The sequence below is a fragment of the Bacillus sp. CHD6a genome, assembly GCF_001293645.1.
Lineage (GTDB): Bacteria > Bacillota > Bacilli > Bacillales > Bacillaceae_I > Sutcliffiella_A.
On sequence record NZ_LBMD01000017.1, the window covers coordinates 1 to 115,343 of the forward strand.

The 115,343-nt window shown below is 42.6% G+C and carries 104 protein-coding genes, 14 tRNA genes, 1 rRNA gene, 1 pseudogene and 1 riboswitch (1 of these 121 running past the window's edge); of the genes and pseudogenes, 96 read left to right on the forward strand and 24 right to left on the reverse strand.

Annotated elements, in window-relative coordinates; translation table 11 throughout:
• The first annotated feature begins 27 nt into the window (after positions 1–27).
• The 10 genes from rrf (at position 28) to rocF (ending at position 2,403) form a co-directional block, all read left to right on the forward strand.
• Positions 28–144: ribosomal RNA gene (gene rrf, locus AAV98_RS13465) — 5S ribosomal RNA — on the forward strand.
• Between the two features lie 9 nt (positions 145–153).
• Positions 154–228 (forward strand) — tRNA-Asn (locus tag AAV98_RS13470).
• 1 nt (position 229) lies between these two features.
• A tRNA-Thr gene (locus tag AAV98_RS13475) sits at positions 230–303 on the forward strand.
• A gap of 14 nt (positions 304–317) precedes the next feature.
• Positions 318–392 (forward strand) — tRNA-Glu (locus AAV98_RS13480).
• Between the two features lie 64 nt (positions 393–456).
• Positions 457–532: transfer RNA gene (locus AAV98_RS13485), tRNA-Val, on the forward strand.
• An 8-nt stretch (positions 533–540) separates the two neighbouring features.
• Positions 541–624 (forward strand) — tRNA-Tyr (locus tag AAV98_RS13490).
• A gap of 249 nt (positions 625–873) precedes the next feature.
• Positions 874–948 (forward strand) — tRNA-Gln (locus AAV98_RS13495).
• A 2-nt stretch (positions 949–950) separates the two neighbouring features.
• Positions 951–1,023, forward strand: a tRNA-Lys gene (locus AAV98_RS13500).
• A gap of 39 nt (positions 1,024–1,062) precedes the next feature.
• Positions 1,063–1,135 (forward strand) — tRNA-Ala (locus AAV98_RS13505).
• A 365-nt stretch (positions 1,136–1,500) separates the two neighbouring features.
• Complete coding sequence (gene rocF, locus AAV98_RS13510; protein ID WP_060666090.1) at positions 1,501–2,403, forward strand: arginase; 903 nt, start codon at positions 1,501–1,503, stop codon at positions 2,401–2,403.
• A gap of 107 nt (positions 2,404–2,510) precedes the next feature.
• Here rocF and AAV98_RS13515 read toward each other — a convergent pair whose 3' ends face one another.
• The gene (locus AAV98_RS13515; RefSeq protein WP_060666091.1) at positions 2,511–2,693 is read right to left on the reverse strand and encodes an aspartyl-phosphate phosphatase Spo0E family protein; all 183 of its coding nucleotides are present in this window, start codon (positions 2,691–2,693) and stop codon (positions 2,511–2,513) included.
• A gap of 194 nt (positions 2,694–2,887) precedes the next feature.
• Here AAV98_RS13515 and sigW point away from each other — a divergent pair, with 194 nt between their 5' ends.
• From sigW to AAV98_RS13550, 7 genes are all read left to right on the forward strand, one after another.
• Complete coding sequence (sigW, locus tag AAV98_RS13520; RefSeq protein ID WP_060666092.1) at positions 2,888–3,451, forward strand: RNA polymerase sigma factor SigW; 564 nt, start codon at positions 2,888–2,890, stop codon at positions 3,449–3,451.
• A 20-nt stretch (positions 3,452–3,471) separates the two neighbouring features.
• On the forward strand, positions 3,472–4,086 hold the full coding sequence (locus AAV98_RS13525; protein ID WP_060666178.1) for an anti-sigma factor family protein: 615 nt from the start codon (positions 3,472–3,474) through the stop codon (positions 4,084–4,086).
• Positions 4,087–4,595: 509 nt separating this feature from the next.
• Positions 4,596–5,417 (forward strand): diadenylate cyclase CdaA, encoded by an 822-nt coding sequence (gene cdaA / locus AAV98_RS13530; RefSeq protein WP_060666179.1) that lies wholly within the window; start codon positions 4,596–4,598, stop codon positions 5,415–5,417.
• Positions 5,410–6,660 (forward strand): CdaR family protein, encoded by a 1,251-nt coding sequence (locus AAV98_RS13535; RefSeq protein WP_060666093.1) that lies wholly within the window; start codon positions 5,410–5,412, stop codon positions 6,658–6,660. The genes cdaA and AAV98_RS13535 overlap by 8 nt, the downstream gene beginning before the upstream one ends.
• 20 nt (positions 6,661–6,680) lie before the next feature.
• Positions 6,681–8,027, forward strand: a complete 1,347-nt coding sequence (gene glmM, locus AAV98_RS13540) for a phosphoglucosamine mutase (protein WP_060666094.1) — start codon at positions 6,681–6,683, stop codon at positions 8,025–8,027.
• 886 nt (positions 8,028–8,913) lie between these two features.
• Positions 8,914–10,719 (forward strand): glutamine--fructose-6-phosphate transaminase (isomerizing), encoded by a 1,806-nt coding sequence (gene glmS, locus AAV98_RS13545; protein ID WP_060666095.1) that lies wholly within the window; start codon positions 8,914–8,916, stop codon positions 10,717–10,719.
• A 788-nt stretch (positions 10,720–11,507) separates the two neighbouring features.
• Positions 11,508–13,205 (forward strand): methyl-accepting chemotaxis protein, encoded by a 1,698-nt coding sequence (locus AAV98_RS13550; RefSeq protein WP_060666096.1) that lies wholly within the window; start codon positions 11,508–11,510, stop codon positions 13,203–13,205.
• A gap of 233 nt (positions 13,206–13,438) precedes the next feature.
• Here the strand turns inward: AAV98_RS13550 and AAV98_RS13555 are convergent, their stop codons facing one another.
• Positions 13,439–14,119 carry a DUF4352 domain-containing protein gene (locus AAV98_RS13555; protein ID WP_060666097.1) on the reverse strand — a complete coding sequence of 227 codons (681 nt, stop codon included), beginning with the start codon at positions 14,117–14,119 and terminating at the stop codon, positions 13,439–13,441.
• 57 nt (positions 14,120–14,176) lie between these two features.
• Positions 14,177–15,586, reverse strand: coding sequence for an alkaline phosphatase (locus AAV98_RS13560; protein ID WP_060666098.1), 1,410 nt, complete (start codon positions 15,584–15,586; stop codon positions 14,177–14,179).
• Between the two features lie 293 nt (positions 15,587–15,879).
• Between AAV98_RS13560 and AAV98_RS13565 the strand changes: the two genes are divergently transcribed.
• A complete protein-coding gene (locus AAV98_RS13565; RefSeq protein ID WP_060666180.1) occupies positions 15,880–16,338 on the forward strand; it encodes a GNAT family N-acetyltransferase in 459 nt (152 codons plus the stop codon).
• Positions 16,339–16,389: 51 nt separating this feature from the next.
• Here the strand turns inward: AAV98_RS13565 and katG are convergent, their stop codons facing one another.
• The 3 genes from katG to AAV98_RS20290 all read right to left on the reverse strand — a co-directional run bounded on the left by katG (position 16,390) and on the right by AAV98_RS20290 (position 20,229).
• Complete coding sequence (katG, locus tag AAV98_RS13570) at positions 16,390–18,573, reverse strand: catalase/peroxidase HPI (protein WP_060666099.1); 2,184 nt, start codon at positions 18,571–18,573, stop codon at positions 16,390–16,392.
• 328 nt (positions 18,574–18,901) lie between these two features.
• Positions 18,902–19,948, reverse strand: a complete 1,047-nt coding sequence (locus tag AAV98_RS13575; RefSeq protein WP_060666100.1) for an NAD(P)/FAD-dependent oxidoreductase — start codon at positions 19,946–19,948, stop codon at positions 18,902–18,904.
• 98 nt (positions 19,949–20,046) lie between these two features.
• Positions 20,047–20,229 (reverse strand): hypothetical protein, encoded by a 183-nt coding sequence (locus AAV98_RS20290; protein WP_156317774.1) that lies wholly within the window; start codon positions 20,227–20,229, stop codon positions 20,047–20,049.
• Positions 20,230–20,515: 286 nt separating this feature from the next.
• Here AAV98_RS20290 and AAV98_RS13580 point away from each other — a divergent pair, with 286 nt between their 5' ends.
• Positions 20,516–21,226, forward strand: coding sequence for a YwaF family protein (locus AAV98_RS13580; protein ID WP_060666101.1), 711 nt, complete (start codon positions 20,516–20,518; stop codon positions 21,224–21,226).
• A gap of 127 nt (positions 21,227–21,353) precedes the next feature.
• A complete protein-coding gene (locus AAV98_RS13585) occupies positions 21,354–21,551 on the forward strand; it encodes a hypothetical protein (protein WP_060666102.1) in 198 nt (65 codons plus the stop codon).
• Between the two features lie 296 nt (positions 21,552–21,847).
• Here the strand turns inward: AAV98_RS13585 and AAV98_RS13595 are convergent, their stop codons facing one another.
• Positions 21,848–23,560 carry a glutamine--tRNA ligase/YqeY domain fusion protein gene (locus AAV98_RS13595; protein ID WP_060666104.1) on the reverse strand — a complete coding sequence of 571 codons (1,713 nt, stop codon included), beginning with the start codon at positions 23,558–23,560 and terminating at the stop codon, positions 21,848–21,850.
• Between the two features lie 208 nt (positions 23,561–23,768).
• Here AAV98_RS13595 and AAV98_RS13600 point away from each other — a divergent pair, with 208 nt between their 5' ends.
• From AAV98_RS13600 to AAV98_RS13615, 4 genes are all read left to right on the forward strand, one after another.
• The gene (locus tag AAV98_RS13600; protein ID WP_060666105.1) at positions 23,769–24,446 is read left to right on the forward strand and encodes a YdeI/OmpD-associated family protein; all 678 of its coding nucleotides are present in this window, start codon (positions 23,769–23,771) and stop codon (positions 24,444–24,446) included.
• A 99-nt stretch (positions 24,447–24,545) separates the two neighbouring features.
• Positions 24,546–25,370: a DUF2935 domain-containing protein gene (locus AAV98_RS13605; protein ID WP_060666106.1), complete on the forward strand. Its 825-nt coding sequence runs from the start codon at positions 24,546–24,548 to the stop codon at positions 25,368–25,370.
• Between the two features lie 121 nt (positions 25,371–25,491).
• The gene (locus tag AAV98_RS13610; protein WP_060666181.1) at positions 25,492–26,157 is read left to right on the forward strand and encodes a haloacid dehalogenase type II; all 666 of its coding nucleotides are present in this window, start codon (positions 25,492–25,494) and stop codon (positions 26,155–26,157) included.
• 21 nt (positions 26,158–26,178) lie between these two features.
• Positions 26,179–26,682, forward strand: a complete 504-nt coding sequence (locus tag AAV98_RS13615; RefSeq protein ID WP_060666107.1) for a peroxiredoxin family protein — start codon at positions 26,179–26,181, stop codon at positions 26,680–26,682.
• Between the two features lie 61 nt (positions 26,683–26,743).
• On the opposite strand, the gene AAV98_RS13620 is transcribed toward AAV98_RS13615, so the two are convergent.
• On the reverse strand, positions 26,744–27,397 hold the full coding sequence (locus AAV98_RS13620) for a spore coat protein (RefSeq protein ID WP_082380895.1): 654 nt from the start codon (positions 27,395–27,397) through the stop codon (positions 26,744–26,746).
• Positions 27,398–27,547: 150 nt separating this feature from the next.
• On the opposite strand from AAV98_RS13620, the gene AAV98_RS13625 reads away from it, so the two are divergent.
• Complete coding sequence (locus AAV98_RS13625; RefSeq protein ID WP_060666108.1) at positions 27,548–27,754, forward strand: hypothetical protein; 207 nt, start codon at positions 27,548–27,550, stop codon at positions 27,752–27,754.
• Complete coding sequence (locus tag AAV98_RS13630) at positions 27,735–28,049, forward strand: YbjQ family protein (protein ID WP_060666109.1); 315 nt, start codon at positions 27,735–27,737, stop codon at positions 28,047–28,049. The genes AAV98_RS13625 and AAV98_RS13630 overlap by 20 nt, the downstream gene beginning before the upstream one ends.
• A 58-nt stretch (positions 28,050–28,107) precedes the next feature.
• Here the strand turns inward: AAV98_RS13630 and AAV98_RS13635 are convergent, their stop codons facing one another.
• Entirely contained in the window at positions 28,108–29,667 is a 1,560-nt protein-coding gene (locus tag AAV98_RS13635) for a glycoside hydrolase family 10 protein (protein ID WP_060666110.1), read from the reverse strand.
• Positions 29,668–29,929: 262 nt separating this feature from the next.
• Between AAV98_RS13635 and AAV98_RS13640 the strand changes: the two genes are divergently transcribed.
• Both AAV98_RS13640 and AAV98_RS13645 read left to right on the forward strand, forming a co-directional pair.
• On the forward strand, positions 29,930–30,697 hold the full coding sequence (locus tag AAV98_RS13640) for a MerR family transcriptional regulator (protein WP_060666111.1): 768 nt from the start codon (positions 29,930–29,932) through the stop codon (positions 30,695–30,697).
• Positions 30,698–31,358: 661 nt separating this feature from the next.
• A complete protein-coding gene (locus AAV98_RS13645) occupies positions 31,359–32,684 on the forward strand; it encodes a hemolysin family protein (RefSeq protein ID WP_060666183.1) in 1,326 nt (441 codons plus the stop codon).
• A gap of 55 nt (positions 32,685–32,739) precedes the next feature.
• Here AAV98_RS13645 and AAV98_RS13650 read toward each other — a convergent pair whose 3' ends face one another.
• The gene (locus tag AAV98_RS13650; protein WP_060666112.1) at positions 32,740–33,969 is read right to left on the reverse strand and encodes a hemolysin family protein; all 1,230 of its coding nucleotides are present in this window, start codon (positions 33,967–33,969) and stop codon (positions 32,740–32,742) included.
• A gap of 205 nt (positions 33,970–34,174) precedes the next feature.
• Here AAV98_RS13650 and AAV98_RS13655 point away from each other — a divergent pair, with 205 nt between their 5' ends.
• Positions 34,175–35,341: an FtsW/RodA/SpoVE family cell cycle protein gene (locus AAV98_RS13655; RefSeq protein WP_082380896.1), complete on the forward strand. Its 1,167-nt coding sequence runs from the start codon at positions 34,175–34,177 to the stop codon at positions 35,339–35,341.
• 1 nt (position 35,342) lies between these two features.
• Here the strand turns inward: AAV98_RS13655 and AAV98_RS20295 are convergent, their stop codons facing one another.
• Positions 35,343–35,483 (reverse strand): hypothetical protein, encoded by a 141-nt coding sequence (locus tag AAV98_RS20295; protein WP_156317776.1) that lies wholly within the window; start codon positions 35,481–35,483, stop codon positions 35,343–35,345.
• Between the two features lie 222 nt (positions 35,484–35,705).
• Between AAV98_RS20295 and AAV98_RS13660 the strand changes: the two genes are divergently transcribed.
• The 5 genes from AAV98_RS13660 to AAV98_RS13680 all read left to right on the forward strand — a co-directional run bounded on the left by AAV98_RS13660 (position 35,706) and on the right by AAV98_RS13680 (position 38,759).
• Complete coding sequence (locus AAV98_RS13660; protein WP_060666113.1) at positions 35,706–36,239, forward strand: RNA polymerase sigma factor; 534 nt, start codon at positions 35,706–35,708, stop codon at positions 36,237–36,239.
• A complete protein-coding gene (locus AAV98_RS13665; RefSeq protein ID WP_060666114.1) occupies positions 36,229–36,864 on the forward strand; it encodes a hypothetical protein in 636 nt (211 codons plus the stop codon). The genes AAV98_RS13660 and AAV98_RS13665 overlap by 11 nt, the downstream gene beginning before the upstream one ends.
• 54 nt (positions 36,865–36,918) lie before the next feature.
• Positions 36,919–37,329: a hypothetical protein gene (locus AAV98_RS13670; RefSeq protein WP_060666115.1), complete on the forward strand. Its 411-nt coding sequence runs from the start codon at positions 36,919–36,921 to the stop codon at positions 37,327–37,329.
• 639 nt (positions 37,330–37,968) lie between these two features.
• A complete protein-coding gene (locus AAV98_RS13675; protein WP_060666116.1) occupies positions 37,969–38,313 on the forward strand; it encodes a MerR family transcriptional regulator in 345 nt (114 codons plus the stop codon).
• Positions 38,310–38,759: an SRPBCC family protein gene (locus AAV98_RS13680; protein WP_060666117.1), complete on the forward strand. Its 450-nt coding sequence runs from the start codon at positions 38,310–38,312 to the stop codon at positions 38,757–38,759. Before AAV98_RS13675 ends, AAV98_RS13680 begins: the two co-directional genes overlap by 4 nt.
• Before the next feature lie 41 nt (positions 38,760–38,800).
• Here AAV98_RS13680 and AAV98_RS13685 read toward each other — a convergent pair whose 3' ends face one another.
• Genes AAV98_RS13685 through AAV98_RS13695 form a run of 3 tightly spaced genes read right to left on the reverse strand, consistent with a single transcriptional unit; the run spans position 38,801 to position 40,593 of the window.
• A complete protein-coding gene (locus tag AAV98_RS13685) occupies positions 38,801–39,565 on the reverse strand; it encodes an HAAS domain-containing protein (protein ID WP_060666118.1) in 765 nt (254 codons plus the stop codon).
• A gap of 18 nt (positions 39,566–39,583) precedes the next feature.
• A complete protein-coding gene (locus AAV98_RS13690; protein ID WP_060666119.1) occupies positions 39,584–40,264 on the reverse strand; it encodes a DUF1129 family protein in 681 nt (226 codons plus the stop codon).
• Complete coding sequence (locus AAV98_RS13695) at positions 40,261–40,593, reverse strand: PadR family transcriptional regulator (protein WP_060666120.1); 333 nt, start codon at positions 40,591–40,593, stop codon at positions 40,261–40,263. The genes AAV98_RS13690 and AAV98_RS13695 overlap by 4 nt, the downstream gene beginning before the upstream one ends.
• 209 nt (positions 40,594–40,802) lie before the next feature.
• On the opposite strand from AAV98_RS13695, the gene AAV98_RS13700 reads away from it, so the two are divergent.
• The 13 genes and pseudogenes from AAV98_RS13700 to AAV98_RS13755 all read left to right on the forward strand — a co-directional run bounded on the left by AAV98_RS13700 (position 40,803) and on the right by AAV98_RS13755 (position 54,800).
• Positions 40,803–41,480, forward strand: coding sequence for an AlkZ-related protein (locus tag AAV98_RS13700; protein WP_060666121.1), 678 nt, complete (start codon positions 40,803–40,805; stop codon positions 41,478–41,480).
• A 71-nt stretch (positions 41,481–41,551) separates the two neighbouring features.
• The gene (locus AAV98_RS13705; protein ID WP_060666122.1) at positions 41,552–42,685 is read left to right on the forward strand and encodes a sensor histidine kinase; all 1,134 of its coding nucleotides are present in this window, start codon (positions 41,552–41,554) and stop codon (positions 42,683–42,685) included.
• Entirely contained in the window at positions 42,686–43,324 is a 639-nt protein-coding gene (locus AAV98_RS13710; protein ID WP_060666123.1) for a response regulator transcription factor, read from the forward strand.
• 207 nt (positions 43,325–43,531) lie between these two features.
• Positions 43,532–44,812 carry a DUF58 domain-containing protein gene (locus tag AAV98_RS13715; protein ID WP_060666124.1) on the forward strand — a complete coding sequence of 427 codons (1,281 nt, stop codon included), beginning with the start codon at positions 43,532–43,534 and terminating at the stop codon, positions 44,810–44,812.
• 210 nt (positions 44,813–45,022) lie between these two features.
• On the forward strand, positions 45,023–45,955 hold the full coding sequence (locus AAV98_RS13720) for an ABC transporter ATP-binding protein (protein ID WP_060666125.1): 933 nt from the start codon (positions 45,023–45,025) through the stop codon (positions 45,953–45,955).
• A 12-nt stretch (positions 45,956–45,967) separates the two neighbouring features.
• Positions 45,968–47,230: an ABC transporter permease gene (locus AAV98_RS13725; RefSeq protein ID WP_060666126.1), complete on the forward strand. Its 1,263-nt coding sequence runs from the start codon at positions 45,968–45,970 to the stop codon at positions 47,228–47,230.
• Complete coding sequence (locus AAV98_RS13730; RefSeq protein ID WP_060666127.1) at positions 47,231–48,334, forward strand: ABC transporter permease; 1,104 nt, start codon at positions 47,231–47,233, stop codon at positions 48,332–48,334.
• Positions 48,335–48,570: 236 nt separating this feature from the next.
• Positions 48,571–49,476 (forward strand): annotated as a pseudogene (locus AAV98_RS20940) (cache domain-containing protein); the annotation flags it as partial.
• A gap of 111 nt (positions 49,477–49,587) precedes the next feature.
• Entirely contained in the window at positions 49,588–50,418 is an 831-nt protein-coding gene (locus tag AAV98_RS20945) for a methyl-accepting chemotaxis protein (RefSeq protein ID WP_442853684.1), read from the forward strand.
• Between the two features lie 387 nt (positions 50,419–50,805).
• Entirely contained in the window at positions 50,806–51,336 is a 531-nt protein-coding gene (locus AAV98_RS13740) for a sigma-70 family RNA polymerase sigma factor (RefSeq protein ID WP_060666129.1), read from the forward strand.
• Positions 51,323–52,621 (forward strand): DUF4179 domain-containing protein, encoded by a 1,299-nt coding sequence (locus AAV98_RS13745; protein ID WP_060666130.1) that lies wholly within the window; start codon positions 51,323–51,325, stop codon positions 52,619–52,621. Before AAV98_RS13740 ends, AAV98_RS13745 begins: the two co-directional genes overlap by 14 nt.
• Before the next feature lie 378 nt (positions 52,622–52,999).
• Entirely contained in the window at positions 53,000–54,028 is a 1,029-nt protein-coding gene (locus AAV98_RS13750; RefSeq protein ID WP_082380897.1) for a LysM peptidoglycan-binding domain-containing protein, read from the forward strand.
• Between the two features lie 130 nt (positions 54,029–54,158).
• On the forward strand, positions 54,159–54,800 hold the full coding sequence (locus AAV98_RS13755; RefSeq protein ID WP_060666132.1) for a hypothetical protein: 642 nt from the start codon (positions 54,159–54,161) through the stop codon (positions 54,798–54,800).
• Between the two features lie 225 nt (positions 54,801–55,025).
• Here AAV98_RS13755 and metH read toward each other — a convergent pair whose 3' ends face one another.
• From metH to AAV98_RS13775, 4 genes are read right to left on the reverse strand one after another with little or no spacing between them, the layout of a single operon-like run.
• A complete protein-coding gene (gene metH / locus AAV98_RS13760) occupies positions 55,026–58,505 on the reverse strand; it encodes a methionine synthase (protein ID WP_060666133.1) in 3,480 nt (1,159 codons plus the stop codon).
• The gene (locus AAV98_RS13765) at positions 58,498–60,357 is read right to left on the reverse strand and encodes a bifunctional homocysteine S-methyltransferase/methylenetetrahydrofolate reductase (RefSeq protein ID WP_060666134.1); all 1,860 of its coding nucleotides are present in this window, start codon (positions 60,355–60,357) and stop codon (positions 58,498–58,500) included. Before AAV98_RS13765 ends, metH begins: the two co-directional genes overlap by 8 nt.
• Positions 60,341–61,543 (reverse strand): cystathionine beta-lyase, encoded by a 1,203-nt coding sequence (gene metC / locus AAV98_RS13770; protein WP_060666135.1) that lies wholly within the window; start codon positions 61,541–61,543, stop codon positions 60,341–60,343. Before metC ends, AAV98_RS13765 begins: the two co-directional genes overlap by 17 nt.
• The gene (locus AAV98_RS13775) at positions 61,540–62,658 is read right to left on the reverse strand and encodes a methionine biosynthesis PLP-dependent protein (RefSeq protein ID WP_060666136.1); all 1,119 of its coding nucleotides are present in this window, start codon (positions 62,656–62,658) and stop codon (positions 61,540–61,542) included. Before AAV98_RS13775 ends, metC begins: the two co-directional genes overlap by 4 nt.
• Positions 62,659–62,781: 123 nt before the next feature.
• Positions 62,782–62,903: riboswitch (SAM riboswitch) on the reverse strand.
• A gap of 425 nt (positions 62,904–63,328) precedes the next feature.
• Between AAV98_RS13775 and cydD the strand changes: the two genes are divergently transcribed.
• From cydD to AAV98_RS13830, 11 genes are all read left to right on the forward strand, one after another.
• Positions 63,329–65,062 carry a thiol reductant ABC exporter subunit CydD gene (gene cydD / locus AAV98_RS13780; protein ID WP_060666137.1) on the forward strand — a complete coding sequence of 578 codons (1,734 nt, stop codon included), beginning with the start codon at positions 63,329–63,331 and terminating at the stop codon, positions 65,060–65,062.
• Positions 65,059–66,783, forward strand: a complete 1,725-nt coding sequence (gene cydC, locus AAV98_RS13785) for a thiol reductant ABC exporter subunit CydC (RefSeq protein WP_060666138.1) — start codon at positions 65,059–65,061, stop codon at positions 66,781–66,783. The genes cydD and cydC overlap by 4 nt, the downstream gene beginning before the upstream one ends.
• Positions 66,784–67,371: 588 nt before the next feature.
• Positions 67,372–69,081, forward strand: a complete 1,710-nt coding sequence (locus AAV98_RS13790; RefSeq protein ID WP_060666139.1) for an ABC transporter ATP-binding protein — start codon at positions 67,372–67,374, stop codon at positions 69,079–69,081.
• 91 nt (positions 69,082–69,172) lie between these two features.
• Positions 69,173–69,601, forward strand: a complete 429-nt coding sequence (locus tag AAV98_RS13795) for a general stress protein (protein WP_060666140.1) — start codon at positions 69,173–69,175, stop codon at positions 69,599–69,601.
• A 133-nt stretch (positions 69,602–69,734) separates the two neighbouring features.
• Entirely contained in the window at positions 69,735–71,192 is a 1,458-nt protein-coding gene (locus AAV98_RS13800) for a vWA domain-containing protein (RefSeq protein ID WP_060666141.1), read from the forward strand.
• A gap of 299 nt (positions 71,193–71,491) precedes the next feature.
• The gene (locus tag AAV98_RS13805) at positions 71,492–72,421 is read left to right on the forward strand and encodes a manganese-dependent inorganic pyrophosphatase (RefSeq protein WP_060666142.1); all 930 of its coding nucleotides are present in this window, start codon (positions 71,492–71,494) and stop codon (positions 72,419–72,421) included.
• Positions 72,422–72,929: 508 nt separating this feature from the next.
• A complete protein-coding gene (locus AAV98_RS13810) occupies positions 72,930–74,189 on the forward strand; it encodes an ABC transporter substrate-binding protein (RefSeq protein WP_082380898.1) in 1,260 nt (419 codons plus the stop codon).
• Complete coding sequence (locus tag AAV98_RS13815; RefSeq protein ID WP_060666143.1) at positions 74,167–75,033, forward strand: ABC transporter permease; 867 nt, start codon at positions 74,167–74,169, stop codon at positions 75,031–75,033. Before AAV98_RS13810 ends, AAV98_RS13815 begins: the two co-directional genes overlap by 23 nt.
• Position 75,034: 1 nt before the next feature.
• The gene (locus AAV98_RS13820; RefSeq protein WP_060666144.1) at positions 75,035–75,838 is read left to right on the forward strand and encodes an ABC transporter permease; all 804 of its coding nucleotides are present in this window, start codon (positions 75,035–75,037) and stop codon (positions 75,836–75,838) included.
• Positions 75,835–76,809 carry an ABC transporter ATP-binding protein gene (locus tag AAV98_RS13825; RefSeq protein WP_060666145.1) on the forward strand — a complete coding sequence of 325 codons (975 nt, stop codon included), beginning with the start codon at positions 75,835–75,837 and terminating at the stop codon, positions 76,807–76,809. Before AAV98_RS13820 ends, AAV98_RS13825 begins: the two co-directional genes overlap by 4 nt.
• Positions 76,810–76,841: 32 nt before the next feature.
• Positions 76,842–77,423 (forward strand): CDP-alcohol phosphatidyltransferase family protein, encoded by a 582-nt coding sequence (locus tag AAV98_RS13830; protein ID WP_060666146.1) that lies wholly within the window; start codon positions 76,842–76,844, stop codon positions 77,421–77,423.
• Between the two features lie 284 nt (positions 77,424–77,707).
• Here AAV98_RS13830 and AAV98_RS20300 read toward each other — a convergent pair whose 3' ends face one another.
• Both AAV98_RS20300 and AAV98_RS20305 read right to left on the reverse strand, forming a co-directional pair.
• A complete protein-coding gene (locus tag AAV98_RS20300) occupies positions 77,708–77,854 on the reverse strand; it encodes a lmo0937 family membrane protein (RefSeq protein WP_010195114.1) in 147 nt (48 codons plus the stop codon).
• Between the two features lie 93 nt (positions 77,855–77,947).
• Positions 77,948–78,097, reverse strand: a complete 150-nt coding sequence (locus tag AAV98_RS20305; protein WP_156317780.1) for a lmo0937 family membrane protein — start codon at positions 78,095–78,097, stop codon at positions 77,948–77,950.
• Between the two features lie 242 nt (positions 78,098–78,339).
• On the opposite strand from AAV98_RS20305, the gene AAV98_RS13835 reads away from it, so the two are divergent.
• The 4 genes from AAV98_RS13835 to AAV98_RS13850 all read left to right on the forward strand — a co-directional run bounded on the left by AAV98_RS13835 (position 78,340) and on the right by AAV98_RS13850 (position 80,403).
• On the forward strand, positions 78,340–78,528 hold the full coding sequence (locus AAV98_RS13835; protein ID WP_060666147.1) for a CsbD family protein: 189 nt from the start codon (positions 78,340–78,342) through the stop codon (positions 78,526–78,528).
• A gap of 49 nt (positions 78,529–78,577) precedes the next feature.
• Positions 78,578–78,829: a hypothetical protein gene (locus AAV98_RS13840; RefSeq protein WP_060666148.1), complete on the forward strand. Its 252-nt coding sequence runs from the start codon at positions 78,578–78,580 to the stop codon at positions 78,827–78,829.
• Between the two features lie 257 nt (positions 78,830–79,086).
• Complete coding sequence (locus tag AAV98_RS13845) at positions 79,087–79,965, forward strand: SDR family oxidoreductase (protein WP_060666149.1); 879 nt, start codon at positions 79,087–79,089, stop codon at positions 79,963–79,965.
• A gap of 111 nt (positions 79,966–80,076) precedes the next feature.
• Positions 80,077–80,403, forward strand: coding sequence for a YciI family protein (locus AAV98_RS13850; RefSeq protein ID WP_060666150.1), 327 nt, complete (start codon positions 80,077–80,079; stop codon positions 80,401–80,403).
• 48 nt (positions 80,404–80,451) lie between these two features.
• Here the strand turns inward: AAV98_RS13850 and bioB are convergent, their stop codons facing one another.
• Positions 80,452–81,462: a biotin synthase BioB gene (bioB, locus tag AAV98_RS13855; RefSeq protein WP_060666151.1), complete on the reverse strand. Its 1,011-nt coding sequence runs from the start codon at positions 81,460–81,462 to the stop codon at positions 80,452–80,454.
• Positions 81,463–82,168: 706 nt separating this feature from the next.
• Here bioB and helD point away from each other — a divergent pair.
• Positions 82,169–84,481 (forward strand): RNA polymerase recycling motor HelD, encoded by a 2,313-nt coding sequence (gene helD, locus AAV98_RS13865; RefSeq protein WP_060666186.1) that lies wholly within the window; start codon positions 82,169–82,171, stop codon positions 84,479–84,481.
• Between the two features lie 569 nt (positions 84,482–85,050).
• Here the strand turns inward: helD and AAV98_RS13870 are convergent.
• Positions 85,051–85,602 (reverse strand): TVP38/TMEM64 family protein, encoded by a 552-nt coding sequence (locus AAV98_RS13870; protein WP_060666153.1) that lies wholly within the window; start codon positions 85,600–85,602, stop codon positions 85,051–85,053.
• Positions 85,603–85,704: 102 nt separating this feature from the next.
• Between AAV98_RS13870 and AAV98_RS13875 the strand changes: the two genes are divergently transcribed.
• From AAV98_RS13875 to AAV98_RS13935, 12 genes are all read left to right on the forward strand, one after another.
• A complete protein-coding gene (locus AAV98_RS13875; protein WP_060666154.1) occupies positions 85,705–86,043 on the forward strand; it encodes a metal-sensitive transcriptional regulator in 339 nt (112 codons plus the stop codon).
• A 12-nt stretch (positions 86,044–86,055) separates the two neighbouring features.
• Complete coding sequence (gene copZ / locus AAV98_RS13880) at positions 86,056–86,262, forward strand: copper chaperone CopZ (RefSeq protein WP_060666155.1); 207 nt, start codon at positions 86,056–86,058, stop codon at positions 86,260–86,262.
• A gap of 93 nt (positions 86,263–86,355) precedes the next feature.
• Entirely contained in the window at positions 86,356–88,776 is a 2,421-nt protein-coding gene (locus AAV98_RS13885) for a heavy metal translocating P-type ATPase (protein ID WP_060666156.1), read from the forward strand.
• Between the two features lie 15 nt (positions 88,777–88,791).
• On the forward strand, positions 88,792–89,652 hold the full coding sequence (locus AAV98_RS13890; RefSeq protein WP_060666157.1) for a hypothetical protein: 861 nt from the start codon (positions 88,792–88,794) through the stop codon (positions 89,650–89,652).
• 14 nt (positions 89,653–89,666) lie between these two features.
• The gene (locus tag AAV98_RS13895; protein WP_060666158.1) at positions 89,667–90,293 is read left to right on the forward strand and encodes a nitrite reductase; all 627 of its coding nucleotides are present in this window, start codon (positions 89,667–89,669) and stop codon (positions 90,291–90,293) included.
• Positions 90,294–90,869: 576 nt separating this feature from the next.
• On the forward strand, positions 90,870–93,050 hold the full coding sequence (locus tag AAV98_RS13900; protein WP_060666159.1) for a beta-propeller domain-containing protein: 2,181 nt from the start codon (positions 90,870–90,872) through the stop codon (positions 93,048–93,050).
• A gap of 321 nt (positions 93,051–93,371) precedes the next feature.
• A complete protein-coding gene (locus tag AAV98_RS13905) occupies positions 93,372–94,442 on the forward strand; it encodes a D-alanine--D-alanine ligase (RefSeq protein WP_060666160.1) in 1,071 nt (356 codons plus the stop codon).
• A gap of 517 nt (positions 94,443–94,959) precedes the next feature.
• On the forward strand, positions 94,960–96,321 hold the full coding sequence (locus AAV98_RS13910) for a UDP-N-acetylmuramoyl-tripeptide--D-alanyl-D-alanine ligase (RefSeq protein ID WP_060666161.1): 1,362 nt from the start codon (positions 94,960–94,962) through the stop codon (positions 96,319–96,321).
• A 332-nt stretch (positions 96,322–96,653) separates the two neighbouring features.
• Positions 96,654–98,132 (forward strand): DEAD/DEAH box helicase, encoded by a 1,479-nt coding sequence (locus tag AAV98_RS13915; RefSeq protein ID WP_060666187.1) that lies wholly within the window; start codon positions 96,654–96,656, stop codon positions 98,130–98,132.
• Between the two features lie 326 nt (positions 98,133–98,458).
• Positions 98,459–99,430, forward strand: coding sequence for a UV DNA damage repair endonuclease UvsE (gene uvsE, locus AAV98_RS13925; RefSeq protein ID WP_060666163.1), 972 nt, complete (start codon positions 98,459–98,461; stop codon positions 99,428–99,430).
• A 73-nt stretch (positions 99,431–99,503) separates the two neighbouring features.
• Positions 99,504–99,983 carry a PH domain-containing protein gene (locus tag AAV98_RS13930; protein WP_060666164.1) on the forward strand — a complete coding sequence of 160 codons (480 nt, stop codon included), beginning with the start codon at positions 99,504–99,506 and terminating at the stop codon, positions 99,981–99,983.
• Positions 99,973–101,457 (forward strand): PH domain-containing protein, encoded by a 1,485-nt coding sequence (locus tag AAV98_RS13935; protein WP_060666165.1) that lies wholly within the window; start codon positions 99,973–99,975, stop codon positions 101,455–101,457. Before AAV98_RS13930 ends, AAV98_RS13935 begins: the two co-directional genes overlap by 11 nt.
• 35 nt (positions 101,458–101,492) lie before the next feature.
• Here AAV98_RS13935 and AAV98_RS13940 read toward each other — a convergent pair whose 3' ends face one another.
• Positions 101,493–102,206, reverse strand: coding sequence for a rhomboid family intramembrane serine protease (locus AAV98_RS13940; RefSeq protein WP_060666166.1), 714 nt, complete (start codon positions 102,204–102,206; stop codon positions 101,493–101,495).
• Positions 102,207–102,325: 119 nt separating this feature from the next.
• On the opposite strand from AAV98_RS13940, the gene acpS reads away from it, so the two are divergent.
• From acpS to AAV98_RS14010, 14 genes are all read left to right on the forward strand, one after another.
• Complete coding sequence (acpS, locus tag AAV98_RS13945; protein ID WP_060666167.1) at positions 102,326–102,691, forward strand: holo-ACP synthase; 366 nt, start codon at positions 102,326–102,328, stop codon at positions 102,689–102,691.
• 154 nt (positions 102,692–102,845) lie between these two features.
• The gene (locus AAV98_RS13950; RefSeq protein ID WP_269433468.1) at positions 102,846–103,877 is read left to right on the forward strand and encodes a LolA family protein; all 1,032 of its coding nucleotides are present in this window, start codon (positions 102,846–102,848) and stop codon (positions 103,875–103,877) included.
• 190 nt (positions 103,878–104,067) lie between these two features.
• Positions 104,068–105,237 (forward strand): alanine racemase, encoded by a 1,170-nt coding sequence (alr, locus tag AAV98_RS13955; RefSeq protein ID WP_060666169.1) that lies wholly within the window; start codon positions 104,068–104,070, stop codon positions 105,235–105,237.
• 145 nt (positions 105,238–105,382) lie between these two features.
• Complete coding sequence (locus tag AAV98_RS13960; RefSeq protein ID WP_010195162.1) at positions 105,383–105,664, forward strand: CopG family ribbon-helix-helix protein; 282 nt, start codon at positions 105,383–105,385, stop codon at positions 105,662–105,664.
• Positions 105,665–105,668: 4 nt separating this feature from the next.
• The gene (gene ndoA / locus AAV98_RS13965; RefSeq protein ID WP_010195163.1) at positions 105,669–106,019 is read left to right on the forward strand and encodes a type II toxin-antitoxin system endoribonuclease NdoA; all 351 of its coding nucleotides are present in this window, start codon (positions 105,669–105,671) and stop codon (positions 106,017–106,019) included.
• A gap of 259 nt (positions 106,020–106,278) precedes the next feature.
• Positions 106,279–107,106 (forward strand): RsbT co-antagonist protein RsbRA, encoded by an 828-nt coding sequence (locus tag AAV98_RS13970; protein WP_060666170.1) that lies wholly within the window; start codon positions 106,279–106,281, stop codon positions 107,104–107,106.
• On the forward strand, positions 107,103–107,459 hold the full coding sequence (locus AAV98_RS13975) for an STAS domain-containing protein (RefSeq protein WP_060666171.1): 357 nt from the start codon (positions 107,103–107,105) through the stop codon (positions 107,457–107,459). Before AAV98_RS13970 ends, AAV98_RS13975 begins: the two co-directional genes overlap by 4 nt.
• Before the next feature lie 3 nt (positions 107,460–107,462).
• On the forward strand, positions 107,463–107,864 hold the full coding sequence (locus AAV98_RS13980) for an anti-sigma regulatory factor (protein WP_060666188.1): 402 nt from the start codon (positions 107,463–107,465) through the stop codon (positions 107,862–107,864).
• A gap of 15 nt (positions 107,865–107,879) precedes the next feature.
• Positions 107,880–108,887, forward strand: coding sequence for a PP2C family protein-serine/threonine phosphatase (locus AAV98_RS13985; protein WP_060666172.1), 1,008 nt, complete (start codon positions 107,880–107,882; stop codon positions 108,885–108,887).
• Between the two features lie 76 nt (positions 108,888–108,963).
• Positions 108,964–109,272: an STAS domain-containing protein gene (locus tag AAV98_RS13990; protein WP_060666173.1), complete on the forward strand. Its 309-nt coding sequence runs from the start codon at positions 108,964–108,966 to the stop codon at positions 109,270–109,272.
• Positions 109,273–109,319: 47 nt separating this feature from the next.
• On the forward strand, positions 109,320–109,796 hold the full coding sequence (rsbW, locus tag AAV98_RS13995) for an anti-sigma B factor RsbW (protein WP_060666174.1): 477 nt from the start codon (positions 109,320–109,322) through the stop codon (positions 109,794–109,796).
• Positions 109,771–110,556 (forward strand): RNA polymerase sigma factor SigB, encoded by a 786-nt coding sequence (gene sigB / locus AAV98_RS14000; protein ID WP_060666175.1) that lies wholly within the window; start codon positions 109,771–109,773, stop codon positions 110,554–110,556. The genes rsbW and sigB overlap by 26 nt, the downstream gene beginning before the upstream one ends.
• A complete protein-coding gene (locus AAV98_RS14005) occupies positions 110,553–111,152 on the forward strand; it encodes a PP2C family serine/threonine-protein phosphatase (protein ID WP_060666176.1) in 600 nt (199 codons plus the stop codon). The genes sigB and AAV98_RS14005 overlap by 4 nt, the downstream gene beginning before the upstream one ends.
• 277 nt (positions 111,153–111,429) lie before the next feature.
• Positions 111,430–113,616, forward strand: a complete 2,187-nt coding sequence (locus AAV98_RS14010; RefSeq protein WP_060666177.1) for a Tex family protein — start codon at positions 111,430–111,432, stop codon at positions 113,614–113,616.
• A gap of 216 nt (positions 113,617–113,832) precedes the next feature.
• On the opposite strand, the gene cmpA is transcribed toward AAV98_RS14010, so the two are convergent.
• Positions 113,833–113,943: a cortex morphogenetic protein CmpA gene (cmpA, locus tag AAV98_RS20310; protein ID WP_156317784.1), complete on the reverse strand. Its 111-nt coding sequence runs from the start codon at positions 113,941–113,943 to the stop codon at positions 113,833–113,835.
• Positions 113,944–114,149: 206 nt separating this feature from the next.
• On the opposite strand from cmpA, the gene AAV98_RS14015 reads away from it, so the two are divergent.
• The 7 genes from AAV98_RS14015 to AAV98_RS14045 form a co-directional block, all read left to right on the forward strand.
• Entirely contained in the window at positions 114,150–114,623 is a 474-nt protein-coding gene (locus AAV98_RS14015) for a SprT family protein (protein WP_060666189.1), read from the forward strand.
• A gap of 160 nt (positions 114,624–114,783) precedes the next feature.
• A tRNA-Asn gene (locus AAV98_RS14020) sits at positions 114,784–114,858 on the forward strand.
• Positions 114,859–114,861: 3 nt separating this feature from the next.
• A tRNA-Ser gene (locus AAV98_RS14025) sits at positions 114,862–114,952 on the forward strand.
• Between the two features lie 7 nt (positions 114,953–114,959).
• A tRNA-Glu gene (locus AAV98_RS14030) sits at positions 114,960–115,031 on the forward strand.
• Between the two features lie 50 nt (positions 115,032–115,081).
• Positions 115,082–115,157: transfer RNA gene (locus tag AAV98_RS14035), tRNA-Val, on the forward strand.
• Positions 115,158–115,185: 28 nt separating this feature from the next.
• Positions 115,186–115,260: transfer RNA gene (locus tag AAV98_RS14040), tRNA-Gln, on the forward strand.
• Between the two features lie 16 nt (positions 115,261–115,276).
• Positions 115,277–115,343, forward strand: a tRNA-Leu gene (locus tag AAV98_RS14045); it runs 17 nt beyond the window's last position.

Genomic DNA, 115,343 nt, shown 5'->3' on the forward strand with positions numbered 1-115,343 from the left:
TTCCTCAATTTTGTATAATATAATTTGTCTGGTAATGATGGCGAAGAGGTCACACCCGTTCCCATACCGAACACGGAAGTTAAGCTCTTCAGCGCCGATGGTAGTTGGGGGATCTCCCCCTGTGAGAGTAGGACGTTGCCAGGCTAGTATTGTTCCACCATAGCTCAGCGGTAGAGCATTCGGCTGTTAACCGAAGGGTCGTAGGTTCGAATCCTACTGGTGGAGCCATGCTTCCATAGCTCAGTTAGGTAGAGCACTTCCATGGTAAGGAAGAGGTCACCGGTTCGAGCCCGGTTGGAAGCTTATACAAAAAAATTGGCCCGTTGGTCAAGCGGTTAAGACACCGCCCTTTCACGGCGGTAACACGGGTTCGAATCCCGTACGGGTCACCATAGTTTTTTCGTGTAGCGAAAATAACTTCCCTTTTGAAAATTACTATTAATATAAATTTACATTGGAGGATTAGCTCAGCTGGGAGAGCACCTGCCTTACAAGCAGGGGGTCGGCGGTTCGATCCCGTCATCCTCCACCATATCCCTTGGAGGGGTAGCGAAGTGGCTAAACGCGGCGGACTGTAAATCCGCTCCTTCGGGTTCGGCAGTTCGAATCTGCCCCCCTCCACCATTTTAACTTCGAAATGAAAATTCCGGAGTTTTTGTTTGAAGAAATGTATAAACTTCCCGTAATCAGAGATAATAAGTGAAGTTAGTTATCAATGAAAATTGGGTAAAGATAATACATAAGTTCAAGTTTCTTAAGCATTTTGGCGTCGTTATTATTCCGCCTATTTCCTTCAGAAATAGCCATAATAATATCTGCGGAGTTTGCTCATGTAGCATACTCTTAGAAGCTAATTGCAAGGAGCATATTCAATGGGCTATAGCCAAGCGGTAAGGCATCGCACTTTGACTGCGACATGCGTTGGTTCGAATCCAGCTAGCCCAGCCAACGTGCCATTAGCTCAGTCGGTAGAGCATCTGACTTTTAATCAGAGGGTCGAAGGTTCGAGTCCTTCATGGCACATAATTTCTTTAAAAGAAAGCTTTATTATAAACTTCATAAGGGGCCTTAGCTCAGCTGGGAGAGCGCCTGCTTTGCACGCAGGAGGTCAGCGGTTCGATCCCGCTAGGCTCCACTTCTTAATAAAGTTTAAGTCATAGACCTTTGGGTTTATGGCTTTTTTGTTTATTTTTTGGTTTCGTAAGGCTTTTACGTAATGGTTTTACTTGTACTTAAGGCTGAGATTACTCCCTGAGTGAATCGGGCGAAAATTTAGGATTACGGGCTATTTTTCTATCTAATCGGTCGAAATGTAAAATAACCGCTCAGTCTCAAATCGGTTCACCTAACTTTAACTTTAAAGTCATCCTCATAACTTTCGTACATAAGAAATAATCCAATAATTCCAAACTGCATATATATTCAAAACTATGTCGAGTTGAGTCATTTGATAGTTTCCCTATACAATAGAATTAGATTACATAAAGGGGGACACGATTCATGAAGAAAGATATCAGCATTATTGGAGTACCAATGGACTTAGGGCAGACACGTCGCGGAGTGGATATGGGTCCTAGTGCGATAAGATATGCAGGAGTAGTAGAGAGATTAGAAAGTTTAACAAAGACGATTGAAGATCTTGGAGATATCGAAATTGGCAGTAGAGAAAGAACAGCAACAAGTGAAAGTAACCTCAAAAATTTGAAAGCGGTTGCGGAGGCGAGCGAAAACCTGGCTTCTAAAGTAGATGAAGTCCTATCGAGTGGAAGGTTTCCTCTTGTATTTGGTGGAGATCATAGTATTGCAATTGGGACTATTGCTGGTCTTGCGAAGCATTACTCCAACATGGGAGTAATCTGGTATGACGCACATGGGGACCTGAACACAGGAGAAACGTCACCATCAGGTAATATTCATGGCATGCCGCTTGCAGTGAGCTTAGGAATAGGTGATTCTACATTAACGTCTATCGGCGGTGACCATGCTAAAATCAAACCAGAGAATATTGTTATCATTGGAGCAAGATCTTTGGACGAAGGCGAGAAAATACTAATTAAGGAAAAAGGCATTAAAGTATTCACCATGCATGAGATTGATCGGTTGGGTATGACTGCCGTAATGGAAGAGGCTATTGCCTACTTGAGGGAACGAGATACAGATGGAGTTCATTTATCTTTGGACCTTGATGGACTAGACCCTCATGATGCACCTGGGGTAGGGACACCAGTACTTGGGGGAATCTCGTATCGTGAAAGCCATCTGGCCATGGAAATGTTAGAAGAAGCAAATATCCTGACTTCGGCTGAATTTGTAGAAGTTAACCCGATTTTAGATGAGCGAAACAAAACCGCAACGGTCGCTGTAGCCTTGATGGGATCCTTGTTTGGGGAAAAACTACTTTAAATATTTTATCTAATAACAACCGTTGTACCTTTCCGCAAATGGCTTCGCTTTGCTTCAATTAACAGCTAATACATCTACTTTTAAGAAAAAACACCAGCAACTGATACTTAAGTAGTTGCTGGTTTTCGTTTAATTTGTAAGTATAGATATTGATTTATCAATGAATCAAGCGAGGTGCTCGCATCAATTACTTCCTTAGATTGAAGATGGTTAGATGAGGAAAGTCGAATCATTTCTTCTCTTTTTCTCTCAATAGCTTCTTGTAAATGGACGGTAGCATGGACGGCCACTATACAACACCCCTTATTCATTAGGCTTCATAAAACTAATAATAGTTGCTTTTACCCTCTTTTATCCTTTTTTAAACCAATTACAGTCAATATTTGTTAGAATATATTATATAGATAAGTTTTTCAAGAAAAATGAAACCTTTTAAGGCGAAGGCACGTATAACTAGTCGACCGCCAGACAACGGGGGAACGGAATGGAAGAGCTAATCAGAAAAAGAATAAAACAAATAAAAAAAGGCGATCAGGATGCATTTGCGGAAATTGTGGAATTGTTTAAGGACAAGATTTATCAATTGGTCTACCGAATGATTGGCAATTCTCATGAAGCCGAAGACATTGCACAAGAGGCTTTTATTCGTGCATATATTAACATCAACAGCTTTGATGTGAATCGCAAATTTTCAACTTGGTTATATCGAATTGCAACAAACCTGACGATTGACCGCATACGTAAAAAGAAGCCGGATTATTATTTAGATGCAGAAGTAGCAGGTACAGAAGGATTAACGATGTATTCCCAGGTTGCAGCGGATATTGCGTTACCTGAGGAGGAAGTGGAAACGATGGAGCTCCAAGGAGAAATCCAGCGCCAGATATTAAAGCTTCCTGATAAATACCGATCGGTAATTGTCTTAAAGTACATTGACGAGTTATCATTGATTGAAATCAGTGAGATTCTAGAAATTCCGGTCGGAACCGTTAAGACTAGAATTCATAGAGGGCGAGAAGCGCTGAGACAGCAATTGCGCCATGTTTAATTCTGGAGGTGTTATAAATGATGAATAAATGCCCGGAACATATCGTCCAGTATATGCATGAGTATTTAGATGGTGATCTAGAAAAAGAACGAGAAAAAGAGCTAAAAGCACATCTCCACGACTGCAAGGACTGCTATCAGCAGTTTCATGAGCTGGAGAAGGCGATTGCCCTTGTGCAAAGCACTTCTCATATATCTGCACCAAATGATTTCACGCAAAGAGTGATGAATAGTTTACCGAAAGAAAAGAAGACCATTGGTTGGAATCGTTGGTTCCGTTCCCATCCCATGCTTGTAGCTGCCGCCATTTTCTTTATTTTAATGAGCGGAAGTTTATTTGGAGGTTGGCAGGAAGAGAAGTTTGCATTTACGAATCAGCCGAATCTTGTCGTAGAGGATAATACCGTCGTTGTCCCAGAAGGAGAGGTAGTGGATGGGGATGTTGTCGTCAAGAACGGAAACATCCGTGTGGAGGGTGAAGTCAGAGGCAATGTGACAGTCATCAATGGCGATAACTACCTCGCCTCCGCAGGTCAAGTAACAGGTGACATTGAAGAAATTGACCAAGTATTCGAATGGATCTGGTACACCATGAAAGACGGTTTCAAAAAAGCGGTTGATGTGTTTAATGACTGAGCAATAACCTGTTGATCGCAGCGGAAGGCGCAAAGACTCCCGCGGGAGGATTGGGCAGGTGAGACCCCGCAACGGAGGAGGCCACGGAAAAGTGACTTTATTTTCCTCTTAAACACCGCTGTTGATTTCCGCAAATGGCTTTGCTTTCCTAGGGGCGGTGCTTGAGCCTCCTCGCTCCGCTGCGGGGTCTCAAGCTACCGCTATCTCCCTCAGGAGTCTTCGCCTTTTGCTCCAATCCTCAGCTAGGAATCGTAAAAAACTTTACGTTATCAGTTTTTCAGTAACCTACAACGGAGATCAACTGTCCAATGCTATACCCAAATGAGATGCTTGAAACAAATCAAGCATCTTTTTATATTTCACGGAGATTATAATAATATTGCAAAACATGAATTAATAGGCCATTTCTACCTGAATGTTGAAAATATGCTATAATAACATGGTTACGGTTTTCGTACTAGATACATAAATCTTGTACTGTTAAAGGAAGTGTGAGGATGCCTTTTGAAATACCTTTTGGAGATATGCCATATTTAAGTTATCTTGCTAATATCATAGATATTTTACTTGTTTGGTTTGTTATCTATAAGCTTATCATGGTCATCCGTGGTACAAAGGCGGTCCAGTTATTAAAGGGGATAACAGTTATTGTAGTGGTAAGGATCATTAGTAATTTTTTAGGATTCAGTACCTTACAATGGTTGATGGACCAAGCTTTGACATGGGGATTCCTGGCGATTATCATTATTTTTCAGCCAGAGCTTCGTCGCGCCTTAGAGCAATTGGGTAGAGGAAAGTTGTTTTCGAGAAGCGGGGTAGATGATGAGGAAGAGCATGCCAAAATGATTGAAGCAGTCGTTAAATCCGTGCAATACATGGCCAAACGCCGTATTGGTGCGTTGATTTCGATTGAACGAGAGACTGGGATGGGAGATTACATAGAGACGGGTATTCCGTTGCATGCAAAAGTGTCATCCGAGCTTTTGATCAACATCTTTATTCCCAATACACCACTTCATGATGGAGCGGTTATTCTGCAAAAGAGCCAAGTATCTGCAGCAGCTTGTTACCTTCCATTGTCGGAAAGTCCTTTTATATCAAAGGAGCTTGGAACAAGGCATAGAGCAGCACTTGGAATTAGTGAGGTAACGGATAGTATCACCATTATCGTATCAGAGGAGACGGGTAGTATATCTGTTACAAAGAACGGTGAGTTGCACCGTGATTTAGAACCTGAATTATTCAGCGAGCTATTGAAGAAGGAATTGGATATAAGTGAGAAAACCGCTACTTCAAATCGCTGGCAATGGAGGGGGCAGAAGGATGGATAAGTTTATCAATAACCGTTGGGTGATGAAAATTATTGCTTTATTGTTGGCTTTTATGTTGTACATGTCAGTCAGCATTGAGAATAGTTCCACCCAGCAGGCAGACTCTCCTCCTTCTCCTTTTTCCGGATCCACGGATGTGCAAACGGTAACAGATGTTCCGGTTGAAGCGTTCTATGACAGGGAGAACCTAGTTGTTTCCGGTGTGCCGCAAAGTGTTACAGTAAAACTAGAAGGTCCGACAGCATCTGTTAAACCAACAGCCTTGCAGAAGGATTTCGAGATCATTGCAGACCTTTCAAATTTGGGGATTGGGACTCATCAAGTAACGTTGGAGGCTCGCAATCTTTCTGAAAGATTAGATGTAGTAATTGAACCTTCAGTAGCTTCCGTTACCATCCATGAAAAGATTTCTGAGGATTTTCCAGTGGACGTTGATTTTATAAACAGAGGCCAAATGGAAGAAGGGTATCAGGCAGAGCAGCCAATCGTAAAGCCTAATATTGTGAAAGTAACAGGATCTCGTGAATTAATTGAAAGTATCGCATTGGTGAAAGCACGTGTTGATTTGAAGGGCGTTAATGAAGCTGTTGAACAACAGTCTCGTGTGACGGTCTATGACAGGGAAGGAAACACGTTGAATGTAGAAGTAAATCCTGCAGTAGTAGATGTGAGTGTTCCTATTACAAGTCCTTTTAAATCGGTTCCGTTGAAAATAAATCGCAAAGGGTCTCTAAAAGAGAACCTAAGTATTACAAAGATAGAAGCAGTACCAAATGAAGTAACGGTCTATGGACCAAAAAGCACTCTTGACAAGTTGGAGTTCATTGATAATATAGAATTGGATTTAACTCAGATTACGGAAAGCACAACCATTGAAGTTGATGTACCTGTACCGGATGGGGTGAAACGCGTTGTACCCGAGAAGGTCAAGATCAATGTAGAAGTGGAAAAAGAAGAGCAAAAAACGTTTACGAATGTCCCTATTCAACAAATCGGTCTATCAGAGGGCCTGGAAATAGAATTCATTGACCCGGAAACTGGTTTGATGGATCTTACGGTACTTGGTGCACCAAGCACCCTTGATGGAGTTAACAGCTCTGATATGGAAATGTATATCAATGTGACAGACTTGAATGCCGGGGAACATGAAGCCCCACTTGAGATAAACGGTCCGCAAAACGTTTCGTGGGACCTGCCAAAGAGAAATGTAAAGTTTAGATTAATAGAAGAAACTAATGAGTAGTAAAAGGAGAGATTTACGAAATGGGTAAATATTTTGGTACGGATGGAGTGCGCGGTGTAGCGAACTCGGAATTAACACCTGAATTGGCATTTAAAGTAGGACGTTTGGGAGGATATGTGTTAACAAAAGACCAAACTCGTCCGAAAGTGCTGATCGGCCGTGATACGCGTATTTCAGGACACATGCTGGAAGGAGCTCTAGTGGCAGGTTTACTATCCATTGGTGCAGAAGTCATGCGTTTAGGTGTAATCTCCACTCCTGGTGTGGCTTACCTGACTAAAGCACTTGGCGCCCAAGCTGGTGTAATGATCTCAGCTTCTCATAATCCGGTTGCAGACAACGGAATTAAGTTTTTCGGACCGGATGGTTTCAAACTTTCTGACGAGCAGGAAGCGGAAATTGAAGCATTGATGGATGAAGAAACAGACAGCCTTCCTCGTCCAGTCGGTGCTGACCTGGGTCAAGTAAACGACTATTTTGAAGGCGGACAGAAATACCTTCAGTTCCTAAAACAAACGGTGGATGAGGATTTCTCCGGTATTCACATTGCATTAGATTGTGCACATGGTGCGACATCTTCTCATGCTACCCATCTTTTTGCAGACCTTGAGGCGGACATTTCTACAATGGGTTCTTCTCCAAATGGTCTGAACATCAATGATGGTGTAGGATCTACTCACCCAGAGGCACTTGCACAATTAGTGTTGGATAAGGGTGCTGATATCGGTCTTGCATTTGATGGAGACGGAGACCGCATCATCGCGGTGGATGAAAAAGGACAAATTGTTGACGGTGACCAGATTATGTTCATCTGTGCAAAATACTTAAGCGAACAAGGTCGTCTTCGCCATAACACAGTTGTATCCACTGTGATGAGCAACCTTGGCTTCTACAAAGCATTAGAGGCTAACAATGTAGAAACAAAGCAAACTGCAGTTGGTGACCGTTATGTAGTAGAAGAGATGAAGAATGGTAATTACCTTCTTGGTGGAGAGCAATCCGGCCACATCATCTTCTTGGACTACAACACAACAGGTGACGGCATGCTAACAGGACTTCAGCTTGTAAATATCATGAAGTTAACGAAAAAGAGCCTATCAGAGCTTGCTGGTGAAATGACGAAGTTCCCTCAACTTCTTGTGAATATAAGAGTGACGGACAAGCACCGTGTAACAGAGAACGAGAAAGTAAAGGCTGTTATTGAAGAAGTAGAAGCGGAAATGAACGGAAACGGCCGCATCCTCGTTCGTCCTTCCGGTACAGAGCCACTTGTACGTGTCATGGCCGAAGCGCCAACTCAAGAGCAATGTGATGAGTACGTAGAGCGTATCGCAGCTGTTGTGCGCACGGAAATGGGAACAGAATAATTGATACGGTGAACGAGAAAGATATGCATATACCGCACTTATGGAGCGGTGGATGCATATCTTTTTTATATGGTGTGAGAAATTTGGTTAGCGGTGATGATAGCATGTAACGTTCTTGTTTGAAGGTATCAACGCGGTAAAAGGTTGAAGCGGTCGGCATGCATTGCATGCAGTGGAATTTGCATTTGTCCGAAGTTTTGCCGTTTTTGACCGAAGTTTCAGTAAAGTTGGCCGAAGATTTCCCGAATTTGACCGAAGATTGGACATAAATGTCCAAACATCGTCGATTTTTGACCGAACAGTGCCCATCAATTGTCCGAATCTACCCCTAAAACCATGCGGAAATGGCCGAACTGTATGGGAAAGTGTCCGAATGCTTTTATAACCTATAAAAAGAGCGCGAAATGCGCTTATTTTAACAATCAAAAGCGACATTTCCTATCAATTCCATGACCTTAGCCTAACTCAGTAACCAATCGTACCAAAAGCATAACTGAAAATGCCACCACCTTTGCATAAATTGGAAATAATCCACATAATTGTTGACGAATTGGGGTATGAAAGGTAAGATATTATTTGTTGCTATTCAAGAATGGAAAGGAGCATCAAAGCTACAGAACAATAACTAGATATACAAAGCGCCTGAACTAAGCGACGGACGAAACCATGCTTAGTTGACGAGGAGGAGGTTTATCGATCTATCGGCGGATGCCTCCCGGTTGCCAATCACAACCGACTTTAGGGACAGTTTAAAGCATAAAGGCAACTTTATGTACAAAGACTGTTACTATGATTGCAAAAATATTTTATAGGTAATGTGGGGACAGGATCGTCCCTTTCTATGGTGTGCTTTCTTGTCCCTGCAACTCTAGGGAGGAAATTATTTATGTGTGGAATCGTTGGATATATTGGAACACAAGATACAAAAGAAATTCTTTTAAAAGGTCTAGAAAAGCTTGAATACCGAGGATATGACTCTGCTGGTATCGCTGTTATGAACGAGAGCGGCGTACACGTATTCAAGGAAAAAGGCCGTATTGCAGACCTTCGCGGAGTAGTGGACAATGACGTTTTAGCATCCACTGGAATCGGTCACACTCGCTGGGCAACTCACGGTGTACCAAGTCAAGTAAATGCGCATCCACACCAAAGCACGTCTGGACGCTTTACACTTGTACACAACGGAGTAATCGAAAACTATTCACAACTTAAACGCGAACACTTACAAGGCGTAGAGCTAGTAAGTGAAACAGACACAGAAGTAGTTGTACAAATCATCGAGAAATTTGCAAACGAAGGACAGCATGTGGAAGAAGCGATGCGTCGCACTCTTTCTATCCTTAAAGGATCTTACGCGATTGCTTTACTGGACAACGAAGATCCAGAAACAATCTATGTTGGAAAAAACAAAAGTCCTCTATTAGTTGGAGTAGGCAAAGGTGACTTCAATGTAGTGGCAAGTGATGCAATGGCGATGATTCAGGTGACGGATCAATTCGTTGAGCTGATGGACAAAGAGATGGTTATCGTAAAGAAAGAAGCGGTAACAATCAAAAAGCTGAACGGTGAAATCATCGAGCGCGCGCCATACACGGCTGAACTTGATGCAAGTGATATCGAAAAAGGCACATACCCACATTACATGTTAAAAGAAATCGATGAGCAGCCATTAGTAATTCGTAAGCTCGTCCAAAAATACCAAAACGAAAACGGCGAATTGACAATTGACTCTGATATCATCAACGCTGTGAACCAATCTGACCGCATCTACATCGTAGCAGCAGGAACAAGCTACCACGCAGGTCTTGTTGGAGCACAGATGATCGAAAAGCTTGCGAAAGTACCTGTAGAAGTACACGTAGCAAGTGAGTTCAACTACAATATGCCAATTCTATCTGAAAAACCGCTATTCATCTTCATCTCTCAAAGTGGAGAAACAGCGGACAGCCGTGCAGTACTTGTACAGGTAAAAGAGCTAGGATACCCGGCACTTACTGTTACAAACGTACAAGGATCTACACTATCCCGTGAAGCAGATTTCACATTGCTACTTCACGCTGGACCTGAGATTGCAGTTGCTTCTACAAAAGCTTACACGGCTCAACTTGGCGTTCTGTCCATTTTCGCTGCAGTACTAGCAGAATCTAAAGGACACAACCTAGAATTCGACCTAGTGCAAGACTTAGGAATCGTTGCAAACGCAATGGAAGTTCTATGTGACGCTAAAGAAGAGCTAGAAGACATCGCTCGCAAGTTCTTGGCAACAACAAGAAACTGCTTCTTCATCGGTCGTACAATGGACTATTATGTAGGACTTGAAGGTGCATTAAAACTTAAAGAAATCTCTTACATCCAAGCAGAAGGATTTGCTGGAGGAGAATTGAAGCACGGAACAATCGCCCTAATTGAAAATGGTACTCCAGTTATCGCCATCTCCACACAAGAACAAGTGGACCTATCTATCCGCGGTAACGTCAAAGAGGTAGTAGCACGCGGTGCCAACCCATGTATCATCTCCATGAAAGGCCTAGAAACAGAAGAAGACAGCTTCGTTGTACCACCAGTAAACGAACTACTTTCTCCACTAGTTTCTGTAATTCCGTTGCAACTGATCTCTTACTACGCAGCACTTCACAGAGATTGTGACGTAGATAAGCCACGTAACCTTGCGAAAAGTGTTACGGTGGAATAATAAATGATTAAAAAGACTCAACCGATTGGTTGGGTCTTTTTATTTTACTTTCAAAAAAATGAAATTTTCAAAGCCGAAAGAAATGTAAATATGTGTTCACTGACATTATTGTTAGTAACTATACAATAATGTCGGTAACTAAACATTATAGATAGTTTGTTCAGCATACTATGGGAGATGTAAAAAATAATGAACCGTGGTCAAAGAATGTTTTTGAATGAATATGGAGTGTGGTCAAATTAAATATGCAATTATTAAATTTAATCTTAAATAAGTTTATCCTAGTATTTTGTTGAAATAAACTTCTAAAGGAAGAGGTAAAACCTGACGATAATATAATTACTGATATAGAACGTTGAAAGACCTTCTGTACTTGGGGGTTTGTAGGTTTAGGAGTTAACGCCACCGACTAATCATAAATTTGTTGAGTAGTTCATTGTAGCACACCATGAGGAGATATGATTGAGAAATACAGAGGACTTTAGCATTATTAAGCTTAATCACAGTATGCTTTCATTAGGAAAGTAGTTATTGCACCATGTATTAAGATTTTTAGATACATAATTAGGGGTAAAAAGGGATTTGTTCATAGCTTCCCCCACCTTTCCGAGAAAGTTTTCACTCTTCTAGCAACAATTAGAAACCATTCATCTTGTCCAGACAATCTCGGAATCCCATTTTAAATGAGTAAAGTCATTTTGAAAAAAATAAAGAAGGAAACATAGTACTTTAAACAGAAATTGCTAATCTTAATTAATCATCTTTTAGAGAAAAAGAGGGAAGTCATCATGTTTTTATTCAAAACGATTCGTCAACGTATTTTAGCATTAATACTCTTCTTATTAATAGGAACAAGTATTGTCGGAGCAACATCTATTTATTTTCAAAATGACATGGAAGCCAAGTATGATCACTTTTTAGCAAACATGCAAGTATCAGTAAGTTTAAAAGAATTTGAAACCATTTTAGTTGGTATTTCTAATGATGAGCGAGGATTCCTTTTAAAACAAGACCCTGCATTTTTAGACCAGATAGTAGAGAAGCAAAAGGAAGCTTTATCTCATTTGGAAAAAGCAAAGAGTCTGATTGATGAAGAGGAGCAAGTATTAATTGGGGACGTTGAAAAAGCCTTTGCTTTATATAATGAAGCACACGAAGGAATTGTAACAGCGTATGAAAATGAGGACATAGAAAAAGCAGTGGAGATTCATTTCATTGAGCAACGTACTATTCGTAAAGAAACACTATCTCCTGCAATTGATAAGTTAGTTTCAAAAATTAATACGGAGGTTCAAGAGAATAAAGCAGAACTGAATCAAATTGAATCAAAGAGAGTAGTATACCAAGTATCTTTTATCGTAACTATCATTCTAATAGGTATTATAATTGGAACTTTATTTGCTCAGTCTATTGTCAAACCATTAAAGCTACTAAATAGTCAGTTTAAAGAATTAGCGACTGGAAATGGAGATCTTACCAAAGAGATAAAGGTGAAAAGTAAAAATGAACTAGGAGAACTAGCATCTTCCGTTAACCAATTTTTATCTACCCTGCGTAGTTTAATTGTAAATGTTAGTAACCATTCGAACTTGGTGGCTTCTTCGTCTGAAGAATTACAATCTGATGCGAAAAAAATGACTCGAAATGGGACGAACATTAACGACTCTATTCAACAATTAGCAAGTACGGCTGAGACACAAAACGCAATGGCTAATGAATCCGCTACTGCTGTTGAAGAAACAAGCACCGGCATTACTTCTATTGCTGAAAATGCTTCTAATGTATCTGAATTATCAAATATGGCAACAAGTAAAGCCAGTGAAGGAACGCAGGTAATTACAGATTTAGTAGAGGGAATTAAAAATTTAAGTAAAGAAATTAACAACACAGCTCAAAAAATACAGCATTTAGGAGAACGGTCTTCTGAAATCGGTAACATCACGACAATTATTCAGGACATCTCTAAACAAACAAGTTTATTGGCGTTAAATGCCGCAATTGAGGCATCTCGCGCTGGCGAATCAGGTAAAGGTTTTGCGGTAGTTGCCGATGAGGTACGTAAATTGGCAGAACAATCTTCTCATTCCTCAAAACAAATAACAAGCCTAATTGAACAAGTCCAGTCAGAGACGATTACTACTATTAACTCGATTGAAACAACAAAGCAGATTGCGTTACAAGGTGTGACAACTGCTAATCTAACGAATGAAAAATTCCATGAAATCGTGAAGTCCATGGAAGAAATGAGAGTAGAGATTGAAAACATATCAGCTACATCAGAACAAATTAGTGCAGGATCTGAAGAGGTTTCAGCCTCTGTACAAGAGATGGCTAGTTCATCAACACATTCATTTGATATAGCCAAACAAATAGCATCATCATCAGATAATCAAATGCTATCAATTGAAAATATTGATAACTCTGCCACTTCATTATCTAAGCTGGCAGTAGAGCTTCAAGAATTAGTTAACAGGTTTAAGGTATAACACTTACTTTATCGTTAAGTGTATGAAGTTTTAATTGTTGTCTGATGAGTGAGCTTTAAACGTTAGAGAAAGATTTCAGAAGTCATTTAGGAGTAGAATAAAGAGGGAAAAACCAGGTTTTTAAAGACCTGGTTTTTCTTTTCGTTGCATAAAATACCGCTTATTCGCTGCAATATACTATACAGGTGCTCATATGGCAACAGGATTTTTTACTTTTCAATTATCATCCAAATTTAAAATCCAATTTGGAATTCTTCTGTTTTTCCTACCTTCTTTTCTTTATCATCAAAAACCTCACTAGTCTGGATAGACAGACTCTTCAGCTCTTCAGGTGTGCTTTCATCAATGATAAATGCAAGGCTTCCCACTTTTTCTTCACCTGGCTTTAGTTCGCCGTTTAGCTTTTCAAGGTAAAAGTCGTCTTCCCAAGTCACGGTTTCTCCTTGGTCGGTAGTGAGTTTTGCTACAGGGGCAAAGTTAAGGGTCTCTTTGCTGTTGTTTTTTACTTTTACATTTACTCTTACATACGGGAATTCGACTTCTTGGTGCGTAAAGCCGTGGAAATAGTCCACTAAGTCAGGAGAAGGTCGTAAGTTCATTACCTTCACGTCAGCAATGGTCATCGTGATATCGCCAATTTGTTTCGTTTCGTTCAAGTTGGCGTATTGGTTAAGTGTGATGATGCCATCCGCATCTTCCAAAGTTTTGCCCACCTCTGTAAGGTTACTATCATCCGGGGCTTGTGGGCTGTCTTGGAAGGTTTGCGAAGTGGTATCCGTTGATTCCGTCTTCGTTTCGTTTTCCGATGCAGACACTGCTTCTGAGGTGTTGTTCTCTTTTCCTGTGTTCTCAACAGAGCAACCGCTTAGGAGTAGCGCTGCAATTCCTATGATGAAATAACGTTTGATTGGCATGAAAAGTACCTCCTAAAAATGAAGCATTCCGAGGCAACCTCGGAATGCTAATTGGGATTAGTCGTTATCGTGCTCGTCTTTTTCACCTTCGCGATGGTCCGTGTCAGCATGACCATTCTTTGTCTTCTTTAAGATGTTGAAGATTTCTTTTGCTGTATCGGTGTTGTCAATTTTACCAGTGAATTTATTCATACCAGGTCCATATGCATACACTTGTACGTCTTCTCCTGTATGACCGTCTGTTGTCCAGCCAGTTCCAGTGCGAAGGTCAAAAATTCTTTCAATGGCGTTGTCAATTTCCGTAAGTTCGCCACTTGTTTCTTTTGCATCCTTAACAGATTGAATTTCTTCTGGAGTTAATTCAAGATCAATATATTCTTTTAACGTTTCTTCAACAGGCGCACCTTCTACGATTTTCTTAGCGATAAAGTCAGGAGTCTTCTTCGCTGCTTTTATTGCAGTTGGATCCCATTTGTATTCTCCGTCACGTCCCATTGCCATACCACCAGTGGAGTGGTCTGCAGTCGCGATTACAAGAGTATGCTTGTCCTTTTTAGCAAAGTCAATTGCTGCTTGGAACGCTTGCTCGAAGTCTTGCATATCACTCATTGCACCAACGATATCATTATCATGGCCAGCCCAGTCAATTTGACTTCCTTCTACCATTAAGAAGAAGCCTTTTTTGTTGTTATCCAGGCGGTCAAGGGCAGAATTTGTCATTTCTTTAAGGGAAGGCTGCTCTTCAGAACGGTCGATCATTTTTTCTAACCCTTTTGGTGCGAAAAGACCTAATACTTGTTCGTTATCATCATTTAACATTTCATCACGAGTTGTTACATAAGAATAGCCATCTTTTTGGAATTCTTTTGTCAGATCACGATCTCCACGGACAAAATAGTTTGTCCCACCACCTAGAAGAACGTCGACTTTATGTTTGCCGTTGATAAGATCGTCATAGTAATCATCGGCGATTTGATTGTAGTTGTTACGGGATTCATCATGTGCTCCAAATGCTGCAGGAGTAGCATGATTGATTTGAGAAGTTGCTACAAGACCAGTAGATTTCCCGTTTTCTTTTGCTTGCTCTAGGACAGTTTTTACGTCTTCTTTTTCCATATCAACAGCGATAGCACCGTTATACGTTTTAATACCAGCAGACATCGAAGTTGCAGCTGCGGCAGAGTCTGTTACACTTTCTTCTTCATCCGAAGAGTGAGTGGACTGCATACCTACAAGATAAGGATCGTACGCAGTTTCTTCCATTTCAGGAGTGTTCGGGTCATTGTTAAGGGTACGATGAGCTGATGTATAGGAATTCCCCATTCCGTCTCCAATCAAGAAGATAACATTGCGAATTTCATCTTTGCTAGCACCTTTATCTTTATCAGCGGAAGCTTGATTTATAGCAAAACCGCTTACTGCAAGAGAAGCAGCCATAGTTACTGTTAAAAGTTTTTTAGAAAACATAATAACCTCCTAAATAGTAAGTTTATGAATCTTTCAAGAGTAATTATATAAAGAAAGTATTAAGCTAGTCTTGAGATAGAGTTAAGGTTGATTTACAAGTATATAACAGATTCATTACATACTACGGGTATAATGATTCAGGACTTTATGATTAATTTTTTGAGTGGGTGGGACTTTAGCGCTTTAAAGAATGTGGGGTCAGACCCCTTTTTTCTTTTTTTATAGAAGGACTTCTAACCTACCTATCGAATTAATAGGTATATCAAAATAATAATTAAGAGGGTTGGTTCGTGATGAGGATTATGGAGCTGAGAGGGAAGGATCGATTGCTTGAGCAGGCAATTCATGTATTTTGGCAACAGTGGGGAAGTGAGGAGAACTTTAAGTTTTATGAAGATGCGATTCTTCATTCTGCTACAACCTCTTCTGATATTCCAAGGTTTTATGTGGCAGTTGAAGAGGGTGAAATTATAGGTACGTATGCTATTTTAAGAAACGATCTGAATAGTCGTCAGGATTTGTGTCCATGGTTGGCGTGCCTTTATGTGGCGGAGAAGCATAGAGGGAAGGGGATAGGTGCAAAGCTTCTCGATCATGGATTAAGCGAGGCAGCAGAAAAAGGCTATGAAAATCTGTACTTAACGACAGATTTAGAAAACTATTATGAGAGATACGGCTGGAAAAATAGCGGTATCGTATATGGAGCAGACGGTGGCTCCATTAAACTGTATGAGAAAAGGACTGCACAATAAAATATAATAAAATCCGGATGAAGAGATCAACCTCCATCCGGATTTTTCGTCTTATTTTTTCACTTTCACATCATAGCGATCTGCATCCATTACTTTCACCCATGCAGCCACAAAGTCATTTACAAACTTTTCTTGGCTGTCGTCTTGTGCGTACACTTCGACAAGGGCACGAAGAACAGAGTGGGAACCAAAGACAAGGTCTACTCTTGTAGCAGTACGGATGAGCTCGCCTGTTTGACGGTCACGCGCTTCGTAGTAACCTTCTCCCTCTACTGGCTTCCATTCGACCCCCATATCAAGCAAGGTCACAAAGAAGTCATTGGTGAGCGTACCTACTCGCTCAGTAAAGACGCCGTGCTTCGTGTCGCCGTGGTTGGCACCAAGAACACGCATGCCTCCAAGAAGGACGGTCAATTCTTTTGCAGAAAGGTCCATAAGTTGAGCTTTGTCCACCATGAACTCTTCCGGTTTCAAAGAGTATTCCTTCTTATGGTAGTTACGGAATGCATCCGATACAGGCTCGAGCACTTCGAAGTTCTCTTCATCTGTTTGGTCCTGTGTGGCATCACCACGACCTGGCGTGAATGGAACATTTACATCAAAGCCGGCATCCTTGGCAGCTTTCTCAACGGCTGCACTTCCTCCGAGGACGATAAGGTCGGCAAGGCTAACTTTTTTATCCAAGCTTTGTTGCAAGTCTTCTAACACGTTCAGCGCTTTTGCAAGCTGCTCTGGCTCGTTTGCTTCCCAGTCGTTTTGAGGGGAGAGGCGAACACGGGCACCATTTGCGCCACCACGTCTATCCGAATGACGGTAGGTGCTTGCAGAAGCCCAAGCTGTTTTCACAAGCTCGCTGACAGAAAGACCACAATTCAATAGTTTAGCTTTAAGATCTTCAATCTCCGCATCCGTTAATGTGTAGTCCACCTTTGGAATGGGATCCTGCCAAATAAATTCTTCTTCTGGCACTTCTGGTCCTAAGTATCTGTCGCGTGGCCCCATGTCACGGTGAAGCAGCTTAAACCATGCGCGTGCAAAGGCATCGGCAAACTCATCCGGGTTCTGATGGAAGCGGCGAGAGATCTTTTCGTATTCAGGGTCCATGCGCATCGCCATGTCCGCAGTCGTCATCATTGTTTTTACTTTTTTGGACGGATCGTGAGCGTCTGGAGCTAAATGCGCTTCATCGGGATCGATAGGTGCCCATTGGTAGGCGCCAGCTGGACTTTTTGTCAGCTCCCACTCATACCCAAACAGCAAATCAAAATAGCTCATATCCCATTTAGTTGGAGTTGGGGTCCAAGCACCTTCAATGCCACTTGTGATGGTGAATGCGCCGTGGCCAGTTTCATGAGAACTCTTCCAACCAAATCCTTGGTGCTCAAGGCCTGCTCCTTCTGGTTCTTCTGTCACATGAGATGGGTCCCCTGCACCATGTGCTTTTCCGAAAGTATGACCGCCGGCAGTCAATGCTACGGTTTCCTCATCATTCATTCCCATCCGTTTGAAGGTATCACGAATATCAAAGGCACTTTTCAACGGATCTGGCTCACCATTAGGACCTTCTGGATTCACATAAATTAGTCCCATTTGCACGGCAGCAAGCGGGTTCTCCAAGTCACGTTCGCCGGAATAACGGTTGTCACCAAGCCATTCCTTTTCAGGACCCCAGTTTACATCTTCCTCAGGCTGCCAAATATCTTCACGGCCGCCACCGAATCCAATTGTCTTTCCACCCATGGATTCAATCGCCACATTTCCTGTAAAAACAAGCAAGTCTGCCCATGAGAGCTTGTTGCCGTATTTCTTTTTAATCGGCCAAAGCAGACGGCGTGCCTTGTCCAGGTTTCCATTATCAGGCCAGCTGTTTAATGGTGCAAAACGCTGCGATCCGCTTCCGCCGCCTCCGCGTCCATCTGCTTGGCGGTATGTACCTGCAGCATGCCAGGACATACGAATAAAGAAGGGCCCGTAATGTCCATAGTCCGCTGGCCACCAGTCCTGGCTGTCTGTCATAAGATTATGTAAGTCTTCTTTTAAACTTGCATAATCAATCTTTTGAAATTCTTCTGCATAATTAAAATCTTCCCCAAGTGGGTTTGTCTTCATGTCGTGCTGGTGAAGCACATGTAAATCAAGTTGATTTGGCCACCAGTCTTTGTTCTTTGTTACTACAACAGGCTTTTCGGAACTTTTCCCTGTAAACGGGCACTTTCCAACGTTCTCATTGTCCATACATCTTTTCCCCTTTCTGTTTTGAGAAGAGTAAATAGCATTTTAACTTGCCCTACAACGTACGAAACCACGAAATGAGACAACATCAATTCTTACATTGTAATTATAATAAATAATCAGGCAAATAAAAAGAAATATGCGGAAATTTCAATAACTTTTACCAAAGTAAAGAATTAGCCGCTTCTTTTCAACTAGTTTACGAAAAGATAGTATGAACATTTTTCCAATTATTTATCCGATGAAAAAGGAAATAGGAACGTGCATGGGGAAGTGTTTGTCTTAAATAAAAAGTCCCCCTACTAGTAGAGAGGACAAGCTGGCAGCGAATTTATGTTACCAATTGTTTTATGAGTTTTTTGTTTCTGTTTTTAAAGATTTCATTATGAGAGGATACCATGGCATAACTATTTGCCTGTGGCTGAATATATTGCTTTGCTTTGTTAACTGCATTTGCAGCATCCTGGAATGCACCTGCTATAAGATGCAATTTTCCATCATGCTTTAATATATCGCCTGCAGCATAAAGGCCGGGTACGGTCGTTTCGCTGTTTGCATTGCCATTAATATAATAGGTGTCTACCATTTCAATAGGAAGATCGCTATTTTCTATTAATGCTCCGTCTCTTTCATACCCATGACTGATGATAATTTCATCAATGGCTAAATAAGACACCTCACCTGTTTGATGATTCGTTAGCTCCACTCGTTCAATAACTTCATGGTTGGAATTTGCGATAAGCTTAGTAATCGAGGATTGGAAAAAGCATGCCGCAGAACTGTTTAAGAGCTGAGATACCTGGGCCTCATGTGCGGACAATGCTTCTTTACGATATATGACATACACCTGCTTGGCAATTGGCTCCAGCTCGTTTGCCCAATCAATTGCCGAATTCCCACCGCCAGAAATAATAATGGTTTTATCTTTAAAATGCTTTAAGGATTTTACCGTATAGTTTAAATTTGTTACTTCAAACCGATCCGCACCCTCAATATCTAGTTTTTGTGGATGGAGAATGCCTCCTCCTACCGCGACAATAACCGTTTTAGAATAATGCCGTTCTCCAAGGGAATCCTCAAGGATAAAGAGACCTTCTTCCTTTCTTGAAATGGAAACTACCTTTCTATTTAAAACAACCTCCGGATTAAATGTTAGCCCCTGTTCCACCAGTTGTTCCATTAACGTAGCACCTGGAACAGGCGTCAATCCGCCAACATCCCAAATCATCTTTTCAGGATATACATGAATTTTTCCACCCAATTGTGGCTGATACTCTATCAGTTTCGTTTTCATTTCTCTAAGACCGCTATAAAAAGCAGAGTAAAGCCCAGCTGGACCTCCGCCAATAATCGTCACATCCAAAACATCCGTGTTCAAACCAGTCACTCCCTCTACAAGTTAAATAAAATTGATTATCATTCTCAATTAAGTATATAACTATTTTACTAGTTTATGCAATAAGGATAGGATGACGATTATTCTATATAGTAGATCTGGCCTTTGTTGATGCCTTTATGTGGGAGATTTAAAGTAGGAAGAGATTTAGAAGCACTACTTATAGAAGGGATACAGACAAACTCTCTGAACTGTTTGTTAGAGATGGTGTTGCCAAGCCCCAGCAAAGAGTAGTCTTTAACTGTGCGCGATAATGGATCCATTTCTTTATGCCCGCATGCAACACATGTCTTAAGATTATACGGGTCTCCTTTTCATCAATTTCATCACTATATTCCGTTACGGGGGTGCTGAGTTCCTGCTGAATATGGAATCTTTTATTGTCCAGTTAGCGTCAAATAAAGGCCATTCGACACGGACCGATACCCTTCGCGCGACGGTAACCCACCATACCCTTTCATTCCTCCCCAAAAATTTCCTCTCAACAGTCTTATCCGTTACTTTCAAAGAATAAAATACTTACAAGCGCATCAGGAAGGGGGACATACAATGTTTTCCGTTACCGCCATGCAGTCTTTTGAATTGTTTTCTATTGAACATATCCTTACTTTTTTCGTGTTTGTAGGCATTTGCTTTATGTTAGTTCATTTCAGGAGAGACCTGAAGCCGCATCAGAAGAAAATGAAGTGGACATTATTCATTATCTTAATAACATGCGAGATCTCCCATCAGATTTGGGTGCTGTCTACCAACCAATGGGGAGTGGAAGACCTGCCCATTCAGCTTTGCTCTGTTAGCACCTTTATCGCCATGTACCTTTTTCTCAAATCCAACGAAAAACTTTTCCACTTACTTTTTTTCATTGGAGTTTTTCCGCCAATCTTAAGTATGGTTACGCCTGAGATGGTCTACCAATTTCCACACTACCGATTCCTTAAATATTTCCTACATCATTCCGCAATTCCGTTGGCAGTGTTATATTTTATTTTCTACGAAGGATACCGAGTCCCATACAAGGCCGTCATCAGAAGCTTCGTAGCTTTAAACATCTTGGCGACTCCTATCTTTTTCATCAATATGTTCCTAGGTACAAATTTCTTCTATTTAGCAAATCCAACGGAATCAAAAACCATCCTATCTTTCTTTGGATCAGGGTTCTGGTATTATATCAACTTGGAGTTGGCCGCCCTCCTCATCTTCTTTCTCACATATATTCCGATGGCGAGGTTGATACGTAGGGAGGGGAGGATAGCGGGGTGAGGTATCTTCGTTCAGGGCGGAGGAACTGGCGGAGGGGATAGATGTCAATAAGCACATTTCATTGAAAAAGCTGTCAAAATACGCTACTTTCATGTTAGATAGAATTCTTTGAATGGAGAGAGAGACTATGATGGTAGCGTTAGGAATACTCAGCATCATTATTTTAGTTGGAGGATTTTTTGTGACAATCCAAGTAGCGGGAAGCGGGGATAAAAAATACCGTGAGGAAACAAAAGGGAACGTGAGACGACTTAGTTTCATTTATGCTGCATTGTTTGTTGTCATTATAGCTGGATTTTTTGTTTATCTAAGATGGTTTGTTTAAAATAAGGTAATTTTCCTCCCGTTTTTTAGGAACGTGGAGGATTTTTTGGGGATTGGGTGGGGGACGTTGCGAGAGTGGGGATTATATTGTCCACTTTTAAATTTTATTGTCCAATCTCTCAATATATTGTCCATTTGCCACAATATAAAGGCCATTCGACACCGTCCGACACAAGTCGCACCGCCAAGCGACCTACCGTCCCCCTCAAAACAACCTAGGCTCTTCGTCCCCCTCAACAATTCTCCCAACACAAAAACCCCCGTTCAACCAAAACGGGGGCCACTCCTTCAAACCTCTTATAACTTAAACGAACTCTTCAACGACACTATTTCATTAAACACAAGCTTATCTGCAGTTGTATGTTTTGGATCCACATTAAAGTAGCCGTGACGGAAGAATTGGAATTTCTCCTGCGGCGCCACACCCTTCATGTTTTCCTCTACAAAACCATGTAACACTTTCATGGAATTCGGATTCACTTGGTCAAGGAAGGATTTTTCGACAACTTCCACCGATTCCTCTTCCGTCCCAGCAACATTTGCCACCTCTGTCTCGACTTCCTCTTCTGGCTCCTCGTCCAATAACAGAGGTTCGAACAAACGGAACTCAGCTGGAACTGCTTGCGTTGCTTCCACCCAGTGCAAGGTACCTTTTACTTTACGGCCTGTAAAGCCAGTGCCACTCTTCGTTTCTGGGTCGTACGTACAATGGATCTCTACCACATTGCCGTCCTCATCCTTAATAAAATCCTCACACTTAATGAAGTAAGCATGCTTCAGGCGAACCTCATTACCAGGGAAGAGGCGGAAGTATTTTTTCGGTGGATCTTCCATGAAATCTTCTTGCTCGATATAGATTTCGCGGGAGAATGGGATCTGTCTTGTTCCCATTTCCGGATTTTCCGGGTTGATTTCCGCATCCAGCATTTCCACTTGTCCTTCAGGATAATTAGTGATGACCACTTTCAATGGACGAACAACACCCATTGTACGAGGGGACTTCAACTTCAAATCTTCACGCACAAAGTGATCGAGCATTTGCGAGTCAACATATCCGGATCCTTTGGATACACCTGTTTCACGAACGAATGCGCGGATTGCCTCTGGCGTGTACCCTTTACGGCGAAGTCCGGAAATCGTCGGCATACGAGGGTCGTCCCATCCGTCAACAATGCCTTCTTCCACAAGTTTGCGCAGCTTACGCTTACTCATCACGGCATTGGTGATGTTTAAACGGCCAAACTCGATTTGCTGTGGCGTTCCAGCCATTTCCGTTTCTTCCACTACCCAGTTGTATAATGGACGTTGATCTTCAAATTCAATCGTACAAATAGAGTGCGTCACATCTTCCAGCGCATCCTCGATAGGGTGGGCGAAGGCATACATTGGGTAGATGCACCACTTGTCTCCTGTATTATGGTGGGTTGCATGAGAAATACGATAGATGACCGGGTCTCGTAGGTTAATGTTCGGTGACTTATTGTCAATTTTTGCACGAAGCACTTTTTCCCCGTTGCCAAATTCGCCATTGCGCATGCGCTCGAATAAGTCCAGGTTCTCTTCCGCCGAGCGGTCACGGTACGGACTGTCTTTTCCAGGCTCTTTTAACGTACCACGGTAAGCGCGGATTTCATCAGCAGAAAGATCATCCACATACGCTTTGCCCTTTTTTATTAAAAGAACTGCGCGATTGTACATCTCTTCAAAGTAATCAGAGGCAAAGAATAGTCCGTCCCAATCATAGCCAAGCCATTTTACGTCTTCCTTAATGGAGTTAACATATTCAACGTCTTCTTTTAAAGGGTTGGTGTCGTCAAAGCGCAGATTCGTTTTTCCGTTGAACTCGTCTGCAAGGTCAAAGTTGATGACAATGGACTTTGCGTGTCCGATATGTAGGTAACCGTTAGGCTCTGGAGGGAAGCGAGTGATGACATGGTTGCGTTTGCCGGATTCCAAGTCCTCTTTTATGATATTTCGAATAAAATTCGAGTTTGCTGGGTTATGTTCCAAGTTTTTCAACCTTCCTTATATAAGAATGCCGGGGGATAGCGGGCCATTTCAGCAGTTTTCCCCACATTTATGATAGTCAATATTGTAACACAACAAATGGCAAGCGCAAAAGGAACATCAAACTTTTCTAAACACGTTTTGACCATGTCCAAATTTGTTATAATAGTAGAAAAGAATTGCCTATGAGGCAAAGGGGGATGGATAAAAAGTGAATGCCGAAAAAACCATTATTGATAAACTGAATCTGCAAAAATATGAGAACCGTTTATTTTTAAATATGCCTAAAGATGTCGCGGCAGAGTTTAAAGGGTTGGAATTCGACACTGCCATTGAAAAGGACAAGTATGACCTGATATTCTTGTTTATGTTCTCGATGGATGACTTCCATAATTACGTCCAAACGGTAAAGGAAAAGCAGCTACTTTCTCATAACGGCTACATGTATGTCGCCTATCCGAAAAAAGGTAACAAAGTTTATCCAGAATATATTGAGCGGGACAGCTTTTATGCAGATCTAAATCTGGATGAAGAAAAGTACTTGCCAAACAGTACTCTTAAATTCTCGAGAATGGTCAGTTTGAACGAGATTTTCACGGTTGTGGGGCTAAAATCCACCCCTAAGAAAGCAACCAAACAAATGAGCGCCAAGAGTCAATGTGTGGATGACTACATCGTACACATTGAAGACATTAAGAGCTTCTTGAAAAATAATGACGCGGTATTAGCAAAATATAACGATCTGACATACGGCTACCAAAAGGATTGGGCGCGTTATGTCTATAGTGCCAAAAGGGCGGAGACACAGGAAAAAAGGCTGCACGAAATGGTCGCAATTATTGACGAAGGACATAAATCAATGGATCTATATAGAAGAAGTAAAAAATAATAGATAAGATATGGCGCAGCTTATTTCGATGAGGCTGCGCTTTTCCTTATCATGAAAGCCTCTCCTATTAAATAAGTTGTATTATGAGGAGGGGACAGAATGAGCTATGAACCTATTACTCCATGGGAAGAGCATGAATTCTGGCTGGGCATCTTAAAGGACCATGCCTATTTTATTAGAGATTATCTATCATCAGAAGAAAAGAATTGGGTCAAACAGGCGGAAACATTTGTTGAGACTTTTGCGAAAGTGGAGCGGGAGCTGAAGAAGGTTCCAAGAGACGCACCTGTGGATTCAAGACCAATGATCATGCTTTCTGAAATGGCAAATGAAGTGGCTTACAAGTATTACTTGTTTGAAGGAAATTTATTGAATCTAAGACTTTTCAATCAAGTTAATTTAAATTTGACTCCAACCTATTTGAACGGGACGCTTTTGGAAAATAGGGAATACTTGAGGATCTTAGAAAGCTATGTTCAGGGGGAAGACTATCCTGCGTTAACGCTGGTTGAACTGTTAAGCATGTGGCTAGATGATCAGTTAGGGCACGCTTCCCTATTATTGAGGGTGTTAGACGGCGTGGAATTTGCGTTAATTGAAAGGGCTAATCATGTTAAAGGAAAGTTCTCGCAGTTTATTGTGAAGAACGACATGATAGAAGGCTATCTCCATTTTGCAGAACCCGGTTTCCCTGCCCAGATGCGATTTGCAAAAGAAGTATCGGTCGAAGTGGTGAAGTTTAATAATCTGGTGGCTGAAGTGCTGGAGCTGTATTTGAACGATGAACTCATCAATCAAAGCACGTTGCGATTTCTTGAACATCATTTTCCGGAGTCATGTTACTTCATGAGAAAGCTGTCTTATTATGCACCATCTATCCATTTTCCGGCATGTAAGCTGACAAAGCCTACGGTCAGGAAATAAACGTAATAGTAACGAGAAAACACACTACCAGGTGGTGTGTTTTTTTAAGTAGATAAAATAGTTTACATTCCCCATAAGAGGGGAAATTTAAAAAGAGAACATGTTAAAGGATGTGTCAGGATTGTCCTCTACTATTACAACTTACGTATTTGACGTGTATGGAACCTTATTTGATGTTCATTCTGTAAAAGAAAAAGCGGATGAATTGTTTGACGGGAGAGGGACGGAAATCAGTGAAATATGGAGGAGAAAACAATTGGAGTACTCGTTCCTTCGTCAACTAATGGGGAATTATGAAAAGTTCTCCGACGTAACGGAGGATTCTCTGAAATATGCTCTCAATCAACTGTCCATTTCTTATTCTAAAATAGAAGTGGATTCTCTCTTAGAACAATATATTTCTCTGCGTGCCTATGAGGAAGTGCAGCATGTTTTAAGCACGCTTAAAGAGAAAGGGAAGGTTCTGGCGGTCTTCTCCAACGGATCTCGTGACATGCTGGAGCCTTTGGTGGAACAAGCAGGATTGAGGAACTATTTCGATCACATCATCAGTGTGGATGATATCAAGCAATATAAACCTACACCTGCTTCCTATACAAGTATCCTGAAAGTGTTAGGTGTGAAAAGGGAAGAAGTCCTTTTCATGTCTTCCAATGGGTGGGATATTAGCGGAGCCAAAAATTTTGGTTTTCATACTGCTTGGATTAACCGAAACCATTTGCCGCAAGAAGAATTGGGATTAGCACCAGATTACACAGTGGATGCACTAGATGGCATTCTAAATTGAAAATAATAGGAGGAAACGAATATGGGATATCTTAAATTAAAAGACAAAGCACCTGAATTTAAACTTACTCAAACAACAGGAGAAACTTTCTCGTTTGACGCCCACCAAAAGGAGCATGAGGCATGGCATTTGATTGTATTTTTCCGTGGATCATGGTGTCCAGTCTGTCAAGATGAATTGAAAGAGTTAGAGGAAAGCAAAGGATATTTTGAGGACAAAAAGGTACATGTGCTGGCCATTTCTACAGAAGAAGCAGACAAACTGAAGGAAATGGTATCGGAATATGATTTGACTATGCCTGTTCTTTCAGACCCGAAGCTTGAAGCTTTAGAGGCATATGGTGTTTATTATCACGGAGAAGATGCTCCATATGAAGACCATGGAGTTCACGGGGAACCAGCTTACTTCCTTGTAGATGAAAAGGGAAAACTACTCTATCAACAAAGGCAGACAAGTCCATTTGGCAGACCATCTGTATCTGAACTTAGAAAAATCGTGAAATATATTGGAAAAAATCTTAAATAGACTTGCTTCTAATAGGAAAACCGACTCTTGCATAACATTGCCAAGAGCCGGTTTTTTTATGTTAGTGTGGCATTTGCCCTTGATTTGGAACTGTCACATAGCTTTGCAGCATCGTATTCATATCCTGCATAGCTAGCTGTGGCACTTGGTAGTATTGATGTTTATTTTGGTACAAGAATATTTCATAGCTCATTTCAATAAAGTTTGGCACGCTGTCTGCAACAACACGACGCAACACCGGATTGGTCATTTCAAGCGCCGTCATGGCAAGCAGAGTTGCCAAGCCTTTGGTATGACCGAGCATATAGGCGGAAAGGCCATTGTCTGCAAGGTCGCTCACGGATTGGTTTGGTTTTTTCGGCTGTGTTGGTTGAATGCCATACACCACATCATGTGTTTGGGTCATTTTATAAACTTGAGTGGAAACGGAAGGCTTTTGGCCGGTGCGGAAGCTCTCCACTATCGTATTATACATTTGGGTTACAAAAGTTGTTTGGCGTGTCTGGATATCTTTTAACACCGGATCTTGGATATGCTGCTCATACATTTGGTATTGATCCAACATATTAATAATTGTAGCAATTACTTCATGAGCATCATAAAGCTCGTGCCCACCGTGATTTGTGCTTGCCGTTTGTGAACCGGGCATATTCATATTCATGTTTGGCGGCATTGAATTCTGCCCTTGCTGGTTAGGTTGGTTTTGGTTTTGCATCGTTTTCATCTCTCCTTAAAATGGCATTCTTTTTTATCATGAGCAAAATTAGCCTAATCATGTATGAGAAGCATTGGGAGAAAATATACTTTTCATAGTGGACAGGAGTTTCAATCTGGATGATGAATAGTTATCGGTGGAGGGATAGTGATGATGGAAACGCTGAAGAAGGTGCTGTTGCTTGTATCAGTATTGGGACAAGTAGTGGGTGTGGTTTTACTTATCGTTAACATGTGGCTGGGGGTTTTATTTTACCTATTCTACTTGCTTGCAATCATCGCACTCTTCATTGTGCTCATTGTAGAGCGGGCCAAGGAAAAAGAGGAGGATGACAAAAATGATTATAGTGACTACTGAGTTCATACCCGGGAAAAAAATTGTGGATCTGAAGGGATTTGTCAAAGGAAGCACGGTCCAATCCAAGCATATTGGGAAGGATCTTTTGGCAGGATTAAAGACTATTGTCGGTGGGGAGATTAAAGAATACTCAGAAATGATGCAGGAGGCTCGGCAAAAAGCAATCGGAAGGATGGTGGAGGATGCGAAGAGCAAAGGAGCGAACGCCATCATTTGTGTTCGTTTGGAGACTTCGAGCGTGATGGCGAATGCTTCTGAAATCATAGCGTACGGAACGGCGGTAACGGTGGAATAGAAAAAAAGAAAGCGCTTGGGAAGTTCTGTTACTTCCAATAAGCGCTTTCTAAAGCTGTTTATTTTACTTTCACAGTATTTGCTTTTTTACTTTCCACACCGGTATTGGAAACCGAAGTCACGCCATATGTGTAGAGCTTGCCTTCTTCGATGGTGCTGTCCACATATGTGGTAACACCTTCTGTTGCATACACAACATCCAAGATATTAGCAGGGTTGTTGTAATCCCCATCTTTCTTTCCTTCAAAGCGATAGATGACATACTTTCTTGCATCTGTTTGTTTTTTATCATCAATGGTAAGAGTGATGCTGCCGTCTGCTTTCTTTGCTTTTACCTTGTTTGGCTTTTTGGGTAGCTGTTCTCCGTTCCATGGGGTAGCAGGAACTAGTGCAGGCTCCGTATAAATTTCATTTGTAAGGATGTCAGCATAGCCAAGGTTATTTTTGATGATTTGTCTAAGGGAGAAGTGCATTTGTCCAAGTGCATTATCATCCATGCGATTGTCTAAAATTTGTCCAGGAAGTTCGTATGGGTCATACCAGTTTTGATCAAAGTTGTCTCCAACCTTGTAGTCCGCTGTCCCAATATACAAATTCACAGGATGGTTATGTGCATATTCTTGGACCTCATTGCTCCACCAGTCAAGTAGAATGGAATAGTTGGCCACTGCTAGGCCTCGGGACCAATAGATTTGCGGGGTGATATAGTCGATGCTGCCGTCTTTGATCCATTGTCTTGTATCGGCGTAAAGATCATCATAGTTTGTCTGTCCTGCTTGAGTTTCACTTCCTGTCGGATCTTTGTCAATATTTCTCCACACGCCAAACGGGGAAATACCAAACTGTACCCAACTTTTAGTTTCTTTGATAGTAGAATTAATGGCAGACACTAGGCTGTTTACATTGTCGCGTCTCCAATCCTCCATGTTATCAAAACCGCGCGGATCCGCTTCATATTGTGCTTGATCCGGGAATTCCTCACCAGCTCTGCGATAAGGATAAAAGTAGTCATCCATATGAACGGCCTCAATGTCATAGTTCGTCACAAGTTCCCGAACAGTAGACAACAGGTAATCCTGCACTCCCTGGATTCCAGGATTCAAATAGTATTGATATCCACATTTAACAACCCACTCAGGATGTTCTTTTGCAACATTATCCTCTGAAAGGCTCTCTAATGTTTCAAAAGGCATGGTCACACGATACGGGTTCACCCATGCATGCACTTCGATGCCGCGCGCATGAGATTCATCAATCATGATTTGAAGCGGATCATATCCAGGATCTGTTCCTTGTGCCCCTCCAGTAACATATTTGGACCAAGGATCAATGTCGGAAGGATAAAAAGCATCTGCGGTCGGTTTCACCTGATAAATGATGGTGTTAAAGTTCTTCCCTTTTAGAAAATCAAGTGTCTGTTGTACCCATGCGGTATAATCTGCTTCGCTCATGCCTGCTTTCACATCAATGTTTTGAACGGTGGCAATCCAGGCAGCCCTCATCTCATGCTTGGGTTGCAGCGTCATTTCTGCACTCCCTTTTCCAGTGAAAAAAGGGAGAGTGAAGGAAAATAATAATGCCGTAATCAATATGTACTTACATGCTTGTCCAAATTTCATTAGTAGCCCTCGCTTTCTCATTTTTAATTTAGTAAACGCTTACATTTGTTGAAACAATATTTCAATAGTTAACAGAAAAATTGAAATATTATTTCTGTTTTTATTATAAAAGTGATGACAAATATGGGATATAAGACCAAAGTAGTAAATAACAGAATATTCTAAAATGTTTAGTGGTACATTAGGCTTATTTTTTTGAAAAACCTATTTACCTTTACGCTACGGTAAGGTGTACACTGAATGGGTCAGGAGGTGATGAGAGGTGGAATACACGGTACAGAAATTAGCAAAAATGGCTGGAGTGACAGGCAGGACGCTGCGCTATTATGATGAAATCGGAATTCTCAAGCCGGCGAGAATGAGTGCTTCAGGATATCGAATCTACGGGCAGGAGGAAGTGGATAAGCTTCAGCAAATCCTCTTTTACCGGGAGCTCGAAATGGACCTTGATAGCATCCAAAAAATCATCAACGCTCCATCTTTTAATGAAGTGGAAGCACTTAAAGAACACCGTGACAAACTTCTGACAAAGCAAAAGCGGCTGGAGGGTCTCATTAAAAGTGTAGACCGGACACTAGCTGCGAAAGAAGGGAGCATTACCATGACGAATAAAGAAAAGTTTGAAGCATTCAAGCAGAACATAATAAATGAAAACGAAGAGAAATATGGAAAAGAAATTAGAGGGAAATACGGCAATGAAACGATTGATCAATCAAATGCCAAGCTGAAAGGCATGTCAAAGAATCAGTACGAACAAGGAGAAAAGCTGGGAGAAGAAGTTCTCCAGGTTTTAAGCAAAGCATTTCAAACCGGAGACCCTGCTGGAGAGCTTGCACAAAAAGCAGCAGACTTGCACCGTCAGTGGTTAGGGCTGTACTGGGATTCCTACTCTAAGGAAGCACATGCTGGGCTTGCTCAGATGTATGTGGATGATGAGCGATTTACAGCTTTTTATGATAAAGAACAACCCGGTACTGCTGAATTTCTGCGAGATGCCATCTATATCTACACAGGAATGTCAAAGCAGTAATGCAAAATTCCTAACTCCTTTTAAAAAAGTTGGGATGTGTCGACCAAGTCTATGTGTATAACAGTTACCAGGTTGATTGGAGTGAAAGGAGCGCAGACTCCAGCGGGAGGAAAGGACATGGGAGACCCCGCAGGGCGCAGCCCGAGGAGGCTTCCGGACTGCCCGCGGAAAGCGAAGCTCTTGTAAAGGAGATCAACCGTTAAAGTTATAACCAATGAAATAAATGATTTGTCACCAGTCCCTCCCCCATTTAATGGGGTAGGGAATTTTCTACTAATCTACAAATATTGACTTTCGAGTGAAACTATAATAGAATTTCCCTTGATAGTTTATGAGTTTAAACTATCGCTCTTATTTATAGAGCTTATAATACTCCAAAGGGGAGTAGCTGACAGTTATGTCGTCAATACGTGATGAAATAAGTCACCGGCTTAACTGGCAACATTGTTTGATGTTGTTTGCGAGACCTTTGCCACTAAGGTATAGGTTATATAACTTTACAAATAAAACCTCTGCCAGTTTTTGGCGGAGGGTTTTTTATATCTGGATAGGGGGAGAGTTCTAATCTAAAATTAGGTGGAATAGTTAAAGGTAAAGGTAGAAAAAATAAAAGTGGAAATTTTCGGAGGTGAATCCCTTTTTTTGAGGGAAACAATTGGATATTGACAGTATATTAATCATGAACTTACTTTTAGTGGCTTTGTTAATAGGTTTAACAGCGTTCTTCGTTGGGTCGGAGTTTGCAGTGGTAAAGGTGCGTATGTCCCGAGTGGATCAATTGATTGCAGAAGGCAACAAGACTGCGGTAGTAGCCAAAAAGCTTATTGCAGATCTGGATTATTACTTGTCCGCATGTCAACTCGGTATTACGGTTACAGCATTAGGTCTTGGTTGGTTAGGAAAACCGACTGTGGAAAGACTTCTGTATCCTTTATTCGATAGCTTAGGAGTACCTGCGTCCGTTTCTACTGTTGTTTCGTTTGCGGTCGCTTTTTCGCTTGTAACGTTCTTACACGTAGTAGTCGGGGAACTTGCACCGAAGACACTTGCGATTCAGTTTGCAGAAAAGATGACATTGCTTATTGCGAGACCTTTATATTGGTTTGGTAAGCTGATGTACCCGTTAATCTGGGCATTAAACGGTTCAGCGCGTGTGTTGCTTCGCATGTTTGGGGTACAGCCTGCAAGTCATGAGCAGGCCCACTCGGAAGAAGAGCTCAAAATCATTATGACGCAAAGTTTTGAAAGTGGAGAAATTAATCAAACAGAACTATCCTACATGGAAAACATATTCACTTTTGACGAAAGAGTCGCACGGGACATTATGATTCCGCGTGTGCAAATCGTCACTTTATCTAATAGCATGTCCAGAGAAGAAATTATCAGCGTATTGGATGAACACCAGTACACTCGCTATCCTGTTACTGAGGATGGAGACAAAGATAATATTCTCGGGTTCGTGAACGTAAAGGAAATGTTGACAAACTTCGCTGCCGGTAGAGCAGGTGAGATGAAAGACTTCCTTCACGAGCTTCCATTAATTCATGAAGTGACCTCCCTGCAAGATGCCTTATTAAAGATGCAGGAAGAACGTGTTCATATCGCACTCGTCATAGACGAGTACGGTGGTACGGCCGGGATTATCACGATGGAAGATATCCTAGAAGAAATCGTCGGGGAAATCCGTGATGAATTTGATGAAGATGAAGTACCGGATATTCAAGAAATGGAAACAGACCTTTATCATATTAATGGCCTTGTCTTGTTGACAGATATTGAGCAACGGTTCGGGGTATCATTTGATGAGAAGGATGATATCGATACGATCGGTGGCTGGATGCAAGTAATGTTACAGGATCTTGAAGAAGATGAAGAGGAACACATTAAGCATGGTGAAAACATTTGGACAGTGCTCGAAATGGACAATCACCAGGTAAAGCAAGTGGGACTCCGATTGAACGCATTATCCAACCAGCATCAATCTTAAATGTAGTAAAAAGGTGCCGCACTTCCGTGATTGGAATGCGGCACCTTTTCCTGTTTTAATTCGCTTTTTTCTTTACTTTCACTTGCTTAATAACATTGTCCTCCATCTTCATTATATTGAAATGAAGGTGATGATATTCAAGCGATTCGCCCTCAGTCGGAATATGGCCAAGCTCTTTGAAAAGAAACCCTGCTATCGTGTCCTCTTCTTCTGGGACTTTTGTTTTGAACACTTCATTAAACCGTCTGATGGCAATTTTTCCATGACAGATGATTTGCATGTCCGTTAATTCTTCAATAAGAATCTCCCCAGATTCATCCGTTTCATCCTCAATCTCCTGTCCGATCATCGCTTCAATGATATCCTCGTGGCTGATAATTCCTGTCGTTCCTCCGTATTCATCAATAACAATCGCCATATGTTTCTTCTCTTTAAGCATCATCTTAAATACTTTCTCAATAGAAGTGGATTCAGCTACAAACAATGGGCTTGTGTCCATGAGATCCTTTATTTCTAAGTCGGGATTTAAAGACCAATTCAATAAAAATTTCGCATGAAATACCCCAACGATATTATCCATATTTTCTTTATAAACTGGATAACGGGTATAACTGCTTTCCATCACAAAGTTTCTTGCGTCTTCAAACGTTACATCACAAGGTAATCCGTGAATTTCAATCCTCGGAGTCTTCAATGCATCACGCACATCTTTCGTGTAAAAATCAATGGCACCGATGATATGCTGTGATTCTTCCTCGTAAAATGTACCCTCCGTCCGGCCGATATCTACCATCGTTTTAAGCTCTTCTTTAGAAAGGGTCGCTTCTTGGACCATTCCTCTTGATAGAAGACGGATGATAAAATTAGTCAGGATGGAAAGTAAAAAAATAAGAGGCTTTAACACATAAAGAAGAATAGAAATGACAGGTGCTACAATGAAAGCCACTTTATTTGCGAAAGTAGCGGCAATGGATTTTGGTACCACCTCAGCGCAAATAATCAGCACTACAGTCAGAACGGCTGTCGCAATTCCAACGTTCCAGCCGTAATCAATGGCAATTAGGGTTACAAGTGTTGGCAGCATGATATTGGCTATGTTATTCCCTATAAGAATAGCTGTAATAAACTGATCAGGGCGCTCAATCAATTTCAGCAGTTTCTGAGCAGCGACATCACCGTTCTCTGCTCGAATTTGAATTTTCATTCTGTTAACAGCTGTCAGTGCCGTTTCGCTACCTGACAAGAAAAAGGACATAAACAAGAAAAAAGCAATCGCAATAAACAAAGTATGTATTCCTCCTAAAATCAATTAGTTCTAATTTCCCCTTTTTATACTTCCGCATGCATTATCCATAATTTTATGGATTGACCTTTATGTTTTTCTCTAATATGCTTTATAGGTTATTCTATTATTAAACATATCCATAATTTAAATAATAATATAAACAATCTAAAAAGAAAAAGTTTAAGTAGAGATAGGAGAGAAAACAGTGGAAAAAGACTATAAACCTCAGTTAGATACCACGCTGATTTTTCTTATGGGGATTATGGTAGTAGCAAGTCTTTTTGCCTTGAAGAGCGTAGAACCCACATTACCACCAGTGTTACAGAACATAAACTTTATGCAAAAGCAATTAATGTGGTTTGTAGTCGGAGCAATTGGGATCGGCGTATCGCTATTAATACATTTTGACTACTTGCGAAATCTGGCTTGGATTACATACGGCATAGGAGTAGTGCTGTTACTAGGACTGGAGTTTAACGTCCCGTCTTCCCTTGTCAGCACCATTAAAGGGGCGACAAGTTGGTACACACTGCCGGGGCTTGGCAATATCCAACCATCCGAATTAATGAAAATATCCATCATATTAGTCCTAAGTAAAATTATTGCCGACCATCGTGCACAGTATGAGATAGCCACATTGCGCGACAGTTATCTTTTACTTGGGAAAATAATCGCGGCTTCCAGTATTCCATTATTCCTTGTAGCAAAACAGCCAGATATGGGAACAACCCTTGTATATTGTGCCATCATTGCAGCCATGATCCTTGTTTCGGGAATCAAATGGAGCATCATCCTATCGCTAGTCGGCGCAGCGCTTGGTTTCATTGCATTATTTTTATATATTTTCATTGCACATCCAACGTTTTTCCATACGTACCTAATCCCTGAATATCAATTAGACCGTTTCTACGGCTGGTTGAATCCCTATGAATATCAGGACGTACAAGGTTTCCAACTGGTAAGGTCCCTGCTTGCCATCGGGTCCGGGGAATACACAGGTTCAGGATACGGCCAGATGAATGTCTATCTGCCTGAAGCACACACAGACTTTATCTTTGCAGCCATCGCCAGCCAGTTCGGCTTCATGGGCGCGACGGTTGTCATCTCATTATTCTTTTTCTTAATCTATAAAATCACCTTCATCGCCATGGAGTGCCATGATACATACGGTACTTACCTTTGCGCAGGAGTTATCGGCATGCTGACTTTCCAAGTATTTCAGAACATTGGCATGACGATAGGTCTGCTTCCTATTACAGGAATTCCGCTCCCGTTTTTCAGCTACGGAGGGAGTTCGCTTCTGACGTATATGATCGCAGTCGGGATTGTATTGAATGTGCAGATGAGGACTCGGAAGTATTTTTTTGAATGATTTATGCGTGACCCTTACTGCTTGGAGTGGTAAGGGTTTTTTTATAAGTAAAAGCATATAAAAATCCGTTGATTTCCGTTCCAGGCGCTTCGCTTGCCTGCGGGCGGTCCATGAGCCTCCTCACTGCGTTGCGGGGTCTCACCTGTCCCTTCCTCCCGCGGGCGTCTGCGCGCCTTCCACTTCAATCAACTAGTAAATCACATTCACTTAAGGGCTAACAAGAGCAATTAACCAATGAGAAAAAGTTTATTGGATATAGATAGGTCGGGCTTTTTTTGTCCAGTTTTTTGAATGATAAAATTAATCTGTAACAAAACAACAACTCAAACGACTATTAGATAAAGATGTTCAAGGGGGAGTCCATTTGGGGGAGAGCAGGGAGGCTTTTATCCGTGATGTGTATCAGCCATATCACCAGGATGTGTACCAATATTGCCTTTATTTTACCAATAACATAGAAGAGGCAAAAGACCTCACACAGGAAACATTTATGAAGGCGTTACATAGTATAGGTAGTTTTCAGGGGAAGTCCAGTACGAGAACGTGGATTATTTCAATTGCCAGGAACACGACAATTGATTTTAATAGGAAAAGAAAGTTTCAACGGTTGTTGCCTGAGAAGTGGCGGCGGGAACAGTCAGGTGGAGGGGTGTCTCCATCAGAATTGGCTGATAAAGGGGCAGATTGGGAAGTGTTGCAACTGGCTTTAAGTAGGTTAAAAAAGGATTATCGGCAGGTCGTCATATTACGTGCTTTAAAGGATTTCTCAGTAAGGGAAACCTCAGAGATACTCGGATGGACGGAATCTAAGGTAAGAGTAACCTACCACCGGGCACTCCAAAAAATGAAACATTCCATCGGTTATGATACGGAAGGGGTGATCTTCTATGAAAAATAATACAGAATGGTTGGAACCCTTGAAGAATCGACCTGATTTGCTAATGGATGAAGCGACGTGCGAGCGAGTGGAAGTTGAATTGAGAGGAATGAATAGAGAGAAGAAAAGAGTGAGGTTATGGATACCCTCTGTAGCTGTTTCTGCCTTTATTGCGATGATACTGTTTGTAGGGGTACAAAATTTCCTCCCCGGAGGTAACGAGGATGACTTATCCGCCGAGATGAGGGAAACACTTACTGTGTTTCATGAAATGGGAGAACCAGCCTACTACTTTACCGTCTTGCCTTTTGAGCCTGAAAAGGTTTTTGCTACAGAAGTTCCGTTGAGTTTTACTAGAAGTGTGGAACTAAAATATGTTGGAAAGGAAGCAGATAATGAGTTGATTTCTATTAATATCTATTTTGACATGCAAGATGGGTTTAATTTCGATTCAATCGATTATCGAAAAAGTTTTGAAACTTTCAACGGTGATAGAATTGATTACTCCGTTAAACAGTCTAGGTCGGACCTTCAGGCGATATTTTGGATGCAAGATGGTGTAACATTTCAAGTGATGAACATGCATGATCCACTCACGCAAGCTGAAATTGAAGAACTCATCAATTCCATGAAAAAGTATGAATGATACGGGTTGTCTGATATATAATGGGAAGTAGAGAATAGAATCGGGGGGACAAGGATGTATATATTTGGATTAGTTTTATTTGCCATTAGTTTTGGGCTTATTGGATTCGGTGTGTTCACGACACTTGTCAGATCAGAAAAGAAAAAAGGTCGCATCTCACTTGTGGTTGGTACGTTATTTCTAATTACGACGTTTGTCATGTATACGTATTTCCCTTCAGCATCTGGTGAGGATCAAATTACGGTGGAGAGTGTGGCAGTGACAGAAGCTGAGAACGGTGCTTATCGTTGTTCGGTTACGGAGACGGATTATAATGGGCTAACTTATCATTATGAAGCGGCGAGCGAAGAGGATGCAGAGGCATTCTGTGGCCAGTTTGAGGAAGGAAAAGAGTATACGATTTCATTTGAATATGATTTAGATACTGAGGAATATACCTTGGTGGAGTTGGTAGGTCAGGAGTAATGATGAACACCTAAGGATGCGGTAGTTGCTGCACTTAGGTGTTTTTTATAAAGTGGGTTTTTGGAAACTAGGTTTTAGGTTTGAATTGGCGGGGAGGACCAAATGTCCGAAGATTTTCTGATTTTGACCGAAGATTTTTCGAAGTTGACCGAAGTTTTGGCAAAAGTGACCGAAGATTTCGTTATTTTGACCGAATGAATTTTTGGGTTGTCCAAAGGTGTTGAAAAGTTGATCGAACAGATACCCTTAATTGACCGAACCCCTTAAGAATGAAGGAAGAATTTGTCCGAACCGAGGGAAGAAATGACCGAACGCTCTTTAGACGTATCATAACGTGTGATTTTTGGGCTATTTTCACAAAAATCATCGTGATTTTACTAGCCACTTGAAATGATTCCCCCCACTCCAACCCCAATTACCTAAACCCACTTTTAATCTGACCAAAATCAATGATAAATGAGCTGGACTTTAGGATATCATTGTAAAATAAGAGAATATCCGAAAGATTTCAAAGCTGCATCGAAACGTGTTACTCTGCCTGTATCTAGCTCAAAATTGCTCTAAACACAAGCAAAACAAAATTCCTTATTGACCATGTGGTGCACCACACAGTTTAAACTGAACAAAGGAGGGCAAGAAATGTATAAAGTCAGTGAATTTTCCGAGATGACTGGGCTCAGCAAGGAGACTTTGCGCTATTATGCAGAAGTAAAGCTGATGGAGCCCGCCTATATCGATCCGAAAAATAACTACCGATATTATGATGATGGCAGTTATTTTCTTGCAGTGCTTTTGATGAAACTTAGAAGCTTTGGGTTCACCATCCAAGAGATGATTTTGGTAATGGAAGATGAATCATTTGCACACCTTGAGGACTTACTCATTCAAAAGAAAGAGGCTATCAAACTTCAAATAGAAGAGCTGCAACAAAAAACAGAAGAAATCGATGCCTTTTTGGCGTCAGGAATGGAGGAAGAACAATGATTCAATGGCAAGATGAACGGGTGATACCTGCCAATATCGAAAAAGTATGGGAGCTGTTCTTTGATAAAAACATCAAAAAAACCATGCCGAAAGTCGAGGAGCACACCCTAATAGAAAAGACAGAAACCGAGGTCGGCGCGAAACACCAACAAAAGTACCGTGAGGGCAAAAGGGTAGAAACCTATATCGTGGAGACCCTGGCTTATGAGGACAAGCCTGATAGGAAACATAAACAAATAGCGTTTGTACTCGGTAAAGCATTTGAGATCAATTTGTCTTTTACGCTGGAAAAGGTAGATGAGACACATACACGCTTTATTTATGCCGGACACAATAAAGGTGTCAACTTTGTAGGGCGGGCGATGTTGAAGCTTGGCAGCGAGAAGAGCAACAACAAAGTTGTGCAGGAGTACATGGACCGCGTGGAAACGGAAGCGCTGAAATAGAAAGGGAGCTGACGCAAAATAAAATGCGCAGCTCCCTGGTTTTATTTTGCAGAGGTGGGGGATGCTCTCTTTAGCTCAAAGAATAAATACCCCCCAATTAATGCATACATGACCAGGCTTGAAATCCACAACTGGTTGCCTTCCGATAAGTCTGTAAAACCGATTAAGTATTCGGGAACGATATAGAAGACCGGCAGAACAATGGATACAATCGTCTTACTCCAAATAGAAATTCCAATTAGAAACGAGATGGCCATACTCGCGACAATTAGATTTCCATAATAGCCGAGCAATATTATCGGCGACTCTATATAATTAGGCAGAAACATCAATCCTGCAAACAGTGCAATGGATAAAAAGCTGACTAAGTACAAGAAAAAGAATTCTTTAGCCTTGTTCAAGTTATTACTGGAAATATGTCGGAATGTCCACATGTAAGCAAGAAGCAAAATAATGCAAACTAGCGGATAACCAATCAGCTCCACCAAGAAGTATCGGAACCCACCAAAAATGATGTCCTTTAAGACAATTCCAGAAAATGCTCCAAGTATAAAGATGGGAACATATTTAGCCCAGCCTCGTACATCAAAGGACATTTCACCAGAGATCTGTTCCATGTATTCTTTAGGAGAGGTTCCGATAATATGCTCCACACTTTTATTATCTTTTTCCGCTTCGTATAAGTGCACCTCTAACTCATCGGTTATCTCATCAATTTCAGTCGTCTTTTTACCACAGGAAAAAAGGTAGACACGGAGATTTTCTATGAATGTTTGGCTTTTTTTAGATAATGGTAATTGGTTCATAAGAATAGCTCCTTTCTGTTAATGGGTTTTGTATGCGCGTTGAATCAATTTTCCTGTGGCAAGTAGAATAAGCGCGATGATAAGGTAAATCCACCATTCGATCAAAATGGTTGGGCCGAAATCAGGCAAAAGCCAGGAGAACAATAATATCAACGCGAAGGAGCCACCACCAAAAAGACCGGCTTTTAGATAGGCGCGTTTTGCTGCTTTCTTTTCACTGAAAAGACTAGAACGAACTAAGGTGAAGATTACTTTCACTCCTAGAGCGGAAACACCTAGTACAGCTAAAGCTAATACTATTAAATTTCCTATAGGAGAAGGTGCTTTTATCTCCGTAAATAAAGGAAGTATCAAGTGAACAATAGAAAGTACGAGAGCGAACCACCCTAAGGAATTACTGACCTGGGTACTGATGAAAGGAAAAACATCTCTTTTTTTATCTTTAGGCAGCCCTTCAATCAGTTCATCTGCATAAGCTTTAGGATCTGACCCTAGCAGTTCCGTTCCAGATCGCCCCTCATGTTGCGCTTCTAACATATGGTCGAGGAGGTCCATCAATAATTCCTCGCTTTCATATTCCGCTACTCTTAAATCCGTACGGATATATAAAAGAAAATCCTCATATAACCCCAAATTTTCATCATTCAACAGCTTTCGTTTTTCATTATTCTCTTCAATCAATCTTTTCGTATCTCTCATCTGTTTTCCCCTCTTTGCAATAATTGACTTACAGGACCTGCAATCAGCATCCACTCACTTGAGATCCGTTCAAGCTCTTCTTTTCCGGCTTCGGTTAGAAAATAATACTTTCTGTTTGGACCGGATGCAGAAGGACGCATTTCCCCTATGATGAATCCATTTTTTTGAAGGCGGAGCAGAACCGTATAGATGGTACCTTCGCTGATGTCGGGTAACCCGACTTTTTGCAGTTGCTGGGACAGTTCGTACCCATATACTGCGTTCTCCTCCACGATGGCCATGACGCAGGCATCGAGGATTCCTTTTAATAGCTGGCTTCTTGCTGCCATGTGTTCACCTACTTTGGTTGTAGTAAAAGGTAATATAACGGTCGGTATCTTGTATAACAAGGTACTAATCCAGAGTGTCGCTGCTATCTTGTATTACATGATACTCTCATTATATGTGCAGCTATCTTGTAATGCAAGGTATTATTGGGAAAATTTTAAAGGACTCTCTGTAACTGATGTAGAATTTTAAAACATAAGGAGTGATGACAATGAACATACAAACTAGCACTATCCATACATATGAAGAAGCTGTTGCTGTAATTAAAGAAGTGGGATTGCTTCCGCTGGCGCCGTTATTTGATGGTTATCCTTCACTTGGAGGCATGACGCCAAAAGAGGCATGGCATTCCGACACAGAGCAAGATCCGTGGATTTGGAGGACTCGATTTGCTGCAGATGGGGTGGCGGCTTATGGAAAATTCATAAAGAAAAAAGCGGTGTTCGTTTCGAAGGACTTACTTCCGCTGCTGCTTGCTGCACTAGCAAGTAAAGAAACCATGGAGGAGCGATATGAGAAAGGAGAAGTATCGCGTGTTGCTTTATCCCTTTTTGGGCTCATTTCAGAGAACCAGGGAATTGATACAAGAGATCTCCGTTCCAAAGCGGGAATGAAGGAAAAAGAAAAGAAGAAAGCCTTCGATCAAGCATTACTGGAGTTGCAAGGTAATCTGGATATTGTGGTATCTGGGACAAAAGAAAAGCAGGACGAACATGGCGAGAAGAATGGTTGGAGCAGTACATCCTATGAAACGATGAAGCATTGGTGTGACAGACATCATTTGGAACAGACGAGCATGACCAAGGAAGAAGCAACAGTCAAGCTAATAAACCATTTTGAAAGCTTTACATCGGTAGCGGCGATGAAAAAGTTAAAGAAGATTTTTTAGTCAATCGTTTGTTCAAAAGGAGAATTCATGGAACAACAAGAATTCACATAAAATAAAGGCGGGAATGTTTTATGGGTAACAAAATCAGTTTACTATGGCTTAAACTTTGCTTTCTATGCACAATTCTCTTCATCCTGCCAATCTACTATTCCTTAACAGGCTTGCTGTTGGCTGCCTATCTTTTGGCTGCGGGGATGTATTTGGCGCTTTATTTTTCTTTGCCGATTTGGAAAGAAAAATGGGTGGCCTATCTATTGGCAAGTGGAGCGGTGGTGATGGTGCAACACATTATCTTGACACAGTTTGATGTGTTGCCGTGGCTGTTGCTTTATTTTTTATTGCTGGATGGAATGCAATCTTCCGCTACCAAACAAGCAGTTCTCACGACAACAGCTGTTCTCTTGCCGGTTACAACCTCTTTTAGCGCTCTAGCAGTTTCTGATTTATTTTTCTATCATCTGTTTCTTTTCATCATGTTAATTGGGGTGGGGGCACTTATTCATCGGTACTACCGTGATAATGAGAAGTTTGATAGAGAGTGGAAAAGTTTGTTGGTGGAGTATCGTGCGTTGAAAAGGCAGGTCCTCGAAAATGAGGAGGTTGCCAGAGTGGAAGAGCGGAACCGGATTGCAAGGGATATTCATGATTCTGTTGGGCACCAGCTTACGGCGCTGATGATGCAACTGGCAGTAGCGGAGCAGGCAGCAGGGGAAGAGAAGGTTGCCTCCATTGTGAAGCAGTCCAAGCAACTGGCCCGGGAAAGCTTGGATGGGATGCGAAAAGCAGTGAAAGCCTTGCAGGGAGAAGAGGAACAGGGAATCGCATCTGTTATTCATTTGATCAGGAAATTAGAAGCGGAAAGTCAAATGAGAGTCCAGTTGACGACTAAGACGGGAGTGCTATCACAGCCCTTAAGTAATGAGCATAATATTGCCTTGTACCGGTTTGTGCAAGAAGGAATTACGAATGCAATGAGGCACGGTAGCTCAAAGGAAATTTCCATAACACTTGAGATTATCGGAGAACACAGCTTTCAGGTGAAAGTGGAAAATAAAATGGAGGTACCAAGGTACGTAGAAGAAGGATTTGGACTCCAAAATATGCGAAAGCGCATGGAAGGACTGAACGGTCGGATGGAGCGTGAAGTCACCGGGGGTTATTTTACAGTGAAGGGAATTTTCCCTTTGAAGGGAGTTACATATTAAGTGATTAATATATTGCTAGCGGAGGACCAGGCGTTGGTTCGGCAAGGGATAAAGATGATGATTGAACAGCATCCTTCGTTTCGGGTTGTGGCGGAAGTCGCAAACGGGAGGGAAGCTGTGGAGGCATATGAGAACCATCTGGTGGACTTGGTGCTGATGGACGTAAGGATGCCAGTCATGACTGGGATTGAAGCGACAAAGGTAATCAGGCAGCGTGACCCGAAAGCGAAAGTATTGATACTGACCACATTTGCAGATGATGAGTATGCAATGGACGCGTTAAAGCTTGGGGCATTGGGCTATCTTCTGAAGGACGCCGATGCTGCGAGTCTTTTGTCCTCGATCGAGAGCTGCTTGAATGGAGGAATTTCCCTCGATGCTTCTGTAGCGGGTAAGGTGGTGCCGAGATTGATTAACCAGACTCCGGAACCCTCTAGTCTGGAGATGGTTGAATTGACCAGCAGGGAGAGGTCGATTTTACAGCTAGTCGGGGACGGGAAAAATAATCAGGAGATTGCAGAAACCTTGCACCTGTCTATTGGCACGGTGAAGAATCATGTGACGGTTATTTTGCAGAAGCTTGGGCTGAGGGACCGGACGCAGCTTGCGATTTTTGCGATTCGGAATGGGGTTGTGTAGGCGTGCGTTATAATTTTCCAATATCATCCATATGTAGACCTGAAGAGCATTAAAAATGGAGAGTTCGGTCAAATAGAAGGGCTCTTTACGCCCGTAGCAAGGAACCCTACACGTTCAGTCTAATAGAGCACTTCTTACAGTCCTAACAGAAAGCAATACCCGCAAAAACACCTAATGTCACCCCGAGCCAATAAAAGGAGGACGTAAATGGATCCAAACCAATATAATTTGCATATGGAAACACGACTTGAACGGATAAAGCAACGAGTCAAGGGTAAAAAGTCCGGAACCTATTCAAATGACGAATGGAGTGGGTGGGTGCAACAAATAGAGAACGAGAGAGGGCTACGGATGATGAATACCGTTCTTTTTCTCCTGCTGTCTGCATCCTTCTTTTTAGGATCTACTCCGTTAATTTTCCTTTTTTTCTCTATATTGGCTTATATGTGGGGGAACTTTTACTATCTCACCCATGTGGCCAAAAAGCTTGAGATCCACATACTCGAAGAGAAGTTAAAGCTGTTCAATGAAGATGAGGGGATGTTAAGACTTAGAATCACTCACAACAGTTTGCTTCCGATATTTTTCGGAAGGCTTAGAGTGGGAACGGACAAAAACATACTGTTTCAACATGGGGAAGAGCAAATACATATGAACCAGTTACATTTTAATTTTCACCAAGTTGGGCGGAGTCACTGGGAGGTCATCCTTCCTTTTACGGCTGTGAAAAGAGGCGTGGCTCAGCTCCGACTGTTCGATATGGAAATTGATTCTTTCTTTGGATGGGGAAAAGTATACCTTCAGACAAGAGACAAAATGGAGTTTGAGGTCATCGTATATCCGAGAAGCGAGAAGGTAGCGGGGTTTGAAAAAATCTTTCCAAAGAAGCAAGGAGAGCAGCCGAGTAGAAGTTCCCTGTTTGAAGAGAAAAGCAGAGTACTTGGTACAAGGAATTATGTACCTGGTGATCCTTTCGGAAACATTCATTGGAAGGCCACGGCTAGAATGAACAGCCTGCAGTCCAAAGTGTACGATCGGACTACCCAACTATCGTGGCTTTTTGTCATCGATATCAGTACCAGCAACTTTGAGGACAAAATGCGTGGCATAGCATTTCTCCTACACTATGCGACGAAGCACAACATTTCCTTCTCGATACTGGTGAATATTAAGAAACTCGGGATTCCATCGTATATTGTGATGAATTCAGGGGAGGGCAAGCAACAACTGTACGCTGGAATGATGCTTTTAGCCCGGATCAAGGTGGAGAACGTAATGATTCCATCCATGACGTTTGGACAAATTCTACACCAGCATGCAGTAAGGCATCCTTATGTAATTGCATGTGCGGAGCAAGTGGTGATAGAGACGTGGAATTTACCTGCTTCTACGGAGGGATTTGCTTTGGAGTCTATGGGCGATGGTGTGAAGCTGATGAAACTGCGGGAAGGCATGAAGCAACAGGGAATTTTTATGAAGCATGCTTAAAGCTCGAAAATTTATTCGGGCTTTTTTGTCGTCTAGACTTGTCTAAACGCCCGAAGGCCAAGAGAGTCCATCCGTTCTGTCTAATAGAAATCCGTCCGCCACAAAAAATGACTAAAGTCACCCCTGCCTCCCGCAAACTAATGACCTTCTTCAGGTTAATTTGCCCCAAGACGATAGTATAGTAGAAGTAACAAAGGGGGCCGCGAAAACATGCTAGAAGCCATTCAACTAACAAAAATATTCAAAAACACGCAAGCCGTTAAAGGCGTAAATTTATATCTGGAGAAAGGGGAGACAGTGGGGCTGCTTGGGCCTAACGGGGCCGGAAAATCCACTACTATCTCTATGCTTTCCTCCCTTGTGCAGCCCACAAGCGGGGACGTACTCCTGAAGGGGGAAAGTGTCAAAGAACAACCGCAACACCTCAGAGAAATTCTCGGTGTCGTACCGCAAGAGATCGCCGTATTTCCGGAACTAACAGCCTATGAAAATATGAGCTTTTTCGGAAAGATATACAAACTGCCCAAAAGTGAGATAAAGCAGCGTATTGAAGAAGTTCTTACGTTAGTTGGTCTCGAACAACGCCAAAAAGAATCGGTAAAGCAATTTTCCGGAGGGATGAAGCGCCGTCTTAATATTGCGGTTGCCTTACTCCACCGGCCCGAAATCCTCATTATGGATGAACCGACTGTCGGTATCGATCCACAATCTAGGAATTACATCCTTGAAACAGTAAAAAAGCTAAACGAAGAAAAAGGAATTACCGTACTCTATACAAGTCATTACATGGAGGAAGTGGAGTTTCTTTGTCAGAGGCTCTATATCATGGACCGCGGGGAAGTGATAGCCTCTGGGACAAAAGATGAAGTGAAGAATATCCTTTCCTCGGAACATACCATTGAGGTCGAAGTGGAAAAGGTCCATCCGGCATTCATTGAAAAGTTGGAGTCCATCCCCGCCATATCATCCGTAACCACCTTGGATAAGAAAATCATCCTATTGGCTCCAAAGAAAATCAACCTTTTAGAAGATGTCTTTGATGCAGCCAAACAAACAGACAGTCCGCTAAAAGGAATACAAATTAAAGCGCCGACCCTTGAGGATGTCTTTTTGCATCTGACAGGTCGCAAGCTTCGAGATTAGGGGGGCGCCAATATGTTAAGTGCATTTATTAAAAAAGACCTCCTTCATTTGCTACGAGATAAAAAAGAAGTCCTGATATTGCTTGCGATGCCTTTTGTATTAATTACAATCCTTGGTTTTGCTTTAGGAAGCAACTCTAGTGAAGAAATCACCCTTAATGCGCAAGTAGCGGTGCTAGACCAAGGAGATCTTCAAACAGATTTAGAAAAGTTTAATGAATGGATGCTGTCAGAAAACATTCCTGAGGAAGCCAGAACGCAGATTTTAGAAGCAGCCGAACAGACCTCGTTGCCCGAATTACTAGTAGATACTGTAATGAAAGAGGAGCTTCAAGATTTGCTAAAAGTAAAAGAAGAAACAGACCTGGATACGACTTTGAATAATGACGAATATGCTGGGGTCTTGCAATTTCCAGAAGGTCTTCGCCTTGAAACATGGAAAGGACAATTCTTTAAACAGGAAACAACCAAAGATCTACAGCTCTACCTAAACGAAGACAAGGGATTGGAAGCTAGTGTCATCTCAGATGTGGTCGAAGATTTTACAAATCAGATGCGGCTGCAAACGGTGTTGACGCAAGAGGCACAGCAATCAAACCAAGCTCCACCGGATTTTAAATCAATAGCCCAGGTCACAAGTGAAACTGTAACAGTGGACGGCAAGGTGCCGGTGAATTCTTTTGGTTATTTTGCAGTTGGAATGAGTACGATGTTTGCTTTATATGTCGTGTCCTTTGTCGCTGGCTATGCTTATTCCGAAAAAGCCACTTTTGTGTATGATCGAATCCTGCTCACCAATACAAATCCCTGGATGTACGCGTCTAGCAAGTGGTTTTCCGCCGTATTGATATGCTTTCTTCAATTGTGTGCGTTATACGGGTTGGCGGCAATAATTTACCAGGTGATCTGGTCGGATATTCTTGCTTTCCTCACCATTACACTGTTCTTCAGCTTTGTGGTAGGCTCGATGGCAGTGCTGATCACCGCCTTGAATTACCGTTTTGAAACACAACGGGTATCCACGATGTTTTCAGGATTTCTGGTCAGTGTGTTTGCATTCTTGGGCGGAAGTTTTGTTCCTTGGAATGAGGTGTCCGACACCATGCTTACGATTGCATCCTACACACCGAATGGTGCCGCGTTGCAAGGTTATTTGAAAATATTAAGTGGTGGAGAGTTGTCGCAAGTGACTAGTAACCTTTTCCGTCTTGTAGTGGTGAGCATTGCCCTCCTCCTAATAGCCATTCCTATTTTTCCTAAAAGGAGGTTGATTTAAATGAGGGCGATCTTAATTAACCATTTTCAACATTTGAGAAGACAGCCATTTGCTGTTATTGGCATGATAGTTTTAACATTTGTTTTTGCACTAGCACTTGGACAGGTGAATCATACCGAACCGGTAGAGCTCCCTGTATTTTCAACCACCCTTTCTGAGGCGGAACAAGTAGAACTGATTCAGGCGCTGAATGTCAAAGCGGAGAATACCATCTTTGTTTCAGAAAAAGAATCCGCCATAATGGCTAAACTTGAAAAAGGCACCATCGACATGGCACTGCAATTAGAGCAGGATAGCTACAAACTTTATCTTAATGCCACCACTCCCAACACCTCCTTAATAGAGGCTCATGTTACCAACGTGTTGCAGTCAGAGCAGACACTTTCCGACGCAGCTCAGAGACTGGATGTGCCAAAGGATGAATTGAGGGGAAAAATAAATGAAAGCCGCGGTTTGTTTACAGTTTCCGAAAAATCATTTAAAGAGAGTGAATTCATCTATGATGCCTCTCTGCAGGCTTTGTTCGGATTCTCACTTTTCTTTGTCATCTTTACTGTTACCTTCACGGTAAGTACTATTTTGGAGCAAAAGAGAAACGGAATGTGGAACAGGATGATCTTGTCTCCCTTAACGAAAGTACAACTGTACTTGGGGCATGTTAGCTTCAGCTTTATACTTGGGTACGCGCAGTTGGCCTTAGTTTTCTCCTTTTTCCACTTCGTATTGGGAGTGGAACTCAAAGGAGGATACCCCATGATACTCTTAGTGATCATCCCATTTTTGTTTGCAATTGTGTCCCTTGGAATACTGATTAGCGCAATTGCTACCAATCCGAGGCAATTAGATGCCGTCATTCCCTTAATTTCAGTGAGTATGGCCATGATCGGGGGCGCCTACTGGCCACTTGAAATCGTTCAGTCTGAGGTTTTGCTCACCTTGTCTAAACTGATTCCGATAACATACGGGATGGAGATGCTAAAAGGTGCAACGATCTTGGATTGGTCTTTATCTCAATTCTTGCTTCCTGCTTCCGTATTATTTTGCATGGGTGTCCTCTTTATGGGAATTGGATTAAACCTGATGGAGCGGAAAGCAACGGTGTGAATTTTTCGAAAAATACTGACTTCTCCTTTGTTTCTTAACATTTAACATTGTATGACGATAAAATGATTATCTGTTAAAACAAAGGAGTTAAATACATGTTTACATCATTACGAGGCAAACTGGTTATGTCATTTTTACTACTAATATTTTTAATCATTGCCAGTGTAGGCGTCATCACATATAGTCAAGCAAAGCAAAAAATTGATCATGACGTCGTGCAAAACGCAGAAGTTGCAATGGAAGATTTGGAAGAGACTATTCATATCTACTTAGATAACTATTCCAAAGTACTTAATTCCTTTGGGAGCACCTCATTAGTGGATAACTTTATAATTGAAAGGTCCGCGGAAAATGAAGCGACCATGTTACAAGGTTTCGATCAGATATTAGGAAATTTTCCTGACATGCAGTTTATTTACTTAGCAACGCAGGACAAAAAATTCTATTCTTCACCTGACTCGGAACTTCCCTCAGATTTCGATCCGACAACACGAACATGGTATATAAAGGCTATGCAGAGCCCGGGTGAGGTTATCTATACAGATGTCTATGAGGATACGAGTACAGGGGAACCAGTCATCACCTTAGCAAAAGCTGTAAAAGGAGATGGAATTGTGCAGGGGGTGCTGGCCACAGATATTAATGTTTCTGCCCTGGAAGAGCTGGTTGCCAAAAAACAACTTGGAAATGGGGGATACAGCATTCTTTTGGACAATAATGGTGTTGCATTAGTTCATCCTACCTTAACCGGGGAAAATCTATTGGATATGGACCTTCCGTTTATTGATAATATTTACAAAGAGGAAGCGCAAGGCGTTCAACGGTATACATTCGAAGGAGATAAACGAGTACTAGCTTTTAGTACCATTGATGAAACGGGTTGGAAAATTGGAGGTGTCTTCCTAGAGAAAAACATGCTTCAATTGGCTAATAGCATTCTAAAAACCATCCTTATTGTGGGATTGCTTGCTCTAGTGTTGGCAACTATATCTACCATTCTATTAGCACGATATATCACCCAGCCTATCCTACGATTAAATGCAGAGGTTACAAAAGTTGCAGATGGAGATCTGACAGGTGATATTGAAGTAAAGTCTAAAGATGAAATTGGCGTGTTGGCTGCGTCCTTCCACACCATGCTTGTTAACATGCGCGAGATGATTGGAACGGTGGCGGATTCTTCTCAAAAAGTGAAGGCGTCTGTGGAAGACATGAGCGCTGTGACGGAAGAAGTTTCTGCAACAAGCGAAGAGATGAACCGTGCAATTGAGGAGCTTTCAAAAGGTGCAGTCCAGCAGGCAACCGATCTAGAGGGAACAAGCGCCCGTACTCAGAACCTGGCGGATAATATCGAGGATGTCTTATCCAAGCAAGATGACCTTGAAGCACTTTCTGGACAAATCATTTCCGCTAACGAGACGGGTGTGCGAAAGCTCGAAGTACTTCAGAACCACACAAATGAATCAACGGAAATTGTGACACGCCTTAATGGATTGATGTCCCAGTTTACAGAAAAGATTAAAAGTATTGAAGAAATCACGCTTACCATCAATGAGATTTCTAATCAAACAAACCTGTTGGCGTTAAATGCAAGCATTGAAGCGGCACGCGCCGGTGAACACGGCCGTGGGTTTGCGGTGGTGGCAACGGAAGTAAGAAAGCTTGCCGAACAAACAGCAGACTCGACCCAGCACATTAAAGAGACCATTTCCAGCATTCAAGAAGAGTCCAAGGTGATTTTGGAAGAGATGGAGAGAACGAACAATATCTCTAGCGAACAAAGCCTTGCTGTAACGGAAACCGGCGAATCATTCGGAGAAATCGCGACCAATATCCGCTCTATTATTGGATTCATTGAAAACATTATGACCAACATGAATGCCATGAATGAGTCAAAAGAAGAAGTGCTCGCTTCTGTTCAAAGCATCTCTGCCATTGCCGAGCAGTCTGCTGCGGGTACGGAAGAAATTGCGGCATCCACAGACGAGCAAGTGAAGGCAATTAGCAGTATTGCTTATTCAGCCGAGGAACTGCTTGCCATGAGTGAGAACTTGAGTGAGCTGATAAAGAAATTTAAGTTGTAGAATTTTGTTAGACCCCGGCCAGGTGGATGATTAGATGGCCGGGGTTTTTTAGTTGTGTTGCAGAGCATGCGCCGCAGGTTTAGAAGCTGGGTTGTTAGGGTGGCCATGCATGCTTGCTGGTGGGTTTTTGTTGATATATTGCTAGATTTCTTGATATATCTCGAAATTTATTGATATGTGGGTGAGTTTTCTTGATATCATTCAATTTTTCTTGATAAATGCTTAAATTTATTGATATCTACCTGGTTAGGAGGGAATCTTCGTTTTCCCAGCGTCTTTTTAAATCATTTTGCGCACCATATGCCCCACTTTTTTAAATTCTCCTATTTTACATGGAACGTTTTCCAAAAGTCGCTTGTCTAATAAAGGAAAGGAGGTCACAGCATAGTGAAAAGATTAAAATCATGGTTCAAACCGTCTACAAGTGGCCCGACATTTGAGTCACTAATTAAGAACGAGCAGGAAAAGCTATATAAAATAGCCTATGCCTATGTGAAAAACGAACAAGATGCTTTGGATGTGGTGCAAGAGGCCACTATCAACGCATATAAAGCGTTCCCGAAGCTTGAGAAATCGCAATATTTTTCCACATGGATGACCCGAATCTTGATTAACACCGCTATCAATGAATTACGAAGAAAGAAAAAGATCACCTTCCTTGATATAGAAAAGCATGAACAGTCGGTCAAAGAAACACACCTGTCCATACATAAATTAGACCTTGCCGAAGTGCTGGAAAGGCTGAAACCGGAACAACGAAGCTTGCTGATGATGAAGTTCACCTATGGGTACTCAATCAAAGAAATGGCGCAGATCTTAGAAAAGCCAGAAGGGACCATCAAGTCACAGCTACACCGGACGTTGGCCCAGGTGAAAGAGGAACTCGAAGAAGGGGGAGAGAAATATGGAGAGGCTTAGTCAGGAAATCAAATCCGAGTTTGAGGAAATCTATGTACCTACGAAAGAGCTTCAGGCAAGGGTGCAGAAAGCGTTGGAGATTGGACAGAAAAGAGAACGAAAGAAGTTCAATAGACTGCAATTGCTGAAGGTAAATTTTGCAGCGGTGTTGGTGGTCGGGATTATTGCCGTGCTTGCACAGTCATTTTGGAATGCGCAGGAAAATACATCTGGTTCAGGTTATGAAGAGAGTATACTATTTCAACACGGAGATCATGGTATTAAATTAGTTGCCCAAGAAGGAAAAACAACCGCACTAGGCTTGGAAGAGGAATACAATGGAATGACACTGAAGATAGAAGAGGCATATTTTGATGAAGGCCGTGTGGTAGTGGGGTACGAGGTTGAATCTGAGAAATCGAAAGAAGGAGCGGTGTCTTTGGATCTGTCTTTTAATGGAAAAAATCTTGTTGGATCTGCAGGAAGTTGGACTATTGGTGCAGACCAGGCCCACAAAAGTGTGTTCGTTTTCGAAGCAGAGGAACTTGCTGAAACCGGAACGTTCGAATTGGATGTTGAATTTAGAGAATATGATAAAACAAAAGCGGAATGGAATTGGCACTTCCAATTTGATTTGGACAAGGAGCCTGGATTGTTGGTAAAAGGTCTTGGAATTGAAAAAGAGCATGAGGGTAGCAGATTCAGAGTTTCCCTTTTAGAAGAAACGCCTTCTAAGCTCGAATTAACAACAAACATTCATTTACGTGATGAGATTAGCAATACGATAACTGATAATATGTCGTTCGATTTAATAGTAGTGGGAGAACAATCAGATGGTTCTTTTATATCAAAAAGCTATTTCAGGAAGAGTGGTAACTGGGAATTTGCTGAACGAATGCAAAAAGGTAAGTCCTACAGATCGTTTTCTGAGTTTGCTCCGTTGCGCAAGGTGGATTCCTTTAAGGTAGTTCCGTATGTAATAGATTACAATAAGGCAGTGACCCAGCCTTTAAAACAAGGGGCGGTCTTACCTTCGCAAAATGGAACCATACAGCTTGTTAGTATGACGAACAAAGAAAATAGACTGGTACTGAAGGTAGAAAAGGGGAGGATTCCTACTGAACTAATTGGCCAAAATGTCCAATTGGAAGATAAGGATTATACCAGGTATAAGAGTGTATTTTATAGAGAAAAAGGGAAGTACGTGGAACTGTACTTTGAGGTGGATGGTAAGAAGGAAGGCTTAAATATTGTCTACCAACCAGTGGAATATTTCTTTGAAGATCTGGCCATTGAGATAGAATAGTAAAAAAGCGGCTGCCGATTCAGCCGCTTTTTTGCTTCAATAATGGATATATCCGTTTTACAATGGATAAAACAATTTTACAATGGATATATTGAATTTACAGTTGATATATCCGTTTTACAATGGATAAATCGTCCGTTAGAATGGATATCCTCGCAAATTCATCTCCGTGACAAAAGCCGCCATCAATAAACAATCCAAACTACAGTTATTTGAGTAAAATTACTCAACAAAAACCCACTAAAATACAATAATTATTACTATTTTCCTTTCTTTTACCTCCACCCTAACAATCTGTGACTGCTTTACGAAATATCTCTGTGATTTCGACAAAATACTTCTAGTAGAAGAATATATTGGTATAAAACAAGGGGGATTATGGTGGGAAGTCAGAATATTAGGTCTCGTAAAGAGAGAATTGAGACACAGAAAAGGATCAATAAAGGGAAAAGAGATAAGAAAATTGTTAGTTATGTCCTAGCTGGAACGCTTGCGGTTAGTGCGTTTATCACAGTAAATGCTAGAGGGGAAGTGCTGGCGAATGAAGCGGTACACCAAGTGAAATCTGGAGATACGTTATTTTCACTAGCTCAAAAGTATGGGATCTCCATTAAGGAATTAAAAGAGTTGAATGGTCTAAAGTCTGACATCATAAAAGTAGGCCAAATATTACAACTGAGTGAATCTGGTTCTATAGAAGTGGGAGAAAACAAGAAACCAACCCATGTAGTGTCAGCTGGAGATACATTATTTTCAATAGCGAAGAAATATGGTCTTTCCGTCACGGAACTTAAACATGTAAATAACCTAAAAACGGACCTGATCAAAGTGGGACAGGTGCTGAAGGTTGGAACTAAAGCGACTTATTATGACGTAATGGCTGGGGATACTCTTTTCTCTATTAGTGAAAAATTCCATGTAACGGTTGGTTCCATCCAAAAGGAGAATAACCTTACAACAGATACCATTCGCATAGGGCAACAGTTAATCATTCCTCCAACTAATCATGATGTGATGGAAAAGTCTCTGGAAAAAGTCACAAAGGCATTTTACACAGTAGCACCAGGGGAAACATTGTGGGGCATCGCCAAGAAGTTTAATATGCCCGTACATAAAATGAAGAAAGATAACCACATGGCTTCAGATTATGTCCTGATAGGGCAGGAATTGAAAATTGAAGCGGACGGCATGTTCAAAGCCAATGCGGTCATAACGGGAGTGGTAGATCGTAATTCAGTGGAATTCCTAATAGAAGGGGAAAAAGAGCCAGTTGTCCTGAGGGTTGCCTACGGGACGGCTCCAAATTATGACATTATCTCAGGAGCGGAACTGACTATCATTTACAAAAAGGGAATCAGTCCGGTCTTAGTAGATCTTGTGTTTGCTAATGAGGAGTTTGGTTATTAGTAGTTAGGAGGGAAGGATCACTTAAGGTGGTCCTTTTCTTATGGTGCAGAGGAAAATAAAACAAAGGTATTTAGCTTTTTATATAGAAATATTTACCTAAGAACGCAAAAGAAAGCGGGTAATACCTAAGATGTTAAAGAGTAAGCCAGCCCTATATGTTTCTGTATCAATGATTGTCATCGCAATGATCATGTCTTTTCCATTTAAGCTAAATTCCCCTTATGGACCAGAGTGGACTTCTGTCCTATCAATTCCGACGAGAACAGTGGAAGGAACCGTGTATGTCGGAGTGATAACCGTTTCTATTTTTCTAATGGGATTAGTCTTCTTGGCGATAGCATTGAAAAAATACCGCGCACGCGCCGTCATAATGACAGTTCTCCTCTTTATGTTTGGTCCGTTAGTGATTGCAGAAGCATATCAAACCACCTTTGCCACCGGACTAGATGCGATTTCCTATGACAAGGAAAAAAGTACATGCTCCTATGAAGCCAAAAATGAAACAACCATGACAGTTCAATGTGAATTATATCTTCAAAATCATAGTAATGAGGATGTGTCACTCAAACTCACTTTCTATGAAGAAGAGTTTTCAAAAGGGCCTCAGTATATGAACCATGTAGGACCATTTGATGTAACCGTCCCAGATGATAATGAAAATCCAATTATCTTGAAGCGAGAGCTAAAACTAGAAAAGGAGCAACTTTTTTCAGGGTCTGATAGTCACTTAACCGTCATATTGGAAGCCGCAGGAAAGAAGCGTATTCTTTAGTCAAACGTTTGTTTAAAAAAGAATTCTCTAGCTACCAATAGAAACAAAACATCCATCAAACGTTTGTTTAAATTCCCAACCCGTTGGTATGACTGGCCCAAACGCTTTTAATCAAACCTTTGTTTAACCAGAAAACTACTCGTCATACCAACCCACCCTCCTTTAATCAAACGTTTGTTCAATTCAAAAACCCCCGCGACCATACCAAACGCGGGGGTTTCTTACTTACATCACATTAAAATACCTAGCCTCAGGATGGGCAAAAACAATTGCCGACACGGAAGCTTCCGGCTCCATCATGCAGCCATCCGTCAATTCCACCCCGATATCCTCTGGTTGAATCAGCTTGAACAGCTTCTGCTGGTCCTCTAAGTTCGGACACGCGGGATACCCAAAGGAGAAGCGCTGGCCTTGATACTTAGCGGCGAAACGTTCCTTCATCGTAAAACCGACAGAATCAGGGAATCCCCAACGGTCGCGCATTTGTTGATGGACCAACTCAGCCAAACCTTCTGCTGTTTCAAGTGCCAAAGCCTGCAGGGCGTGGCTTTCTAAAAAGCGGCCATCCTTTTTATATGCAGCACCCAGTTCACGAATTCCTCTGCCGGCAGTTACCGCAAACAATCCTACATAATCCATAACGTCGCTTTCACGGGGCTTCACATAATCGGCCAAGCAAAGATGAGGAGCCTTTGCCTGTCTTGGAAAATCAAACTGCTCAATCACTTTACTCGTGTCATCACGATCATAAATGAACAAGGTATCCCCCTCAGACTGAGCTGGGAAGTATTGATATACGGCAGCTGGAGTAATGAGTTTATCTCGCTTAACTTCCGACAGCAGTTGATCTACCACACCCTTCACTTGCATGGTGCGCTCGTCTTTTTCCTCCAACAATCTCTCAATCTTTCCTTTCACCCCAAGATGGTGGCCAATCAACATTTGCATATTAATATACGGCTCCACATGGGAGACGGAAATGTTCCGCAGCAGGTGACGTTTTGTATCACTTGGTGTAAACACACGAACATCCCGTGAAACATTGGAACGCACCTTTACGGCTGTCGCTACACCATTGCTGTCCGCAACGTCTTTAGACACGCTCTCTACAGCTGCCTCCGCCTCCCGCAACTTCTTCTGTTTCTCCGCCTGCTCATGAACCAATACTTCAAATTCTTCCGGCGAACGCAACTGGTTGGCAAGAGACAAGCCGTTCATCGCATCCTTCGCGTACAGAACAAGCCCCTCGTATTCTTTGGAAATCTTGTTGTCTGTAAACTTCCGAGACAACGCAGCGCCCCCTACTAAAATAGGAACCGAGATATCGGACTGTTTCATATCCTGCGCCGTCAACACCATCTGTTGAGCGGACTTCACAAGCAGTCCTGATAAGCCTACGATATCGGGCTTTTCTTTTTTAATTGCCTGAATCAAGTCGGTGGAAGTCACTTTTATTCCAAGATCAACCACGTCATATCCGTTATTGCTTAAGATGATGTCGACCAGATTTTTTCCAATGTCATGTACATCGCCCTTAACGGTCGCAAGCAAGACTTTCCCTTTAGAGGACGAAGTATCGTTTGCTTCCATATGCGGTTCCAAAAATGCGACGGAGGCTTTCATGACCTCTGCACTTTGCAGCACTTCCGCAACAATCAGCTGATTGTCGTTGAACAAGCGGCCGACTTCCTTCATCCCATTCATCAATGGACCGTTGATGATTTCCAACGGAGTAGGGTAAGCGACCATTGCAAGTTCAAGGTCAGGGAGGAGCCCTTCTTTGGTCCCTTCCACTACATAGTAGGCTAGTCGCTCATCCAGCGGCATGTCGGGAATATGGGACTTCGCTTCTTTCTTTTTGCCACGGTAAAATTCTGTGAACTCCGCCAACGACTTATCGGTTGTTTCAAACAGCAATTTTTCTGCCATCTCCACCTCTTCGGCTGGGATGGATGCAAAGCGCTCCAACTTTTCCGTGTTCACGATTGCATAATCCAGGCCTGCTTGTGTGCAATGATAGAGGTACACGGCGTTAAGTATTTCACGCCCTACAGGTGGGAGACCGAAAGAAACATTGCTGACGCCGAGTATCGTCAAACAGGAAGGGAAATGTTCTTTGATCAAACGAATTCCTTCTACCGTCGCATTGGCAGAACCGATATATTGCTCGTCACCCGTACCGACAGGGAAAACAAGCGGGTCGAAAATGATGTCAGTAGGGGAGATCTTGTACTTGTTCACCAAAAGATTATAGGACCTCTGCGCAATCTCAAGCTTTCGTTCGGCGCTAACGCCCATTCCTTCTTCGTCAATGGTACCAACGACAAGCGCGGCCCCATATTTATGAACCAACGGAACAATCGCTTCAAATCGTTCTTCACCGTCTTCAAGGTTGATGGAGTTGATAATTGCTTTTCCTTGCGAGTATTTCAACGCTGCCTCAATGACCTTTTCGTCGGTGGAGTCGATGACAAGCGGGACCTTCACTTTTTTTACAACTTCTTGGACGAAGGCTTTCATGTCTTCTAGCTCATCTCTGTCCGGGTCGGCAAGGCAAATGTCAATAACGTGTGCGCCGCCTTTGACCTGGGCACGAGCCACTTCTGCCGCTTCTTCAAATTTTTTCTCTGCAATCAGTCTTTTAAATTTACGGGAGCCGATGACGTTGGTGCGTTCCCCGACCATGATGGGGCGAAGGGAAGGGTCGTCATAAATGAACGATTCTATCCCAGAGACACTATGGTGGTCTGGAACAGTAGCAGCAGCGCGCGGCTTATAATCTTTCATCACATTCGCAATTGCGCGGATATGGTCTGGCGTCGTCCCGCAACAGCCACCGACGATGTTGAGCCAGCCTTGTTCGGCAAACCCGCCAAGCTTGGTCGCAAGGGACTGTGGGGTTTCGTGGTAGTGGCCTTCTTCATCCGGCAAGCCGGCATTTGGATAGCAACTCACCGCACTTTTTGACAAGTTGGAAAGTGTTCGAATATGGTCTTGCATGAATTCCGGTCCGGTCGCACAGTTCAACCCGACTGCAAGTGGCTTCATATGCTCCACAGAAACGTAAAAGGCATCAATCGCCTGACCTGCAAGGGTGGTTCCCATCGGCTCAATGGTTCCGGAGATGATGACAGGGACCGTGACACCAGTCTTTTCAAAAGCACGCTGTATCCCTAGGAAGGCGCATTTCACGTTCAATAAGTCTTGGCTCGTCTCTACTAAAAGACAGTCGGAACCCCCGTCCAATAACCCCCGGGCCTGCTCCTCGTAGGAATCCGTCAGTGCGTCAAAGGTGGTACCACCTGTAACACTCAGTGTTTTCGTAGTCGGTCCGATTGAACCTGCCACAAAGCGCGGCCACTCCGGAGTGGACACCTGATTGGTCGCACGCTTAGCAATTTCGGCGCCAAGCCTATTAATCTCGTAGGCTTTAAAACCGAGCTCATACTCATCAAGCACAAGATTTGTTCCCCCAAACGTATTCGTCTCCACGATATCGGCACCCGCGTTCAAATATTCCACGTGGATGCGCTCAATGACATCAGGGGCAGTGATATTCAGGTTCTCGTTACAGCCGTCATACTCTTCGCCGCCAAAATCGTCTGGGGTGAGATTTGCCTGCTGCAGCATTGTTCCCATGGCGCCGTCCATGATCAGTATTTTATTTTGTAGCTGTTGTTCTAGTAGTGTGATAGGTTTAGACATTTTGAACCCTCCTGGATGATTGGGACGGACCGTATTTTTTGGCATGATTGGCAAGCTCGACTGTCAGTTCATAGCGCATGAACGGGGTGATCAGGTAGATTCCATTGAAAAGTTCAAGTGCTGCATCAAGCAGCCCCTTCGCAATGTTCAACCCCTCTACACTTGCCTGGTGAGGATCATTTTGATGACGATTCATTGCCTCAAGCACCTGTGGAGTCAGCTTGATCCCCGGCACCTCATGGTGAAGGAAGTTTGCGTTTCTACTGCTTGTGAGCGGCATAATTCCAATATAGATAGGAGCATCAATATGTTTCGTAGCTTGATAGACTTCCAGTAATTTTTCTTCTGAAAAGACTGGTTGACTGATGAAATAATCTGCACCAGCGTCTATTTTTTTCTCCAGTCGTTCAATGGCCTTATCAATAACGCGAACATTCGGATTGAAGGCTGCGCCGACAGAGAAACTGGAGCGCTCGCCAAGTTCTTTTCCGGAAAGAGAGACACCTTGGTTAAATTGTTTGATCATATTGATAAGACCAAAGGATGTGACATCATAGACAGAAGAGGCACCAGGGAAATCACCGACCTTCGTTGGATCGCCAGTGACTGCCAACACATCATGAATACCGAGCTGATGGAGTCCCATCAAGTGTGACTGCAAGCCAATAAGATTGCGGTCGCGGCATGTGATGTGGATAAGAGGGCGCAAGCCTATATCTGATTTCACGATGGATCCTAGTGCGGTGTTGCAGATCCGCGGAGAAGCAAGGGAATTGTCTGCCAAGGTCAAGGCATCAATGCCTGTATCCTTCAAGGCTTGAGCACCAGCCAGGAATTTATCTGTGTTCAGTTTGCGAGGAGGATCGAGCTCCACGATGATAGACCGTTCTTTTTTGGCTTTTTCAAAAAGAGGTGTTGGCACTTCCTTCTTTTTTGAAGGAATGATAAGGGTTCTTTCTTTTCGTTTTACCTGTTTTTCTTTAACAGGGGCCACGTCCTGTAATGCTTGGGAAAAGGCCTGTATATGAGCTGGCGTCGTTCCGCAGCAGCCACCTAATAATCTTACCCCCTGATCTCGAAAAGCTAATGCGGTTTCTTTAAAATATTCTGCGTCGCTGTCATATTCTAGTTTTCCATCCACATAGGAGGGAAGACTTGCATTGGGGTAAGCAGAAAGATAAGCAGTCTTTGGAATCGATACCTCTTCCAGTGTGGAAATCATATGATATGGACCAAGGCGGCAGTTTAACCCTACAATATCTGCACCAAGGGACTCCAAACGGTTCAAAGCATCTGTGATATGGACGCGGTTTTGCAAATAACCAACTTCTTGCAGGGACACTTGCGCGATTATCGGGAGATTCGTTTCTTTTCTAGCAATCTGCAGGACTGTTTCTAATTCCTCTAAATCATAGAAGGTTTCTAGTAAAATGCCATCCACCCCTTCAAGCAGCAGGCAGTATAATTGCTCACGGAAGGTGCGTTTGATTTCTTCAAGTGGAATGGCTTCCGGCTTGATAGCGCGGATCCCGCCAATTGTACCGACCACATGAGCATCAGGATGATTCGCCACGGCCTTTTTCGCTAATCTTACCGCCGCACTGTTTATTTCCTTTACCTGATCCTGCAAACCATACCGCTCAAGCTTATGGTAGTTCGCGGCATACGTATTGGTCTGGATAAGGTTGGCACCGGCATTCAAATATGCCTGGTGGATATTATAGATTTGGTTTGGTTGCGACAAGTTCAATTCCTCAAAGCAACAATCAGAGCCGTAGGAATAGAGGAGGGTTCCCATCGCACCGTCTGCAATTAAAATTTTGTCTTGCGCTAAACTATCTAAGATTCCCATGAATGACCCTCCGTTGCTCTTGGTTTCCACTTGCTGCTGCACTGGTGTGTTGAAATGCCTGTTCAAAGTCCTCTATTAAATCCTCCGCACTTTCAAGTCCTACAGACAGGCGCAGTAGGGAGTTGGAGATGCCGCGTTTTAATCGTTCTGCTTCCGGAATCGCCGCATGGGACATTTTTGCAGGGAAGGAAAGGATGGACTCTACTGCCCCTAAACTTACGGCAAAAACAGGGATCTCAACCTTTCCGACAAATTTTCGTAGGTCCTCCTCGCTGTGCAGTTCAAAAGAAAGAACAGCTCCAGGCCCCTGCGCCTGTCTGTGTTGAAGGGTGAAGCCTGGGTGTGTCGTCAATCCTGGAAAATATACCTTTTTAACGGCAGGGTGTTTTTCTAGGGAACTGGCAATCTTGTACGCTGATTTTTGTGACTGTTCGAGCCTTACGTGTAACGTTTTGAGCCCTCTTAGAACCAGCCAGGCATCTTGAACGCCAAGCACCGCGCCGAAAGAATTTTGCAAAAAAGCTAAATGGTCGGCAAGCACAGGATCCTTTGCCACCGCAAGACCTGCCACGACATCGCTATGTCCGGACAGAAATTTCGTTGCACTGTGCAGGACAAGGTCTGCGCCTAGCTCCAGCGGCTTTTGCAAGGCTGGAGTCAAGAATGTGTTGTCGACAAATGTCCAAGCTCCGACTGATTTAGCGAGGGTAGACACAGCCGTGATGTCTGTTACTTTTAACAACGGGTTGGATGGTGTTTCTACGTAAAACAGTTTCGTGTTGGCTTGGATGGCTGCTTTCACTTTTTCCACATTGGTCATATCTACAAAAGTGTGCTCCACGCCGTAGCGGGTAAGAACCTCTGAAACCATTCGGTAGGTTCCGCCGTAAACGTCTTCTGAGATGAGAACATGATCTCCTTGTGAAAGAAGGAGGAAAGCAGTCGAGATAGCTGCCATACCGGATGAAAAAGCAAAGCCACGCGTTCCGTCTTCTAAATGGGCAATTGTTTCTTCGAGTGCTTCCCGAGTCGGATTGGCGGAGCGTCCATAATCATATTTACCAAAGGAATCGATATCAGGCTGGTGAAAGGTGGATGCGTGTTGAATAGGCACGCTTACAGCCCCATTGCTTTTGTCAAACTTGTGACGGTTGTGTAACAGCTTCGTTTGAAAAGAATGACTCATGATAGGACCTCCTTTTGGATGGAAGCAGCCTTCAGCGCGGCCTCTAAGTCTTGAATCAAGTCTTCAACGTCTTCAATACCGACTGAAAAGCGTAACAATCTGTTGCATACGCCGGTTTCCATCCGGATCTTTTCTGGAATGTCCGCATGCGTTTGGGTGGCAGGATAAGTAAGGAAGCTTTCCACGCCGCCAAGGCTTTCGGCAAAAGTGATAAGGTTTAAGTTTTGAAGTAAGGGATTGACCCATGCTTCGTCTTGGATGCGAAAAGAGAGCATGCCGCCCCTACCTGGATACAGAACGTCCGTGATGGAGTCATGCTGATTCAAGTATTCCGCGATTTGCTTCGCATTCTTTTCATGTCGTTCCATGCGAAGGGATAAGGTTTTCATGCCGCGGATCAACAGCCACGAGTCGAACGGACTGAGTACCGCACCTGCTGCGTTATGGTGAAGCGACAGTGATTCACAAAGCTCCGGGCCTTTTGCGACAATGAGCCCTGCCAGCACATCATTATGGCCGCCAAGATATTTGGTAGCACTATGAATGACGATGTCTGCTCCTAATTTTATGGGGTTTAATAGAACAGGAGTGTAGAACGTATTGTCACAGATCAAAAGGAGTCCATGTGCTTGCGCAAGCTGGGAAACGGCCTCGAGATCTGTTTCTACCATTAGGGGATTAGTGGGAGTCTCCACAAAAATAGCCTTCGTCTGTGAAGTAATGGCTTTTTCTATTTCTGAAAGGTCGGTCGTGTCCACATAGCTACAACACAGTCCCCATTTTTTATAGCCTTCTTCAAAAAGACGGTACGTACCGCCGTACAGGTCCTTACAAACGATGAGGTGGTCACCAGATTTAAAGAGGGATAGGATGGTTAAAATGGCCGCCATTCCTGAACTGCATGCAAACCCTTGGTCGCCGCCCTCTAGATCCGCAATGGCTTTTTCCAACACATGACGAGTGGGATTTCCGGTTCTTGTATAGTCATAGCCCGTTGATTGTCCGATGCCCTCATGGCGATAGGCGGTGGAAAAATAAACAGGTGGATTCACGGTTCCAGTGGCAGTTTCTGAACGATTTCCAATTTGCGCAAGCTTCGTTTCCGTTTTATACATGAAAAGGCCTCCTATATGGTAAGTGACAATCGTTTCTTCCAGAGGGATGAGGCTTTAATGCTTTATTGAATAAAAAGAAAAAGCCTTCTATAAGAAGAAGACTTTTCTATTGAAAGTTCATTCTTCTCATCTCTGCAAGCATCAATAGCTTGCTGGAATTAGCACCTTTTCAACGTCCTTTTGATCGGGCGTTGCTGGTTGCTGAGGTGTCTTCGGGCCATTCCCTCAACCTCTCTGGATAAGAAAGTTCACTATTTAATTATCAGAACAATTTAATTATTTTACTAATTTACAACAGGTCTGGGTGAAATGCAATGTTTTTTTCTGGATGAATTATTTTATGCGGTGAAGGGGTGGGGTAGAAGTAGGGAATTAAATTTACTTTTAGAGATTAATTTGAATGAATGTCAGGTGAAGGAAACTGCATTTGAACGAATAGTTTACTAAAATTAAACTACAACTTATTTTCTATCATTATTCCATAACTTCTTATACTTTAAATCAAATGATTAAGGGTAAAGTTCCATAGGATATGTCATAAAATGGTCAATCCCAAAAGAAGAAATTTCACCAAGCATGTTATATAATGTTAACTATAAAGTATGTGAAACTTTTCACTAACTAATTTTTCTAATCCGATTTTCACTAACAGAAAAGAGGGATTTAATTTATGACTGATTTAAAAACGATTGCAAAATCTCATAGAGGTACAAGGATGACGCTTATCCTAATTGCCATCCTCACAGGAGCGACAGTTATCGGGCAGGCATATTTCTTCGTCACCATCGTGGACCGAGTGTTCCTACGAGGCCACACTTTTCAAGAGATCTTGCCATTTCTAGGTGGCCTTCTAGTTGTATTGGCTGCTCGAGCGGCCTTGACCTATTGGAGCGGTCTCACAGGCGTGAAGCTTGCTGGCAAAGTAAAACGCGACTTCCGGATTGCGTTGCTGAAGAAGTTTTCCAACAGTCCGGTTCAAGCTTCCCTTAAGGGCCAGTCCGGTCAAAAGGTGAGTGTGATGATGGATGCGGTGGATGAGGTGGATCCGTATTTCAGCAGGTATGTACCACAGGTCATTCAATCGAGCATCATCCCGATCATGATTTTGATTGCGGCATTCAGTCAGCATGTGAATACAGGTTTGATTATATTAATCACGGCGCCGTTCATTCCCATTTTCATGATTGTGGTTGGCTTAAAAACTAAGAAAAAATCAGAAGAGCAGATGGATAAACTGAATGCTTTTTCAGGAACGTTTCTGGATACTTTACAGGGACTCACGACGTTAAAACTTTTTGGTCGCTCAGCCAGACAGCAGCAAACGATTGAAAACAGCAGCTTAAGCTTCCGTGATGCGACGATGGAAGTGTTGAGAATCGCATTTCTTTCATCCTTGATGCTGGAATTCATTTCAATGCTTGCCATTGGATTGATTGCGCTTGAGGTCGGTTTGCAGCTGGTTGTGTTTGAAAATGTTACGTTCTTTACTGCATTTTTCGTATTGGTATTGGCACCTGAGTTCTACCTTTACTTGAAAGAGTTGGGGAGCGCCTTCCATACGGGGCGTGGAAGCATGGGAGCTGCTAAAAAGGTGACAGATGAGCTGGTAGAAGAGGAGCGTCCTATTGAATGGGGAGACGCTTCTTTTGAAAGGGAGCAGCGTCCTCCTGCTTTACAGTTGAAAAACCTAGGATTTCGTTATGGAAATCAAGGCTTTGCTATAGAAAAAATAACAGTGGATATCCAGCCATATACGCAGCTTGCTTTGATTGGGAGAAGTGGTGCCGGAAAATCAACACTCCTAAATCTGATAGCGGGGTTAATTCGCCCGTCAGAAGGGGAAGTGCTGGTGAATGGAAAGCCATTATTTGAATACAAGGAAAAAGAGTGGTTTGACCGAGTGAGCTATATTTCGCAAAACCCATACCTTTTTTCTGGAACGATTGCAGATAATATCGCGATTGGCGGGAAGGCGGAAGCAACAGCAGCGGAGATAAGAAGTGCTGCAGAAAAAGCAGGTATTCTTCCGTTAATTGAATCTTTACCAGAAGGTTTCGGAACGAAGATTGGAGAAGCTGGGAGAGGTTTATCTGGTGGCGAAAAGCAACGTTTGGCGTTAGCGCGGGCTTTTTTGAAAAAGCCATCGATTATCTTGTTTGATGAACCGACTACAGGACTGGATCTGCAGACAGAAAGGATTTTACAGGCTTCTATGAAGGAGCTTTCCAAAACGTCGACGGTTATTACGGTTGCGCATAGATTGCACACAATTAAACAGGCGGACTCCATTTTACTGCTTGAGTCAGGAGCGGTGATTGGGAGAGGAACACATGAGGAGCTGGTTCAAACGGTTCCGGCTTATCGTGAAATGGTGTCTGTTCAGCAAGGAGGGAGCGCAGGATGAGAGAGTTAGCAGATGTAGTGAAACTGGTTATGCTAGAAAAGAAGGATATTCTCCTGTCCATCTTGCTCGGATTTTCAGCTGGGATTACGGCGGTTGGGCTATTTGCCTCCAGTGGATATCTTATTTCCAAAGCGGCATTGGCTCCGCCGATTTATACCTTGACTGTAATGATTGCTGTCCTGAAGCTCTTTGGTTTTGCGAGGGCATTCAGCCGTTACGGCGAGCGTTTGTATTCGCATCGGGCAACTTTTACCATATTAAGTAATCTACGTGTTTCTTTTTATAAAAAAATAGAGCCGCTTGCTCCTCAGATCTTTCAGAAATACCGCAGCGGTGACTTGCTTGCACGAATTGTGGGAGATGTAGAAAGCTTACAGAACTTCTTTCTACGCGTGTTCTACCCACCAGTAGTGCTGGTACTTGTCTTTTTAAGTACGATATTTTTCATTTCCTTTTTCTCTATTTATCTGGCATTGGTGATGTTCGTCGGGTTAATTCTGACAGGCTTTGTGGTGCCGGCGATCTTTGCGGTAGGACAACGACGCATGCAAAATCGTGTCAGAGAAGAAAGAGGAGCACTTTCTACAGAGGTGACAGAACTGTTCTACGGCTTCCGTGACTTGAAAATCTATCAGCAACTTGCTGTAAAGGAGAAGTTGCTTGCCGATGCTGCGGATTCTTATGTCAGTGAGCAGGAGCTGGAAGGAAAACAGGCGATGTTCAATCAATCAGTAAACACGTTTATTACGTTGCTGGTTTCGTGGACCTTGCTTGCACTTGGCGCGTATCTGACGGTGGAAGGACAGTTTGACGGACTGTTCCTGGCGATGCTGGTGATGATTTCCTTGACTGTGTTTGAAAATGCCGCGCCGATGGCTGTTTTTCCGAATCATTATGAGGAGAGTAGAAGAGCTGCGGTAAGATTGGTTGAAGTGGTGGACGGGGAGCCGGTTCTAAGTGGCGCGTCTACTGGTGCAACTGTGGAACTACCTGAAAAGCAGGCATTTTCTTTTGACATGAAAGATGTCCGCTTCCGCTATCCGGGAGAATCACGTTTGACGCTGGATGGGGTGAATATCAGTTTGCCTGCAGGTTCTAAAACAGCGATTGTTGGGCCAAGTGGTTCTGGAAAATCTACGTTGTTGCAGTTGCTGTTGAAAATTTATGAGGCAGAGGATGGTTTAGTTTCGTTGGACGAGTGGGACTATGCTGGATTCGAGCAAGAAGACTTGTGGAGCGTGGCGAATGTGGTACTGCAGGAAAATCACTTTTTCTATGGAACAGTTAGGGAGAATCTTGCGCTTGCCAAGGATGGATTGAGTGATGAAGAGATGGTAGAAGCATTAGGTGCGGTGAAGCTTGACGGATTTTCCTTGGCTGATGAGGTGCTGGAAAAAGGGGAGAACCTTTCCGGCGGGGAGAAACAGCGCCTTGCAATAGCACGTGTGTTGTTGAAGGCAGAACGTTTGTGGCTCTTGGATGAACCGACGTCCTCCGTGGATGCAGTAACAGAAGCGGCAATTTTTGAGAAACTTTTTGAAGCGGCCTCAGAGGATACATTGGTGCTTGTGAGTCACCGCTTGACGGGTCTCGAGAAGATGGATCAAATTATTGTGATGGAGAATGGACGTGTGGTGGAGGCAGGGACATTTGATGAGCTGATGAAGAGGCAAGGGTATTTTTATGAAATGAAAGAGATTGAGAAGAGCGTGTTTATGTAGGTGAGTGGTTTTTAAAGTCTAGCTGTCCGTGGGAGAGTTCCCTTGGGCAGCTTTTTTCTTTGATTAATAGGGGTGCTAGGTCAAATGTCCGAAGTTTTTGCAAAGTTGACCAAAGATTTGGCGAAGTTGACCGAAGATTTTCCAAAGTTGACCGAAGTTTTCTGGAATTTGACCGAATGAATTTTTCGAATGACCGAAGGCCCAACATATTTGACCGAACATCCCCATGTAAATGTCCGAACCCCCACCCAAAAAGGGTATAAAATGTCTGAACCTATGGGGAAGTTGTCTTAACGGTTTTTTAGAACGCAAAAGTGAATCATTTCCCGCATTTTTTACTTCAAAATCAATTAAGTCCGAAAGCCTAATTTGCTAAAATCCTTCCCAAAAACAACCTTCTTCGCCTACTGGAGTTGCTTCGTTCATCCCAATGAAGTTCCCATCCTAAAAGTAGACTTCTAACATAAATTCCATTGACGTGCATCAGCAAAGGGTAGTATAGTAGAATTTAAATGATAATGATTATCATTAGAGTATCGAAATAAAAGCAAGCAAAATACATAACAAATAAAAAAGGGTGTGGAAGTTTTGGTACGAAGGTTTTTCTCGTATTATAAGCCATATAAGTGGCTGTTTATTTTGGATTTTTCCTGCGCCGTTTTAGTAGGTTTGCTGGAGCTATCATTTCCAATTGCTGTTAACCAGGTGATTGATAGGCTTTTGCCTCAGCAAAATTGGACCATCATTGTTTGGGCATGCATCGGGTTGCTTGCTATTTACGCCATCAACACGGGACTGCATTATATTGTTACCTACTGGGGCCATATGCTGGGAATCAATATCGAAACCGATATGCGCCGAAAGTTGTTTCAGCACATGCAGAAGCTATCATTTAGTTATTACGACAACAATAAAACAGGACACTCTATCTCTAGGCTAACCAAGGATTTAGAAGAGATTGGAGAGGTGGCCCACCATGGACCGGAGGATGTGTTTGTGGCATTAATGACGCTTATAGGGGCGTTTTTCATCATGCTCTCCATCAATTGGAAGCTTGCTATTCTATCATTCCTAGTCATTCCGCTACTAATGATCCTGGCCATACATTTTAACAAGAAAATGACACGGACGTTCCGTAGAATGTTCAGTGACGTGGCAGAAATAAATGCAAGAGTGGAGGATAGCATCGGAGGAATCCGCGTGGTGCAGGCTTTTGCGAACGAAAAACACGAACAAAAGCAATTTGCGGTAAACAATGAAAACTACCGTTCTACCAAACTATCTTCCTATAAGATTATGGCTCAGAACGTCACGGCTAACTACATGCTGATGCGTCTTGTGACGTTATTTACACTGCTGTTTGGAACCTTTTTTGTTATACGTGGGGAGCTTAGCTACGGAGAGTTCGTTGCTTTTATCCTGCTCTCTAATATTTTACTAGGACCTATTCAGAAAATAAATGCGGTCATTGAGAGCTATCCAAAGGGAATTGCGGGATTCAAACGGTATACAGAAATCATGGACACAGAACCGGATATTGCTGATGCACCTGGTGCGGTCCATGCGGAATTAGATGGAGAGATTCACTACCGAAATGTATCGTTTGGTTATGAGGGCAACGAGCGAGTGTTGAAAAATATCAATCTTACTGTCCGCGCGGGAGAAACAGTTGCGATTGTTGGGCCTTCAGGTGCCGGTAAAACAACACTTTGCAGTCTTTTGCCTAGATTTTATGAGTTAGAGGAAGGCAGCATCCTCATTGACGGCTTTGATACACGCGAATTGACGCTCGAATCTTTGAGGAGCCAAATTGGCATCGTGCAGCAGGATGTGTTTCTTTTTTCAGGTACCATCCGAGAAAATATTGCTTATGGAAATCTTGGTGCGACAGATGAGGAAATTATGGAGGCGGCAAGACGTTCCCAGCTGGATGAATTCATCTCTACCCAACCTAAGGGACTTGATACCGTCATTGGAGAGCGCGGGGTGAAATTGTCTGGCGGACAGAAACAACGCCTTGCGATTTCACGGATCTTCTTGAAGAATCCACCGATTCTTATCTTAGATGAAGCGACCTCCGCACTTGATACGGAAACGGAACGCGCTATCCAAGGGTCGTTAACAGAGCTTTCCAAAGACCGGACAACGCTGGTTATTGCCCACCGCCTTGCCACTATTAAAAATGCAGACCGTATTATGGTTGTGACGAAAGACGGCATTGCAGAACAAGGCAGACATGAGGAACTGATAGAGGCGGAAGGAATCTACAGCAGATTGCATCATGCCCAGTTCGGATAAGTGTTAGGGAATTTCTGTAAGTGTGTTTCAACAGTTTCCAAGCGGGAATGTATAGAGAAAAGAACTATTCTTTTCCTAGGAGGAAACGATAATGAAAAAAACGATATTAGGTGTATATGATACAGAGAAAAAAGCTAGAAATGTAGTGGAAGGATTGATTGTCCAAGGATACCGAGCAGAAGAAATCGTTGTGGTAGCACTTGGAGATGAAATTGGATCCGACTATCCGACCGGAACAAGGGTAGAACATATTACATCGGAAGAAGACGATTCCATGGTCGACAAGCTTTTCTTGCCAGATGAGGCACAGGCACCAAGAGGAGTTGGGAACAAACTGCTTGAGCTAGGCCTCTCAGACCATGATGCGCCAATGTATGCTACTGATGTGGAGAACGGCAGGATATTGGTGCTCACGAATGAAAAAGAGAGCCAGGAAGCGCGAACGGTGGCACCTAGTATGGAAGACCGCGGGCATCAGAGGATGACGACAGAAGAAACCGCTGTTAGGCAACTAGATTAAATACTACAATTAGAAAAAGTAAGGGCGTCTTCATTCAATGAGGGCGTTCCTTTTTTGTATTTTGGTATATTTTGCACTGGAAAACAAGAGCAGTGATAGTTATCCTACTTATAGAAGAAATGGAGGGAAACAGATGAGATTATTCATAATGTTACTTAGTATCACTATGTTTATACTTGGAGGTTGCTCCAAAGGTGATCACACAGCAACCGAACCATCTAAATCATCTAATGAAGAAGAGAGGCAAGAGGAAGAAGTTAGGGAAGAAGATAACGCAGAAGAAGAGCCGAAAGATGAAAAAGGAGCTTCTAGTGTTGAAGTTCTTGGAAAGTTGGATGAGGTGGTGATTCCGTCTAATCTAGAAGAATTTACAACAATTCAGTCCGGTACGATGACTGGTGATATCGAATATAAAGAAGAAACCAGCATTTGGCCCTCACTCAATTCTTTAAAAGGAATGGAAGAGGATTTTCTTTTACATATGAAAGACGTTACGGCACAATCGACAGAAACGGATACGTTATTGAAAGCGTTCATCCACCTGTTAGGAAACAGCGCGTACCCTGAGGCGATTGGAAAACTAGCAAACTATGAGCCTTCTTTTAATGAACCGCTCCTCCCAGAGCCCGAGCTAAACGATGAAGCACCTAATGGGCAGGGAACGCCTGCAAAAGCGTTCATCCTTTTAGATGCCAGCTCCAGTATGCTGTTGGATGTAAATGGCAAGCAGAAAATGAAGGTGGCCAAAGACGCCGTTTTGAGTTTTGGTAAAACGATTGGAACGAACAGTGATGTTTCTCTCTATGTTTACGGGCACGCCGGTTCCCAAGAGGACAAGGATATGCAAGTATCCTGTACTACGATAGATGAGGTCTATCCGGCGCAGGCTTATAACGAAAAAGCATTCTTTGAAGCGGTTCAAGGTGTAGAAGCGAAAGGATGGACCCCGCTTGCCCAAGCTATTAAAACGGCTCGTGAGGCTAGTGCTTCATATGAAGGAGACATTACTCTTTATATTGTAAGTGACGGGATGGAAACATGCGACGGCAACCCGGTAGAGGAAGCGCAAGCCTTTGCTGATGAAAAAGAAGGCCGCCATGTGAACATCATCGGGTTCAATGTTGACAAGAAATCAGAAAATCAGCTGAAGGATGTAGCGGCTGCAGGAAACGGCGAATATATCTCTGCGGACAATGCAGACGACCTGCAGAACAGCATGAAATACAAATGGTTGCCGGATAGTTTGGATTTGATGAACAAATCACTTGCATCTCCTAAAGGGACCTTTGCCGTCTCCTTTGCGAATTTAAATCTTAGTAACATGGAATCAACCATCCAAAATGCCATCAACAAAGAAACAGAACGTTTCCGAGATGCTGCAAGCTCTCTGAGGGAAGCAGAACAGATTACAGAAGAAGAGGAAGCTGCACTCCTTATAAGGATCGAAGAATACGGAGAAACGATGCGAGTATTAAAGGAAGAACTTCATGCGAAAAAGGACAAAGAAATGAACGATGAACTTGATCGAATCGATGCAGAGATTGAGGACTGGATTAAACGGATGAAAAAGTTGAAAGAGGAGAATGGGTAAGAAGGGGTTTTCTGTTTTGAAGAGGGCGAGAGCTTTGGCACGGCACGATCTTGCTCACGGCAAGGTTCAAATAACCTACATCCACCCGAAAAGCGTCCAAATCAACCTACTGATTGGGCGTTTTTACTTTCTATCGAATATATTTATCTGACTTTTTGTTGTTAATTTCTAATAAAACCGTTTAGAGATGCCCTTTAAAAGGAATTTCATTTTGAATCAAACGATATTTTAAGGTAATATACAAAGTGGAAGAGTTAGTAGAATTAGCTCGATAAAACATATACGCAAGGAGAGTACTCATGACAAAAGTTTTAGTACTAGGACATAAAAACCCAGATACAGATTCCATTTGCTCTGCAATTGCTTATGCAGAGTTGAAGAAACAATTAGGCATGGACGCAGAGCCTGTTCGCTTAGGTGAATTAAACGGTGAAACGGAATATGCGTTAAAAGAATTCAACAGCGAAGTGCCGCGTTTAGTGGAAACTGTTGCAAATGAAGTGAAGGAAGTAATCTTAGTCGACCACAACGAGCGCCAACAAAGCGTAAGTGACATCGATCAAGTTCGCGTGTTGGAAGTCATTGATCACCACCGTATCGCAAATTTTGAAACAGCGGATCCTTTATACTACCGTGCAGAACCTGTTGGTTGCACTGCGACAATCTTAAACAAGCTATACAAGGAAAATGGAGTGGAAATCTCTAAGCCAGTTGCTGGTTTAATGCTTTCTGCAATCATTTCAGATTCTCTATTGTTCAAATCCCCTACTTGCACGGAGCAAGATGTACAAGCTGCAAAAGAACTTGCTGACATTGCAGGAGTGAATGCAGATGAGTACGGTCTTGCCATGCTAAAAGCCGGAGCGGACCTTAGCGATAAAACGGTAGAACAGCTGATCTCCCTAGATGCGAAAGAGTTCCAAATGGGCAGCTACAAAGTGGAAATTGCGCAAGTAAACACAGTGGACACAAACGACGTTCTTGCCAAACAAGAAGAGTTGGAAGCAGTCATCACAGCAAACGTTGCTGACAAGGATTTAGACTTGTTCTTACTTGTTGTGACGGATATTTTAGAAAATGATTCTGTTGCACTTGCACTTGGTTCCCAGGCGCCAGTTGTTGAAAAAGCGTATAATGTTACACTTGAAAACAACACAGCATTATTAAAGGGTGTTGTATCCCGTAAGAAGCAAGTTGTTCCTGTGTTGACGGATGCGTTGACGAAATAAGATGGGTGACGCATGGATTAATTTTGGCGAGTTGATCCATGCGTTTTTTAGGTGATTTTTAAGTGTTTTTTGATGCTTTAAACCGTTCGGTCAATTAAATGGGAACTTTGGACAACTTAACCTGTTTTTTGTTAGGGTTCGGACATTTACACTGCGGGGTTCGGTCAACATTTCAAGACGTTCGGTCATCTGAAAAAATCGTTCGGTCAAATTCCGGAAATCTTCGGCCACTTTTGTCAAAACTTTGGTCAAATACTCAAAAACTTCGGTCAAAAAACGAAAATCTTCGGACATTTGCCTAAAATGAAAGTAAAATTATTCCGCTTGCCCCTCGTCCATCAGCCCTCCCACCAAAAAGTTACCCCAAAAGTGATCCAAATCTCCACTAAAAACGTTAGGTTCCTAAAGAACCTAAACCCACCTCAAACATACCAACATTTTAAAGTATAAAAGATAAGTGTTATATATATAGTTAGATATATTAGACATAGAGAGAAGAGGGACGTCCATGAAGATGACAAGGTTGCTGACATTACCATTTTTAATTGTACTGCTAATAATTGCTGGCTGTTCAAACTCGAACTCAAACTCACCAACTAAAAACAGCGCCGGTGAAGACTTAAAAGAGCAAGACTGGGAAGACATCACCAAACTCGCTGACGGTACGAAAGTACGCATTTTCATGTGGGGCGGAGATGAAGGAATCAATCGCTACATGGATGAATGGGTCGCACCAAATCTAAAAGAAGCTCATAACATCGAACTAGAACGAGTCCCGATGGATACGAATGAAATCCTTCAAAAACTCTCGACGGAAAAGCGTGCAAACAAAGAGGAAGGTACCATCGACATTGTTTGGATAAACGGGGAAAATTTCAAGAATGCTAAGGAGTTTGATCTCCTCTACGGGCCTTTCAGTGAAAAACTCCCGAGCTACCAAAACTTTGTGGACACCGAAAGTCTCGACATTCAATATGACTTCGGTACAGAAGTGGAAGGGCTTGAGGCACCTTGGGGGAAAGTGCAGTTTGTTTTCCTATATGATGAAGAAAAAGTTCAGACTCCACCGGCCAGCCTGGAAGAATTAAAAGATTGGATAAAAGAAAATCCAGGGAAATTCACATATCCTGACGCCAATGATTTTACAGGCAACGCGTTCTTAAGGCATGTAATGTATGATGCAGTCGGTGGACCGGAGAAATTATTAGAAGACGGCTACAGTGAAGAGGTTTTAGCAGAGCACCAAGAACAAATGTGGAACTATCTCCGTGAAATTCAACCCTCCCTATGGAGAAAAGGGGAAACCTACCCGGCAACTCTAACGGATTTGGATCGCCTTTATAGCCAAGGGGAAGTGTGGATGACGATGGGGTATAACGAGGCGAGGGCAGAAAGTCTTATCAAGGACGGCGTATTCCCTGAAAGTACGAAATCATTTGTACTAGATTCAGTATCCATTGGAAATACTCACTTCTTGGCAATCCCGTTTAACAGTCCAAATAAAGCTGGGGCGATGGCAGCCATCAATTTCTTGATGTCCCCAGATGCGCAGCTTGCCAAATATGAATCCACATATTGGGGTGAAAATATGGCACTTGATCCAACAAAGTTGCCAGAAGAGGCGAAAGAAAAGCTGGCTAACATGGATCGAGGAGCTTCTGTTCTATCTCCGGAAAAATTAAGCGAAAGTCTTTTACCGGAAGTGGATGCAGAATATGTGAACTGGTTGAAGGAGCATTGGGTCAATGAAGTGGTTCAAAAGCAATAACTGGAGTCTTGCACTCCTTCCGGCTTTTCTTTTTACATTCTGCCTTGTCGTGTATGGACTTTTTTTGGCGGCACAGGAGAGTGTGACAACCTTAAATGGAATTTCACTGGATGCATATAAAAAAATAATTGAAAACGAGGCATTCTTGGAGTCGTTAAAATATAGTCTCCGGATTGCCTTCATTTCCACGACGCTGTCTCTGATATTGGGACTTTTATTAACAAAATTTCTTTTTGAAACCTTGAAAAACCATTTGGCACGAACCGTTGTTTGGCTGCCAATGTTATTTCCTCACTTTGTTTGGGGATATATGATGATCTTGCTTTTTTCTCAGACTGGCTGGTTTTCCACCTTACTCCATGAACTGTCCATCATCGATCGTCCAGATCAGTTTCCGGTCTTGACAAATGATCGCTATGGGATTGGCATCATCATTACCTACACACTAAAAGAAATTCCCTTTGTTGTCCTTATGCTCCTTCCTGTCTATGCACAGCTGAACCGCGATTTGCCTAATGTGGTGAAGACCCTTGGCGGCACCAAATGGCATGTGTTCAAAACAGTAGAGTGGCCATGGTTGTTTCCAGTGCTCATGGAGGCGGGACTGATTGTTTTTGCCTTTATTTTGGCAGCATTTGAAGTGCCATTTTTACTTGGTACGACCTATCCGAAAATGGTCTCTGTCCTTGCCTATGAGTGGTTTTACCAAGGAGACTGGAGTAAAAGGCCGGAATCTTTTGCTGTGATGATGACAGTGACTGCAATAATCTTTGGGATGCTGGTTATTCTGTTAAGTTTGGTTTCAAGATCGAGGTATCGGATGATGAAAGGAAACGGGATGTAAAATGAGAAGGAATAGAAACTGGAGCTTATTGTATATAATTTTTGCGTTCGTTCTCTTTCTTCCTGTCCTGCTATTATTGGTGAAAAGTATATCCTACGGTTGGAGGTGGGGGGAAATCATCCCCTCTTCTTTTTCTGGAAGAGGGTTCACCGTCCTGCTGAATGATGCGCGCTTTTTCTCTGCGATTGGAATGACGCTTTTAATTGGAATGGTCGTCATTCTCCTCAACCTGGTCATTGCTGTACCAGCGGCAAGAGCACTTGCCTTTCACTCTTTCAGGGGAAAAGCACTGGTTGAAGTGTTGCTGCTCCTCCCAATTCTCATCCCGAGTCTTGCGGTGGCGATGGGAATTCATATTACCATGATACGATTTGGTATGGCGGACGAGTGGATCGGTGTCGTATTGGTGCACCTCATTCCGACGATCCCATATTCTATAAAGATTTTAAGATCGGGCTTTGAAAGACTTGGCCAGAAATGGGAAGAACAAGCAAGCTCGCTCGGAGGCACAAAAGGAGCAATCCTCTACAGAATTTACTTGCCGCAATTATTGCCAAGCTTCCGTAGCATGGTGTTTTTGATTTTTGTCATTTCTTTAAGTCAATATGCGCTCACTTCCATCATCGGTGGCGGAAACGTATTGACGTTGGCTATGTTATATTTTCCGTTCCTGTCATCAGTGGACGAAGCAGTCATTGCAAGCTTTTCCATCGTGTTTGCACTGCTACCTATTTGTGTGATGATCGGGTTTGAACTAGTGTTTCGACTGGTGATTCCTTATCAGAAAAGGGTGTTTTTAGATTGAGTGAAACAATAGTGATAGAAAACGTATCAAAAAAATATGGGGAGAAAAGCATTATCCGTAATTTGAATTTGACAATAAATCAAGGTGAAATCATTAGTGTTGTCGGTCCTTCAGGAAGCGGGAAATCCACATTATTGAAATGCCTTGCTGGACTGGAACCCGTTTCAGCTGGGACCATTAAAGTGGGACAAAAGGATATCACCTCCATGCAAGCCAATCAGCGTCCGATTGTGATGATGTTTCAACAGCCTCTTTTGTTCCCGCATATGACCGTGTTGGAAAATGTCATGATTGGTTTATCTTTTAAAAGAAAAGGATCAAAAGCCAAGCGAAAAGAGCTGGCTACTAATTTCTTAACGAAAGTTGGGCTTGATGGATACGGAAAAAATTATCCTTACGAGCTTTCAGGCGGCCAACAGCAAAGAGTTGCGCTGGCTAGGGCACTAATTACTAATCCGCAATTGATGCTCTTGGATGAACCTTTTAGCAGTATCGATAACGAGAAAAGGGACGAATTACGGTTCTGGGTGAGAAATTTATTGAAAGAAGAAGGTATTGCAAGCCTTTTTATCACTCATGATATAGAAGAAGCGATGTTGATGGGAGATAGGGTTGCTGTTTTTGCCGAACAGAAGATCCAACAAATCGGCGCTCCGATGGATGTATATGAGGAGCCGGCAACACCTTTTGTTGCAAAATTTTATTCGGATGGTCTTCTAATAGGCAAGAGTTCATTTGTTCATTCGAAAAAGTTAAAAGTAATGAGAGAACACTCAGAATCCAGCTACCAGTCATATAAAGGGTCAGTAGTACAGAAAAAAGTAAAACATGGCAGTCTTTTTTATGATATACAGATGGAAGAACTCCATCAAAAGCTCACACTTCCCTCAACAGAAAATTTAGATCTATCCCAACAAGTATGGGTAACGGTGCAAACCGAACAAGATCTGACTCATTTTAAAAACGTTTGATGAAAATATTGCTCATATAAAGGAAGGTTCTTATGCTTGATACACATGCCCGAAAATATGTACAACCATTAATATCAAACACAGCGGAGCAATTGTTGAAGTTTGGATTGACACCAAATCAAGTCACAGTCATTTCATTTGGTATCGGTGTGTCATCTGGAGCTTTTTTCTATTTTGGTCTCCCGATAATAGCCGTATTGGTTTTGTGGATTTCGGGTTTCCTTGATGCGGTCGATGGTACCATGGCCCGTAAAACCAAATCTTCTCCATGGGGAACGGTCATGGATGTCACATTTGACCGGCTGGTCGAGATCAGTGTGATCCTCGGCGTGGCTTTTGTCTACCCGGAAATACAGTGGGCATTATTATTATTAAGCGTATCTATCATTTTTTCGATTACAGTCTTTTTGACGGTCGGGGCAGTTTCTGAAAAGCAAGGAATGAAGTCCTTTTACTATCAGGCTGGACTGGCGGAAAGAACAGAAGGCTTTATCTTACTTACCCTCATGATGCTACTGCCTGCATTCGTCCTCTGGACTACCTTACTATTCCTGGCAGTCGAAATTATCACCGGTCTCCAACGTTTCTTCGAAGCAAAAAGAATTTTGCAGTAGAAAAGGTAACCTAGCTGATGATTGAGCAAATGGCGAAGACTCCTCGAAAATGCTACGCATTTTCTTCGTGCGAAGAATCGCTGCCGAAGCCTTCCTTGTCCTGAGGGAGATAGCGCTAGGTGGAGGCCCCACAGGCAAAGCCGAGGAGGCTCACGTCAGCCCCTAGGAAAGCGAAGCCTTTTGCGGAGATCAACAGCGGCTTCAGAGTAATTTTCCACAAAAAAAGCTGGAAAGTTTCAGTGACAACACTGATTCTTTCCAGCTTTTTTCTTTATTTTCTACACCTAAGGCCTTCTGCGACCAGCAAAAAGGTTAAAGACTAATGCGATTAGTGCTAATACAAGGATAATGTGAATGAGGTTCCCTGCAATATCAAAAGAGAATCCAAGTAACCAAAGAATAAGTAAGACTGCAAAAATCGTCCATAACATAGTGAAATGCCTCCTAAACATCTGACATAGTAGCTGTACGATTGGTATGCCCTTCAGCCACTGCAGTTACTCCTACTAATTATTGGCTTTTTGTTACCTGACGCCACGTCTACTTCCGAAAAGGTTAAACACGATAGCCAATACAGCCAGAACTAATAGGATGTGAATAAGTCCTCCGCCAATTTCCATCGCGAAACCAAGTAACCAAAGAACTAAAAGTACAACAAAGATTGTCCATAACATGTGATTTTCCTCCTCTATTTTTTTTGGTATTTTTTTCAACGTCTACACAGAAGGTAATTCCCTAGCGTGAAAAATGTTAAACCAATATTTTTTTCAAATATATTTTATTGGAGCAAATTAGGAAAAAAGTTGGAAAAAGAGTTTGTTCCAAAAATTAGGTTTTAAAATATGTGGAAAAGGAATGAAGTAACTAGTGACGAGCTATCAGTTGTCACAAATGGAAGTGGGAGGTGATGTTGAGTATGAATCAGACAACCATGAAAGGTAAGTGGAACCAGATGAAAGGTGACGCCAAGAAGAAATGGGGAAATCTCACGGATGATGATCTTCAACAAATTGAAGGAGATCGTGATAAGCTGGTAGGCAAAATTCAGGAACGCCACGGGAAGTCGAGAGAAGAGGCGGAACGTGAAGTAGACGGTTGGATGTAGGTCAGTACTTAAGCATCTTTTAAAAATTACTTAAAGGAGAGGATTTAAGATGGCTAACAACAATAACAACAATAACAATAATAACAGTAGTAACAACTCTAACAACAACAGCTCTAACACCTCCACAATGACATATGAGGAGCGCGGACGCAAGGGCGGAGAGAAGACAAAGCAGGAGCATGGCCAGGAGCACTTCGAGGAAATCGGCCAAAAGGGCGGTAATAAAACGCTGAATGAACACGGCAAAGAGCACTTCGAAGAAATCGGCCAAAAAGGCGGCAACAACTCGAACTCCAATTAACAAGTGCAACAACCATAGATAAGAACCATAGGGCAGCCAAAAAACAAAGGCTGCTCTTTATCATTTGGAAAAAACAATATGTGTGAGATTTTCTGCTGTGTATAGGAGCAAATGGCGAAGACTTCCTTGTCCTGTGGGAAATATCGAGGTGGTGACCCCACACGCTAAGTCGATGAGGCTCACGTCAGCCCCTAGGAAAGCGAAGTCATTTGCGGAAATCAACAGCGGTGTTAATAGTGAAAAAAGGAGTGGAGAAAATGAGTAAAGAACGATTTTATTCCGTACAAACAGAGGGCCAACCCCCACAAGAACAAAGTAAACAACCTGGTGACGAAAACGAAATGATACCAGAACCAATCTGCGATAACCCCAACTATAAGGGGAGTGGCAAATTAAAAGGCAAAAATGCCATCATCACTGGTGGGGACAGCGGGATTGGCAGGGCAGTCGCCATCGCCTATGCAAAAGAAGGAGCAAATATCAGCATTGTCTACCTTGATGAACATGAGGATGCAAAAGAAACCAAACAAATGGTAGAACAATACGGCGCCAAATGTTTGTTATACTCCGGTGACATTGGCCAAAAGGATTTTTGTACAGATGTTGTTAAGCAGACAGCGGAAGAATTGGGAGGATTACATATTCTCGTGAACAATGCCGCTGAACAGCATGTGCAGGAGAAGATTGAGGATATTTCCGAAGAACAATTACTGCGTACATTCCAAACGAATATCTTTTCCTATTTTTATTTTATTCAGGCGGCCATGCCATATCTGGATAAAGGAAGTTCCATTATCAACACCGCTTCTGTGGTGGCCTATAAAGGGATGCCTGTATTAATGGACTATTCGGCAACCAAAGGCGCAATTGTAGCGTTAACGCGTTCCTTGTCAGAGAACATCGTTGGCAGCGGAATCAGGGTGAACGGTGTAGCTCCTGGACCCATTTGGACTCCACTCATTCCAGCGTCCTTTGACGGAGAGCAGGTCGAAGAATTCGGTACCAATTCTCCCATGGGACGTCCGGGGCAGCCTGCAGAATTGGCTCCGGCCTATGTTTATTTAGCATCGGAGGATTCCTCTTATGTCTCCGGTCAAATGATTCATATTAACGGAGGGACGGTTGTGAACGGATGATAATATGTTTTTTGTAGGGACAGCTCGTGCTGTCCTTCTTTCACGTAGCAGAAAAAAGGATTTCCTCAAATTTTGTAGAAATTTAAGGGAAAGAAAGGAGTGGGGAAATCCATGAGCATGCAAACTTATATCTATTTACTTAGGTTGCCAGAAAGATTATATGATCCGGAATGTTGGACAGAAGAGGAGAAGACTATAGTATCTCGACATTTTTCCTACTTAAAAAAGAATGTGGAAAGTGGAGTGGTCATTCTTGCAGGAAGAACCGAACAGACGGATGAAACTGGATTTGGCATTGTTATCTTCTTGGCAAGAAATGAATCGGAAGCAGAACGGTTTATGAATAACGATCCTGCCGTTTTAAGTGAAATCATGACGGGAGAATTGTCACCATACAGACTTGCGCTAATGAATGAGAAATTCTCCATAGGTGTATAAAAGGCCAGTGGCACAATCTGTACCACTGTCCATTACTAGGAAATCTGCTTATACACCTGCAAATTGCTGGCTTTCTGTTTCAAATGCATTTTCTTCAATTTCAAAACCAAGGTCTTGGATCATTTGGTAATCCTGGTTAGATGCTTGGCCGCTAGTGGTCAGATAGTCTCCAACAAAGATAGAGTTCGCGATGTAAAGCCCCATACTTTGAAGGGTGCGAAGATTGTACTCGCGGCCTCCGGAAATCCTGATTTCTTTTGTTGGATTCACAAATCGAAACATGGCTAGGATTTTCAGGCATTTCAATGGAGTCAAGTCATCCATTCCGGCAAGCTTGGTTCCTTCTATGGGGTGGAGAAAGTTAACTGGAATGGAGTCGGCATCTAATTCTTTCAACGAAAATGCCATTTCTACAATATCCTCAAGCGTTTCACCCATTCCGCAAATCACACCAGAACATGGGGAGATTCCTGCACTTTTTAATGTTTCAAGTGTGCGGATACGGTCCTCGTAATCATGAGTCGTAGTAATCTCGCTGTGATGCCCTTTGCTGGTATTAATATTATGATTAAAGCGGTCCACACCGGCTTCCTTCAAGCGTTTCGCTTGTGCGTCATTGACAAGACCCAAACAAGCGCAAATTTTCATATTGTTTACATCTTTTTTAATGTCCTGAACGGCTTGTACTACCGTATCCACGTCTCTATTTGTCGGCTTGCGGCCACTCATGACGATGCAGTAGGTACCGATTTTATTCTTCTTGGCTTCTTTGGCTCCATCAACGATAATTTTTTTGCTGACAAGTGGATAGCTGTCAATTTCCGTGTCGGCTTTCATGGACTGGGAGCAGTAGCCGCAATCTTCTGGGCATAAGCCACTTTTGGCGTTAATGATCAGGTTCAGTTTTACTTTTTTTCCATAATAGTGTTTGCGGATATGAAAAGCCGAATAAATAAGTTCTAATACGTTGTCATCGTCTTCTTTTAATAGTTGTAGTGCTTCTTCCGGTGTTATGCGATAGCCATCTACCACTTTTTCTGCAAGCTGTTTCCAAGTCAAAGTAATCACTCCTTAGTTTTTACATGAACTGTTGATTTCCGTTTCAGGCGCTTCGCTTTCCACGGGCGGTCCGGGAGCCTCACTTCGTTGGAAGCCACTGAAAAACTGATAAGGTAAAGTTTTTTATGATTCCTAGCTGGTGATTGTAGCAAAAGGCGAAGACTCCTGAGGGAGCTAGCGCTAGGTGGAGACCCCGCAGGCGTAGCCGAGGAGGCTCCAGCAGTGCCCCTAGGAAAGCGAAGCCATTTGCGGAAATCAACAGCGGTGTTTAGTAAAATTTCAAAATCAAGGTCTTTTTCAGTGGCCTCCTTCGATGCGGGGACTCCCCTGTCCCTTCCTCCCGTAGGACAAGGAAGGCTTCGGCAGCTTTTCATCGCACGGAGAAAATGCGTTAGCATTTTCGAGGAGTCTGCGCGCCTTCCACTTCAATCAACAATGTTGCTGTAAAATTTATATGTAAACTTACTTACGATAAAAGTTTACATATAAAAGTAGAAGCTGACAAGGAAAAGAACTAAATCTGATGGAAAATTGCAAATTGTTTTGTAAGCGGTTATAATTGTTTTTCCGGCAAAAAAGAACAGAAAACCGTTGCGTACTTTGAAAAGGTTCCTTAAGGGATAGTTACCATGAATGGAGAAAAACTCTAGTTCATGGTTTTTTGCGTCTCTACATAAACCTCGGGAGTGTGAAGAGTTTGGCAGAAATGAAGAAAAGGCATCCTGATTTTGATCAGGAAGTAGAACGGCTTATCTTTACCAAAAAGTATATGGACATTGTCATTAAAGCAACAGAGTTGGATGAGGAATCGTTTAAGTCCAGTTTTAAAGAAGCGTTGGATGGAACTGATTTTTCAGACAGTAGTTTAAGTTATTTGAACATGCTCACCAATGCGAACATGCTTCAACGGACGACAGAAGAAATCCGCAGCCTCAAGAAAATCTACCATAAACCCTACTTTGCAAGAATTGACTACAAGCGGGCCGGCAAAGAGGAAGAGGAGATTCTTTATTTTGGTAAAGCATCGCTTTTTGATAGAGAAACCCAAGATCCGATCATCGTCGATTGGCGATCCCCAATCGCAAACCTATACTATGACGGCAGACTTGGTGAAGTGGAGTACGAGGCGGAAGGGGAAACGTACGACGGCTATCTCTCCCTAAAACGTCAATATATTATGGAAGATGGCGAGCTCCAAGACATAAGGGATGTTGATTTGACGACGACGGACGAGCTGTTACAAGAATCACTTTCCGGCAGTTCCAGCAACCGTCTGACCGATATCGTTTCTACCATTCAAGAGGAACAAAATAGAATTATTCGAGCGGACTTAAATAAACCGATTATCGTGCAAGGAGCGGCAGGAAGCGGAAAGACTACCATCGCGCTTCACCGAATCTCTTATTTTATCTATACTTACCAGGATCAATTTCGACCAGAACAACTGATGATCCTCGCCCCTAATAATCTATTCATCGACTACATATCTGAAGTCCTTCCAGAGCTTGGGGTGGACCGGATCTTACAGACGACTTTTATTGATTTTGTCTTAAGCTGTATTGGCAAAAAGGTGAAATTGCGACCTCCATCTGAAAAGTTGATGGGTTTCATTAACCATGAATATGAAGATCCAGAGATGGTCCAATGGTTGGCAAGCTTCAAAGGCTCACTAGAATTTAAGAACATCATCGACCGCTATCTATCTGACATTTTAGAAACACTCATTCCAACAGAAGATTTCTACCTGACTTCTAAATTCAAACTTTACTCCGCTGAAAAAATGGAGAACCTGATTCGCAACGAATATACCTACCTCCCGTATTATCGCCGGGTGGAAAAGGTGAAAAGTGTCCTGCAAAACTATGTACGTACAGAGAAAAAAGTGCTCTTGCATAAAGTCGAGAAGTTTTATGATCAGAAGCTCGACAAAGCCCTATTTAACATGCACCTAGATCCAGCCAAAAGAAAAAGCTATGTCACAAAAGCGATGGACAAAAAAGATGCCATGACAGAAGAGATAAAACGGGAGTCTAGAACCGCTGTTAACGCCTTTATCCGAAAGCTGCCAAAGCACACTCTTTTTCACTATTTCAAAGAGTTGGTCACAGAACGGGATACCTTTGCGAAGTATGCAAGTGACTATTTGGATGACTATCAGATTAAGTATTTTGTCGACTATCAAGTGAAATTACATAGACAGAAGCAGTATGAGCTAGAAGATTTGGCAGGGTTACTTTATCTGCAGCATCATTTGTACGGAATAGATAAAGATCTACGTGCTCGAAATGTGGTCATTGATGAAGCACAAGATTACAGCTATTTTCAATTGGCAGCATTGAAAAGTGCGTTAGAAACTGATATGTTCACCATCGTAGGGGACCTAGCTCAAGGAATCCATTCCTATCGAGGAATTCAAGATTGGAACAAAGTAAAGGAATCAATTTTTCCAAGGGCTGCTTACACAACATTGCAAAAAAGTTATCGTACAACAGTGGAAATCATGGAAGCGGCCAATGACATTTTGAAGCTATTACCCTTTGAACTACCAAAAGTGGAGCCTGTTGTAAGGCACGGTGCCAAGCCAGTTTTTCATCAATGGTCTACATCTGGTGACAGCGCTGCTAAAAAGGCAGAAGTGCTAGAGGCTGAGATTAAGAAGTTGTATGCAGTGGACGGCCAAAAAACAATTGCGGTTATAGGCAAAACCGAGAAAGAATGCAAGAAGATGGAGGGGATGCTTCGCCGTCATACAGACTTGCAAGTGCAATTGTTACGGGAAAATGAGGAAATCAATCAAGAGGATGTCGTCATCGTTCATGCCCAGTTGGCGAAGGGACTGGAGTTTGACGCTGTGTTGTTGTGCACGCTAGATGAAGTATTCACAGAAACAGAAATTGACGTGAAGTTACTATATGTGGCGATGACAAGACCCCTGCACCATTTAAGCTTTTACGGGAATGATGTGGGAGACTTTTTGCTTGAGCATGTTTCAGGGGAGAAGTTTTTAATAGACCAATAAAAAGAGATGAGACAGAGCCTTTTTAGTAGAGGCTCTGTTTTATTTTATGAAAGATAAGAAACGTTGATTTCCGTTCCAGGAGCTTCGCTTGCCTGCGGGGGGTCCGGAACCCTCCTCGGACATTCGCCCTGTGGGGTCTTCCCTGTCCCTTCCTCCCACGGGCGTATACGCGCCTTCCACTCAATCAACAAGGTGGCTTCATTCATGTAAGGGTTTATGAAAAAGTATCTAACCGAGTTAACTAGATATGCATAAACGTAACATCTACTCAATTTTTAGCTGTGAATTGGAGCAAAAGGCGAAGACTCCAGCGGGTAATAACTGCAGGTTGAGACCCCGCAGGCGTAGCCGAGGAGGCTCCAGCAGCGCCCCTAGGAAAGCGAAGCCATTTGCGGAAATCAACAGCGGTGTTTATAAAAATACTAAAATCAAGACTTTTTCAGTGGGCTCCAACGAAGTGAGGCTCAAGGCACCGTCCCGCGGAAAGCGAAGCCATTTGCGAAAAGGAACAGCGTCATTTAACCAATCAACTAAAGCTTTTAGTATAATGGCCTTATCTTTGGCAGTTGCTATCTTTTCAATCGCCCACGTAAAACCAACACGACAACCCCAACCGCCACAAGAGCCAAGATTACCTTGCCTGCCGCATTCCACTGCAGCACTTGATAAACAGAAAAAGCTTCTAACATCAAAGCAGGAATCTTCCCAACAGTACTTGCGACCGCAAACCCGGCCAAGCTGATCCGGCTTGTTGCCCCAGCCAATGTAACAAGTCCGGAAGGTGCAAATGGAAACAACCTCAAAGCAAGAACCAATAAAAAGGCTTCCCGGCCACCAGTCTCCTGCAATCTTACCAGCCATTTATTTTTCATCAACAAATCCGGGGCAAACTTTTTTATGCCTTTACGGTACAACCAAAAACTGACCACTGCTCCAATGGATTCCCCTAAAAAAGAGATCAACATTCCCCACCAAAAGCCGAAGAAAGCCAGGTTGGCAGCGGTAAGGAAAACGCTTGGCATAAAAGCTAGTATGCTTATGATGGAATTAATAAAAATACTAAGTAGGATGGCAAACGGCCCAACTGCTGTAAACCACTCCAACACTTGATCTTTCCACATGATAAAGTCCCTCTCACAAATTATTTTAAAATTATAAATTCAATTTACTTTACATACCATATAGGGGTATGTTACTTTATACGGGATAGGAGGTCAAGAACGATGGAAAACCTTCCAGTTGAAACATTAAATGAAGATTGTTGCCATACAGACAACAATGGGGTAAGGAAAAGTCACCATTCCGCAGAGCAAAAAAAGGCGTTGATCTCACGCTTGAATCGTATTGAAGGTCAGGTACGTGGGGTAAAACGGTTGATTGAAGAGGACACCTATTGTGATGATGTGCTCACTCAGATCTCAGCTGTTCAGTCTGCTCTAAATGGCCTTGGCAAAATGCTTTTAGAGGAACATATGAAATCCTGTATCGTAGAAAGAATTCAAGACGGTGACACAGAAGTGATAGATGAGTTGTTAGTAACAGTTAAAAGACTGATGAAATAAGGGGAGATAAACATGGAACAAGTAACGTTAAAAGTAAATGGTATGAGTTGTGGTCATTGTGTAAAAGCGGTAGAAGGAAGCGTTGGGGAACTTGAAGGCGTGAATTCTGTTAAAGTGGACCTTTCATCCGGAACAGTAGCAGTAGAATACAAAAGCGAGCAAGTGACAGTTGCAAAAATTAAAGAAACAATCGACGAAGAAGGTTATGAGGTAGCATAACCCATTAAGTTAGTTACGTGCTTTTCTTAAGGGAACAGCACGTTTTATTTGGGATGTTATATACCCCCTATAGGTATAAAGGAGGTCAGTGAAATGAGTGTTCAAAAGAAGAAAGAAACTATGTTACAGATTACTGGGATGACGTGTGCGGCTTGTTCGACACGTGTAGAAAGAGGGCTGAACAAACTGGCTGGAGTCGAAGCGGCCAATGTGAACCTTGCTCTTGAAAATGCATCTGTCACCTATAATCCCGAACAAGTAACCGAAAAAGAAATAGAGAAAAAGATTCAGGATCTTGGCTATGATGTGGTGAAAGAAAAAGCAGAATTTCTTATTACCGGCATGACATGTGCGGCTTGTTCCAGTCGGATAGAAAAAGTCCTCGGGAAAATGGAAGGCGTAAATGCGGCCAATGTGAACCTAGCTTTAGAAAGTGGAACGGTGGAATATAACCCTTCTAAGCTAACGCCAGCTGACATCATTACCCGTATTGAAAAAGCTGGCTATGGTGCTACGGAAAAAGTAGAAAAGAGCGAAAGTGCCGAGAACTTCCGGCAAAAGGAGTTGGAAAAACAACAAGGGAAGTTTGTATTCTCGTTCATTCTGACAATCCCGTTGCTATGGGCCATGGTGAGTCACTTTTCCTTTACCTCTTTTATTTATCTGCCTGATATGCTGATGAATCCATGGGTGCAGCTCGCACTTGCGACACCTGTGCAATTTTTCATCGGCTGGCAATTCTACACGGGTGCGTATAAAGCGCTGAAAAATAAAAGCGCGAACATGGACGTACTGGTGGCACTCGGAACGACTGCAGCATATGTGTACAGCTTGTATTTATCGATTGAATCCATCGGTTCAGGAGCACATATGGTCGAGCTTTATTTCGAAGCAAGTGCAGTCATTATCACTCTAATTATTTTAGGAAAGCTATTTGAAGTGAGAGCGAAGGGGCGCTCTTCGGAAGCAATCAAAAAATTAATGGGACTTCAGGCAAAAACGGCCCTTGTTTTACGAGATGGAAAAGAAATAGAAATTCCATTGGATGAGGTCCTTGTAGGGGATATCGTTTCCGTAAAACCTGGGGAAAAAGTTCCGGTGGATGGCGAAATGGTGGAAGGGCAATCAGCGGTGGATGAGTCCATGCTGACAGGAGAAAGCATTCCTGTCGACAAAAAGGCAGGAGATTTTGTTTATGGTTCTACGATTAATAAAAATGGCTTCTTGAAAATGAAGGCAACAAAAGTTGGAAAAGAAACGGCCCTTGCTCAAATCATTCGAATCGTCGAGCAGGCTCAGGGCTCTAAAGCCCCAATTCAACGCCTAGCAGATAAAATTTCAGGCATCTTTGTTCCTATTGTAGTTGGAATAGCAGTACTGACTTTCTTGGTTTGGTATTTTATCGTAGATCCAGGAAACTTTGCACAAGCATTGGTTAACTTGATTGCGGTTCTCGTCATTGCTTGTCCATGTGCGCTTGGTCTTGCAACACCCACGTCTATCATGGCAGGATCAGGTCGGGCGGCAGAACTTGGCATTCTTTTTAAAGGCGGCGAGCATTTAGAACAGACGCACCGAATCACCACCGTTGTTTTGGATAAAACAGGAACGGTAACAAATGGTACACCTGTGCTAACCGATGTAAAGCTTGAAGCTGGGGAGGATGAAGCGGCAATCCTTGCGATGGTTGGAGCAGCCGAGAAACAATCCGAACATCCATTAGCACAAGCGATTGTGGAAGGCATCCAAGCAAAAGGTATCGAATTTGGATCTGTCGGTTCATTTGAAGCAATACCCGGCTATGGTATCGAAGCGGTCATAGGGGAAAACACAGTGGTGGTTGGTACGCGTAAATTAATGAGCAAGCACCATGTAGCTGTCGAGCATGCGGAAAAAATGGTTCGTGAGCTTGAGGCGAATGGTAAAACGGCAATGCTTATTGCAGTGAACGGAGAGTACAAAGGCATTATCGCGGTTGCAGATACGATAAAAGATACTTCCAAACAAGCCGTTAAACGACTAAAAGATATGGGTCTAGAAGTTGTCATGATGACAGGAGATAACGAACGCACAGCAAAAGCGATTGCCCAACATGCCGGAATTGATCAGGTCATTGCTGAAGTACTTCCAGAACAAAAAGCCGAAGAAGTAGCAAAGCTTCAAAAGCAAGGCAAGAAAGTGGCAATGGTCGGGGATGGCATCAATGACGCCCCAGCATTGGTAACAGCGGATATTGGGATGGCAATTGGAACCGGAACAGATGTCGCGATGGAAGCGGCTGACATCACGTTAATGCGCGGTGATCTAAACAGCATTGCAGATGCTATCATCATGAGTAAAAAGACCATTACTAACATCAAACAAAATCTATTCTGGGCATTTGCTTATAACTCCATGGGAATCCCAATCGCAGCATTAGGTTTCCTAGCACCATGGGTGGCAGGAGCTGCGATGGCATTCAGTTCCGTATCTGTTGTTTTGAACGCACTCAGATTGCAAAAAGTGAAACTTTAATAAGGTGGGAACACGATGAAAAAATGGATTGGATCTGCGCTTGTTTATCTGTTGTTGGTTATCGGGGGCTATACGGTGTATGCGTTTTATGTAAGTGAGGATGTATCTCAAGGTGAAGAGGGCAGTCATGCGGAACATGCTGGTGAAGAAGAGAAACATGGGGAGCATGAAGAAAAGGAGGGCCATGACAGTGGTGGACACGAGGGGCATGGCGACCATGAAGGAGAGTCTTCTAGTGAAGTGCAAGCAGACGTAATGCTGGATGGTGAAGAAATGACCATTACCCTGACAGACAATGATGGCAACCCAATGGATGACCTGGAAGTAAATCACGAGAAATTGATGCACCTAATAGTAATCAGTGAGGATCTGGAACAGTTTCAACATTTACATCCAGAAAAGGTATCTGAAGGTGTTTTCACTGCAGATGCGGATCTGGAAGAAGGCATGTACCAAGCATTTGTGGATATCAAGCCGAGTGAGCTGAAGTATGTAAATGAAGCTAAGCCAGTGATGGTAGGAGAGCATGGCGGTCATGAAGATAATCATGTGCATTTAGAACCTGAAACAGAATGGACGAAGGAACAAGGCGACTACACTGTAACCCTAGATGTGAACAATTTTTCTGTAAAAGAAAACGTGGTGCTTTCTTTTGACATAGAAGGGGCAGAGCCAGAGGATTACCTTGGTGCACTCGGACATGTGGTCGTTGTGAATGAAGCGCTAGATGAGTTTATCCATGTACACCCTCGCGAAGGAGAGGAACCAGTGTTTGAGGCCCACTTCAGCAAACCTGGCATGTATAAACTGTGGGCAGAATTCAAACTGAACGGGAAAGTATATGCATTCCCGTATGTGGTGGAAATCACGGAATAAAGGGGATTGTTGCAATGGGAGAAAAACTGATTAAGCTCGCGGTCAACGGCGGAATTGACTTTGGTGCTAAGTTGAATGGCAAACAACTATTGATGCTTGCACGCTATATGGGGGAAGAACAGGAGTTAGAAGTCACCACCTTTCAACAATTGTATGTGGATATTCCGGAAGGCAGGTTGGAAGAAGCGAAGGCCGACTTTTCAAGCGTCGGTCTGAGTTGCTATCCGGTCGGCAATTATGTCAAAAGCCTTCGCACTTGCAACTTCTGTAAGGGAGAGCTGGAAGAAGGAATGCCTGTGGCAAAAGAAATCAACCGACGTATTGCAGGAAGAGCGGTCCCTTTTACTTTAAAACCGGCCTATACAGGATGTCCGATTGGGTGCGGAGAGCCGTTGGTTAATGATATTGGCGTAATCAAACAACACGGAGAACGATACGATCTCTATGTCGGCGGCAAAGCAAAGGGGCTCGACGCCAGAACAGGAGAATTGTTTGCAGATGGTTTAGAAGAAGACGCGCTGTATGTGTTGATTGATAGATTAATAGATTTATATGCTGCAGAAGGCAAGAAGCGTGAGCAGTTTGCTAAGTTTGTCAGGCGTTACGGGCTTGATGAGCTGAAGGAGAAGATAATGGCATAGGAGTTTGGTAGGTATGGGTTCCTGGTGAGTGCCCGGTGAGCCAGCGGAAGAGTTTGATGGTCTGCTGGCTTTTTTGTGTTTTTAAATGGAGTTGATGGTTGGTTTTTGGGCTTTTAGGCGGAGAAGAGGGAAGGTTTGTGCTTGATGTTCGTGGCGCCGGTGAGGGTAGATCTTGGGTGATAAAGTCAAATGTCCGAAGATTTTCCGATAGTGACCGAAGTTTTGGGAAAGTTGACCGAAGATTTTGTGTTTTTGACCGAAGTTTCCGAGAAAGTGACCGAACCAATTTTTAGAATGACTGAACCTAAAGAATTGTTGTCCAAACAGGATCTTAATTTGTCCGAACACACCCTATCCAAATAAGGAAATTGACCGAAGCAAACCTAAAAGTGACCGAACCGTTTTTGGCAGCTAAAAAAGAAGGTGTTTCACAAGCATTTTCACCTATTTTCTATAAAAATCGACCCCATCACGTCAAAGATAAGCCTCAGCCCACCAACTCAAAAACAATTCCCCTCTCTCCACTGTAACTTTTTAACATCCCCCTCGTCTAACCGTATAAAAGGGGGCAGTAACATGAAAAAAAAGGTAATTATCTTTTCTTCTATTTTAGTGGGATTGGGTATCATCTTCGCGTTCATCTACCAATCAAGAGAACCTTTCGCAGTCAACGGTACAGGCAATCCCTACTCTGAAAAAGATACCCAAACCGTGCTTTCAGATAAAAAATGGTTGCTGACTTTTACGAAAGAGTTTCAGCAGGACAGCATCAAAGAGAATGAGTCTATCTATGTTACGGATAAAGACGGCAATAAAGTAGAGACAGTACTTGAGGTTTCCAAAGACTTTGTATCGCTCTCTCCTCCTCAAGGTGGCTATGACCCAAGCAAAGGGCCGTATGAGCTCCACATCAGTGGGGATATTGAATCCGTTGATGGCAAAACACTTGGAAAACAAAAAAAGATTAAGTTTACAGCTATGAAACAATTGCCGACCGTTGCTTCCAGAAAAGAATTAAATTCATTGTTCACCGCCCGTCTCAAACAAATGCAAGCAAATAAGGAAGAAAGTAAACAGCTGTTTAGCTTTGGTGGAGATGAATCGACAGGCTCAGATGATAGTGAAGACGCTGCAGGTGCAGATATGGCAACGGAAAGTGAATCTAATGGGAGTGCAGGTGGCCATTCCGAAACGAACGTCCAGGTTCAGGGGGTAGATGAAGCGGACATTGTGAAAACAGATGGAGACTTCATTTATCAAGCAATCGATCAAAAGTTAAAAATCACTAAAGTCGAACCTGTAGAGGAAATGACTGTTGTGACAGAGCTTCGTTATAAAGACTTTAATCCATATCAACTTTTTTTGGATGGCGACCAGCTAGTGGTCATCGGTCATTTTTGGGATGAAAAACTGATGTATCGGGAAACAAAGAGCAGTGAAGAAGATAAGATTATGCCAATGCATGAGGCAACTAGGGCCATCATCTATGATATTACCGATCGATCCAATCCTGTTGTTCAAAAAACAGTTACGTTGGAAGGATATTATATCTCAAGTAGAAAGATCGATAATCATGTTTACTTGATTGCTAATAAGTACGCTGATTTTTGGATGCTGGAAGAGCATCCTGAGGCAGATTTGAGACCACGCGTATCCGATATACAAGGTGAGGAAGAGGGAGAATTGAAAGGTGTCCCTTATGAGGATATCCGTTATTTTCCTGATTCTACAGAAGATAATTTTATGACGATAGCCACCATTGATTTGAACCAGCCTCAAGAAGCTGCGACTATAACCACGTATGTAGGAAGTGGAAACCAGATTTATATGTCAAAAGAAAATCTGTACGTCGCGGTACCAAACTATGGGTATGGGCCGCATTGGACTAATAATGAAAGTACAGAAATTTATAAATTTGCCGTAGATGGCATGAGTGTCGAGTTTCGTGCAAATGGAGCAATTCCTGGTTATCTTTTAAACCAATTTTCCATGGATGAGTATAAGGGGAATTTCCGAGTGGCGGCAACCAAAGGGCATGCGTGGGATGAACACTCCCCGTCAAGCAACCACCTCTTTATATTGGATGAAGGAATGAATGTAATCAGCAGTGTAGAAGACTTGGCAAGGGGCGAGCGCATCTATTCTGTCCGCTTTATGCAGGATAAGGCATATGTAGTGACGTTTAAGGAAGTAGATCCGCTTTTCGTCTTTGATCTGAGTAATCCGAATGAACCGAAAGTGCTAGGGGAGTTGAAAATTCCTGGCTTCAGTAATTACCTTCACCCATATGATGAAAATCATCTGATTGGTTTTGGGTATGATACGAAAGTGGAAAAGGATCAATGGGGAACCAGAGTGGTAACAAACGGTGTTAAAATTTCCTTGTTTGATGTGAGTGACCCGACAAATCCGCTGGAAAAACACACGGAAATTATCGGGGGTCAATCCACACACTCACCATTAAATCACGATCATAAAGCACTTCTTTTCAACAAGGAAAAAGATATTTTTGCCTTCCCAATCACCAAGTACAATGAAAATCAAAAAGATGGAAGCTACCGTCTCGACTTTGAAGGTGCGATGGTTTATGGAATTGACCCGGAAAAAGGATTTACCTTGCACACTAAAATAACGCATCAGCAAGAAAACACTTTATATGAAGATTGGGAGAACATGGTCCAACGAATCCTATATATCGATGACCACCTTTACACCGTTACACCAAAACAAGTAAAGGCGACCAAAATTACATGGTAGGTCAGATGAAAGAGAGCGGAACAACCCCGCTCTCTTTTTCTACGGAAATGAAGGAAATAATGACAACATTCGCCGGCATTTTATTTCCTAGGAAAAGAACCCTGTCGAAAATTATCTAGGCATTTAAGTTTGCACGCTACACGCCTGTGGAATGACATTCATATAGTAAGGAAAAAGATTTTATCATTTCCACCTACTTAAATAGAGGAAGCAGTTTCGAATTCTTGTATGTAGGTGCTATAATGAAATAATTGAAGTGAAGACATAAAGTATAAAATACCTAAAATATAAAACAGATTATCTCTTTGAGGGGGAAGCAATATGAAAACAAAATTGCATTTATTGTACGGCGGGAAATCAGCAGAACACCAAGTTTCTTTACAAACAGCATTAGCTGTAACAAAGGCTTTAAATACCGATAAATTTGAAGTATATCCGTTATACATAACGGAATCAGGAGAATGGAAACGTGGTGGCTTGTTGAGTGGGCCGGCAGAAAGCGTACATCAACTGAAGCTTGAAGGTGGCGGTACAACCATCGCTCCACTTGCATTGACCAATGAAGAAGAATCCGAAGAAACGCCAACAGTCGTATTTCCTTTATTACACGGTCCGAACGGAGAAGATGGAACAGTTCAAGGTATGTTGGAACTTTTAAATCTTCCGTATGTAGGGAACGGCGTTTTAGCATCCTCTGCTGGGATGGATAAAGTTATTATGAAAAACCTTTTCGACCAAGCAGGGCTGCCACAAGTCGGCTATGCACACTTCCTTCGCTCTGAGTGGGAAAAGGCTGCAGATGCAACTTATGAAAAGGTAGAATTGGAGCTTGGCTATCCATGTTTTGTTAAGCCTGCAAACTTAGGATCAAGCGTTGGAATCAGTAAAGCGAAAAATCGTGAAGAGCTTGAAGTAGCATTCCGGGAAGCATTCAATTATGATCGCAAAATAATTGTGGAACAAGGTTTAGAAGGTGCTCGTGAAATTGAGATTGGTGTACTAGGTAACGATGAGCCAGAATGTTCTGTTGTAGGGGAAATTGCGCCTAAGACAGAGTTCTATGACTACAAAGCAAAGTATGAAGATGGCGATACGGCTATGATCATCCCTGCTGAGATTAGTGAGGACATCTATGAACAAGTAAAGGAAATGGCTATCACTGCATTTAAGGCAATTGATGGAGCAGGACTTGTCCGCGCAGACTTCTTTTTATCAAAAGAGGGTAAACTGTACATCAACGAAGTGAACACGATGCCAGGTTTCACTCCATTCAGCATGTTCCCATTATTATGGCAGCATACTGATGTTTCCTACCCAGAACTAATCGAAAAACTAGTAGGATACGCACAACAACGCCACGCAGAAAAACAAAAGATTAAGCATACATTTTAATAAATAGGCTCTGTTAATTAATACTGTTGATTTTTGCAGCAACATAGCTGTTGATTGGAGCAATAGGCGAAGACTCCTAAGGGAGATAGCGTTTAGGGGAGACCCCGCAGGCGCTTTTCCGAGGAGGCTCCCCAAACGCCCCTAGGAAAGCGAAGCCTAGTGCGTAAATCAACAGCGGTGTTTAACAGAGCCAATAAATAAAAAGATCTCCCCTGTAGATTGGAGTGTAAGGTGTGAGACTCCTCGAAAATGCTAACGCATTTTCTTCGTGCGATGAATCGCTGCCGGAGCTTTCCTTGTCCTGCTGGGGAAACGGTTGGTTGAGACCCCTGAAGCGTTGTGAGGAGGCTCAAACACCGTCCCGCGGAAGCAAAAACCTGGAACGGAAAAATACAGGAGGTTACGAAAGACACAATATACAGATAAACAGGCAGGGGTTGGGTCATCACGAGAAGAGGTCAAAAACACGTGATGTCAGCCCCTTCTGTGTGTAAAAAGAATAGGAGGGAAACCCAAAATGATCAAAAGAACACTTAAACAAATCCAAGAAATGGCGAAAGGACAGCCAATCTCATCCGAATACAGCGCCATCGTTGTGGAAGGCGTTTCAAAAGACACACGCGAGGATATGAGCGGCAAATTGTACATACCAATTATCGGGGAGAATTTTAATGGCCATGCATTTGTCCGTGATGCAATCGAGAAAAAAGGAGCGGTTGCATCCTTCTGGCAGAAAGATCAACCAGAACCACCAACAGACCTCAACCTGATTGTTGTGGACGACACCATCGAAGCGTTACAGCACCTTGCAAGCAGCTATCGTAATGAAATCGGCATGAAAGTCGTGGGAATTACTGGAAGCAACGGGAAAACAACCACCAAAGATATGGTCACCTCTGTATTAGAGACCACATTCCGCGTGCATAAAACAGCAGGAAACTATAACAATCATATCGGCCTGCCGTTAACGATACTTTCCATGAAAGAGGATACGGAAGTCGCAGTGTTGGAAATGGGGATGAGCGGTCGAGGGGAAATCGAGCTGCTTTCTAGCATTGCAAAGCCTGATGCTGCCGTAATCACCAATATTGGGGAATCTCATATGCAGGATCTCGGTTCACGTGAAGGAATCGCGGAGGCTAAACTGGAAATTGCAGTTGGCCTGAAAGAAGACGGCAAGCTAATCATCAATGGCGATGAGCCACTTTTGACAGATAGAGTTGGTGGTAACGCAAATGTCATCCCTTTTGGACTGAAGCCTACCAATGACTATCAAGCTAAAGATATTACCTTACAAGGCAGAGGTACTCATTTTATAATAGAAGAAACAGAGTATTTTATCCCGGTACTTGGTGCCCACAATGTGACCAATGCCCTTGCTGCTATCATTGTCGGGGAGTTATTCGGCGTGTCAGAAGAGAACCGCAAAAAAGGCTTGGAGCAACTTGTTATCACTGGCATGAGAAATGAAGTGGTAGAAACATCTGGTGGATGGACAGTAATTAACGATGCCTATAATGCAAGCCCTACTTCCATGAGAGCAGCATTGGATTTGTTGGGCAGCCTGGAAGGGTATGGGAAAAAGATTGCGGTGCTTGGTGATATGCTGGAACTGGGAGACATGGAAAAGACGTTTCACCATGAAGTTGGCCAATATATAAATGGGAAAAATGTTGATTATGTCTTTACATTCGGTGCCCTTGCTATGGAGATTGCTAAAGGGGCACAAGAAGTAATGAACCCTTCCCATGTTAAACCGTTCATGAACAAACAAGAGTTAACACGTGAATTGCTTCCCCTTTTAGAGTCCGGTGATGTGGTAATGGTAAAAGGATCACGTGGCATGAAACTAGAAGAGGTTATTGAAGCAATTAAATAAATCTCCATTTTCAAAGGAATACAAAGTTCTTAAAATGAGAAAATTAGAAGTAAGCGTGCTGTATTTGCTAAGAATGGTACGGTGAGAAAAAAATTTTGGCGATTTATTCGGCAGAGGAGCGCGATTGAAAGCGCAACCTCCTATAAGTTGGCATTAACCTTTATTGCTATTTAGTGACCGAAGTGTTATTATAACAGGTAATGTGTTTAATAATGTCTACTTATAAAGATTAGGCAAGCGCCCAGACGCGTGCCTAATTTATTAATTTGTATAGATAAAGGAGTAGGAATAATTTGGCGTTATTTAAAGATTTAGGTTTATCAGAAGATATCATGAAGTCTATCGACAGAATGGGGTTTGAAGAGGCTACCCCTATTCAATCTGAAACAATTCCTGTTGCGTTAACTGGGAAAGATGTTATCGGTCAAGCTCAAACAGGTACAGGTAAAACGATTGCATTCGGTCTTCCATTGCTTGAAAATGTTGATGTGAAAAATGATGCTATTCAAGGTATCGTTATCGCACCGACTCGTGAATTAGCTATCCAGGTTGCTGAAGAAATTTATAAAGCTTCTTATCATAAACGTGCTCGTGTTCTTTCCGTATTCGGAGGACAGGACATCAGCAGACAAATCCGTTCATTGAAAAAGAACCCTCACATCGTTGTTGGTACACCAGGTCGTCTACTTGACCATATCAACCGCAAGACTCTTCGTCTTCAAAATGTGAACACGGTTGTTCTTGATGAAGCGGATGAAATGCTAAACATGGGATTCATCGAGGATATCGAAAAAATCCTTGCTGAAACACCAGAACAAAAGCAAACATTACTTTTCTCTGCTACAATGCCTGCACCTATCCGTGCAATCGCTGAGCGTTTCATGAGCGAGCCTGTAAGTGTAAAGGTAAAAGCGAAAGAAGTAACAGTTTCCAACATCCAACAATACTACGTGGAAGTTCCGGAAAAGAAGAAGTTCGATACATTAACTCGTCTTCTTGACATTCAATCTCCAGAGCTTGCAATCATCTTCGGTCGTACAAAGCGTCGTGTAGATGAGCTTTCTGATGCATTAAACGTACGTGGATATTCTGCAGAAGGAATTCATGGTGACCTTTCTCAAGCGAAGCGTATGAGCGTACTTCGCAAGTTTAAAGAAGGTTCCATCGATGTACTTGTTGCTACAGACGTAGCTGCTCGTGGACTTGACATCTCTGGTGTAACACATGTATACAACTTCGACATTCCACAAGACCCTGAAAGCTATGTTCACCGTATTGGACGTACAGGTCGTGCTGGTAAGAGCGGATTGGCGATCACATTCGTTAGCCCTCGTGAAGTTAGCTACTTGCACCATGTAGAACGTGTAACAAAACGTAAAATGGACAAAATGAAAGCACCAACGCTAGACGAAGCACTAGAAGGCCAACAAAAAATGTCCATGGAAAAATTAACGCAAGCTGTTGAAGCGAAAAACCTTGGTTTCTACCGCAATGCAGCGGAACAATTATTAGAAGAGCACGATGCAGTAACGCTTGTATCTGCAGCTCTGAAATTGTTCACAAAAGAGCCAGACGAAACTCCAATCCGTCTGACTGAAGAAGCACCAATGCACTCAAGAAGAGGCGGCGGCGGCGGTGGCCGTAGTGGCGACCGTAACCGTGGTGGCGGAAAGAGCGGCGACCGTAAAGGCGGCTGGAACAACAAACGCTCCGATAACCGTGGCGGCAAGCCAGGTGGCGGTTCTGGTTCAAGAGACGCAAACGCAAAGCGCCAAGGCTACAAACGTTCTTCTCGTAAAGAGCGCGTATAATTAACTTTCACTTAAGAATGCTCGAGAACTGACTGGGATTACTGGTTGGTTTTCGGGCTTTTTTGTTGTGAGTGGGGTGGGCTTGGGAGTAGGGCGCTCTATATGCCTGAATGGCGAAGAAAACGTGGTGAAGTGTCCAATAGAACGGTTCTATAAGCCCGAACGGCCACAGAAACCAAGTAAACTGTCCTATAGAATCCATATATTCCTCTCCTCCTCAACCTAACCATCTCACCCAACACACCCCCGAAAAAAGAACAAATCTCCCCCCCACTTGGGCATACTATCCCTAAACAAATCCGACCTAAAAGGAGGGCCACCCCGCCATGACCATCGTGAAACTTGGCTATGTCGCCATGAGCGTGCAGCTCACCAATGCCTCCCCGTCCAAAACGATGACCTATGCACAGTTTAGTAAAATTAAGGATCGGGAAGCGGCGATTGATAAGCTAGAACGTATTTCAGTGGAAAACCTAGAAAACTGCCTTCGACTGCTTAAGCATAATGTCGCAAACGATATCCGTTTTTTTCGGTTTAGTTCCAAACTAATTCCGCTTGCTAACCATGAAGAAGTGAAAGACTGGAAATTCATGCGGCCGCTTAAAGAAATCCTGTCCGAAATAGGCGACTATATAGAGGAAAATCCGATGCGGGTAGATTTTCATCCCGATCATTTTGTGTTGCTCAATTCTAAAAACAAAGATATCATCAATCAGACTATCAAGACCCTCAGTATGCACCGTTCTCTTTTAAAAGGAATGAGGGTTCCCACCCAGCATCGTTGTGTTCTCCATATTGGAGGGGGGTATGATGATCGGGAGCTGGCGCTTGAGCAGTTTATCCATAACTTTGCGCTTGTTCCGCAACCAATCCAGGAAATGCTGATTCTTGAGAATGATGATACAACATTCCACTTGCGTGATGCTTTATATGTTTGTGAAAAACTGAATGTACCGCTAGTTTTTGATTACCATCATCATCTTGCTCATTTTGAAGAGGATGCAGAGGGCTGGGAGAAAGATTGGGGGCGAGTGGTGCAGACATGGGAGCATTCTCCCCTGCCTGTGAAGATGCATATCTCAAGCCCGAGAGACGAAAAAAACTTTCGTGCTCATGCGGATTATGTGGATCCCAAAATGTTTATGGATTTCCTCCAACCTATTAAAGGGAGTGTGCCGGAGATTCATTGCATGATCGAAGCAAAGAAAAAGGATGAAGCACTTTTTCAGCTGATGGAAGAGATGAAACGTTATGCTGAAATAGAAATTATCGACGGAGCCTCCTTTAGAATTAAATAGAATTTTCCAACAGAGGGCATCCATAGTATACTAGGAAAAGCGACAACTAGAATATATTTGGGAGGGAGAGCAAATGAGGCCGGAGCCTAAACAGATGATAGATAGAAAAGCATTGTCGGTATGGAGGATCTCCGCCGCATTGAATTCCATATACTACGTCCTGCTTTTTGGGGGTTTTTGGTTTATACAACGTGTCTTTGAATTGCCTCGGTGGACATTGTGGATAGCGGGAGCGATTTTTTTACTTATTATATTATTTACGGTTGTTATTTTACCGGCGATGCAATGGAAGCGTTGGCGATTTGAAGTGCATGAACATGAAATCGACTTGCAATATGGCATTTTTATCAAAAGAAGAACCTTGGTGCCGATGGTTCGTGTGCAGCATGTAGATACGCGACAAGGCCCCATTTTAAAAAAGTTTCACCTCTCGACCGTTCTTATCTCAACAGCGGCGACCATTCATGAAATACCGGCGCTTGATGAAGAGCAGGCAGACCAGGTCAGGGATTACATATCAAGACTTGCGAGGGTGACAGAAGATGATGTCTGAAAAAAAGAGGATGCATCCTGCCGCCATTGTTGTAGCTTTTTTTAAACAACTCCGTGAGCTGATGTTTCCAATCATTATTTTCATTTTTTTTGGAAGCAGCTCTGGAGAAGATATATTTGTGATTGTTTACATAGCTGGGATGGTTTTGTGGTTTACTGGGTTAATTGCTATCGGTGTGGTTTCTTGGTATCGATTTTATTATTGGATAGAAGACGGAGAGCTCCGAATGGAATATGGTGTTTTTGTAAGAAAGCGTCGTTTCATTCCACAAGAGAGAATTCAGACTTTGGATACTTCAGAAGGACTGGTGCAACGAATCTTTGGTCTGGTCAAGGTGCAAATTGAAACAGCCGGTGGGGGAACGGAAGCGGAAGCAAGTTTGGCGGCGGTAACTAAGGAAGAGGCAAACAGACTGCGGGAAGCTTTATTGTATTACAAAAATAGAGACGAAAACGTTGATGTATATGGACCGAAGCTGCCTGTTCAGCAACGTCCAAGCCTGGAATCAGAAGAAAAGCCGACATATAAAGCTTCCTGGAAAACACTCTTTATTGTGGGAACAACTTCAGGGGGTATTGGTGTTGTGTTGTCAGCGGTCATTGCGTTTACTTCCCAATTTGATCAGTTTGTCCCATATGAGGATATCATTGACCGTTACGGAATGGTCTTGCAAACGAGTGTGTACTTGATTGCTTCCATCGTTATTGTGGTATTGTTTTTGTCTTGGCTAATTTCTATTGTCATGACCATGTTCAAATACGGTAACTTCACTGTTGTCAAAGATGAAGATGAGCTGTTAATCTCCAGAGGGATTATTGAAAAACGGCAATTAACGATTGCTTTGAATAGAATACAAGCCATCAGAATTTCCCAAAACCTCTTAAGACAACCTTTTGGATACGCCACTGTTTATGTGGAGAGTGCAGGAAGCTCGGGAGGAAAGGAATCTGATTTTTCCACAATTCTTTTTCCGTTATTGAAGGTGTCTGAGGTAGAAGCGCACTTAGAGGAGTTCGTCCCCTCATACATGCTTACAAAAAGTGTTCACGGTCTTCCAAAGAGGTCGATGGTTCGCTATCTTATCCGCCTGATGGTGCCGGCATTACTACTTTCTGTTCCAATTGCCTATTTTTTTCAGCCGTATGGATATATTGCCTTGCTTTCTGTAGCGATTGGCGGTTTATTAGGATACAGCCAATATAAAACGGCTGGATGGGCAGTTGACAAGGAACACTTGCAACTTTCTTACCGCCATCTGAGTAAAAATACTGTCCTCGTCCGGAAAAAAAGGATTCAGTCTTTTGAACTAAGGGAATCTCTCTTTCAGGGGAGAAGAAAGTTGTTTACGATTAAAGCTGCCATAAAAACTGGACTTGGAGGGAAGAACTTTCAAGTGGTGGATGTAGAGCAGAAAGACGGGGAACAGATCTATGAGTGGTATTCTTATGCAAAAAAGCAAGGAGATGTCATGTGATGTGACAACCCTTGCTTTTGTTTTTGAACATGCCATTACATAAACCGTGATAGTATGCCGAACAGCACTAATACGACTAACACAATCCAAAAGATGTTTTGTTTACCGCTCCTTGGTGCGCTCGGTCTGCCGATGTTAGGAAAAATGGCACGTAACGATCTTGGTGATGTAGCCGGCCCTCTTCCTAAGAAGAAAGGTGCTAAAACGGTACCAGCAAAGAATCCAAATAAGTGGGCAATGACATTTATATTAGAATTCAAGAAGGTCATCACAAGCCCAATTCCTAAAATGGTTAAAATCACTTGGGAATTTGCGCGATCCAATAGGTCTGGTCGCAGGAACACCATGTAAAAATAGAGACCAAAAATCGCAAAGATCGCACCAGAAGCACCAAGATGACTGTAAGTGTCATGTTTTAATAGCAAGGTGGCGACGTTTGCTAAGATTCCTCCAAGCAAATAAAAAAGGATGAACTTCACTTTTCCTAACATCCGCTCTACGGCAGGTCCGAACAACACAAGAGAAAGGGAGTTAAATAAGAAGTGAGTCAAGCTGGCATGCAGGAAAATCGGAGTTACCAGCCTCCACCATTCTCCTTGCCATATAAAGAGGTTAAACCCAACGGTAAAATTAAGGACGGTTGCTGAAAATTGGACAACCAGCCAGAGAATAAGATGGATGGCAACAATTGTGGTAATAATAGGATATAATCTTCTAAAAGTACGAAAGTTTTCCGTTCGGACGAACATCCGCTTCACCCTTTCTTCGTTAAGTAGGCTCTTTTCAGATTACCATGTTGGCACTGAAAAGTCTTTGTCGGAGAATCAAAAAAATATATCATTACTATATGAAAGAGGTTGGTCAAAGTATGATTATTGGAACGGGAGTAGACATTGTGGAGCTTGCTCGCATCGAGAAATTAATGAATCGCCAGCCCAGCTTTGTGGACCGTATCCTCACACCGAAAGAGAAAGAGAGGTTCTTAACGCTTAATGAAAAGCGAAAAGTGGAATTCCTCGCAGGTCGTTTTGCTGCAAAGGAGGCCTTTTCTAAAGCGAAAGGAACCGGGATTGGAAAAGAATTAAGTTTTCAGGACATGACAATTGCGTCAACGGAAAAAGGAAGGCCCTATTTTTCTGAGCCTCACACTGCAGAAAATAATGTTCACTTGTCCATATCTCATAGTGAACAATACGCCATCGCGCAAGTAATAATTGAAAGCTTGTCAAGCTAGTCTGCATATTCCCCAAAGCTTGCTCATATACATAGTTCAGAAAGGAGACAAGGTGTACAAGTAGAGCGCCAACCAACCTGCGACATAAAGGATGGTCCGGTATCTCTGCACTCTCACTTTTCTCTAAGATAATCATGTAATGAAGGCAAAGGGGATGAATAATTTGAGAAAAGCATGGCTATTGTTAGTGGTTGGCCTTGTGAGTATCCTTGTTCTCGCAGGGTGCGGTACAAAATCTAAAGAAGATGTGACAGCTTCTCTTAGTGCGAAAGTAGAAGAGATGAAAGGGTATGAATCGAATGCGAAAATGACCCTTCAAACTGGAGCGGAACCACAAGTGTACGAGGTGCAAATCGGTCATAACAAACCGAACTATTACAAAGTGAATTTGAAGAATGCAGAAAAGGATCAAAGTCAGATCATCATCCGAAATGATGAGGGTGTATTCGTTTTGACGCCGGCGCTGAACAAAAGCTTCCGTTTCCACAGTGAATGGCCGCAAAATAGCAGCCAAGCCTATCTGTTTGAGTCGCTTGTGAATGATATCAAGAATGATCCCGAAGCAACGTTTACTGCGACAGAAGAACATTATGTATTTGAAACCAAAACGAACTACCAAAATAACAAACTCCTTCCGACTCAGGAAATTACATTGAGCAAAAAAGATTTGTCACCAGTATCCGTAAAAGTGATGGATCCGGACAAAAAGCCGCTTGTCCTTGTAGAGTTCTCTGATTTCAAATTTAATGCAAGCTTTGACGCTGATGCATTTGATGTGAAAAAGAATATGACGGGTGCTCGTGCAAGCTTGGAGCTGCCTGCATCTGGACCTGTTACGGAAGAGTCGGATGAATTTTCCGCGATGACACCACTTGATACGCCTGCGGGTACAGACCTTAAAGAAGAAACAGTCGTGGAAACTGCTAATGGAAAACGTGTCGTGATGACATATGAAGGCACGAAGACCTTCACGTTGATCCAAGAGAAAGCGCGTAACTCGGAAGTGCCGACATCCCAGCTTGTCAACGGTAACCCAGCAGACCTAGGCTTCACAGTCGGCGCGATGACTGAAAACAGCCTAACCTGGACTTACCAAGGAGTCGACTTCACCCTTGCATCCAAAGACCTCAACCAAGAAGAAATGCTCATGGTCGCCAGATCTGTCCAAGGCGCAGCCATCAAATAACCAAACAACCACCTAGCAGGCCCGTTGCAGACGGGCCTGTATTTTTTTTCGAAAAGGGGTCAGACCCTCAAAGGATTTTCGCTCTCCGTGTCGAAGGGGTCGTTCTTCACATGACTTTCGGGGATTTTTTCGTTATGATAGGAACATATTAATTTGAGGTTGTAGATTGGTAAAGGAAGTGCTTAGGTAGATGTCTAGCTTTCATAGGGATACGTGGGTTGAGGTAGATTTGGATTGTATTTATGAGAATGTGCAAGCGATACAGGAGCATGTGACAAAGGATGTCACGGTCATTGCGGTCGTTAAGGCGAATGCTTATGGGCATGGAGATGCGCAAGTTGCAAAGGTGGCTTTGGAAGCGGGTGCAAAGTATCTTGCTGTATCCTTTTTGGACGAGGCGATGTCTTTAAGGCAGCAAGGAATAACAGCGCCAATCCTTGTCCTTGGTGCTTCAAGGGTTTCCGATCTGCCGCTTGCTGCAAAGGAAAACATTACGCTCACGGTTTTTCGTCAAGAATGGGTAGAGGAAGCTAGTGTTGCCTATCACGGCAAAGCTATGGTGAAACTTCATCTGAAACTCGATACTGGCATGGGAAGAATTGGTGCGAGAACACAAGAGGAAGTAAAGCAAATATTAGAGTTGATTGAAAAAGCCCCTAACTTGCAAATGGAAGGGATTTACACGCACTTTGCGACCGCGGATGAGTTGCAATCAGATTATGTGGAACAGCAGTTTGAAAGGTTTCACACATTGCTGAACCACATAACAAACCAACACGCCATCCCGATGATTCATTGTGGAAACAGTGCCACTACCTTACGATTTCCAACCAGGATCTTTAACGCCGTGCGGGTAGGGATTGCTATGTATGGATTGACGCCATCACCGGAGATGGAACCAGAATTACCTTTTCCGTTAAAAGAGGCCTTTTCCTTGCATACAAAACTCGTACATGTCAAAAAATTAACGATTGGCGAAAGTGTCAGCTATGGAGCTACCTACACAACGAAAGAAGAAGAATGGATTGGAACGGTGCCTGTTGGCTATGCAGACGGCTGGATTAGAAAATTGCAAGGAATGAACATTCTAGTAGACGGGAAACTCGCTCCAATTGTCGGAAGGATTTGCATGGATCAGTTTATGATCAAATTGCCTCATGAACTTCCAATCGGTACCAAGGTGACACTTATCGGGGAGCAGGACGGGAAGAAGATCAGTTCCAATGATGTCGCTGCAAAGCTAGATACCATTAACTACGAAGTCCCATGTATGATCAGTTACCGTGTACCCCGCATGTTTTGGCGCGACGGGAGTATAATGGAAGTGAGAAACTATTTGCAAGACAAACCATTAGAATAGTAAATGGTAATTTTCTGCATAAAAAATGGATTATATAGTGATAATAGAGAAGAATTCGCTAAATGTACTTTGCAATTAACAGCAATGATGGTATTATGGAATATGGAATAGTATTATGTGTCTGTAGTTCTTGGAGGTGTATGCTGTGTCTGAATCCAGCGCAACAACTGAAATCTTGATTCGATTACCTCAAAACTTAGTGTCGGAATTAGATGGTTTGGTAAAACAAGAAAACGGCAATCGAAATGAATTAATCTTTCAAGCAACAAAGATGTATCTTCGCGAGCGCAAAAAGCGTCAGATTCGCGAGTCCATGAGACGTGGCTACATGGAAATGTCTAAAATCAATCTAAACATTGCATCTGAAGCTTTCTTGGCTGAATATGAGGCGGAGCATACGGTTGAACGCTTAGTTAGCGGGGGGTAATCATTTGATTGTCAAACGCGGTGACGTTTATTTTGCTGATTTATCCCCGGTTGTTGGGTCTGAGCAAGGAGGCGTTCGACCAGTACTTGTCATCCAAAATGATATCGGAAATCGATTTAGCCCGACCGTTATAGTAGCTGCCATTACTGCTCAAATCCAAAAAGCCAAACTCCCCACACATGTTGAAATCGATGCGAAGCGTTACGGTTTTGAACGTGACTCTGTTATCCTGCTCGAACAAATTCGAACAATTGATAAACAAAGATTAACGGACAAAATTACTCATCTTGACGAAGAGATGATGGACAAAGTGGATGAGGCGCTTCAAATAAGCTTAGGACTTATTGACTTTTAATAATTGAATCCGTTTTATCGATAAAAAGCTATTCACAAGCAGGTGAGTAGCTTTTTTATTTTGCAGCCGGTTTAGCATAATTATGTACCTTTCCTACAAAGGTACCACCAATAATAGGTAAATAAACCACATTAATGGGTTAATTGGGACTAATCATATTTGACTTTTAAAATGATAAAAATTTATAGTGGTAGTAGTATAACTATAATTAATGTCAATTCTCTAAATATATCTATTACCGAATAAAGGAGCCGGGATAATGAATCAAGATATAATTAAGTACATTGAGGAAAATCGCGAAACAATCTTTAATCAGTGGATTGAAGGGATGGACGAGATCGGCGAAAAGAAAGAGCTTAAGGCTATTTCTGAAAAAGTCTATTTAAGTACAAGCCGTGAATACATCAATTTGCTTTTGAACAATATCAGCAAAAACTCCGATGATCTATCGAATGTGTTGACGGACTTTGCTGAGAAGATTGTTCGTTTTGGCTGGCCGCTTATATATGTAACAGAAGGCTTATCACTTTTTGGAAAAATCGTATATGAAGGAATGACAAGTCATGTTGATGATAGCCGTAAAGTCTCTTTAATTTACGATTTTGAACATTGGCTCCGTCCGGTAGGGAATGAGATTTTAAAATCGTATACAGGTTCTTGGGAACACACGGTTTCCATGCAAAAAATCGCGTTGCAAGAATTAGCGGCGCCTCTTATCCCGGTATTTGACAAGATCTCTGTTATGCCGCTTGTGGGTACTATTGACACAGAGCGCGCAAGACAAATCATGGAAAATCTCCTTCAAGGTGTAGTGAAACACCGTGCGGAAGTGGTCCTAATTGATATTACAGGTGTACCTGTTGTCGATACCATGGTAGCTCACCATATTATTCAGGCTGCAGAAGCGGTTCGACTAGTCGGTGCGAAATGCTTGTTGGTTGGCATTCGTCCTGAAATTGCCCAAACGATAGTTAATTTGGGAATCAATCTAGACCAAATTATTACGAAAAATTCCTTGAAAAAAGGGATTGAAACAGCGCTTGAAATGACAAACAGACAAATTGTGACTGCGGGGGATCAAGAGTGAGAATACCTATTCTAAAGCTTCACAATTGCCTTTTAATATCCATTCAATGGGAATTAGATGATCAAACTGCGTTGCAATTTCAAGAAGATCTTCTAAATAGAATACATGAAACAGGTGCGAATGGAGTCGTTATTGACTTGACCTCCGTTGATATGATTGATTCATTTATTGCAAAAGTGCTTGGAGATGTCATCAGCATGTCAAAACTTATGGGAGCGCAAGTCGTTCTGACAGGTATTCAACCTGCTGTAGCCATCACTTTAGTTGAACTTGGCATCCACTTAGATGAAGTGTTCACGGCATTAGATTTAGAAAAGGGTCTAGAGAAATTACAACAGGAACTGGGGGAGTAAATGATGACTGTCCAATCCTGTGTAAAAATAAGAAACGAATGGGACATCGTAGCTGCCCGGCAGATGGGTAGGAATGTTGCCAAAGATCTGGGTTTCGGAACAGTAGACCAAGCGAGGATCACTACCGCGATTTCGGAGTTGGCACGAAATATTTATTTGTATGCAGGTACAGGTCAAATTTGTGTAGAAGAACTGGATGAATATGGAAAAATCGGCCTAAAAGTGATAGCCACAGATGATGGGCCTGGAATTTCCGACATCCGACAGGTGATGGAGGATGGTTATTCGACATCAGGAGGCCTTGGAGCTGGATTACCTGGAGTAAAACGATTAATGGACTCGTTTCAAATTGATTCTACATCTGGAGAAGGAACGACCATTCATGCCGTAAAGTGGGTTCGCTAGAAGGGGGGATAACCCATGAATTACGAAAAACTTGAATCAGAATATAAGGATATACTCTCTGCCTATTTAAACCGCCAGTCCGAAGAAGCGCTCTATAAAGGGCAAGAATTCAGTCGCAGATTGCTTGGGGAGAAAATCTCACCGGAAGAAATCATCAGTGTGCATAAATCCATGCTGCAAGATCTTTCCCCGGACATTCCAGATGATATACTCCATTCTTTGGATTTTCTACTCGAAGTGATGATCGGCTATGGGATTGCTTACAGGGAGCACCAAAGTCTTCGTCATAGACAACAAGAGATTCAGACCGAGATTGAGATTGCAGCAAATGTACAACAGACGCTACTAGAAACGAAAATTCCTGAAACGGACTCAGTAGAGATTGGGGCGATCAGTGTACCTGCAAAACATATGAGTGGAGACTATTACCATTTTGTTCATAACGAAAAGGATTCGTTCAGTGTTGCTATTGCAGATGTTATCGGTAAAGGCATCCCGGCTGCGATGTGTATGAGTATGATTAAATATGCCATGGATAGTTTACCAGATACGAGAGTTGCGCCAAGCTACGTGCTTGGGAACTTAAATAGAGTGGTAGAACAAAATGTGGATGCAAGCATGTTCATCACGATGTTCTACGGGATGTATGACCTTCACAAGCACCTCTTCTCATTCTCTTCTGCGGGGCACGAACCGCCGTTGTATTTCGATGCGAAGAAAAATGAATTTTATGAGCTAGATGCCAGAGGGCTTGTTCTAGGTATTGACAGACTTGCAACCTATCAACAATATGAAAAAAGAATCGAAGTAGATGATATGGTAATCCTCTTCTCAGATGGAGTAACAGAATGTCGTACAGAAGAAGGATTTATCGAGGTTGATAAAATAATAGATTTAATCCGGTCATATATACATCTGCCGCCTCAGGCCATTGTTGAGCTTGTATACAGGGATCTGGAGAAATTACAGGACTTTCAGCTCAGAGATGACTTTACCTTAATTATTTTGAAAAGAAAGGTTTAAAAGTTTGAGAAGCGGGTATTTAGTATTGGGATGACCTAAAAGTGGAATTCTAATTCATGTTTGAGGTGACGAAAGAATGAATATGGACATTCAAATAAAAGAAGAGTTAAATCAGACGCTTGTCGTCCTGGAAGGGGAAATAGACGCCTATACTGCTCCGAAGGTAAAGGAAAAGGTTGCCCCTCTATTAGAAGGATTCACTGGAGAACTAGTATTTGATTTATCCAACGTTAATTATATGGACAGCACAGGCTTAGGGATGTTTGTAGGTTTCTTTAAAACTGTTAAAGCAAACAACGGTGTCTTTCGTCTGGTAGGTTTATCGGATCGTTTAAAGAGATTGTTTGATATTACTGGTTTAGCAGGAATCATGGAAATTAAATAGGCTCTTTTAGCAGCCGTTAAATAAGTTCACTTAAAGGTGGGGGAACAATGAACCGGGCTTATGACTATATAGAAATGTCTTTTCCAGCAAAAGCAGAGTATGTAGGAGTTATCCGTCTTACTTTATCTGGAATTGCGAATCGGATGGGCTTTTCATACGATGAAATTGAAGATATTAAAATTGCATTAAGTGAAGCATGTACGAATGCGGTAGAGCATGCTTATAAGCAAGATGAAAAAGGAAACATTCGAATCGGATTCGGTATATATAAAGACCGACTCGAGTTAGTGGTAGCTGACAATGGCCGAAGTTTTGATTTTGACAAAGTTAGAGAAGAGTTAGGTCCATACACCGAGTCGCAACCAGTAGAAACTTTGCCAGAAGGAGGGTTAGGATTATTCTTAATCCAAACGCTGATGGATGATGTGAAGGTGCACAGCAATCAAGGCGTTACGGTCTTCATGACAAAGTATGTACAAGGAGAGCAGGTGGAAAGGGATGCAGAATCAATCTCCGTCCAGTAAGCTGGATGTTAATATGCTATTAGAGCGGTACCAACAAGATGGTTGTGAAGTATCGCAGTTGCAATTAGTAGAGCATTATACTGCACTTGTTGAATCCATCGCTCGTAAATATTCGAGAGGCAAAGCCTTTCACGAAGATCTTTCCCAAGTAGGGATGATCGGTTTGCTTGGGGCTATGAAGCGTTTTGATGCGAGTTTTGGCCGAAGTTTCGAAGCATTTGCCGTACCGACGATTATCGGAGAAATTAAACGGTTCCTTCGGGATAAAACATGGAGCGTACATGTTCCGCGTAGAATCAAGGAAATCGGACCAAAGATAAAATCTGCCGTAGAAGAACTGACAAATGAACTACAACGTTCACCAAAAGTCTTTGAAATTGCTGATTACTTGGAAGTAACCGAAGAAGAAGTATTGGAAGCGATGGAGATGAGCCAGAACTATCAAGCTCTGTCTGTCGATAATGCCATCGAGGCAGACTCTGATGGAAGTACAGTTACCATCCTTGATATCGTAGGCAACCAGGATGCTGGATTCGATCAGGTCGATCAGCAGCTTCTACTACAAAAAATATTTCATGTGCTTTCCGAAAGAGAGAAACAGATTATCGATTGCACATTTTTTAAGAATATGAGTCAGAAAGAAACAGGGGAAAAGTTGGGTATTTCACAAATGCATGTCTCAAGGTTACAACGTAAAGCGCTGACCAAGCTCAAACAAGCGTTTTTGGAAGATAATGCAAACACGGAGATTTTTTCATGATTGAACAATTCAAACATAAAAGAGCGAACGTGAATGCCTACCAGAATGCGAAAAACGGAATGTATTTCTGTGGAGACAGCTACTATGTAAGTACAACAGATGACTACTTTTTATGTGTAGTAGCAGATGGTCTAGGTAGCGGAGAATTTGCTCACGACGCTTCTCAGGCAGTTATCTCTGCTGCCAAAGACCATGAAACAGAAGATGTTTCAGTTATCATGAAAGCTTGTAATGAAGCGATGAGAAATAAGCGTGGGGCAGCGGTATCTGTACTGAAAGTCAACTATGCCCTGCGAGAAGTTTTATACAGCTGTGTTGGGAATATTCGATTTTTCCTATATCCTCCGACAGAAAAGCTAATTTACCCACTTCCAGTCAAAGGCTACCTTTCTGGAAGACCTCAAACACTTAAAACCCATCGTTTTCCCTACAAGTCCAATATGAAGTTCTTCTTATACTCAGATGGACTAAATATTCCGTCTGTGAAAAAATACATCAAAGACATCCCTTCCGCTACATCCCTACTAGAAATCGCAGCGATGTTCACAAGCAATGGAATGGATGACGTCACTATCATTTCAGGTGAAATCCACTAGGGAGAACGGAAACTAAAATATCTGCAAAAACTAAGATGATCGAATTGAAATCAACAGCGGTGTTAAAAAATTTCTAAAATTAAAGTTTTTTCAGCGGCCTCTGGTTTGCCGAGGATGCTTCCGGACCTCTCCAGGAAACGAAATGCCTGGAACGAAGATCAACAAGTTAACTCAACATTTCAACGTTCAAGACTGACATTTCCGTGTTAGTCTTTTTTCTTTGTCCAAATAATTTGCTAAAATAGATAATGGGTTAATATGTTGGGAGGCTACAAAATTGGAATGGAACGATAAAAACGAGCAATTGGTCAACCTATTAGTGAAAGACGTAGAAGTGACAAAAGGACAAGCGAAAAAAGTAATTGCCCTCTTGGAAGAAGGCAACACCGTTCCTTTTATCGCCAGATACCGAAAAGAACAAACCGGCTCACTAGACGAAGTACAAATAAGAGCCGTCATGGAAAAATGGCAATACATACAAAACCTTGAAAATAGAAAAGAAGAAGTTACCCGTCTGATCGAGGAACAAGGGAAACTTACACCAGAACTAAAAACCGACATCTTAAAAGCAACCAAACTACAACAGATAGAGGACCTCTATCGACCATACAAACAAAAACGCCGCACAAAAGCGACAGTCGCAAAAGAAAAAGGGTTGGAACCTTATGCTGAATGGCTCCTCACGTTCCCATCCTCTCCTTCACTAGAGGAAAAAGCTGCGGATTTTCTATCTGAGGAAAAAGAAGTGGTGACGGTTGAAGAGGTGTTCGAAGGAGCAAAGGATATTCTTGCAGAAACTTTTTCAGACGAGCCAACTTATCGCCAATATATCCGCGACGTTACTTTTAAGCAAGGGAAGGTAGTATCAGCGGTTAAGAAAGCGGAAAAAGACGAAAAAGAAGTCTTTGCTATGTATTATGAGTATGAAGAAGCAATCGCAAGAATCCTTCCTCATCGAATTCTAGCAGTAAATAGAGGAGAAAAAGAAGAAGTCTTACGAATCTCCATTGCTGCTCCGTCAGATAGAATCGTAGAATACCTTAATCGTCAAGTAATTAAACGAGAATCTTCCATTGCTACACCTCTTATAAAAGAAGCGATTGAAGATGGATATAAGCGGTTGATTGAGCCTGCCATCGAACGTGAAATAAGAAAAGAGCTAACAGAAAAAGCGGAAGAACAAGCCATCCATATTTTTTCTGAAAACCTAAGGAACCTCCTTCTTCAACCACCTCTTAAAGGACGTGTGGTATTAGGGGTCGATCCAGCTTATCGAACAGGTTGCAAACTTGCCGTAGTGGACGAAACAGGGAAAGTTCTTCATATAAGTGTCATCTATCCGCACACATCAGGGGAGAAGAAGCGAGAAGAGTCCATCAATAAGCTATTGGACGTCCTTTCCACCTTTACTATTGAAGTAGTGGCTATAGGGAACGGGACTGCGTCTAGGGAGACGGAGCAATTACTCGCTGATGTTATCCAACAAAGCGGGAAGAGCATCTCTTACTTGATCGTTAATGAAGCAGGGGCAAGTGTATATTCGGCCTCTGATCTGGCAAGAGAAGAATTCCCTGATCTACAAGTAGAAGAAAGAAGCGCTGTCTCTATTGCCAGAAGACTGCAAGACCCGTTGGCAGAGCTTGTAAAAATAGATCCAAAATCAGTTGGAGTGGGCCAATACCAGCATGACGTGGCACAAAAACGCTTAGCAGAATCCTTGAATTTCGTTGTGGAAACGGTCGTGAACCAAGTGGGGGTTAATGTAAACACGGCATCTTCCTCCTTATTGCAATATGTGGCAGGGTTATCTAAGACTGTTGCCAATAATATAGTAAAGAAGCGGGAAGAAGAAGGAAAATTTGCTAGCAGGTCAGATCTAAAAGGTATTCCGAGACTAGGGGCAAAAACCTATGAACAATGTATCGGCTTCTTAAGAATCATTGATGGGAAGCAACCACTAGACAGAACGGGCATCCACCCCGAAACGTATAGCGATGTAAAAAAATTAATGAAGCAGCTAGGGGCATCTGAAAAGGAGATCGGATCTGAAAAATTGCAACAAGCTTTAAAAGGTGTAGATGTCGAGAAGCTGGCGGAAGATCTGAATATCGGACCTATTACGCTTCAGGACATCATTGACTCACTCATCAGACCGGAAAGGGATCCGCGTGATGATATGCCAACACCACTTTTAAAGCAGGATGTTTTAAAAATGGAAGACCTGAAAAAGGGAATGGAATTAGAAGGGACGGTCCGAAACGTGGTAGACTTCGGGGCATTTGTAGATATCGGAGTGAAGCAAGACGGCCTTGTCCATATTTCTAAATTGAGCAACCGATTTGTGAAACACCCTCTAGACGTTGTGTCTGTCGGTGATATAGTCACCGTTTGGGTCGATGGTGTAGAAGTAAACAAAGGAAGAGTTTCCTTGACTATGTTACAACCGGAAAAGCAAGAAGTATAAAGAGAAAAAACCCCCCGAACGGCCAATAAACAGGCTGTCGGGGGGTTTTTAAAAATATAAGAATGCATAAATACCGTTGATTTCCGTTCCAGGCGCTTCGCTTGCCTGCGGGCGGTCCGTGAGCCTCCTCGGCGTGCGCCTGTGGGGTCTCACCTGTCCCTTCCTCCCGCGGGCGTCTACGCGCCTTCCACTCCAATCAACAAGGTTGTTTCATTTTCAGCTATTCTTTTTATGATAGAAAAACCAGCACTGATTCAACATTTTTATCTGATATCGATCCTTCTCCAAGTATGCACGTTGCATTTGCTTCCTAAACCAAGACGGCATCTCTTCACTACCCCCTTCAACCTTTTACTTGAAGGCTCATAATGAGAGGCTGCTTAGGTAAGATTGATGCAAATTAGTGAGTGTGGGGATGGGACGATCTAAGGAATTTGCAAAAATCTTATAGAAAACAGCCAAACATAAATGACTTATTTTTTTCTATACTATGCAGTATAATGGGGAGGGTTCGAATGAAAGGGGGAGAGCAAATGGAAGACAAAGATCTACAGAAGTTAATAGAAGAGATTTCACTTAACTATTTCAACAGACCTTTCCTTCACAAAGCTTCCTTTAATCATCGCCTAAAAACAACCGGAGGGAGATACCTCACTTCAACAAGTAATATAGAGATCAATAAAAAGTATTATGATGCACTTGGTATGGACGAACTAGTAGGCATTATCAAACACGAACTATGTCACTACCATCTGCACATTCAAGGTAAAGGTTACAAACACCGAGATGCTGATTTCCGTTTATTATTGAAAAAAATGGGAGCACCAAGATTTTGTACCCCCATTCAAACACAAGAATCCAAACCGAAAACTTTTCGTATATATGAATGTGTAAACTGTCATCTGCAATATAAAAGAGTAAGAAGAGTGAATACAAACAAGTATAGATGTGGAAAATGTAGAGGGAAGTTAAAAGAATTAGGAAAGCTTGTTGACATGCAACCGTGAAATGTGATAAATTGTTCTAGTCGCTGTTTTAGAGAACGGCTGGATGACAATTATGATAATATATCATTTTTGTTCCAAAAGAACTTGACTTTTAAGTACAAGCTTATTAAAATAAAAACAGTCGGTTGCGACGTAACGTTATAATATATACCGTTTTTATTCCACCATAGCTCAGCGGTAGAGCATTCGGCTGTTAACCGAAGGGTCGTAGGTTCGAATCCTACTGGTGGAGCCATATGGAGAAGTACTCAAGTGGCTGAAGAGGCGCCCCTGCTAAGGGTGTAGGTCGTGTAAGCGGCGCGAGGGTTCAAATCCCTCCTTCTCCGCCATTAATATGGCCCGTTGGTCAAGCGGTTAAGACACCGCCCTTTCACGGCGGTAACACGGGTTCGAATCCCGTACGGGTCACTACAAAGTGGGATGCAAAACATTCTTGTTTTGCTTCCCATTTCTATCCTGGAGGATTAGCTCAGCTGGGAGAGCACCTGCCTTACAAGCAGGGGGTCGGCGGTTCGATCCCGTCATCCTCCACCAGAGGGAACTTATTTTTACATTTCATCGATGGGCTATAGCCAAGCGGTAAGGCATCGCACTTTGACTGCGACATGCGTTGGTTCGAATCCAGCTAGCCCAGCCAACTTTATATAATGTATGCGGGTGTGGCGGAATTGGCAGACGCGCTAGACTTAGGATCTAGTGTCTTTGACGTGGGGGTTCGAG

Bases quoted from the DNA above. Each gene is read 5' to 3' on its own strand.
- rocF (WP_060666090.1), top strand. From the start codon at position 1,501: ATGAAGAAAGATATCAGCATTATTGGAGTACCAATGGACTTAGGGCAG.
- sigW (WP_060666092.1), top strand. From the start codon at position 2,888: ATGGAAGAGCTAATCAGAAAAAGAATAAAACAAATAAAAAAAGGCGAT.
- AAV98_RS13525 (WP_060666178.1), top strand. From the start codon at position 3,472: ATGAATAAATGCCCGGAACATATCGTCCAGTATATGCATGAGTATTTA.
- AAV98_RS13535 (WP_060666093.1), top strand. From the start codon at position 5,410: ATGGATAAGTTTATCAATAACCGTTGGGTGATGAAAATTATTGCTTTA.
- glmM (WP_060666094.1), top strand. From the start codon at position 6,681: ATGGGTAAATATTTTGGTACGGATGGAGTGCGCGGTGTAGCGAACTCG.
- glmS (WP_060666095.1), top strand. From the start codon at position 8,914: ATGTGTGGAATCGTTGGATATATTGGAACACAAGATACAAAAGAAATT.
- AAV98_RS13550 (WP_060666096.1), top strand. From the start codon at position 11,508: ATGTTTTTATTCAAAACGATTCGTCAACGTATTTTAGCATTAATACTC.
- AAV98_RS13555 (WP_060666097.1), bottom strand. From the start codon at position 14,119: ATGCCAATCAAACGTTATTTCATCATAGGAATTGCAGCGCTACTCCTA.
- AAV98_RS13560 (WP_060666098.1), bottom strand. From the start codon at position 15,586: ATGTTTTCTAAAAAACTTTTAACAGTAACTATGGCTGCTTCTCTTGCA.
- AAV98_RS13565 (WP_060666180.1), top strand. From the start codon at position 15,880: ATGAGGATTATGGAGCTGAGAGGGAAGGATCGATTGCTTGAGCAGGCA.
- katG (WP_060666099.1), bottom strand. From the start codon at position 18,573: ATGGACAATGAGAACGTTGGAAAGTGCCCGTTTACAGGGAAAAGTTCC.
- AAV98_RS20290 (WP_156317774.1), bottom strand. From the start codon at position 20,229: ATGGATCCATTATCGCGCACAGTTAAAGACTACTCTTTGCTGGGGCTT.
- AAV98_RS13580 (WP_060666101.1), top strand. From the start codon at position 20,516: ATGTTTTCCGTTACCGCCATGCAGTCTTTTGAATTGTTTTCTATTGAA.
- AAV98_RS13585 (WP_060666102.1), top strand. From the start codon at position 21,354: ATGATGGTAGCGTTAGGAATACTCAGCATCATTATTTTAGTTGGAGGA.
- AAV98_RS13605 (WP_060666106.1), top strand. From the start codon at position 24,546: ATGAGCTATGAACCTATTACTCCATGGGAAGAGCATGAATTCTGGCTG.
- AAV98_RS13615 (WP_060666107.1), top strand. From the start codon at position 26,179: ATGGGATATCTTAAATTAAAAGACAAAGCACCTGAATTTAAACTTACT.
- AAV98_RS13620 (WP_082380895.1), bottom strand. From the start codon at position 27,397: ATGCAAAACCAAAACCAACCTAACCAGCAAGGGCAGAATTCAATGCCG.
- AAV98_RS13625 (WP_060666108.1), top strand. From the start codon at position 27,548: ATGATGGAAACGCTGAAGAAGGTGCTGTTGCTTGTATCAGTATTGGGA.
- AAV98_RS13630 (WP_060666109.1), top strand. From the start codon at position 27,735: ATGATTATAGTGACTACTGAGTTCATACCCGGGAAAAAAATTGTGGAT.
- AAV98_RS13635 (WP_060666110.1), bottom strand. From the start codon at position 29,667: ATGAAATTTGGACAAGCATGTAAGTACATATTGATTACGGCATTATTA.
- AAV98_RS13665 (WP_060666114.1), top strand. From the start codon at position 36,229: ATGAAAAATAATACAGAATGGTTGGAACCCTTGAAGAATCGACCTGAT.
- AAV98_RS13670 (WP_060666115.1), top strand. From the start codon at position 36,919: ATGTATATATTTGGATTAGTTTTATTTGCCATTAGTTTTGGGCTTATT.
- AAV98_RS13675 (WP_060666116.1), top strand. From the start codon at position 37,969: ATGTATAAAGTCAGTGAATTTTCCGAGATGACTGGGCTCAGCAAGGAG.
- AAV98_RS13680 (WP_060666117.1), top strand. From the start codon at position 38,310: ATGATTCAATGGCAAGATGAACGGGTGATACCTGCCAATATCGAAAAA.
- AAV98_RS13685 (WP_060666118.1), bottom strand. From the start codon at position 39,565: ATGAACCAATTACCATTATCTAAAAAAAGCCAAACATTCATAGAAAAT.
- AAV98_RS13690 (WP_060666119.1), bottom strand. From the start codon at position 40,264: ATGAGAGATACGAAAAGATTGATTGAAGAGAATAATGAAAAACGAAAG.
- AAV98_RS13695 (WP_060666120.1), bottom strand. From the start codon at position 40,593: ATGGCAGCAAGAAGCCAGCTATTAAAAGGAATCCTCGATGCCTGCGTC.
- AAV98_RS13700 (WP_060666121.1), top strand. From the start codon at position 40,803: ATGAACATACAAACTAGCACTATCCATACATATGAAGAAGCTGTTGCT.
- AAV98_RS13705 (WP_060666122.1), top strand. From the start codon at position 41,552: ATGGGTAACAAAATCAGTTTACTATGGCTTAAACTTTGCTTTCTATGC.
- AAV98_RS13715 (WP_060666124.1), top strand. From the start codon at position 43,532: ATGGATCCAAACCAATATAATTTGCATATGGAAACACGACTTGAACGG.
- AAV98_RS13720 (WP_060666125.1), top strand. From the start codon at position 45,023: ATGCTAGAAGCCATTCAACTAACAAAAATATTCAAAAACACGCAAGCC.
- AAV98_RS13725 (WP_060666126.1), top strand. From the start codon at position 45,968: ATGTTAAGTGCATTTATTAAAAAAGACCTCCTTCATTTGCTACGAGAT.
- AAV98_RS13730 (WP_060666127.1), top strand. From the start codon at position 47,231: ATGAGGGCGATCTTAATTAACCATTTTCAACATTTGAGAAGACAGCCA.
- AAV98_RS20945 (WP_442853684.1), top strand. From the start codon at position 49,588: ATGAACCGTGCAATTGAGGAGCTTTCAAAAGGTGCAGTCCAGCAGGCA.
- AAV98_RS13745 (WP_060666130.1), top strand. From the start codon at position 51,323: ATGGAGAGGCTTAGTCAGGAAATCAAATCCGAGTTTGAGGAAATCTAT.
- AAV98_RS13750 (WP_082380897.1), top strand. From the start codon at position 53,000: ATGGTGGGAAGTCAGAATATTAGGTCTCGTAAAGAGAGAATTGAGACA.
- AAV98_RS13755 (WP_060666132.1), top strand. From the start codon at position 54,159: ATGTTAAAGAGTAAGCCAGCCCTATATGTTTCTGTATCAATGATTGTC.
- metH (WP_060666133.1), bottom strand. From the start codon at position 58,505: ATGTCTAAACCTATCACACTACTAGAACAACAGCTACAAAATAAAATA.
- AAV98_RS13765 (WP_060666134.1), bottom strand. From the start codon at position 60,357: ATGGGAATCTTAGATAGTTTAGCGCAAGACAAAATTTTAATTGCAGAC.
- metC (WP_060666135.1), bottom strand. From the start codon at position 61,543: ATGAGTCATTCTTTTCAAACGAAGCTGTTACACAACCGTCACAAGTTT.
- AAV98_RS13775 (WP_060666136.1), bottom strand. From the start codon at position 62,658: ATGTATAAAACGGAAACGAAGCTTGCGCAAATTGGAAATCGTTCAGAA.
- cydD (WP_060666137.1), top strand. From the start codon at position 63,329: ATGACTGATTTAAAAACGATTGCAAAATCTCATAGAGGTACAAGGATG.
- cydC (WP_060666138.1), top strand. From the start codon at position 65,059: ATGAGAGAGTTAGCAGATGTAGTGAAACTGGTTATGCTAGAAAAGAAG.
- AAV98_RS13795 (WP_060666140.1), top strand. From the start codon at position 69,173: ATGAAAAAAACGATATTAGGTGTATATGATACAGAGAAAAAAGCTAGA.
- AAV98_RS13800 (WP_060666141.1), top strand. From the start codon at position 69,735: ATGAGATTATTCATAATGTTACTTAGTATCACTATGTTTATACTTGGA.
- AAV98_RS13805 (WP_060666142.1), top strand. From the start codon at position 71,492: ATGACAAAAGTTTTAGTACTAGGACATAAAAACCCAGATACAGATTCC.
- AAV98_RS13810 (WP_082380898.1), top strand. From the start codon at position 72,930: ATGAAGATGACAAGGTTGCTGACATTACCATTTTTAATTGTACTGCTA.
- AAV98_RS13815 (WP_060666143.1), top strand. From the start codon at position 74,167: ATGAAGTGGTTCAAAAGCAATAACTGGAGTCTTGCACTCCTTCCGGCT.
- AAV98_RS13820 (WP_060666144.1), top strand. From the start codon at position 75,035: ATGAGAAGGAATAGAAACTGGAGCTTATTGTATATAATTTTTGCGTTC.
- AAV98_RS13830 (WP_060666146.1), top strand. From the start codon at position 76,842: ATGCTTGATACACATGCCCGAAAATATGTACAACCATTAATATCAAAC.
- AAV98_RS20300 (WP_010195114.1), bottom strand. From the start codon at position 77,854: ATGTTATGGACGATTTTTGCAGTCTTACTTATTCTTTGGTTACTTGGA.
- AAV98_RS20305 (WP_156317780.1), bottom strand. From the start codon at position 78,097: ATGTTATGGACAATCTTTGTTGTACTTTTAGTTCTTTGGTTACTTGGT.
- AAV98_RS13835 (WP_060666147.1), top strand. From the start codon at position 78,340: ATGAATCAGACAACCATGAAAGGTAAGTGGAACCAGATGAAAGGTGAC.
- AAV98_RS13840 (WP_060666148.1), top strand. From the start codon at position 78,578: ATGGCTAACAACAATAACAACAATAACAATAATAACAGTAGTAACAAC.
- AAV98_RS13845 (WP_060666149.1), top strand. From the start codon at position 79,087: ATGAGTAAAGAACGATTTTATTCCGTACAAACAGAGGGCCAACCCCCA.
- AAV98_RS13850 (WP_060666150.1), top strand. From the start codon at position 80,077: ATGAGCATGCAAACTTATATCTATTTACTTAGGTTGCCAGAAAGATTA.
- helD (WP_060666186.1), top strand. From the start codon at position 82,169: ATGAAGAAAAGGCATCCTGATTTTGATCAGGAAGTAGAACGGCTTATC.
- AAV98_RS13870 (WP_060666153.1), bottom strand. From the start codon at position 85,602: ATGTGGAAAGATCAAGTGTTGGAGTGGTTTACAGCAGTTGGGCCGTTT.
- AAV98_RS13875 (WP_060666154.1), top strand. From the start codon at position 85,705: ATGGAAAACCTTCCAGTTGAAACATTAAATGAAGATTGTTGCCATACA.
- copZ (WP_060666155.1), top strand. From the start codon at position 86,056: ATGGAACAAGTAACGTTAAAAGTAAATGGTATGAGTTGTGGTCATTGT.
- AAV98_RS13885 (WP_060666156.1), top strand. From the start codon at position 86,356: ATGAGTGTTCAAAAGAAGAAAGAAACTATGTTACAGATTACTGGGATG.
- AAV98_RS13890 (WP_060666157.1), top strand. From the start codon at position 88,792: ATGAAAAAATGGATTGGATCTGCGCTTGTTTATCTGTTGTTGGTTATC.
- AAV98_RS13895 (WP_060666158.1), top strand. From the start codon at position 89,667: ATGGGAGAAAAACTGATTAAGCTCGCGGTCAACGGCGGAATTGACTTT.
- AAV98_RS13900 (WP_060666159.1), top strand. From the start codon at position 90,870: ATGAAAAAAAAGGTAATTATCTTTTCTTCTATTTTAGTGGGATTGGGT.
- AAV98_RS13905 (WP_060666160.1), top strand. From the start codon at position 93,372: ATGAAAACAAAATTGCATTTATTGTACGGCGGGAAATCAGCAGAACAC.
- AAV98_RS13910 (WP_060666161.1), top strand. From the start codon at position 94,960: ATGATCAAAAGAACACTTAAACAAATCCAAGAAATGGCGAAAGGACAG.
- AAV98_RS13915 (WP_060666187.1), top strand. From the start codon at position 96,654: ATGAAGTCTATCGACAGAATGGGGTTTGAAGAGGCTACCCCTATTCAA.
- uvsE (WP_060666163.1), top strand. From the start codon at position 98,459: ATGACCATCGTGAAACTTGGCTATGTCGCCATGAGCGTGCAGCTCACC.
- AAV98_RS13930 (WP_060666164.1), top strand. From the start codon at position 99,504: ATGAGGCCGGAGCCTAAACAGATGATAGATAGAAAAGCATTGTCGGTA.
- AAV98_RS13935 (WP_060666165.1), top strand. From the start codon at position 99,973: ATGATGTCTGAAAAAAAGAGGATGCATCCTGCCGCCATTGTTGTAGCT.
- AAV98_RS13940 (WP_060666166.1), bottom strand. From the start codon at position 102,206: ATGTTCGTCCGAACGGAAAACTTTCGTACTTTTAGAAGATTATATCCT.
- acpS (WP_060666167.1), top strand. From the start codon at position 102,326: ATGATTATTGGAACGGGAGTAGACATTGTGGAGCTTGCTCGCATCGAG.
- AAV98_RS13950 (WP_269433468.1), top strand. From the start codon at position 102,846: ATGAATAATTTGAGAAAAGCATGGCTATTGTTAGTGGTTGGCCTTGTG.
- alr (WP_060666169.1), top strand. From the start codon at position 104,068: ATGTCTAGCTTTCATAGGGATACGTGGGTTGAGGTAGATTTGGATTGT.
- AAV98_RS13970 (WP_060666170.1), top strand. From the start codon at position 106,279: ATGAATCAAGATATAATTAAGTACATTGAGGAAAATCGCGAAACAATC.
- AAV98_RS13980 (WP_060666188.1), top strand. From the start codon at position 107,463: ATGACTGTCCAATCCTGTGTAAAAATAAGAAACGAATGGGACATCGTA.
- AAV98_RS13985 (WP_060666172.1), top strand. From the start codon at position 107,880: ATGAATTACGAAAAACTTGAATCAGAATATAAGGATATACTCTCTGCC.
- AAV98_RS13990 (WP_060666173.1), top strand. From the start codon at position 108,964: ATGAATATGGACATTCAAATAAAAGAAGAGTTAAATCAGACGCTTGTC.
- rsbW (WP_060666174.1), top strand. From the start codon at position 109,320: ATGAACCGGGCTTATGACTATATAGAAATGTCTTTTCCAGCAAAAGCA.
- sigB (WP_060666175.1), top strand. From the start codon at position 109,771: ATGCAGAATCAATCTCCGTCCAGTAAGCTGGATGTTAATATGCTATTA.
- AAV98_RS14005 (WP_060666176.1), top strand. From the start codon at position 110,553: ATGATTGAACAATTCAAACATAAAAGAGCGAACGTGAATGCCTACCAG.
- cmpA (WP_156317784.1), bottom strand. From the start codon at position 113,943: ATGCCGTCTTGGTTTAGGAAGCAAATGCAACGTGCATACTTGGAGAAG.
- AAV98_RS14015 (WP_060666189.1), top strand. From the start codon at position 114,150: ATGGAAGACAAAGATCTACAGAAGTTAATAGAAGAGATTTCACTTAAC.